This is a genomic window from Duganella sp. P38 (genome assembly GCF_050859475.1).
Lineage (GTDB): Bacteria > Pseudomonadota > Gammaproteobacteria > Burkholderiales > Burkholderiaceae_D > Rugamonas.
Window position 1 is genome coordinate 3,795,047 of record NZ_CP193936.1, and the last position, 113,022, is coordinate 3,908,068.

Here is a 113,022-nt window from a genome sequence, read left to right on the forward strand (position 1 = left end):
TCGGGCGCGCCATGGGCTCCCGCCTGCGCGGGAGCGACGGCGCCTACGTAGTATCCCTTAGCCGGCAGAGATATCACTGGCGCGAATTTGCGGGTTTCCACAATAGTGATATCTGGCCGCTTGCGAGATGATGCACTCCTCAAACGAACCACCACACGAGGAGACCCCGTGAAAAAACCATTCTATAAAGTCCTGTACATCCAGGTGCTCTTCGCCATCGTCTGCGGCGTGCTGCTGGGCGTGTACCTGCCTACCGACGCAGTCGCCATGAAACCCCTCGGTGACGGCTTCATCAAACTGATCAAAATGATCATTGCCCCGGTGATCTTCTGCACCGTCGTGTCTGGCATTGCCGGCATGCAAGACGTGAAGAAAATCGGCCGTGTCGGCGGCAAGGCGCTGATCTACTTCGAAGTGGTGTCGACCTTCGCGCTGGCCATCGGCCTGATCGTGGCCAATGTGCTGAAACCGGGCGCCGGCTTCAACGCCGACCCTGCCCACCTGGACGCCAAGTCGATCGCGCAATACACGCACGCCGAAGGCCTGACCACCACCGACTTCCTGATGAACATCATCCCGAAGACCTTCGTGGACGCGTTCGCCAAGGGTGACATCCTGCAAGTGCTGCTGATCGCCATCCTGTTCGGCTTCTCGCTGTCGCTGATGGGCGAGCGCGGCCGTCCGATCACCAAGTTCATCGACGATATCTCGCACGTGATCTTCGGCGTCGTCAACATCATCATGAAAGCCGCCCCGATCGGCGCGTTCGGCGCGATGGCCTTCACCATCGGCAAATACGGCCTGGCGTCGCTGATTCCGCTGGCCAAGCTGATGGGTTCGTTCTACCTGACCTGCTTCCTGTTCGTCTTCATCGTGCTGGGCCTGATCGCCAAGTACACCGGCTTCTCGATCTTCAAGTTCATCAAGTACATCAAGGAAGAACTGCTGATCGTGCTGGGCACCAGCTCGTCGGAATCGGCGCTGCCTTCGCTGATGACCAAACTGGAGCGCCTGGGCTGCTCCAAGCCAGTGGTCGGCCTGGTCGTGCCAACCGGCTACTCGTTCAACCTGGACGGCACCAACATCTACATGACCATGGCCGCGCTGTTCGTGGCCCAGGCCACCAACACCGAGCTGACGCTGATGCAAGAGCTGACCATCCTCGGCGTGGCGATGCTGACCTCGAAAGGCGCATCAGGCATCACCGGCGCCGGCTTCATCACCCTGGCGGCAACGCTGGCCGTGGTGCCGACGATTCCGGTGGCCGGCATGGCGCTGATCCTCGGCATCGACCGCTTCATGAGCGAATGCCGCGCGCTGACCAACTTCGTCGGCAACGGCGTGGCCACCGTGGTGGTGTCGAGCTGGGAAAAAGAACTGGACCGCGACAAGCTGAACGCGGAACTGAGCAACCCAGGCTCGACCGTGACTGCGGCCGACCTGGAACCGATGGACCCAGCCGCCGCGCCAGCCCGCTAAGCACTGGTCACGCCACTGAAAGCCCCGCGCAGCGATGCCGGGGCTTTTTGTTCGTTAACGAACAGCGCCGGCGTTCATTTCCGCACACCCGGCAGCCGTCCGGCTCGCCGTTCGGCCCGGAACAGCGCATGGCACAGGAGTTGCTGTAGCCCTTGCTCAACAACGCAAGGAGACAGCATGGTGGAACTGACATTGGGGGCGCGCGGCAAGGAAGCCAGCATCGCCGTCGACATCAACCGGCGCGGCCAGATGGCCGGCGTCATCGAAGAAGACAGCGGCCGCCAGCGCGCCGTGCTGTACGACCGCCGCCCGGTGGAACTGGGCACGCTGGGCGGCAGCGACAGTTTCAGCAAGGACATCAACCAGCACGGCGACGTCACCGGCACGGCGCAGAACGCCGCCGGCCACTGGCGCGCCTTCGTCGTGCCGTACGGCGGCCAGATGCGCGACCTCGGAACGCTGGGCGGCAACAGCAGCTACGGCGCCGCCATCAACGACCATGGCCAGCTGGCCGGCTACGCCGACACCAGCGACGGCTATTTCCGCGCCTTCAGCAGCGACGGCCGCGGCAAGCCGGTCGACCTCGGCACGCTGGGCGGCAGGATCAGCTACGCGGCCGGCATCAACAACCATGGCGACATCGTCGGCACCGCCGCCCTGCCGGACGGCTATCGCCACGCCTTTTTATACCGCGACGGCGCCATGCGCGACCTCGGCACGCTAGGCGGCCGGCTCAGCAGCGCCAGCGCGGTCAACGATCACGGCATGGTGGTGGGCGCATCGGAAACCGCAGGGCGGCGCTGGCATGCGTTTGCATGGGAGAACGGCAAGATGACCGACCTCGGCGCGCTGATCGGCTATGGCGACAGCTTCGCCACCGCCGTCAACCACGCCGGCCATGTGGTCGGCAGCATCCGCGTCGGCGACGAGCGCCGCTCTTTCGTGTACCGTGACGGCAAGATGACCGTGCATCCGGGCGGCCACGGCCTGTATCTGGTCAACGCCATCAACAATGAGGAACTGGTGATCGGCGCGCGCTACATCGGCAAGAAATTTACCGCCTCGACCATGATATCGAGCCAGCCGGCGGCGGTCACGCACGGCGGCCAGGATTTGCTGACCGCCATCGCGCTGGTGCTGCTGGGCGCGGCCTGCGTGGTGGTCTACCGACGCCGCTATCGCGGCATTGCGCTATCGCGTTAAAGCGCAGCGGCGCCGCAGTCGCCGCAGAAGCGCGAGTCGGCCTCCATGCCGGCGCCGCATTGCTTGCACGTCGGCAGTGTCGCCATGGCCGCCGCAGCCGGCTTGGCGCCCAGCAGCTCGACCGCCTCCGGCGCGGCCTGACCGGCCACCACTTTGCCGATCAGCGCCATATTGCGCGCACGCTCCAGATCCTGCTGCGACGACGGTGCGACTATGGAGGCGCGCGTTTCGCCGAAGCCCTTCAGCGTCTTGGCCAGTTCGTCGGCCATGGCCGGCAAGCCGCGCATCCCCACCAGCTGACGTTCGGCGTCCTTGCCGAAAATGACGGTATCAATTTCCGACACCCACACGCGCATCGTCATCGATTCAATATTGATGACGTTCTTGCTGCTCTGCACCTGCGACGTCACCTGATTGCCGACATGCATTTGCGCCGATTCATAGCTGCCGCCGATATCGACCCAGACCAGCTCGGACACGAAGTCGAAACGGCCCCATAGCTGGTTGGCGGCGTTCAGACAGAACACGCCCACCGCGAACTGGCTGATGGCAAATGCGGCGGCGCTGGCCACCGGCGCCCCCTGCAGGATGGCCTTGCCGACCAACAGGGCGGCGACCTCCCCGCCAGCACGCCGGCCAGGCCGAGCGCGGTCAGGCAGGTCAGCCAGAAGAAGCGCGGCGTGGACAGCGCGTGGCCGATGCCCTCGGCCACGCGGTTGGCTTGCGGACGCGGCTGCGTTTCCTCGAACATCTCCGCCGCGAACTGGCCCTGCCGGCCAGTGATTTGCGGCGAGCGGCGGGTGTAGCGGCGGTTCGGGATATTGCTGTACCAGCGGCTCATCAGGATACGGTCGAGTTCCTCGATCAGCTTGTTCGGATGCGCGTTCATGGTCACGGTGTCCATCACGCGCGCCGCGCCTACCGCATCCGGCGCACCGCGCAGCTGGTTCTTCAGCGCCACGCCGAACACCGCGCAGCTCAGCAGCGCGCACAGCAGGGCCACGCACACCACGCCGTTCACCGATACTTCGTCCAGCGATGGCAGGCGGCTGGCAAACATGCCTAGCATCACCGGGCCCAGCACGGCCAGCACCACCAGCGCAATCAGGCTACCTTTGCCGACCTGCACATCGGTGGCGCCGGCGGCGCTGCGCGTCATCGGCCGAATGATTTGAAAGAAGGCAAACAAACCGTAGGCCAGCCCGATCCATCCGTCCGCCCTGCTTTGGCCGAACGCCAGCCAGCAAATCAAAAAGCTGACGAACGTCGCGGCCAGGGCAAGGAAGTTGTAGAACTGGCTCTGTGCCGCCCGCTGGATCACGCGCGGCGCAAAAATCAGCGACGGCAGCATCGAGTACAGCAAGCCGTTCAGCGCGCCTCGCGGTTCCGGATAGCTGATCGCGTTCTGGCGCAAGGTTTCCTTGTAAAAGCGGGCGCCGTTGCTATCGCCGTCCACGTCGGCTGCGACCACAGGCGCCAGGCTGGCCGGACGGTTGCGGCCGAAGAAATAGCGCAGTTGCACGAAGGCGCGCGCCAGGAACCAGAACCCCAGGCCCAGCAACAGGACCGCGATGCCGATCACCTTTAACGCCGGCAAATCCGCGCCCTGGGCGATACGCTCGCGTACCGCCACCAGCGTGCCGATACCGCCCAGGCTCATCAGGCCACCGGCCGCCAGCAGCGCCAGGTTCTGGATTTTGTACGGGTTGGGAAACTCGAACAGTTTGCTTTCAGGATTAAATTCGTAGCTCATGTTTTACTCTTTGATACGCACCAGCTGCACTGATGCCAATTCGCCTTCCAGCGTGAGGTGGTCGTCGTCTTTGACGACAAACACATCGCTGGCGCCGCGCTCGGTGTAGCGCACCGTGATGCGCTGGTCCTTGATCTCATAGGTGACCGCCTCGTCCGGCCGGCCAACCGAGGCATGCGTTTCGCTAAAGGCGATGACCGTGCCGTCCAGCCACAGCGCATTGGTGACGCGCCACTTGCCGAGCAGCGGATTACCGGTGCGGAACCAGCCCTTCACCCGTTCCAGCATCGACGGCGGCGGCGCTTCCGCACGGCTGCCGGCCGCCATGGCGCGTGCGGTGCGTGGGTTGTCACTGATCATGATCCACTTGCCGTCTTGCAGCGCCATGACCGCCACCCGTTCATCCTGCTGCGACAGGCGCTGACGCACCTGCTGCGCCAGGTTACCGGCCAGCCACGCAGCCGGCCGCTCGAAGTCATAGCGGAAGCGCGCCACCACCTGCGGACCGGAGGCCTCGGCGGCAAAGCGCACATCCGTCACCTTGAGCGCCGGCGCCCCACACAGCCGCCCGTCGCGGATGGCCTGACTGCCGGCATCGGTGCGGCTGTAGCTGTAGGTTTCGATGGAAAAGAAGCCGCCGCTGGACTGCACCACCGCCGGCGCGAACAGCCCCGCTGTCGCCAGTTCATCCATGAAGCGGCGGCGCTCGCCTTCCATGCTGTTGAGGCGCACCGGGTTGCGATCCAGCTGCAGGCCACCCACGCACAGCAGCTTGTCCGCCGCCTCGGTGTTGGCGGCATAGTAGCTGCTGATGGCATTGGCGAACACCTCCGGCGTGGCCTTCTGGTCTGCCAAGAGATAAGCGGCGCCGCCAACGCCCACCAGCACTACGGCCGCAACGCCGCCGATCAGCAGCGCACGCTTACCGGGCCGAGGCGCAAGCGCAGTCCCAACGCCTGCCTCCGGCGCCGGGGCCGATGCCGGCATTGGCTCAGGCGGGTTCGCTTTGCATGGGGTACCGCATTCCACGCAGAATCGGCTTCCAGCATCGGCTGGCGTGCCGCATTGTGTGCAAAAACGTGCCATAAATATGCTTACCCGTTCTTGGCGCCGCATTCGCCGCAAAATACATCCTCCGGCGCCAGCGGTGCCGCGCAGCCGGAGCACACGCGCTGCGCGGGAACGCCGGCAGTCGCGGCGACAGGCACAGCGGCGGCAAACGTAGCGGCAGGCCCGGCTTCCGCAGGCTGGACGCCGGCAGAGTCAGCACCACCGTCCGGACGTTGCGCGGCAGCCTTGGCCTGCTGCATTTGCGCGCTGGCGCGATCCTTGGCTTCCTTGGCCTTGCGTTTCGCTTCTTCCATGCGTGCCTGGATCTGCTGTTCCGCCTCGCCGAAGTTCAGCCCCTCGACGATTTGTAGATACACCAGGCAAGCGCCGTTGATCGATGTCAGGCTAGGAATGATGGCGCCAACCATCAGCAGCAAGCCGGTGGCAAACATCGACGCGCCGGCATAGCCAGCGCCACCGTAACCGCCGAGCAACGCGGCTGGCGACGACAACAGACTGCCGAAGGTATTGATGCCTACCGCGCCGGACAGCATGGTGGTGATCGCGTAGCCTGAGCCCAGCACCACATACACCACGCCACTCAGCAGCATTACCAACAGGCCCAGCAGCACCAGGTTGACAATCACCGTCACCAGGCGCTGGCGCACGATCACCAGCAGACGCGCGGTGGTCTGCCAGACCGTGTTGCCTTCCCAAATGGCTGGCCCGGCCAGGGGCAGGCCGACGTAAAACATACCGCCGACGGCGACGCCGATCAGCACCGTCAACACCGGCATCGCCAACGCGTACAGCAGTCCGCCGACGCCCGGCAGCTTGCACAAGAACAGCACCAGCATGGCAATCAGGCTAATACCCAGCACGATCAGGAACATCATCAGCAGCACGCCCAGCAGGCGGTGCACGGTGAACACCGCCTGGCCGAAAGCATCGGCTATGCTGACCGGCTGCTGTTGCGCCTGACGCATCAGCAAAATACCGACCGCTGAGTAACCGGTCAGCGCGACTATCAGCGTCAGCAAGCCGCACAATGCCGTAAAGATGAAGCTGACTTTGGCCAGCAGCACGCCAAGAAACACACTCAGCAGAATAGCCAGGCCGGCCAGGCCGGTGGCGGCAAGCGCACGCCAGTTGGTGACGGCTTCGGTAGCGCGCAACAGGCCGTAGGAAGGCGTGACACCATTGATAGATGCGGTCATGGTTGCGTCCTTGGATTAACGGGCGGCGAAGGCCGCGGTGGACGGAAGGTCGGCAGCGGCGATCTGCACGCTGCTTTCGCTGGCGCTGGCTGGCTTGCCGTTCAGGAACAGCTGGGTCCTGATTTTGTACACGCCCTGTGGCGCGCCTTGCGGCAGGCGCAGCGTGAAGGCATTCTCGTATTCGCCGCTGCCCGCGCCCTCGTTGACTTTTTTCTCGCCGCGCTTGAATTCTTCGCCACTCGGCGCGTAGACCACCAGTTGCTCTTTCACTTCCGTCACCGGCTCCTTGACGCCTGAGACGGCACGGATGGTCGACTGCACACGAATGGCGTCGCCAGCCTTGGCCACGCCATTGGGCGAGACCGAGGTGCTGTAGGCATCGATCTTGGCGGTTTGCGGCAGCTGGTTGCGGTTGTTGCTGCGGTATTGCTCATCGACGGCGGTGGACGATTTGGTCTGGCGCGAAGCGATTTCGACCACTGCGCAGGCGGCCAGGCCAACCAGCGCGCCCTTGACGGCGCCCTTGCTGCCGCTGACGGCGGCGCCAAGCAGCGCGCCGCCAACGCCAAAGGTGGCGCAGCGGAATGCAGTTTCGCTGCTCACGCCGCCCTGCCCGCCCGGGGTAGCGCAGCCAGTGACCAGCAGGGCGCCAATACAGGCGGCCAGAATGGATTGTTTAACTCGGATCATGGTGCTTCCTTTCATTATTCAAGAGTGCTTCCGGAGCGCAGGGCTTCCAGCTGTCTGTTTTTGGCTTTGCTGATCATGGCGTGGGCCGCCGTGCTGCCCGGATCAAGTTCAAGCACGTTTTCAGCGGTGGCGATGGCTTTGTCGTATTGCTTGTTCTCGACATAGCCATTGGCTTTGGCCAGCAACGCGGACACCTTGCGGGCCATGGTTTCGGCAGCGTCCGCGCCTGCTTGAGGCACAGCGGCCGGACGCGAGGACGGCATTGCGGCGCGAGGCGCCGTGGGCACTGGCGTGGAGGTTGGCGTCGGCGTCGGCGCAGCCTTAGACGGCAAAGCTGGCGTCTGTGCGGCCGGCGCGCCTGGGGCAGCGCGCAACGGGGGTTCAGCCCTGGCCGTGGTGGCAGGCGCCTGAGCCGGCTCGGCAACTGGCGCTACCGCTTCTGGCTCGGCAGGCGCCTTTGCCGCAGTTGCGGCGGCCTCCGGCGCGGCAGTTGCCGCCGTGGAGGCCGGAGCTGTCGCGGCGCTCGGCGCCGACGCGGCTGGGACTGCGGCATCATTACGCTTAAACGCATAAAACCCGCCCCCCGCCACGATGGCGGCGACGCACAAGGCCGCGACCAGCTTCGGCGCTGGTGACGCCGCAGCGCGAGACGGCGCAACAGGCGCTGGCTCGGGCGCAACGCCAGCGTCGGCCGATACCGGCGCTACGGCATCCGGCTGCTGGGCGTCCGGGGAATTTTCGATCACGGCAGGCGCAGGCACCTGCTCCGCACTCTCTGCTGGCGTGGGCGCAGATACCTCAAGGGCGTCAGGGGCAAGGACCTCAGGCGCGGTAGCAAGCTCTGCTACTGCGGCAACGGCGGGTGACTGGGCTACAGCGCGCCCGCATTGCTTACAAAACCTGGCCCCCGGCTGTAACGGCCCGGAACAACCGAGGCAGGCAATGGCTGCTTGCGGCGTGGCCAGGCCCTCCCCGCAAAATTTGCAAAACTTCGCGCCCGGCTTATTCTCATTGCCGCATTTCACGCAACTGCTCATAACTCTCCTCGCAAGCAAAAGATATCCATAAATCAAATAAAGTGTACTACAGGAAATTACTTAAGAGGAGGGAAAAGTAGCGATTTTCTCAATTTATTTTGAGAAACTGTTGCAAAGACAGTCATGATCGCCACCTCAGTATGCAGGCGGGAGAAGAGAATGATCTGATCTAGATCTGATGCGGCGCAAATAAAAAACGGCACGCAGCAGCGTGCCGTTGTTTGGAATCAAAACTTGATCACACAGCCGAAAAGTCGAGCTTGACGCCGGTGGCTTCCTGGATCTGTTCTTTGGTCACGCCCGGCGCCAGCTCCGTTACCTTGAGGCCGGCGCCGGTCACTTCCAGCACGCCGAGATCGGTAATCACCAGATCCACCACGCCCACGCCGGTCAGCGGCAGGTCGCATTTCGGCAGCAGCTTGTGCGAGGTGGTGCCGTCCTTGGCCGTGGCCACGTGTTCCATCAGCACCACTACTTTCTTGACGCCGGCCACCAGATCCATGGCGCCGCCCATGCCCTTGACCATTTTCCCCGGGATCATCCAGTTGGCCAGGTCGCCCTGCTCCGACACCTGCATCGCGCCAAGAATGGCCAGGTTGATCTTGCCGCCGCGAATCATGCCGAAGGAGTCGGCCGAGCTGAAGTAGGCGGCGCCCGGCAGCGCCGTCACCGTTTGCTTGCCGGCGTTGATCAGGTCGGCGTCGATTTCCCCCTCGGTCGGGAACGGGCCGATGCCGAGCAGGCCGTTTTCCGATTGCAGGAATACTTCGATCCCCTGCGGCACGTAGTTTGCCACCAGGGTCGGCAGGCCGATGCCCAGGTTCACATAAAAACCGTCTTGCAGTTCTTTTGCCGCGCGCGCGGCCATTTCGTCACGAGTCCATGCCATGATTTGTCTCTCCGTGTTCTTAGTGGGCGGCGCGGATGGTGCGCTGCTCGATGCGTTTTTCCGGCGTGGCGTTGACCACGATGCGATGCACGAAGATGCTCGGCAGGTGCACCTGGTCGGGATCGATTTCGCCGGTCTCGACCAGTTGTTCGACCTCGACGATGCAGACCTTGCCGGCCATGGCCGCGTTCGGGTTGAAGTTGCGCGCGGTTTTGCGGAACACCAGATTGCCGGCCTTGTCCGCCTTCCACGCCTTGACCAGCGCGACATCGGCCACCAGGCTGCGCTCCATGACGTACTGCTCGCCGTCGAACTCGCGGATTTCCTTGCCGTCGGCAACGATGGTGCCGACGCCGGTCTTGGTGAAGAACGCCGGGATGCCGGCGCCGCCGGCGCGCAGTTTCTCGGCCAGCGTGCCCTGCGGCGTGAATTCCAGCTCCAGCTCGCCCGCGAGGTACTGGCGCGCGAACTCCTTGTTCTCACCGACATACGAGGCGATCATCTTCTTGATCTGGCGCGTTTCCAGCAACTGGCCGAGGCCGAAGCCGTCGACGCCGGCGTTGTTGGAGATGGCGGTGAGGCCGTTGACGCCGGAATCGCGCAAGGCGCCGATCAGCGCCTCCGGAATGCCGCACAGGCCGAAGCCGCCGACGGCGATGGTTTGACCATTCTGTACCACGCCGGCCAGGGCGGCGGCGGCGTCCGGATAGAGCTTGTTCATAGTTGTCCCTTATGTTTGTGTTGCGTAGGCTCTGCCAACGTTGTTAAATACGTCAACGAGCGGCGATCCAGCATAGAATACGCTCATCAAAAGTTCAATACCGTAGAAATACCTGCACCCACCCATGCGCGCCCAGCCGATCATTGATTACGAATCGATTTTCCTTCATGCGCCGGTAGGCATGTGCATTTCGGAAAACCGCACCATCCAGACCTGCAACGAGGCGCTGGCCGCGATGTTCGGCTACACCCGCGCGCAGCTCGATGGCCTGTCCTTCCAGGAACTATATCCGACCATGGACGAGTTCCTGCGCACCGGCGACCGCATCATTCCGATCATGAACGCCAAGGGCCGCTACTCCGACGAGCGCATCATGCGCCGCGCCGATGGCGAGCTGTTCTGGTGTCACGTGACCGGCCACGCGATGCAGTCCGGCGCCCCGCTCGGCCCCGGTATCTGGACCTTTGAGGATGTCAGCGAGAAGCGCCCGGTCACCGCCGAGCTGACGCCACGCGAGCGCGAAATCGCCGCGCTGCTGGTCGAGGGCAAGACCAGCAAGAGCATCGCCCGCCAGGTCGACCTCAGCCCGCGCACGGTGGAGATGCACCGCGCCAGGCTGATGCGCAAGTTTTCCGCTTCCACCTCGTCCGAGCTGGTGCACAAGCTGGCGGGCGTGCAACGCTAAGCGTCGTTCCCGCGCAGGCGGGAAGCCATGGAACGCTGGCTCGGCATGGAAGTTTTCCGCTTCGACCTCGTCCGAGCTGGTGCACAAGCTGGCCGGCGTGCAACGCTAAGCGTCGTTCCCGCGCAGGCGGGAACCCATGGAACGCTGGCTCGGCATGGGTCCCCGCCTGCGCGGGGACGACGGTTTACATCGCGGTCATGCCGTCGTCGGCCGAGATGACGGCGCCGTTGATGAAGTTGGAGTCCTCGCCGGCCAGCAGCAGCAATAAACCATCGAGATCCTCGGGCTTGCCGGGGCGCTTGCGCGGCAGCATCTCGATCAGCTTGCGCCCCTGCTCGGTGGCGAAGTATTCCTCGTTGATCTCGGTCGAAATATAGCCGGGGCAAATGGCGTTGGTGTTGATGCCGTATTTGCCCCACTCGACCGCCATCGCCTTGGTCATCTGCACCACGCCGGCCTTGCTCATGCAATACACGCCGATCTGCGGCAGCACGCGCAAGCCCGCCACCGAGGCGATGTTGATGATGCGGTGCTTCTTGTTCGGGTCGCCCTTGGCGCGCGCAATCATGCGCTTGGCGCTTTCCTGCGCAACAAAAAAAGCGCCGCGCAGATTGGTATCCATGACGAAGTTATAGTCCTCAGGCGTGACGTCCACCAGGCGCTGCGTGGTCGACACGCCCGAGTTGTTGACCAGGATGTCGATCGGGCCGGCCTCGGTCTCGGCGTGGGCGATGGCCGACTTGATGCTGGCATAGTCGGTCACATCCAGATTGACCACATGGGCGGCGCCGCCGTCGGCCTCGATCTCGGCGCGCAACTCCTTCAGGCGCTCGGTACGGCGCGAGGCCAGCACCACCTGCGCGCCGGCCTGGGCCAGCACCTTGGCGAAACGGGCGCCGAGGCCGCTTGAGGCGCCGGTCACCAGCGCGATCTTTCCTTCAAAATTGACTTCTATGCCCACGGACTGCTCCTAGCGTTACGTTTGAGGTGTCTAAACATAATGATTACACAAATCTCCAGTATTAGATTGCGGTGTCTAATAATGTCGAAGACAATGGCGCCACAATTGCATTCCCGACGAAAAAGAAGCACACTCGTGCTAAAATTTTCTCATTCACCAAAACCACTATAACAACAGACCATGACACAGCCCCAAACCTTAGTAGAACAGTACGGCCCACGCGATGCGATGGAATATGACGTCGTCATCGTTGGCGGTGGCCCGGCAGGCTTGTCGGCGGCGATCAAGATCAAGCAGCTGGCCGCGGAAAAAGGCCAGGAAGTCTCGGTGGTCGTGCTGGAAAAAGGCGGCGAGCTGGGTGCCCACATCCTGTCCGGCGCCGTGATGGACCCGCGCGCGCTGACCGAGCTGATTCCCGACTGGAAAGAAAAAGGCGCGCCGCTGAACACCCCGGTGACCGAGGACCGCGTGCTGTTCCTGACCGAAACAGGTGCCATCAAGACCCCCAACCTGCTGCTGCCGAAGTGCTTCGAGAACCACGGCAACTACGTCATTTCGCTGGGCAACGTAGTGCGCTGGCTGGGCCAGCAGGCCGAAGCGCTGGGCGTGGAAATCTTCCCCGGCTTCGCCGCCGCCGAAGTGCTGTACAACGACGACGGCTCCGTCAAAGGCATCGCCACCGGCAATATGGGCGTCAAGCGCGACGGCGAAGCCGGCCCGGAATTCCAGCTCGGCATGGAACTGCACGGCAAGTACACGCTGTTCGCCGAGGGCGCGCGCGGCCACCTCGGCAAGCAGCTGATGGCCAGGTTCGACCTGAACAAGGGCAAGGACCCGCAATCGTACGGCATCGGCATCAAGGAATTGTGGGAAATCGATCCCGCCAACCATCAGCCCGGCCTGGTGATCCACACCACCGGCTGGCCGCTGGACAGCAAGACCTACGGCGGCTCCTTCCTGTACCACCTGGAAAACAACCAGGTGATGATAGGCTACGTGGTTGGCCTGAACTACGCCAATCCCTACCTGTCGCCGTACGAGGAATTCCAGCGCTACAAGACCCACCCGGAAATCCGCCAGTTCCTCGAGGGCGGCAAGCGCATCTCGTATGGCGCCCGCGCCATCACCGCCGGCGGCCTGCAATCGCTGCCGAAACTGGTGTTCCCGGGCGGCGCGCTGATCGGCTGCGACGCCGGCTTCCTCAATATGAGCCGCATCAAGGGTTCGCACGCCGCCATCAAGTCGGGCATGCTGGCGGCCGAGTCGGTGTTCGAGGCGCTGGGCGCCGGCCGCCAGGGCGACGAGCTGGCGGCCTACCCTGCCGCTTTCGAGCAATCCTGGCTGCACGAGGAGCTGCACGTGGCGCGCAACGTCAAGCCATGGCTGAACAAGGGCCTGTACCTGGGTTCGCTGATGGTGGGCATCGACCAGATCGTCTTCCGCGGCAAGGCGCCATGGACGCTGCGCCACTCGCACGCCGACCACGAGTGCCTGAAGCCGGCCTCGCAGTTCTCGCCGATCAACTATCCCAAGCCCGATGGCAAGCTGACCTTCGACCGCCTGTCGTCGGTATTCATCTCGAATACCAACCACGCGGAAGACCAGCCTATCCACCTGACGCTGAAGAACCCGAGCGTGCCGGTCGACGTCAACCTGAAGCAGTACGCCGGCCCGGAGGCGCGCTACTGTCCGGCCGGCGTGTATGAATTCGTCAAGAACGACGACGGCAGCGACCGGCTGCAGATCAACGCCCAGAACTGCGTCCACTGCAAGACCTGCGATATCAAGGACCCGACCCAGAATATCGTCTGGGTGACGCCGGAAGGCGGCGGCGGCCCGAATTATCCGAATATGTAAATAGCAATGCAGAACCAAGCGCGGCCGGCCAGCCGCGCTTTTTTTTATGGCCGGCAGGCGCCGGGCGGCTCATAATGGGCTGTGGAAGCGAGGAAATAAGCGGCTTCCCGGGGCGAATGAAAATATTTTGAGAAATTTCCACAAAGCATTTAATGTCCTTCCAGATGCGGTCGTCTTGTACTTGGGAGAGCGAAAACGATTCGTTGCTCCGAACTGAATCCACCTACCAGGAGTTATTTCATGCTGAGCCTTCACACCAATTCTTCGGCCCTGTCCGCACAAAGCTCGATCTCGCGCACCCAGTCGGCCCTGTCGACCTCGCAAACCCGCCTGAGCACCGGCTTCCGTGTCAACTCGGCAATGGACGACGCTGCAGGCCTGCAGATCGCAACCCGCCTGAAAGCACAAACCAGCGGCATGGCCGTTGCAATGCGCAACACCCAGAACTCGATCTCGATGCTGCAAACCGCCGAAGGCGCGCTGGACGAGACCACCACCATCCTGACCCGCATGAAGGATCTGGCGACCCAGTCGGCTGACGCTTCGTCGACCACCGATGACCGCACCGCGCTGCAAGCTGAATTCGACGCACTGTCGAACGAACTGACCAACATCGTTGGCAACGCCTCGTTCGGCGGCACCCAGCTGTTCAAAGCCACCACCGGCACCCTGCAGTCCGCCGTGACCTTCCAGATCGGCGCTTCGACCGACGAGAAAATGACCGTCAGCCTGAACACCGCGCTGACCACCATGACCGGCTCGATCACCGCCGCTGCTACCGGCTTCAAGTTCGACGGCACCGCCGGCACCGCTGGTACCGCTGCTGGCGGCGCCGCTGGTACCGAAATCGACGGCACCAACGCCACCACCACCATCGACAAGCTGAAAAACGCCATCGACAGCGTTGGCGCCCTGCGCTCGCAAATCGGTGCGGTTGCAAACCGTCTGGACCACGTCTACAACAACCTGCAAAACATCTCGACCAACACCAAGGCCGCTACCGGCCGTATCATGGACACCGACTTCGCTGCCGAGTCGTCGAACATGACCTCGTCGCAGATGCTGCTGCAAGCTGGCACCGCCATGCTGAAGCAGTCGAACAGCACCTCGTCGCTGGTTATGTCCCTGCTGCAGTAATCGTAGTAAGATCCGGGTATGTAACCATACCCGGATGCTATCAAGGGCCAACCGGAAGACTTCGGTTGGCCTTTTTTATATCCGCCTTTTCAGAAAGCGAGCCTGATGGCTGTAGATCGTATCGGAGCAGCGTCGCGCCCCCTGAGCGTCCCCGACCGGCCGCTGGCGCAGCCCGGCCAGGTCACGCGCGTGCCCGGCAGCGAAGGCCCGCTCGATACCGATTTCCCGCTCGGCCCGCTGCCCCCGCCGGGCCGAACGGCACTGGCGGCCCGCAAGCGGTCGGCACCATTGTCGACGGCCCCGATGGCCGGCAACTGCCGCCCGGCGCCGCCGAAGCGCTGGCCGCCGCGCTGGCCGAGACGGCCGATGGCGGCGACCCGGCCGCGATGCGCCCCAACCAGGTCTTCCTGTCGCGCCAGCTGGTGTGGCAACCGCCCGATACCAGTTTGATGGCCGCCTCGTGGCAGGTCATGATCCGCACCTACGCCGAACAGCGCGCCGCCTGGCTGGAACAGGCCAGCGGCAAGCATCTGCCGTCGAGCCTGTTCATGGCCGACCACACGCCGCGCGACAGCCGCCCCGGCATGCCGCTGGTTACCGAAATGGAGCCGTGGCGTTTCGCCGTGTTCGCCTGGGGTGCCGAGCGCCTTGTGCTGCGGGTGGTGACAAAGGAAGACGAAGAATACGACCGCAACCGCCGGCGCCGCTCGCGCGTGGCCTTGCGGCTGGAATTGATGCTGCCCGGCGTCGGCCGGGTGGTGATCCAGATGGAGCCGGCCAGCAGCAACGGCGTGGTCATGGAAATCGGCGCGGCGCAGACGGCCGCCATGCAGCACATGCGCGAAGTGCTGCCGCAACTGGCCGCCGTGGTCAGCCGCGCCGGCCTGACCATCCTGCGCTTCCGCCTGCGCCGCGAACTGCTGGTGGCGTCGGGCGACCACACGCATCCGAGCCGTTTGCACACGGCGGCGCTGACGCTGCCGCTGTTCAAGGCCATGGCCGAAGTGGCCACGCTGCTGTCGCAGCCGGCGGTGGCCGATGAACTACAATAGGCGCCGGGCCCGCGCGGCCGGGCGCTACTGGTAAGAACCCCTCTTTTCTCTACTATCACTCATGGCAACTTCATCGAACGTACAGCAGTTATTCGCACAAGGCATGCAGTTTCACCGTGAAGGAAAGCTGCCGCAAGCGCTGCAGGCTTATGAGCAGGTGCTGCAAATCGCGCCCCAGCATTTCGACGCCTTGCACAATACCGGCATTGCCGCCTTCCAGAGCGGCAACTTCGAAGCGGCCGCCAGCTTTTTCCGCTCGGCGCTTGCAGTCGAGCCCAAGCGCGCCTCCGCCCATAACAACCTCGGCAACGCGCTGCGCGAAATGCAGCTGATGGAAGACGCGCTGCGCAGTTACGACCGCGCGCTGGCGCTGGTCGCCAACGACGCCAACACCCATTTCAACCGCGCCGTCACCTTGCAAAGCCTGATGCGCACGGAAGAGGCGCTGCAAGCATATGAACAAGCGCTGACGCTGGAGCCGGGCGATGACCAGGCCTGGAACAGCCGCGCCTTCCTGCTGTGGCAGAGCGGCCGCTACGACCTGGCGCTGGTCAACGCCGAACAGGCGCTGGCGCTGGCCCCGCAGAATGTCGAAGCGCTCAATGTTCGCGGCAATATCCTGCAGGACCTCGGCCGCAACGAACAGGCCGAGGACAACTACCGCCAGGCGCTGGCGCTGCTGCCGGACTACGCCGACGCCCACTACAACCTCGGGCGCCTGCTGCTGGCCGGCGCCCGCCACGACCAGGCCTTGCAGCATCTCGGCGAGGCGGTCCGCCTGGCGCCCCAGCATGTGCAGGCCCACCGGCAACACGCGCTCGCGCTGCGCGCGGCCGGCCAGGCCGATGCGGCGCAACGGGCGGACGAGGCTGCGCTGGCGACCCAGCGCGAGCTGACTGCGGCCTACCGCCAGCGCGGCGCCGAGCTGGAGCAGCTGCAGCACCACGCTTCGGCGGCGGCCATGTATGCGGCCGCGCTGGAACTGGACGCCCAGGACGAGGAACTGCGACGCCTGCACGCGCGCGCGCTCGACAACACCAGCCAGCACGCCGAGGCGGTACAGGGCCTGCGCGAGGCGCTGCGCCTGAAGATGGAACGCGCCGCACGGCACGGCATGCCGCTGCCGGCGCAGCAGCAGCAACAGACATACGAATCGGCGCTGCTGGCCTTTGAAAAACTCAGCAAGCTCGCGCCGAACAACGCCAGCGCGCACATCAACCTGGCCGGCATCCTGGCGGCCATCGGCCTGCGCGACCAGGCGCTGGGACGGCTGGACCAGGCGCTGGAAATCCGGCCGGACTCGCCGCTGGCGCACGTCAACCGCGGGCTGATCCTGCTGGCGCGCGGCGACTACGAGCGCGGCTTCCAGGATTACGAATGGCGCTGGAAGGCGGAAGAACTGCCGACCTATAACACGCGGCGCCGCTTCCTCAAGCCGCAATGGAGCGGACGCGAGCCGTTGCAAGGCAAAACCATCCTGCTGCACGCCGAGCAGGGTTACGGCGACGCCATCCAGTTCAGCCGCTACGCGGCGCTGGCGAAACAGCGCGGCGCGCGCGTGGTGCTGGAGGTCTGGCGCGACCTGGCGCCGCTGATGCATACGCTGGACGGCGTCGACCAGGTGGTCGCGCATGGCGACGACTTGCCGGTCTTCGATTACCACATACCGTTGATGAGCCTGCCGGCTGCGTTCAACACGCGCCTCGACAGCGTCCCGGCGCCAGCCCACTATCTGCGCAGCGACCCGGCCCGGCGCGAGGAATGGGCTGCCACGCTCGGTCCCCGGACCCGGCCGCGCATCGGCATCGTCTGGAGCGGCAAGATCGGGCACAGCAACGACCACAACCGCAGCTTGCCGCTGGCCACGCTGGCCAGGCTGTTCACGCCGGACTATGAATTTATCAGCCTGCAAAAGAAGTGCGTGCGCACGAGCAGCAGGCGCTGGACCAACTGCCGGTGCGCCAGGTCAGCCATCTGATCAAGAATTTCAGCGACACCGCCGCGCTGTGCGACCTGATGGACGTGGTGCTGACGGTCGACACCAGCGTGGCCCACCTGGCCGGCGCCCTCGGCAAGCCGGTGTGGATCATGTTGCCGACGCCGTTCGAATGGCGCTGGCTCGAGCAAGGCGCCGGCAGTCCGTGGTATCCGAGCGCGACGCTGTACCGCCAGGAGAAAATCGGCGACTGGTCGCCGGTCATCGCCCGCATCGAAGCCGACCTGAAAAAGCTGCCGGCAGCGGACGGTGCGGGCCGCTTGAAACTGCACACCAGCTAACACGGAAGCAAAGCATGCAGCCCAACATCATCGCCACGCCGGCCGGCATCGCCTGCCCGGTGTGCCAGGCCGCCACGGTCATTCACGACGTCCTCGACTTCAACAAGATATGCCTGGAAGACCGGCAGCACAGCATGCCGCTGTGCGGCTGGCCGGTGTACTACCATCGCTGCACGGACTGCGGCTTCGTGCTGGCGCCCGAGTTTGGACGCTGGTCGGAGCAGGATTTCCAGCAGCACGTGTACAACGAGCGCTATGTCGAAATCGATCCCGATTACGTCAGCGCGCGGCCGCTGGGCAATGCCGACTTCCTGCAACAGCTGTTCGGCGAGCAGTCGGCCGAGATCCGCCATCAGGACTATGGTGGCGGCAGCGGCGTGCTGTCGGACAAGCTGAGCGAGCGCGGCTGGAACTCCAGCAGCTTCGATCCCTTCCCGCGCAGCGAGCGCACAGTGGGCGACCTCGGCAAGTTCAACCTGGTCACCGCGTTCGAGGTGTTTGAACACGTGCCCGACGTCAACGAGCTGATGGACAACATCACCGCGCTGATGGAAGACGAATGCGTGGTCATTTTCAGCACCCTGCTATCGGACGGCAACATCGAGCCCAACAAGCGGCTGACGTGGTGGTATGCCGCGCCGCGCAACGGCCACATCAGCCTGTTCTCCAAGCAAAGCCTGATCAAGCTGGCCGAGCAGCGCGGCCTGCAATTCGGCAGCTTCAACGGCGGCCTCCACTGCATATTCAACCGCCTGCCCCGATGGGCAAGCAAGCTGACCGGCTAAATCCGGGGTCAGGTCTGACAAACGCACACGGGCTCAACTGCTGCGCAGTTGAGCCCGTGTGCGTTTGTCGACCTGACCCCGGATTTAGCCGACGGTGCCGATGATGCTGACTTCGCGGTTTTCGGGGATTTCGTTGTAGGACAGGACGTGCAGGCCCGGCGCGAACAGGCGCGCGTAACGCGCCAGCAACGGCCGGATCTGCGGCAGCACCAGCAGCAGCGGCGGCGTCGCCTGCTGCTTCATTTGCTCGCGCGCCACCGGCATGTTGACTTGCAGCTGCGCCAGCAGGTGCGGGTCGATCGGGTAGTTGTCCAGCACCACCTTGCCGCTCTGGCGCGCCTGGTTCAGCGATCCGAGCAGCATGTTTTCCAGGTCGCCGCCCAGGTTGAACGCCTGCATCTCGGTCTTCTGGCCGAACAGCGCGGTGACGATCTGGCGCCGCAACGCGCAGCGCACCTCGGCCGCCAGCAGGATCGGGTCCTTGGTGGTTTCCGAGCTGTCCACCAGCGTGGTGGCGATCGGGACGATGTCTTTCAGCGAGACGTTTTCGGCCAGCAGCACGCGGAACACGCGCAGCAACTGGGTCGGCGTCAGCGCCTTGTCCAGCGCCCCCGCCAGCTTCGGCGAGATCGATGTCAGCCGGTCCATCATGGCCGAGACGTCCTCGTGGCGGAACAGCTCCGGCAGGTATTCGCGGATCAGCTTGGACAAGTGGGTGGCGATCGCGCTCGGCGTCTCCACCACCTGGTAGCCGAGGCCCAGCGCGTTGGCCTTTTCGCTGGTTTCGATCCACGTCACCGGCATGCCGTAGGCCGGCTCGATGCCGGGGATGCCGTCGATCTGGCCGTAGACGTTCGGCGACGGGATCGCCATCAGGCGGTCGGCAAACACCTCGGCCTGCGACACCACGCTGCCCGACAGGATCACCGAGTATTGCGTCGGCTTCAGGCCCAGGTCGTCGCGCACGGTGATCGGCGGCAGCAGCAGGCCCATCGCCTCGGAGATGCTCTGGCGCACGCCGCGCACGCGCTTGGTCAGCAGCTCGCCGTGCGCCTTGTCGATCAGCGTCACCAGCTTGTAGCCGACCGCCACCTGCAGCGGATGGACGATCGGCAGGTTGTGCCAGTCGAGGTCGGGCTGGCGGTCGTCGCGCAGCGCCGCTTCGATGGCGTCGATATTCGAGGTGTCGGGCTTTTGCACCCGGTTCAGCAGCTTCCAGCCGACATAGCCCAGCACCAGCGCGAACGGCACGAACATCTGCCACGGCATGCCCGGCACCAGCGCCAGGATCATCATCATGCCGGCCGCGCTGAACATCACTTGCGGCGAGGTCAGCACCTGGCTGCCGACCTGCTGCTCGAAGTCGCCCGAGTCCGAGATGCGGGTGACCAGGATCGCCGCCGCGGCCGACAGCAGCAGCGCCGGGATCTGCGCCACCAGGCCGTCACCGATGGTCAGCAGCGCGTATTGCTTGAAGGCGTCGGCAAACGACATGTCCTGCATCAGCGCGCCGATGGCGACGCCGCCGACCATGTTGATGATCAGGATCAGGATCGAGGCGATGGCGTCGCCGCGCACGAATTTCGAGGCGCCGTCCATGGCGCCGTAGAAGTCGGCCTCGGTGGCCACGTCCATGCGGCGCTGCTGGGCCTTCTCCTGGTTGATCAGGCCGGCGTTGAGGTCGGCGTCGATCGCCATCTGCTTGCCCGGCAGCGCGTCCAGCGTGAAGCGCGCCGACACCTCGGAAATGCGCTCGGCGCCCTTGGTCACCACCATGAAGTTGATGATCATCAGGATCACGAACACCACGATGCCGACCACGTAGTTGCCGCCCACCACCACGTTGCCGAAGGCCTCGATCACGTGGCCGGCCGCGGCCGTGCCCTCGTGGCCGTGCAGCAGCACCACCCGGGTCGACGCCACGTTCAGCGTCAGCCGCAGCATGGTGGTGGCCAGGATCACCGTCGGGAACACCGAGAAGTCCAGCGGCCGCTTGGCCGAGACCGACACCAGGATGACGATCAGCGCCACCACGATGTTGAACGTGAACATCACGTCCAGCAATATCGGCGGCAGCGGCAAGATGATCATCGCCAGTATCATCAACAGGAATGCCGGGGTGGCAAACTTATGGCGACGTGCCTCCGCAATCAGCGTTTTCAAAAAATTCACTGCTTAACCTCGCTCATGGATGTGGGCACAACAACTTCACTTTCTCTTGGTGGCACCGGTTCGGCCTGACGCCGGCCGGCACGGAATGCCTGCAGCTGCAGCACATAATTCAGCACCTGCGACACCGCCTGGTACAGCTGCACCGGGATCTGCTGATTGACCTGGGCGGTGTTGTAGATGGCGCGCGCCAGCGGCGGCAGCGCCATCGTTTCGATCTTGAACTCGGCCGCCAGCTGCTTGATGTACAGCGCCATCTCGTCGACGCCCTTGGCCACCACGTACGGCGCGGCCGCCTTGTCCAGGTCGTACTTCAGCGCCACCGCGTAGTGCTCCGGGTTGACGATCACCACGTCGGCGGTCGGCACCGTCTTGCGCGCGCTGCGCCGCGCCATCGCCCGCTGCAACTGGCGGATGCGGCCCTTGACCTCGGGCCGGCCCTCGGTGGTCTTGTGCTCTTCCTTCAAGTCCTGCTTCGACATGCGCTGGTTCTTGGCGAAGAACCAGGCCTGCGCCGGCACGTCGATCAGCGCGAAGATGATGAACACCGCCACCAGCGACATCAGCCCGTCCAGCATCAGGTTCGAGCCCGACAGCAACGCCTGGCCCAGCGGCATCATCTGCAGCTGCGTGTAGTCGGGCACCATCGAGCGCGCCACGTGAATCAGCACGGCGATCAGCACGCCGGCCTTGCCGATCGAGATCAGCAGCTCGAACGCGTGCTTGCCGCTGAACAGCCGGCCGATGTTCGATATCGGACTCATGCGCGACAGCTTGGGCTCCAGGTTCTTCGCCGAGATCACCCAGCCGCCCGGCACCATGGCGCCCAGCACGATGAACAGCGGCACCACGAACAGCGGCAGCACCATCTTGATCAGCAACACCATCGAGGTGCTGAACACGATCGACAGCGCGTTGTCGATGGCGCCGTCGCCGTCGAGCGGCGCGAAGCTCTGGTGGAACACCTCGTTGAACTCGGCCAGATAGGTCGGCAGCAGGTAGACGAACAGCTTCAGGCTGACCAGGATGCCGATCGCGGTCGACAGGTCGCGCGAGCGCACCACCTGCCCTTCCTGGCGCGACTTCTTCAGCTTCTGCTGTGACGCCTTCTCGGTTTTATCGCCGGTGCTGTCGTCAGCCATGCGCCACCTGCATTTGCTGGCGGATCAGCTCCAGCACCATATTGGTCATGCGGATATAGTGCTCGGGGATGAAACGCACCACCTGCGTCAGCATCAGCAGGCCGAAGATGGTGATCACCGAAAAGCCCAGCGCGAACAGGTTCAGGCTGGGCGCCACGCGGTTGAGGAAGCCGAAGCCGATCTGCACCACCATGGTGGAAAACACCACCGGCAGCGCCAGCAGCATGGCGGCCGAGAAAATCCAGGCGACGTTGTAGGCCACCGCCTCCAGCAGCTGGTTGCCGAAGCCGTGGCCGAGCGGCCAGGCCTTGAAGCTCTGGCCGATCACGTTGGCGATCACCAGGTGGCCGTCGATGGCGAAGAAGACGATGATGGCCAGGGTCGACAGCAGCGCCGAGGTGACGTCCGACGACTGCCCGTTCATCGGGTCGTTCATCACCGCCATCGACAGGCCCATCTGCGACGACACCAGGAAGCCCAGCACGCCGATCACCGCCATCGCGAAGTGGAACGCCAGCCCCAGCACGAAGCCGATCAGCGCCTGCTCGATGGTGGCCACCACGCCGTGCAGCGAGAACGGGTTGATCGCCGCCGCTCCCCAGTCGGCGCCGCCGGTCAGCGGCAGCATCAGGATCGCCAGCACCAGCGCGATCAGGATGCGCACCGTGGTCGGCGTCACCGCCTCGCCCAGCACCGGCGCGCCGATGAACATCGCCAGGATGCGGCAGAACGGCCACCAGATGGCGGTCAGCAGCGGCAGCAACTGGGTCAGGACGGATTCCATGGCGCGGGCGCAGCGGCTAGCCGACCAGCGTGGCGGCGCGGGTAAAGATGGACACGCAGAAGTCCATCAGATAGGTCGACATCCAGCGCCCGGCCAGGATGATGGCCACCAGCGTGACCAGCAGTCTGGGCAGGAAGCTCAGCGTCTGCTCGTTGATCTGCGTGGCGGCCTGGAACAGCGCCACCAGCAGGCCGACGACCAGGCCGGGCACCACCAGCACCACCACCAGCAGCATCACGATGTGCAGCGACTCGACCACCAGATCGACGGCAATTTCAGGTGTCAGCATCGGCGTCGCTCTCTCAGTAAGCCTGGATGCTCGTCACGAGCGTGTTCACGGTCAGCGTCCAGCCGTCGACCAGCACGAACAGCAGCACCTTGAACGGCAGCGAAATGACCAGCGGCGACAGCATCATCATGCCCATCGCCATCAGCACCGACGACACCACCAGGTCGATCACCAGGAACGGGATGAACAGCATGCAGCCGATCTGGAACGCGGTCTTCAGCTCCGACAGCACGAACGCCGCCAGCTTGACGGTGAACGCGTGCTGGGTCGGGTCGGTGATCTTGTCCTCGCCGGCCAGGTGGGCGATCTGCTGCAGCGCCGCCTTGCTGGTCTGCGCCATCATGAAACGCGAAATCGGCTTCTCGGCGATCTGCAGCGCCGTCTCCAGGCCGATCTTGTCCTGGTCGTAGGGCACGAAGGCGTCGGCCCAGATCTCGTTGCCGATCGGGCGCATCACCAGCAGCGTCAGAATCAGCGCGACGCCGGTGATGACCCGGTTGGGCAGGCCCTGTTGCAGGCCCAGCGCCTGGCGCAGCAGCGACAGCACGATGACGAAGCGGGTAAAGCTGGTCATCATCATGACCATCACCGGGAGCAAGCCCAGCAAGGTCATGATGATCAGGATCTGCATCTTGACCGTCAGCTCGGTCTTGGCTCCCGGCACCACGTTGGCCAGCAGGTCGACCGCCTGCGCCGCGCCCGGCAGCAATGCCAGGCCCAGCAAGGCGGCCGCCGGCGCGCCCGCCAGCAGGCGGCGCCGCCAGCGCGCGTTCACAGCGCAGGTCATGGGGTCATCATGTCCAGATTCAGGCCGTCCAGGTCGAGCACCTTGAGGCCGTAGTTCTCGCCCGCCACCACCACCTCGGCGCGGCCGATGGCGGTGCCGTTGACCTTGATCACCAGCGGCTCGCCGGCCAGCACGTCGAGTTCGACCACGCTGTCGGGGCCGATGTTCATCAGCTCCTCCAGCGAGATGCGGGCCGAGCCCACCTCCAGCGTCAGCGTGACCGGGATCTTGCGCATCATGGCCGGCAGGTCGCGGCGCGGCGCGGCGGGCGGCAGATCGGTCAGCTCCGCGCCGGGCTGGTCGATGATCATCTCTTCGGACAGGTCTTCCAGCAGGGCGTCGCTAGGATTGGCTACGTTCATGTTCATCATTTATTCTGCGTCTTCAAAAGAGGTTAAACAGAGTTTGCCTTTGTGCTCGGTGACCGCGGCCGTGAACAGGCGCGATTCTTCCAGCAGCACATCCGCCCTGGACAGGCTGATCGGGATCACGTCGCCGACCTGCAAATCGTACAAGCTGCCCAGCGACACTTCCTTGCTGGCCAGGCGGCCGATCAGGCCCACCTGCAGGCGCTGCGCCAGCGGCGCCGCGTTCCTGGCCTTCTTGCCATTGTCGCGGTCGCGCAGCAGGCCGCGCAGCACGCTCGACATCAGCGCCTTGTCGAGCGCGAACCAGTACTGGCCGGTGGCGCCGCTGGCCACGTCGGCCACGGTGACGGTGATGATCCAGGTGCCCTTGGGCGGCGGCGAACCGGGCGCCGGCTTGAACCCGGTGTCGGCGCCGTCGTGCGGCGCGCCGCCCTCGCCCTCGGCCGGCGCCGGCTTGTCGCTGGCAGGCAGGTTGAGCTCGATGCGGCCGGCCAGCGTGCCGGCCAACTGTTGTCCGAGCACCACAGCAAGGCGCTCCTCGGTGGCGGTCACGCGCACCGTGTTCTCGTCCACGGCGTCAGCCTTGGCATCGGCCTTGGCGTCGGCCTTGGCCTCGGCATCAGGCTTGGCCTCGGCCTTGGCCTTGGCGCCGCTGCCATAGCGGTAGTTGAGCACGCTAAGCAGCACCTTGCGCTCCATGGCGAAGGCGATCTGGCCGGCGGGCGCGGCAAAGCTCAGCCAGCGGCTGCGGATCTCGTTGCCTTCCAGCCGGCTGAAGCCGACTTCTTGCACCTGAAAACCGCCCCAGTAGCGGCGGTTCATATTCAGGCGCATGGACTGCGCCAGATCGTCGCGCAACTGGGCCGCAAAGATATGCAGCAAGTGTACCGGACGGCCCAGCAGGCATGGGTCCAGCACTTGATGTTGCGTCTGTTTTGTCGTTGTCATGTATTGGCCATGGCGGTTAATTCTTTCCCACGCCCCCATCATCGCACTATCCAGCTAAAAACTGGTTACTTCGGGCGCAATTATTTGTGACGGCGGGATGATTCCGGTAGCAGCATACCCGAAAATTCACATTATTGCTAACGAACAATATTTGGCTGGAAAATTTCCTGCAAGACAAATTTCACTTTACAAGAAAGTTGCTAGCCGGTAAGCTTAGTTCAAGTTGTGGGGGCCTTACGCTGCTCCGCAACATACATCAACACATGGCGCTTAGTGAATGATTTATAACGAGATTTGCTTCGAGATAACAGTTTCAGGCGACCATCCACGGCGCGCTGCGGAGAATTGACAATTGCCACAACGTCCACCACGGCAGCCCGGCGCGCTGCGGGCCCGCACCGGTCCGCGTGTCCGGCTTTGTCCGACATCGGTACACTAGCTTTCTTACAAAAATGTGACATGCACAATGGATGTGTAGCAGGTTCGCTATAGAACGTCACATAATCTGCCATTAGACTTGCTGCTTTTCGGCAATCTCGTTATGGTAGTCGTCTGGATTCAAAGCGGTCCCAACACCGCAAAAACGGGGGTAGCAAGATGAGTAACGGTTTCTCCAGCCTGATACAGGCCGACCTGGCGTCGCTGACCAATGCGGCGCAAAACCTGGCGAACAGCAGCACCCAGATCGCCGCCGCCAACCAGTTTGGCGGGCACGAGCAGCACGCCGCCTTTTCCTTCGCCCAGTCGATGCAGAACGCCATCGACAAGGTCAATGTGCAGGATGTCGAGGCCGGCCAGAAGATGGCCGATGTCGACTCCGGCAAGAGCGACGACCTGGTCGGCGCCATGCTGGCCAGCCAGGAAGCCGGCCTGTCGTTCTCGATGCTGATGCAAGTACGCAACAAGGTCATGGGCGGCCTCGACGAACTGATCAAATTACCGCTGTAAGCCTCCGCGAAAGCAATCAACGTGATTAACACCTTCAAGTCCGCCTTCGAGCGCTGGCGCGCCAACCCGTCCGCGCCGTCGCTGCCCCCCGCCCTGCTGAAGACGCTGTACCCGCTGCTGATCCTGGCCATCGGCCTGACGGCGCTGGTGCTGATGTATATGTGGAGCAACCAGTCCAGCTACAAGCCGGTGTTCGGCGCGCGCGAAAAAGTCTCGGCGCCGGACATGATGACCGTGCTCGACGCCGAACACGTCCCCTACCGCATCCACCCGGACAGCGGCCAGGTGCTGGTGCCCGATTCGATGCTGGGCAAGGTGCGCATGCTGCTAGCCGCCAAGGGCGTGACCGCGCAGCTGCCGGCCGGCCTGGAGCTGATGGACAAGAACGACCCGCTAGGCGTGTCGCAGTTCGTCCAGGACGTGCGCTTCCGCCGCGGCCTCGAAGGCGAGCTGGCGCAATCGATCATGACGCTGGACGCGATCTCGCATGCGCGCGTGCACCTGTCGATCGCCAAGTCGACCTCGTTTGTGTCGGCCGACGGCGACAAATCGTCGGCGTCGGTGGTGGTGCAGCTCAAGCCGGGCGCCACGCTGCAGCCGGAAGCGATCGCCGCCGTCATCAATATGGTGGCCGGCAGCGTGGCCAGCCTGAACCCGGCGCGCGTCAGCCTGGTCGACCAGAGCGGCAACCTGCTGTCGTCGCACATCGACCTGGCCGACGGCTTTGACGCCGGCACCACCGGCAACGACGCCGCCAAGCGCTACCAGGAACAGGTCAAGACCAATATCAAGGGCCTGCTCGGTCCGGTCATCGGCGACGATAACTACCGCATGTCGGTGGCGGCCGACGTCGACAACGACCGCGTCGAGGAAACCGTCGAGAAATACGGCGCCGATCCGAAGGTCACCAGCGAAGCCATGCGCGAAGAGCAGGACCGCAACCGCATGGTGATGGGCGTGCCGGGCACGCTGTCGAACCGGCCGCCGCCGGCCAACGCCAACCCGGCCGCGGCCGCGCAGCAGACCGCCGGCGGCGCCGCCGATCCGAACGCGCAGCAGCCCGACGGCAGCGCCCGCAAGAACGCCACCACGCGCCAGTACGCGTATGACCGCAGCATCACCCAGACCAAGCGCAGCCGTGGCCGCCTGGAGAAACTCAGCGTGGCGGTGGTGCTGGCGCAGGCCGCCGCGCCGACGCCGAAGACCGGCTGGAGCGCCGCCGAAATCGCCAACATCGACAAGATCCTGCGCAACGGCCTCGGCATCAGCGCCGAACGCGGCGACCAGCTGGTGGTGTCGGCCATGAACTTCCCGCCGAAAGCGGCGCCGGTCGCCTGGTGGGAAGAGCGCGACAATATTGTCGACATCAGCAAGTACGCGATCTACGCCGTCGCCGCCCTGCTCGGCTACCTGCTGCTGCTGCGCCCGATCATGCGCCTGCTGACCGTGCGCTTCGCGCCCGATCCGAAGGACGCCGCGCGCACCGCCGCCGAGCGCCGCGCCGCCGAGCAGGCCGCCGTGGCGGCCGCCCGCGAAGCCAGGGAAGCCGGCGCCAAGGAACAGGCCGCGCTGGCCGACGGCGCCGCCGCGGGCGCGCCGGCGCTGGCCGGCGCCAGCGGCCAGCCGGGCATGCCGGTGGTGCCGCTGCTGGAGAACTACGACCTGCCGCCGCCGGGATCGGCCGTGGACGTCATGGTCGACCACCTGAAAGTGCTGGCCGCGAAAGAACCGGAACGCGTGGCCGAAGTCGTCAAACAATGGATGCAGAAAAATGGCCGAACTCAATAATATGGAAGATGATGGCGAATACGCCATGCCGACCAAGCTGACGCCGGTGGAGCAGGCAGCCATCGTGCTGCTGAGCATAGGCGAAGAGCCGGCCGCCGCCGTGCTGCGCTGCCTGTCGCGCGAGGAATTGCTGGAAGTGACGCAAGTGATGTCGCGCATGAGCGGCATCAAGGTCGAGTCGGTCAAGAACGCGATGCAGAAGTTCTTCGACGACTACCGCGAGCAGTCCGGCGTGCATGGCGCCTCGCGCTCCTACCTGAAGCGCTCGCTGGACCTGGCGCTGGGCGGCGACCTCGCCAACACCGTGCTCAACAACATCTACGGCGACGAGCTGCGGCCGAAGATGGCGCGCCTGCAATGGGCCTCGCCGAAATGGCTGGCCGAGTACATCTCCAATGAGCACGTGCAGATGCAGGCGGTGTTCCTGGCCTTCCTGCCGGCCGCGCTGGCCGGCCAGATCATCGACGGCCTGCCGCAGGACACGCGCGACCTGGTGCTGCTGAACTTGGCGCGCATGGAAGAAGTCGACGCCGACCTGCTGCAGGAGCTCGACGAGCTGGTGGACCGTTGCCTGAGCTCGTTCGATTCGCAGGGCACCAGCGTCGAAGGCATCCGCCAGACCGCCGAAATCCTCAACCGCCTGCCGAGCAACCGCGCGCAGATGGTCGAACTGCTGCGCGCGCACGACCCGGACGTGGTGTCCAAGATCGAGCTGTCGATGTACGACTTCTTTATCCTCGGCAACCAGACCGAGCAGGCGATCACCCGCATCCTCGAAGACGTGCCGCTGGAGCAATGGGCCATCGCGCTCAAGGGCGCCGATATTTCGGTGCGCGACGCCATCCTGAAAACCATGCCGAAACGCCAGGCGCAAGCGTTCGAGGACATGATGCGGCGCGCCGGCCCGGTGCCGATGTCGCGTATCGAACAGACGCGCCAGGAAATCATGGCTACCGTCAAAGCGCTGGCCGACGCCGGCGAAGTCGAGATTCAACTGTTTGCAGAACAGGTGGTTGAATGAAGCAATTCCGTCCTTACCGCTTCCCGCCGCTGGCGCAGTTCACCACCCAGCGCGCCGCCGCCGCTGCCGCCCAGGGCCATGCCCACGGCCATGGCGGCGACGGCGGCGCGCAGTGGGCCGCCTCGGTCAGCGAAGGGTTTGAACAGGGCCAGCGCGACGGCTACGAAATCGGCCTGGCGCGCGGCCAGGAAGACGGCTTTGAAACCGGCCGCCTGGCCGGCCAGGAGCAAGGGCGCGAAGAAGGCCGCCACGAAACATTGGTTGCCTACGATCAGATGGCGCGCCCGGTCGACGCCATGCTCAAGAGCCTGAAGAAGCTGCGTTCCGACTACCGCGCCGCGCAGCGCAAGGAAGTGGTCGACCTGGTGGCGAAAGTGGCGCGCCAGGTGATCCGCGCCGAGCTGGCGCTGCAGCCGGTGCAGCTGATGGCGCTGGTCGAGGAAACGCTGGCGTCGATGCCGCCGACCCGCGACGAGATCGATGTCTACCTGAATCCGGAAGAACTGAAACGCATTGCCGAGCTGGACCCGAAACGCTCGAAGCGCTGGAACCTGATTCCCGACGCCCGCCTCGAAGTCGGCGAATGCCGCATCAAGGCTGGCGATAATGAAGTCGATGCCGGTTGCCATCAACGTCTTGCGGCTGTCATGGAACAGGTCGATAATCAACTGCAGATCGCCGACAGCGGCGAGGAACCGGAGACCGAAGAGTGATCGCAGACGCCTTACGCAATCTCGAACTGGGTTCGGTACCCATGGCGACCCCGACGGGCCGCCTGGTGGGCGCATCCGGTTTATTGCTTGAGGCTGTCGGGTGCCCGCTGCACACGGGCCAGCGTTGCCAGATTGAGACAGTCGGCGGCGACTGGCTGGACGCGCAAGTGGTCGGTTTCAGGGAGAAAGTCTCGTACCTGATGCCGTTCAAAAAAGCGGTCGGCCTGACCACCGGCGCGCGCGTGCTGCCCTCGCCCGAAAAAGTCAGCTTGCAGATCGGTTCCGGCTGGCTGGGCCGCATGGTCAACGGCCTCGGCGAACCGATCGACGGCCTGGGCAAGCTGGGCGGCGACTTCCCGCTCGAATCGCAGCCGCCGCGCGTCCACCCGCTGCGCAAGAAGCCGGTGACCGAACCGCTCGACGTCGGCGTGCGCGCCATCAATTCCATGCTCACGCTGGGCAAGGGCCAGCGCGTCGGTCTGATGGCCGGCTCCGGCGTCGGCAAGTCCGTGCTGCTGGGCCTGATGACGCGCCAGACCGTGGCCGACGTGGTCGTGGTCGGCCTGATCGGCGAGCGTTCGCGCGAGGTGCGCGAGTTTGTCGACATGTCGCTGGGCAAGGAAGGCTTGCAGAAAGCCGTGCTGGTGATCGCGCCGGCCGACGAAAGCCCGCTGATGCGCGTCATGGCCACCGAGCTGTGCCACTCGATCGCCGCCCACTACCGCGACCAGGGCAAGAATGTGTTGTTGCTGGTCGACTCGCTGACCCGCTATGCGATGGCGCTGCGCGAAGTGGCGCTGGCGCTGGGCGAGCCGCCGGCCACCAAGGGTTATCCGCCGTCGGTGTTCTCCAACCTGCCGCAGCTGATCGAATCGGCCGGCAATGGCGAAAACCAGAGCGGCAGCATGAGCGCGATCTACACCGTGCTGGCCGAGGGCGACGACCAGCAGGACCCGGTGGTGGACACCGCGCGCGCGATTCTCGACGGCCACATCGTGCTGACGCGCGAACTGGCCGAGCGCGGCCACTACCCGGCAATTGATATTGCGGCATCGATCAGCCGTTGCATGATGCAAGTGATCGACCACGAACACCAGATGGCGGCGCGCGCGCTCAAGGCCAGCATGGCCCGGCATGAACGCGTGCGCGACCTGATCCCGCTGGGCGCCTATGTGCCCGGCGCCGATCCGGTGACCGACAAGGCGGTGCAACTGCACCCCAAGGTGGAAGATTTCCTCTGCCAGGGCACCAAGGAAGCGGCGCCCATCGAGCAATGTATTGCGCAACTTGAAAAGCTGATGACACCATGAGCCAACAAAAGATCCGTAATCTGACCACGCTGGTGGCCCTGCGCAACACGGAGGTGGAGCGCCTGCAGACCGAAATGGCGGAAAAAGCCAATCTGCGCGACCGTTACCAGAAAAACCTGGAACGCCTGACCAGCTTGTACACCAATAGCGGCGCCAGCGGCAACCTGCACCCGGCGCTGGCCGGCAATTGCGGCAACTACAAGCAGGCGGTGATGGCGATGGCCGACAGCCACCGCCTCGACCTGCACATGCACGAAGCCGATATGGCGGTGTCACAACAGGCGCTCAACGCCGCCTGGGCCAGGCGCGAAGTGCTGGGCAAGGTGCTGGACAAGACGCAAAAGGTCGTCGATCGCGAGTTGCACGTCAAGGAGCGCAAGCAAAATGACGAACTGGCAACGCAATTGTGGCTGCGCGGCCAAAAGTAAGCGCAGTTACAAAAAATTGTTCAAAATATTTTCATACGGAAACGATTAAGGTCGCCCTATCTCGGGGTACACTTCATTTATCCTTTCCAGGAGTAAAAGCATGGCAACATCCGTCATCAGCAGCCCGACCTACGATCCGCAAACCACCGCAGAAAACCTGGCCAATGCGTATGTGGCGTCGACCAAGGCGATACTCGACGCGCGGGCGGCCAAGGCGACTGCCACCACCAGCGCGCTGACCAAGCTCAGCTCGGCGCTGACCAGCTTCCAGTCGACGCTGTCCGGCCTGGCGACCAGCAGCAGCTCGCTGACGGCCACCAAGGCCACGTTCAGCAACACCGCGATCGGCACCGCCACCGCCACCTCCAGCGCGCAGGCCGGCAGCTACTCGTTCTTCGTCAAGCAGATGGCCACCGCCGGCCAGGTCGGCTACAAGATGTCGGCCAACCTCGGCGCCGCCAGCGGCAACATGACCATCAAGCTCGGCAGCGGCGCCGACGAAAAGCTGATCGACGTCGACCTGTCGAAGGCCGATACCGACGGCAAGGCCGGCCTGAGCGTCAAGGAACTGGCCGCCGCCATCAACGCCTCGGAAGACAACAAGGGCCAGCTGACCGCCTCGGTGATGACCATCAACGGCGAAACCCGCCTGGTGCTGACCTCGGCCGCGACCGGCACGGCCAACGAAGTGACCGGCATCGACACCACCGGCCTCGGCGCGCCGCTGTCGACCGACCTCGGCAGCGCCAACCAGCAGGTGATGACCGCGGCGAAGAACGCCATCGTCCAGGTGGGCGGCGCCAGCGGCGAAACCATCGAGCAGGCGTCCAACACCTTCAGCATTATCGACGGCGTCAAGTTCACCGTCACCCAGGCGCAGGGCGCCAGCGACGCGCCGGTCACGCTGACCGTCGCGGCCGACAACAGCGGCACCGCCGCCAACGTGCAGAAGTTCGTCGACGCCTACAACACCCTGCTGGGCGTGATCAAGACGCTGACCGCCGCCGGCGACCACACGCTGACCTCGGCCACCGGCACCGCCACCACGTCAGCCGACGCCGCCTTCTACAACGACGCCGGCGTGCTCAATCTGCGCGACCGCCTGAACGCCATGCTGCGCGACGCCACCGGCGGCCAGTCGCTGGTGAGCTACGGCATCATCGGCAACAAGGACGGCACCATTACGCTGGATTCGGCCCGCCTGAACAAGGCCATCGCCGCCAATCCGGAAGGCCTGGACAAGCTGTTCGGCCGCGCCGGCACCGGCGTCGACGCCGGCGTGCTGGGCGCGATGAACAAGCTGACCACCACCTGGACCAGCAGCACCGGCGGCCTGATCACGCAGCGCCGCACGCAGAACGACAAGCTGCAGGACGACATCGCCGACCGCCAGGTCGTGGTGCAGAACCAGTTCGACAACGCCTACAAGCGCTACCTGGCGCAGTTCACCGCGCTGCAGCAGCTGCAGTCGAGCATGACCAGCACCTCGAACATGTTCACGGCCATGTTCTCGAGCAGCGACAGCTAAGCATTAACCCGCCATTTTTTTGACCGCACGGTGATTTATGATGAACCACGAAGCTTACAGCAGTTACCACTCCACCAATCTCGACGCCCAGGTCGCACGGGCCTCGCCGATTGAGCTGGTGCTGGTGCTCACCGACGGCCTGCTCGAAGAGCTGGCCCGCGCCCGTGGCCACATCGAGGGCCGGCGCTATGAGTTGAAGGCCAAGAGCCTGAACAAGTGCACCGACATCATCAACGGTCTGTCGAGTTCGCTCGACTTCGAGAACGGCGGCGAGGTGGTGGAAAACCTCGGCCGCCTGTACGAATACTGCGCCGGCCGCCTGTACACGGCCGGCGTCAGCCTGGACCCGACCATCATCGATGAGGTGACCACGCTGCTGACCACGATCAAAAAAGGCTGGCTCGGCGTGCAGGCTAAAACCAATGGATAGGCAGCGCACCCTGCTGCAGATGGCGCAGAAAATGAGCGCCGCCATCGCTTCCGAGGACTGGAAGACGCTGGCGGCGATTAACACGTTAATGGGCACCGCGCTGCCGCAGATGGCCGCGCAAGGCAAGTGGAACAGCCAGGAGATGGCGGCGCTGTCGGCGCTGCGCCAGATGCATGAAGAAGCAGTAAAGCGCTGCAACCAGGCCACCGACGAACTCGGCCGCCGGCTGCAAGCGATGCAGGCCAACAGAGAGGGCTTTGTCGCCTACGCCCTCGAAAGCGAATTAGCAGAAAACGGAATCCAAGCATGAGCATGACACTCTCCAGCGCAACGGCAGCGGCCAAGGCCGCGCAAGCCGAACTGACCGCCCCGGTGGCCGCCAACCACGCCACCACCGCGGCCAACAGCGGCAAGAACGCCGCCGCACCGGCCAGGGCGGCCGGCGCCAGCGCCAACAGTGCCAGCACCAGCACGGCCAAAAACCCGGCCGGCGCCACTAATGCCGCCAATGCCGCCGCCAATGCCGCCGCCCAGGCCGGCCAGCAGCCACGCGCCGGCGTCACGGACGCTGGGCAGGCCGCCCAGGCTGCGGCCAGCGCGGCCGCGCCTGCCGCCACCCCACTGTTCGCCCAACTGCTGAACCTCAGCGGCGCCAGCGGCGATGCCGGCGCCGACAGCGACACCACGGGCGGCAGCGATGACGCCGCCGGTTCCGGCAGCGCTGCCGCCAGCGACGTCATGCCGGCCATGATCGCCTCGATGCTGAACCTGGCGCCGGCGCCGGCGCCAGTCGCGCCGCCTGCCGCCGATGGCGACGCCGCCCGCGTCGACGCCGTCAGTGCCGCCCTGAATACCAGCGCCACCCGCCTGAACCTGGCGGCCGTCAACGTCGCCGTGACGCCGGCCGCCGACGCCGCGCAGGCAGCCGTCGCGCAGGCCGCCGTACCGCCAGCGGCCGCCGTCAACCAGGCGGCGCTGGCCGGCGCCGCCCGTCCGGCCGACAGCGACGCGCCGGCAGCCAACGCCGGCGAGCTGGCGCTGCCCAAGGATGCGCGCCTGCTGTCGCTGCAACCGACCGCCACCGCCGACGCCGTGCGCGCCGCCAGTGGCGCGGCTGCCGGCGGCGCCAACAGCGGCGCCGACGACGGCAACGGCGGCAATGGCAACAACGGCAACAGCGCCGCCAGCCCGCTGGCCGGCGTCAACGTCACGCAAGGCGCCGCACCGGCCGCCGGCCAGGCCGCCGCCACCGTCAAGCTGGCCGGCACGCCGGAACAATGGCAGCAGCCGCTGCGCGAAGCGCTGGGCGACCGCCTGCAACTGCAGCTGCAACGCAATAACGACCACGCGGTCATCCGCCTGGAACCGCCGAACATGGGCGCCATCGAAATCTCGATCCGCCACAGCGCCGGTGCGCTGCAGGTCAACCTGTCGGCCAATAACAGCGAAGTGGTGCGCCAGCTCAACACCATCAGCGACGGCGTGCGCCAGGATCTGTCGAACCGCCAGTTCGCCGACGTCGCTGTCACCGTGTCGTCGTCGCGCGCCCAGGCGCAGGCCGACCAGGGCGGCGGCCGCAACGGCCAGCAACGCAACCAGGATGACGGCCGCACGCCGGCCGCGCGCTGACGGAAGACGACAGCACCGCCACCTTTGCCATGACCGGGGAGTAATCTGTTAAATGAAGAACATGAAAGTCATCATCGCCTTTGTACTGGTAGCCGTGGTCGGCGCCGCAGTGGCGGGCGGGGCCGTGTGGTATATGTCCAAGGGCGACGAGGAACACGCTGAGGAAAGCAAGGACGCCAAGAAGAAACCGAAGAAGGAAGTGAAGAAGTCCGAACTGCCGCCGAAGTACCTGACGGTGGACAAGGTGGTGGTGATGCTGCGCCATGAGCCGAGCGACAACGTGACCCACTACCTGTCGGCCGACCTGGTGGTGGCCACCGACGCCAAGCGCGAGAAGGAAACCAAGGAAAACCTGCCGATGCTGCGCAGCGTTGCGGTGAAGACCTTGTCCAACCTGCCGATGGCCAGCGCGCGTGATGACCATCGACCAGTTTGCCGCCGAGCTGAACAAGGCCTTCGACCACGAGTTCGAACAGGAAGGCCGCGAAAAGCCGTTTGACGAAGTCATGATTGGCAAGCTCATCGTCGAGTAGGCCCAGGCAGCATGAACACAAGTGGAGCGGGCATGGGATATGTAGAAGAATTCGCAGACACTTATGCAGAAGGCTACAGCGAGCACGGCGCCACGCCGTCGACGCTCAGCGTGGCCGAAGAGCAAAAGCATCTGCTGGCATATGCGCCGCTGGTCAAGCGCATCGTGCGCCAGCTCAATTCGCAGATCGCCGGCGCCATCGACCGCGACGACATGGAGCAGATCGGCCTGATGGGCCTGCTGGAGGCGCTGCGCCGCTACGGCGAGCCGGACGCCGCCTTCGGCAGCTACGCCAGCCTGCGCGTGCGCGGCGCCATCCTTGACGAGCTGCGCCGCCAGGACTGGCGCCCGCGCGCCGTGCGCCAGCAAAGCCACAAGCTGCGCGACGCCGTGCGCGCCCTCACCCGCAAGCTCGGCCGCGAGCCGAGCGAGCACGAGATCATGAGCAACCTGGCGCTGACGCCGGAAGCCTACCAGGCTTATCTGATGGACGAAAACGCCGAGCTGATCGCCAGCTTCGACGACATCCTCCAGGACAGCGTCAGCAACGAAAGCGCGCCCAGCCCGGAAGAGCAGTTGATGGTGCGGCGCAGCCTGGAACAGGCGCTGCGCGGCCTCGACGAGCGCGAGCAGCGGGTGGTGCAGATGTATTACGAGTTCGAACTGAGCTACAAGGAAATCGCCGCCGTGCTGGACCTGACCGACGCCCGCGTCTGTCAGCTCAACAAGGCGGCGCTGAACAAAATGAAAGCAGTTCTGCAAAGCGCCTGAACGGCGCGGTGCGGCGGGAATTAAGAAAATGACGCGGAAAGGCGAATCATCATGCAGCAAATAGTCGGTCTTCTCATAGTTTTGGCCAGTGTGTTCGGCGGCTTCTTCATGATGGGCGGTGCCTTCCATCAGATCTGGCAGCCCATCGAGCTGATCGTCATCGCCGGCGCCGGCATCGGCGCGCTGGTCATCGGCAACCCGAGCCACGTGCTGAAGGAGATGATGACGCAGATTAAAAAAATCATCACCAAGAAGAAATACGACTCCGAGTTCCAGCGTCAGTTGCTGCTGCTGATGTATGAACTGCTGCAACTGGCGGCCGGCGGCCTGAAGGCGCTCGACGCCCACGTCGAGGCGCCGAAGGACAGCCCACTGTTCCAGCGCTACCCGCGCGTGCTGGAAGAGCCGAAGCTGCTGGCCTTCATCGTCGACAACTTCCGCCTGATGGCGATGGGCAAGATCAACGCCCACGAGCTCGAAGGCGTGCTGGAGCAGGAACTGGAAGCCATCCACACCGAGCTGGAACAGCCGGCCAAGTCGCTCGGCAAGATCGGCGAGGCGATGCCGGGCTTCGGCATTCTGGCCGCCGTGCTCGGCATCGTGATCACCATGAACACCGTCAACGAGGGCGCGACCTCGGGCGAGATCGCCGAGCACGTCGGCGCGGCCATGGTCGGCACCTTCATCGGTATTTTCTTCTGCTACGGCCTGATCGACCCGCTGTGCAATATGATGAAACAGCTGATCAATTCGGAAGCGTCGAACAAGGAAACCGTCAAGGTGGTGCTGGTCACCCACGTGGCCGGCAAGCCGCCGCTGCTGGCGATCGACGCCGGCCGCCGCCTGGTGGCGCTCAACATCAAGCCGAGCTTCGCCCAGCTGGAGCGTTGGATCAATGACCTGGAAGGCCGCGACAGCGCGCCAGCCGATGACTCGCGTCGTGGAGGCCGTGGTGCTAAAGCCGCATGACAAGGCGCATGACCAGACCATCGTCAAGCGCGGTGGCGGCAAGCACAAGCACGACGACCACGGCGGCGCCTGGAAGGTAGCGTTTGCCGACTTCTGTCTCGCGCTGATGTGTTTGTTCCTGGTGCTGTGGCTGATGGCGGCGCGTAACACCGAGTCGCTGGAACAGATCCTGACCGAGGCCGACGGCGCCAAGACCGACCAGGGCAAGGGCGTCATGCCGGAGCAGGTCGGCGGCCCGCGCGGCAGCCTGATCGACCGCTTCCCGATGCCGCACTTCGGCAACACCGAATCCGACGGCAAGCAAAAATCCAAGGCCGAGGACAGCGACGAGCCGACCAAGGAACCTGCCGACGCGCCAAACACGGCGCAATCGTCCAAGGTCAGGTACGACAGCCCGGACGACCTGCAGGCGCTGTCGAAGGCGCTGACCAGGATGAGCGCCGAGTTCGGCCTGACGTCGAACCTGGAGGCCGTCATCACGCCCTACGGCTTGCGCGTGATGCTGCACGACACCGACCGCCAGGGCATGTTCGTGCGCGGCAGCGCCGTGCCGACCGACAAGTTCCGCGCGCTGCTGCGCAAGATGGGCCCGCTGTTCAAGCAGATGGAAAACCAGATGCTGATCGTCGGCCACACCGATTCGCTGCAGTACGCCGACACCAGCTACGCCGCCTTTTCCAACTGGACACTGTCGGCCAACCGCGCCATGTCGGCCCGCTCGCAGCTGCTGGCCGGCTCGATGAACCCGGAATCGGTATTGCAGGTGGTCGGCATGGCCGACCGCGCGCCGCTCGACATCAAGCGCGCCGACGCCGGCGTCAACCGCCGCATCGAGCTGCTGATCCTGACCACGGCCCAGGCCAAGACCATCGCCGCCATGTTCGGCATGCCGGACAGCAGCGATCCGCTGATCCACGATGTGAACACCGCGCTGCCCGACCCGACGCTGCTGCAGAAGCTGCGCAACCAGCTGACCGGCAAGCCGGAGAACAGCCCGTTGCGCGACCCGCGCCACAATAAATAAGACTGACGTATGGAAACCAAGCCAACACGAGGCACCCGTATGAGAATCACGACATCGACACCGGACGGCATGGCCGTCCAGCGCGTGGCCGAGACCGCGCCGGCCGACGTGGCCGAAGCGCCTGCCGCGCCCTCGCCCGCCCCGCTGCAATCGGCGGTCATGCAGCCGGCGCTGCAAGCGATGAAGGACATGCCCGACATCGACCAGGCCAGGGTCGACATGCTGCGCGACGCGCTGGCCAAGGGCGAGCTGCCGTTCGACCCGGCCAAGCTGGCCGGCCTGATCCAGCGCTTCCATGGGAGCGAGCAGTGAATATCCGCAGCATGAGCCGGCAGGACGCGATGCGCGCACTGCTGGCCGGGATCGCCGCCGACCTGGTCGCCTACCCGCAGCTGCAACAGCTGCTGCGCCAGCAGTTCGAGGCGGCGCTCGGCCACAGGGCGGCCGAACTGGGCGCCGCCGCCGAGGCTATCAGCACGCTAGTTGACGCAATGCAGCAACGGCGCGCCGAACGCGTGGCGCTGGCACAACGTTTAGTTGGTGAAACTGGCAATATGGCCCAGGCCTTCGCCTTGCTCAAAAGCCCGACCCGGGAGAAAATGGAAGCTGACTGGGCATCGCTGGAAACCGCGGTGACCGAATGCAAGCGACTCAGCAAGCGCAACGGCGATTTGCTGGCCGAGCAATACACCATTTTGCAGCGCGTGCTGCACGGCGAGGAACAACTGTATGCGCCAACTTAGTGGCATGACCGGGATGCAGGCCACCGCACCCACCGCCGCCACCGTCTCGAACATCAGCGCCAGCCGCCCGGCCGCGGCGCTGGGCGGCTTTGCGCCGGCCGGTGCCTTCGATTCCGCCATGCAGGTGCAGGCCGATGTCGCCGCCTATATCGCCAACGGCGACGGCGGCTTGCGCGCGGACGCCGCCCCCTCCTCCCAGGCCATGAGTTTGCAGGCGATGGCGCTGCGCAACCGCGGCAGCGCCAGCCTCGACGACGACGGCAGCGGCGTCGACCGCGACACCCAGATGCAATTCCTGGCCTCGATCAAGCCATGGGCGCAGGAAACCGCCGGCAAGCTGGGCGTGGCGCCCGAGCTGGTGGCCGCCCACGCCGCGCTCGAATCGGGCTGGGGCAGGCAGCCGCTGAAAAACGGCGTCGCCAACGCCAACAACCTGTTCGGCATCAAGGCCGGCGCCAGCTGGCAGGGCGACGTCGCTGTCGCCAGCACCACCGAATACGAACACGGCGCCATGCTGAAGAAGACCGAGCGCTTCCGCAGCTACCCGGACACCGCCAGCGCCTTCCGCGACTATGCCGATCTGCTGACCAGCAATCCGCGCTACGCGGCCGCCCTCAACACCGGCAGCGACGCCCGCGCCTTCGCCAGCGGCCTGGCGCGCGCAGGCTATGCCACCGACCCCAATTATGCAGACAAGCTGAGCAAGGTAGCCGCGCAATTACAGCGCAGCCTCGGCGCTACTCCGACGGAGAACTAGCTGTGACCGGCAACGTGACGGGTTCCACCGTGGCCGCGCCGCTGACCCGGGCGCGGATCACCGTGCCATTCGAATTGCGCACGCGGATGGTGTCGCCGCGGCCGCCGGCGTCGAGCGCGTCGCCGGCCATCGTCACCTCGATCTGCTGGTGGCGCGCGATGATGCGCACCGGCTCGCCGCGCTTGACCAGCGTCGGCGACATCAGCACATTCTTCCTCAACACCTCGCCGGCGCGCAGGCTGCGCTTGCCGCTCATGCCGACCGCCTCCTGCGGATCGCCGATGCTGTCGGTGATCGCCGACACATCGTGGCGCTCCAGCAACACATCTTCGTCTGCAAGAACTTTCCCTGCCGCCAAGTCATTTGCCATCACTGCAATGCGCGCGCTCACTTGCGCGCGCACGATGAATTCGTACCGCCAGCCGTTAGCGCCGGCGCAGACCGCCACGAAACGCATGCGCGCCGGCGTGCGCGTATCGGCCCCCTGCGCCGTCACCGGGCCGCTGCAGCCCGTCAGCGGCCGGGTTCCGGGCACCACCGACACAGTAAATTGCGGCTCGCTCAGGCCGTTGCCCTCGGCCCAGCGCGCGACCTGCTGGCGCGCGGCGGCGGCCACGATGGCCGGCACCTGGTCGGCCGCGACCGGGCCGTTGGCGGCCAGCGCCGAAGAAAATGGAATGCAACATAGCAACATTCCAGCCGAAACAGTTACAATAGATTTGTTGAACATGGGCAATACCTCTACTATGATGCCGGAGACGGTGGCGCTGGCAAGCGCCCGGCCGTCATTCTACATGGCAGGTAGCGCTTGTCGATGATCGTGTTTTACCGCAACGTCCACACAGGGGAAGATTATGGGCATTAACTTCAAAGATGCAGCGGGCGTGCATGGCGACGCGCTGGCCTTGCGTTCCGAGCGCACCCGCATCCTGGCAGCCAACATCGCCAACGAGAACACGCCCGGCTTCCAGGCGCAGGACATGGACTTCGCCGCCACCATGGCCAATGTCCGGGCCGAGGGCAACGGCGAACTCGGCGACGGCGGCGACAGCGCGCTGATGTACCGCGTGCCGTTCCACCCGACCCGCGACGGCAATACCGTCGAGATCGGCGTCGAGCAGGCGGCGTTCTCGCAGAACGCCACCGATTTCCAGACCAGCCTGACCTTCGTCAACATGAAGTTCAAGGGCCTGGCCAAGGCCATCGCCGGCCAGTAATCGAGGAGCACTCCGTATGTCCTTCAAGAATATTTCCGAGATCGCCGGCTCGGCCATGGCGGCCCAGTCGGTACGGCTCAATACCATCGCCAGCAACCTGGCCAACGCCGATTCGGTGGCCGCCACCGAGGGCGACACCTACCGCGCGCGCAAGCCGGTGTTTGCCGCCGTCATGAGCGACAGCCCGCAGGGCATGAACAGCGCAGGCGGCAAGGTGCAGGTGCTCGACGTGGTCGAATCGGCCGAGCCGCTGCGCCAGGTCTACGAGCCGGGCAACCCGATGGCCAATGCCGAAGGCATGGTGTTCTACCCCAACGTCAACCAGGTGGCCGAGATGACCGACATGATGTCGGCCTCGCGCGCCTTCGAGACCAATGTTGAAGTCCTGGGCCGCATCCGCACGATGCAGCAATCCCTCCTTAAACTCGGCGAAGGCTAAGTCATGGCAGTCAGTCTCCTTAACAACAACACCAGCTCGTCGGCAACGACCGGCACCAGCATCACCGGCAACACCGCCAGTGAGGCGTCGGACATGTTCACCAAGCTGCTGGTGGCGCAGATCCAGAACCAGGACCCGCTGTCGCCGACCGATCCGGCGCAATTCGTCCAACAGCTGACCCAGCTGTCGCAGACCGAAACGCTGCAAAACCTGACCAATGTGACGTCGGCCAGCGCCAGCGTGCTTGCAAAGCATGCAGGTGCTGGCGCTGGGCGCACAGGTCGGCTCGAACGTGATGGCGGAAACCACCACGGTCAAGCTGGACGGCACGACCAAGGTCAGCGGCCAGACCACGCTGGCGGCGTCGAGCGCCACCACCAACCTGGTGCTAACCGGCGCCGACGGCACCAAATACACCGTCAAGCTCGGCACGCAGGCGCCCGGCGATGTCAGCTTCAGCATCGACCCGAAGGCGCTCGGCATTCCCGAGGGCAGCTACAGCATGGCGGTGGAAACCTCCAGCAAGGAAACCCCGACCATCGACATCCAGGGCCGCCTGAACAGCGTGCGCCTGTCGGCCACCGGCGCCGTGGTGCTGAGCGTCTCCAATATTGGAGAAACCAGCCCGGCTGCCGTTACCGCTTTCAACGGTCCCGCGACCGCCTCCGCTTCTGCCACCCAATCTAGTCTCTAAAGGAAGGTATCCGTCATGAGTTTCGATATCGCATTGTCTGGCATTCAAGCCATTAACGATTCGCTGGACGTCACCAGCCACAACATCGCCAACGCCGGCACCTACGGCTACAAGTCGAGCCGCGCCAACTTCTCGTCGCTGGTGGCGGGCACCCAGGTGACCGGTGTGATGGTCGGTTCGACCACGCAGAACATCGGCCTGCAGGGCGGCGTGCTGAACACCGGCCGCTCGATGGACGCCTCGATCAATGGCCGCGGCTTCTTCATCGCCCGCGACGCCTCGACCGGCGAAACCCAGTACACCCGCGTCGGCATCTTCAGCGCCTCGAAAGACGGCTTCCTGACCGACGCCTCGGGCCGCAAGATCCAGGGCTACTCGGTGGACGGCAAGACCGGCACCATGGGCGCGCTGGGCGACCTGGCGATCCCGACCGGCTCGATCCCGGCCGTGGTGTCGAGCGAAGTCAACTACGTGGGCAACCTGTCGGCCGACTGGACCGTACCGGCCACCACCTGGAACGACGCCGCCGTGACGCCAGCCACGCCGCCGGACCCGTCGACCTTCAATATGTCGAAAGCCACCGTCATCTACGATTCGCTGGGCGGCAAGCACACGCTGACGCAGTACTTCGTGCGCTCCGGCACCACGGCTGCGCCGACCGCCAACTCGGTCGACGTCCACTACGTGCTGGACGGCAAACCAGTCACCACCGTCTCGCCGGCCACCACGCCGCTGACCTTCAACGCCACCACCGGCGCGATGAACCCGATCGCCCCGGCCAATAACTACGAGCTGTCGCTGGACCTGTCGGGCGTCGCGCTGAGCAACGGCGGCAAGCTGGGCACCGTGGCGGTCGACTACAGCGGCACCACCGGCTTCGCCGGCGAAGCCACCACCTCGACCAACAACGCCGACGGCTACGCGGCCGGCAACTACACCGGCGTCTCGCTGGCCGAGGACGGTTCGGTCGTGGCCAGCTACACCAACGGCCAGAAGCAGACCATCGGCCGCCTGGCGATCGCCACCTTCCCGGACGAGGGCGCGCTGACCGCCGTCAGCGACACCGCCTGGATCACCTCGATCAACTCGGGCGAACCGCTGGTCAACACGCCGGGCGTCGGCATGGGCGGCACGCTGACCGTCAGCTCGCTGGAGCAGTCGAACGTCGACATCACGTCCGAGCTGGTCGGCCTGATGACCTCGCAGCGCAACTACCAGGCCAACTCCAAGGTCATCCAGACCGAGAGCACCATGATGCAAGCGCTGATGCAGGCGATCTAAGGACAAGCATGGATGCGCTGATTTACACCGCCATGAGCGGGGCCGAACGGGCCCTGCGCGGCCAACAGGTCCACGCCAACAACCTGGCCAACGCCGACACCAACGGCTTCCGCGCCAACATGGAACAGTCGGCCGCGCAAACCGTCAACGGCTACGGCTACGACGACCGCCACATGTCGCAACTGCAGGCCAACAGCGTCTCGACCAAGCCGGGCGTGATGAAAAGCACCGGCCGCGACCTCGACGTCGCGGTGGCCGGCGACGGCTTTCTGACCGTGCAGACCGGCGCCGGCGAGGCCTACACCCGCGCCGGCGCCATGGTGCTGGACGAGAACGGCACGCTGCGCGTCAACGGCAACGTGGTGCTGGGCGAAGGCGGCCCGATCACGCTGCCCGAGTACACCCGCATCGACATCGGCAACGACGGCACCATTTCCATCCAGGCGCCGGGCACGACCACGATGCAGACCATCGACAAGCTGCGCCTGGTCAAGGCCGAGGCGTCCGAGCTGACCAAGAACGAAGCCGGCCTGATCGTCGCGCGCGACGGCAATCCGTTGCCGACCGACCCGACCGTGGTGGTGCGTCCGGGCCACCTCGAAGGCAGCAATGTTTCGGCGGTGGAAGAGATGGTCTCCGTGATGAGCCTCAACCGCGCGTTTGAAATCCAGATGAAGCTGTTCTCGTCGAGCGACTCGATGGTCCAGGCCGGCAACCGCCTGATCAGCGGCAGCTAAACTCATATCAGCAGGGAGAAATCATGAATCCAGCAATGTGGATCAGCAAGACCGGCGTGCAGGCGCAGGACCAGAAACTGCAAACCATCGCCAACAACCTGGCCAACGCCAACACCGTCGGCTTCAAGCGCGACCGCGTGGTCTTCGAAGACCTGTTCTACTCGGTCGAGCAGCAGCCGGGCGCGCAGCGCGCCGACAACAACACGCTGGCGCCGTCCGGCGTGCAGCTGGGTAACGGCGTGCACATGGTCGGCACGCAGAAAGTGTTCACCCAGGGCATCCTGCAAACCACCAGCCGCGAGCTCGACATCTCGGTCATGGGCAACGGCTTCCTGTCGGTGCGCCAGCCCGACGGCACCACCGCCTACACCCGCGCCGGCCAGTTGCAGGTCGACGCCAACGGCATCCTGGTCAACGCCCAGGGCCTGCCGCTGATCCCGCAGATCACCATCCCGGCCAACGCCACCGCGCTGAGCATCGGCGAAGATGGCACCGTCTCGGCCAAGGTGGCCGACAACGTCGCGCCGCAGCAGCTGGGCCAGCTGACCCTGACCTCGTTCATCAACCCGACCGGCCTGCTGGCGCTGGGCGAGAACCTGTTTGCCGAAACGCCGTCGTCGGGCACGCCGACCGAAGGCCAGCCGGGCACCGCGCAATGGGGCAAGATCAAGCAGGGCACGCTGGAAGGCTCGAACGTGCAGGTGGTCGAGGAAATGGTCGACATGATCGCAGCCCAGCGCACCTACGAGATGAACACCAAGGTGCTGTCGGCTGCCGACAATATGCTGCAGTACCTGTCGCAGGCGGCGCGCTGATGAAATCCGCCGTCACCGCCCTGCTCGCGACGCTGTCGCTGGCCGGCTGCGCCGCACTGCAGCCGCCGGCGGTGCGCCCCGGCCCGTCCGACGAGCCGCCCGCGGTCAACCGCAGCAGCGTGCCGCGCGGCGTCTCCGGCGGCGTGTTCAGCCCGGACCTGGGCCTGTCGCTGACCTCGGACAGCCGCGCCTTCCGCGTCGGCGACATCGTCACCGTCAACCTGCAGGAAACCACGCAGGCCAGCAAGAAGGCCGGCACCAGCTACTCGAAGGAGTCGGCCGACAACATCAATGCGCCGCTGTTGCTGGGCAAGACCTTCCCGAAAGCCGGCGTCGGCCTGGGCGCTTCCAACAGCTTCGCCGGCGACGCCACCAGCACCCAGCAAAACGCGCTGACCGGCGCCATCACCGTGATCGTGCAGGAAGTGCTGCCGAACGGCCTGCTGCGCGTGTCCGGCGAAAAACCCTGACCCTGAACAACGGCGAGGAATTCGTCCGCCTGCGCGGCTACCTGCGCGCGGCCGACATCGACGCCGACAACCAGGTGTCGTCGCAACGCATCGCCAATGCCCGCATCGCCTACTCGGCGCAAGGCACGCTGGCCGATACCCAGCAGCCGGGTTGGCTGTCGCGCTTCTTCAACGGCCCGTTGATGCCGTTCTAAGGTGAATTCATGAATTTCCGCAAGCTTATCGCCCTGACCCTGGCCCTCAGCCTGACGCTGGGCGCCACCGCGCCGGCGCAGGCCGCGCAGGCGCTGCGCAACCTGGTCGCCATCGAAGGCGTGCGCGACAATCCGCTGGTCGGCTACGGCCTGGTGGTCGGCCTGAACGGCAGCGGCGACTCGACCCAGGTCAAGTTTTCCAGCCAGTCGGTGATCAATATGCTCAAGCAGTTCGGCGTCAAGGTGCCGGACGGCACCGACGCCAAGTCGAAGAACGTCGCCACCGTGATGGTGTCGGCGGTGTTCCCGCCCGGCTACCGCAAGGGCCAGAGCATCGACGTCACCGTCTCCTCGATGGGCGACGCCAAGAGCCTGCGCGGCGGCGCCCTGCTGCTGACGCCGCTGCGCGCGGCCGACGGCGAGGTGTATGCGCTGGCGCAGGGCAATGTGGTGGTGGGCGGCTTCAGCGCCCAGGGCAAGTCCGGCTCGTCGATCACCGTCAACACGCCGACCTCGGGCCGGATTCCAAGCGGCGCCAACATTGAGCGCGAAATCCCGACCGACTTCACCAGCAAGCCGACCGTGCGCCTGTCGCTGCGCCACCCGCACTTCCAGACCGCGATCAATATTGTCGATTCGATCAACAAGCGCTTCGGCGACATCGCCACCGCCAGCGACGCCACCAGCGTCGACGTGGTGGCGCCCGCCAACCCGACCCAGCGCGTGGCCTTCATGGCCAAGCTGGAGGCGATGAACGTCGACGTCGGCGTCGACGCGCCGCGCGTGGTGTTCAATTCGCGCACCGGCACCGTGGTGATCGCCGAGGGCCTGCGCGTGCGCGCGGCCGCCGTCACCCACGGCTCGCTGAAGGTAGTGATTTCCGAATCGACCAAGGTCAGCCAGCCGAACGCGCTGGCCGGCGGCCAGACCGTGGCCGCGCCGCAGTCGCAGGTCAGCGCCGACCAGGGGCCGGCGCAGATGTTCAACTGGCCGGCCGGCGCCAAGCTGCAAACCATCATCGACGTGGTCAACAGCCTGGGCGCGACGCCGGACGACATCATGGCCATCCTGCAGGCGCTGGACCAGGCCGGCGCCATCGAAGGCGAACTGGTCGTTATTTAAGGATACCCATGAGCTACGACAACAGCCAGTTCTCCCCCGCCCGCCTGCTGGCCAACGGCACCGCCGGCCAGCTGAGCCCGAACGCGGTGGCGGCCCAGCCGGCGCAGCCGGGCGACCCGGTCGATCCGGCCTACCGCGCCAAGGCCACCGAGGCGGCGGTCAAGTTTGAAAGTTTCTTCATCGGCAAGATGCTGCACCAGATGCGCGAAGGCACGCGCGCGTTTGCCGCCGACGACAGCCCAAGCAAGAGCCGCATCAACGACGATATGCTGGACATGGCCGACAACCTGGTGGCCGACCAGCTGGCCAATCGCCGCGCCTTCGGCGTGGCCGACGCCATCCTGCGCCAGTTATTGCCACAACAGCAAGCGGCGGCCGTGAACAGTGTTGCCGGCTCGCAAAATTTAAGCGCGACACCGTCGAAAACGCTTAATCAGCAGCAATAATCGGTCGCCTCTTACTGATATCGGACCGGTGGGCGCCAGCCCTGTTGCAGTCACCCACGGGCCCTTCGGACTTCACCAGGAAAGACCCGCTACATGACCATCACCTACAACGCTTTGTCGGGCGCCCTGGCCGCCCAGGCTGCCCTGAACACCGTCAGTCAGAATATCGCCAACTCGCAAACCAAGGGTTACACCCGCCAGGGCGCGCTGCTGCAGGCGATCGCCTCGGACGCCGGTTCCATGTCGCCGGGCAACGGCGTGCAAGTGGGCGCGCTGCTGCGCTTTAGCGACAGCTACAAATCGCAGGCCATGTGGCGCGCCAATTCCGACCTCGGCTCGCGCCAGCAAGTGCAGCCTTACCTGACCCAGATGGAAAAGGTAATGAGCGACAGCAAGGCCAGCATCAGCTATGGCATCGACAACTTCTTCAAGGCGCTCAACGCGGCCGGCGTCGACCCGACCTCGTCGCCGCTGCGCCAGCAGGTGATCACCTCGGCCGATTCGATGGCGCAGCAGATCAACTCGATCTACAACGTCACCTCGAACCAGCTGCTGTCGATCCAGCAGCAGCAAACCGCGATGCTGCCGTCGATTAACGAGGCGCTGGCCGGCATCGCCGCGCTGAACCAGCAGATCGTCGCGGTCGGCGCCAACGGCACCAACACCTCGGCGCTGATCGACAAGCGCGACCAGCTGATCGACGGCGTCGCCGCGCAGGTGGCGGTGGAAGTGCTGGACAACCCGGACGGTACCACCAGCGTGTCGCTGAAGAGCGGCGAGCCGCTGGTGGTGTCCAACATGGCCGCCACGCTGGCCTACACCACCGCGGCCGGCGCCACCACGCTGACGCTGAAATTCGCCACCAGCACCTTCAAGCTGGACGACACCAAGGTCGGCGGCCAGCTGGGCGGCCTGGGCAGCTACCGCGACACCACGCTGCAACCGCTGCGCGCCAATATCCGCGAAATCGCCGAGCAGATGGCCACCAAGATCAATGACGTGCTGAAGGCCGGCTCCAAGGGCGACGCCGATCCGGCCGTGCCGGGCGACACCGGCACCCCGGGCATCGACCTGTTCGTCTTCAACGACGCCAGCTCGACCGGCCTGCTGAAGATTGCCGCCGGCTTCACCACCGCCGACCTCGGCGTTCTCCAGCGACGGCACCCAGGGCGACAGCGCCAACCTGCAAAAACTGATCGACGTCAAGGGCGAGCCGATCGCCCTGACCGGCCTCGGCAACGTGCTGCTGAGCGACGCCGACACCCAGATCGTCGGCAAGCTGGGCATCGTCAGCCAGCAGAACCAGTCGCAGCTGACCACCGCCACCACGATCCGCAGCCAGTCCGAAGACGACTGGAAGTCGACCAGCGCCGTCAATACCGACGAGGAAGCCATCAACCTGATGGAATTCCAGAATATGTACCAAGCGAACATGAAGGTGATTGCCGTGGCCAACACGCTGTTCGAGTCCACGCTGCAAATGTTCAACTAAGGAGTAGCCTGAATGCGTATCGCCACTGCCCAGTTCCAGGCCACGATGACCCGCGGCCTGCAGTTCAACCAGAGCGCGCTGTCGTCGCTGACCACCCGCATCGCCAGCGGCAACAAGATCGACGTGCCGTCGGACGATCCGATCACCGCCGTGCGCCTGTCGCGCCTGGACCGCGAGGAAGCGCTGGTCGGCCAGTACCGCAGCAACATCGCCTCGATCAAGATCCGCCTGGCCACCAACGAAACCTATCTGCAAAGCATGGCCAACGACATCACGCAGAGCCACGACCTGCTGGTCTGGGCCTCGGACGCCAGCAACACGCCGGACGACCTGAAGTCGATGGTCAGCACGCTCGAGGCGCTGCGCGACAGCCTGTACTACTCGGCCAACCAGAAGGACCAGGAAGGCCGCTATGTATTCTCGGGTACGCTGACCGGCACGCCGGCCATGAAAATCGACGCCACCCAGCCGCCCGGCTCGCGCTACTCGTTCTCCGGCAACACCAACGAGCAGAAATCGGTGATCGGCAACGGCATCACGCAGACCGTCAACGTCGACGTCAAGGGCCTGGAGTCGCTGCTCAACCAGATGGACGCCACCATTGCCGCGCTGAACGAGGACCCGGCCGCGCCGGTGGACAAGGCCACCGCGCTGAAACAGAATATGGACGGCGCCATGGCCACGCTGGACCTGATCGCCGGCAAGATCGCGGCGTTCGGCGGCGCCCAGAACGTCATGGCCACGCTCGACAGCAATCACGCCAACGTCAGCCTGTCGAACCAGACCGCGATCCTCGACCTCGGCTCGCTGGACGTGGCCGGCGCCGTCACTGAGCTGAACGGCTACAACACCGCGCTGCAAGCCTCGTACAAGGCGTACTCGAAGATCAGCAGCCTGTCGTTGTTCAACGTCCTGTAACTTCCCTGCTTCCGTCCGCGTATGCAAATCACGTCCACCTCCACGCCGCAAGTCCTGGTTCCCGGCACCCAGGCCGGTAACAACGCGGGCAATGCCACCGCGGTGGACGGCACCTCGCTGGGGCTGAACGGCCAGAACGCCGCCACCAGCACGCCGGTCAACCCGACGCCGACCTCGGCCGCCCCGCTGCGCCGCGGCCTGAGCAACTGGGACCAGCCGTTGCAAAAAGACATTTCCGGCGCCCAGCAGGCGCTGGACTTCCTCGAACAAAGCGCCGGCCAGCTGCGCAGCCTGAAGGCCGACCTCAGCGCCCGCCTGGCCAACCGCCAGCGCACCGACGGCACGCTGGAGGCGCGCGTGCGCCAGTTCAGCAACAGCTGGCGCAACCGCAACAGCGCCACCGGCGGCACGCTCGACGCCCAGCTCAAATTCAACAGCAAGGGCAGCGAAACCAGCTTTACCGTGCGCGGCATGAGCCTGGCCAACCTGCGCAACGGCGGCCGCGAAGTGATCGCGGTGTCGGTCGGCGGCGGCCAGAACGTCCGTTCGGTCGTGCTCGAAGCCGGCCTCAGCGACGCGCAGATCGCCCAGCGCTTCGACGAGGCGCTGGCGCCGGCCGGCGTGCGCACCCGCGTCAACGACGACGGCCAGCTGGAGTTTTCCACGCCGGAGTCGCAATGGACCACCGTGCGCGACACCATCGCCGTGCAGGGCGGCGGCATCCGCTTCCCGACCGGCGCGCTGAACCGCGTGAAGGCCGAGGCCGCGGCGCCGCAGATCGAGCCGGACAACTGGCAGGTGCTGGACGCCGAATCGATCCGCGCCACGTTGGCGCAGGTGGTGGGCGCGCTGGCCAAGATCGAGCAGTCGATCGCCACCGTGCGCCAGGCGCTGGCCCAGGTGGCCGCGCGCGTGCAGAACGCGGCGCCGGCCGACACCCGCAGCGGCATGGACCAGGTGGCGCAGAACTTCGTCACCACCACCAGGCAGCCCGGCTACCAGTCGCTGCTGTCGATCACCTCGGCGCTGGCCGGCATCAGCCGCGACCGCGTGCTGTCGCTGCTCGGCCTGCGCAACTAGTGCAGTAGGCTCAGGCCGCGCTTGGCCAGCGCCGCCAGCTCGCCGGCCGGCAGCGCGCCGGCAAACACATAGCCCTGCGCGTAGTCGCAGCCGGCCATCGACAGCAGCCCGCTCTGCGCGCTGGTTTCCACGCCCTCCGCCACCACCCGCAGCCCCAGCTTGTGCGCCATGACGATCAGCGCCTCGCACATCGCCAGGTCGCCGCTGTCGTACACCATGTGCTGGATGAAGCTGTGGTCGAGCTTGAGCAGGTCGATGCCGAAATGCTTGAGGTGCGACAGCGACGAGTAGCCGGTGCCGAAGTTGTCCAGCGCCACCTGCAAGCCCATCTCGCGCAAGTCGCGCAGGCGCTCGGCGGCGCGCGCCGAGCCATCCATCAGCACGCCCTCGGTAATTTCCAGCACGATGCTGCGCGGCGGCAGGCCGAGCTGGGTGGCGTGCTTCAGCCAGTCGACATACACGGCGGTATCGCCGCGCAGCTGCGCCGCCGACTGGTTGATGCTGACCTGGAAGCTGGCGCCCAGCGCATCCTGCCAGTCGCGCGCCTGGCGCGCCGCTTGGCGGAACACCCAGTCGCCGATTTCCAGCATCAGGCCGCCGGATTCGGCAAACGGCAGGAACTCGGCCGGCGTCAGCAGGCCGCGCTGCGGGTGGCGCCAGCGCAGCAGCGCCTCGGCCCGCTCGATCTTGCCGCTGCGCAGGTTGACGATCGGCTGGTAGTGCAGCTCGAACTGCTCGTGCTGCAGCGCCGTGCGCAGGTCCAGCGTCACCTGCTGGCGCGCCTGCGCCGCCAGCTGCAAGTCGCGGGTGAAATAGCTGTAGCGGTTGCGCCCGCTCTGCTTGGCGGCGTACATCGCCTGGTCGGCGCTGCGCAGCAGCTCGTCCGGCGCGGCGGCGTCGGCCGGGTACATGGCGATGCCGACGCTGGCCGAAATCGACGGCTGCGCCGTGCCCAGCGCGAACGGCCGGTTCAGCATGGCCAGCAGGTTCTGGGCGATGCGGTCGACCACGCTGGCCTGCTCCAGCCCCGCCAGGATCACGGTGAATTCGTCGCCGCCCAGCCGCGCCACCGTGTCCGAGCTGCGCACGCCACGGCCGATGCGGCGCGCCGCCTCCACCAGCAGCGCGTCGCCCTGCGCGTGGCCGAGCGTGTCGTTGACCTGCTTGAAGCCGTCGAGGTCGATGAACAGCAGCGCCAGCAGCGAGCCGTCGCGGCGCGCCTTCTTCAGTTCCTGGCCGAGCCGGTCCTGGAACATATGGCGGTTCGGCAGCGCGGTCAGCGCGTCGAAATTCGCTTGCTGCCAGATCAGCTCGGCGGAGGCGCGGCTGGCGGTGATGTCGCTGACCAGCGCCAGCGCGCCGCGGTAGGCGCCGTCGCCGTCGAAAATGGGATTGGTGGCCAGCGTGGCCCACAGGTCGCTGCCATCCTTGCGGATGAACTTGAACTCGTGGCGCTCGGCCATGCCCTGCTGGCGGCGCGCGATATTGCGCTCGAGGATGGCGCGGCCCTCCTCGTCCATGAAGGCCACCAGCGGCTGCTCCAGCATCTCCTCGATCGCGTAGCCGAGCATCTGCGCCATCTTCGGATTGACGAAGCTGGTGCGAGCGGCGGCGTCGATTTCCCAGATGCCTTCCTCGGCGTTGTGGACGATGCGGCGGAAACGCTCCTCGCTGCGTTCGAGCGCGGCCAGCTTGCCCTCGGCCAGCTCCAGCACCACCCGCACGCCCTGGCCGCCGGTGTCGGCGCTGGCGCGCAGCGACACCGGAAAGCCCTGCTGTCCGCGGCTGCGCTGCAGCTGCAGGTTGCACTGCTCGGGCTGGGCGCTGTTGACGGCGCGCCGCAGCCAGCGGTCGAAGTCGTCCAGGAAGCGCGGCGCGACGAACTGGCGCAGCGTGGCGCGCTCCGGATTGGCGCGGGGCAGCTCCAGCAGGTCGGCGCCCACCACGTTCATCTGCACGATGGTGCTGTCGAACGACAGCACGAAATAGCCGACCGGCGCCAGCAGGTAGATATCATTGAAGCCGGCCGGCTCGGCGGGCTGGTCCGCCGTAGCGTAAGGCGTGAGCGCGGCCGGGTCGGTCAGCACCGACAAGCCCGGCAGTTCAGCGTGCAGAGTCTTCTCCATACACCCCTTCGTTGATGTCTTTAGACTAACATCAAGCCACGGCGATGTCGAGAAAACCGGCTACCGGGAGCGGTGCGCGCGGTTCAAGCGTTGTTCCGCGCGCCGTTGCAGCGCCTCGAACAGCAGGCTCAGCGCCCAATAGATGGCGGCCGCCGCCAGGTACAGCGGCAAGGGCTGGAAGGTGGTGGAAATGACTTCCTTGGTCGCCAGCATCAGCTCGGTCAGCGTGATGACCGACACCAGCGAGGTGTCCTTGATCAGGCTGATCAGCGTGTTGCTCATGGCCGGCACGGCCACCCGCAGCGCCTGCGGCAGCACCACGTGGTACAGCGTCGGCCAGTAGCCCAGGCCGAGGCTGTAGCTGGCCGCCCACTGCCCGCGGGGCACGGCAGCGACGGCGCCGCGCAGGCTTTCGGACAGGAAGGCGCCCGAGTTCAGACTCAGCGCCAGAATGCCGGCCGTCACCGGCGGCAACTCGACGCCGACACTGGGCAGGCCGTAATAGAGGACGAACATCTGCACCAGCAGCGGCGTGCCACGCATCAGGCTGACATAGACGTTGGCCGGCCACGCCAGCAGGCGCTGCGGCAGCATGCGCAGCAGCGCCACCGGGAAACCGATCAACAGGCCGCCGACCATCGCCGCCAGCGCGAACAGCACCGTATAGCCGGCGCCGCGCAGCATCACCGGCGCAGCCTCGCGCAGCAGCTCCAGCCACGCCATCGCTTACGGCGCCTTGCTGACGTCGACGCCGAACCACTTGACCGAGATCGCCTTCAGGCTGCCATCGGCTGCCGCCTCTTCCAGCGCCTTGTTCAGCGCCTGCCTGAATGCCGGATTGCCCTTCCTGAACGGGATGCCCATGCGCTCGGTCGCGCCGACCTGGGCGCCGGCCTTGATCGGCAGCCTGGAAATCTTCAGCAGGTAGGCCGACATCAGGCTGTCATTGAGCGCGGCGTCGATGCGGCCGGCCGCCAGGTCCGCCATGGTGTCCGGCGCCGCCGCATAGCTGCGCACCTCGATGCCGGGCACCGCCCTGGCCTGCTGCTCATAGACGCTGCCCTGCCCCACGCCCAGCTTCTTGCCCTTGAGATCGGCCAGCGATTTGTAGGCGGCGGTCTCGTTGTTGCGCACGATCAGTTGCGGCATCGAATAAATATACGGCTGCGAGAAATCGAAAGCCTGCTCGCGCTTGGGATTGATGCCCACCTGCGAAATGATCACGTCGTATTTATTGGCGGCCAGCCCGGCCAGAATGCTGGCCCACTCGCTGCTGACAAACTCCACCTTGACGCCCAGCTTCGCCGCCAGCAGCCTGGCCACATCGACGTCGTAGCCGGCCAGCGCGCCGGTCTTTTCCTTGTAATTGAATGGCGGATACGTGCCTTCCAGCGCCACCTTCAGCGTGCCGCGCGCCTTGACCGTGTCCAGCAGATCGGCGGCGCCGGCCGGCAGCGCCACAGCGAGCACCAGCGCCAGTAAAAATTCGCGTTTGAGCATGGAAATCCTTTCAAGGTGGACGCCAAGGCCGCAGCCTACCACGCGCCCATGCGGCGACGCCGGCCGAAGTCATGGCCGACGACCAGGATGGAACTCGCGATCAGGCCGCTGAGCCCGATCAACAACTGCACCAGCTTATCATCGGGCAGCACCCAGATGCGGCCCGGCGGCGCCTCGCCGACGTGCGCGGCGGCCATGATCAGCGGCGCCACCCATGCGGCTTCTTCGGTCACGTCCAGCACGATGTGGCCGTCCTGCGTGGTCTGCATATAGATCTCGCCGCCCTCGGCCAGCGTAAAGCACACGCCATAGCCGGTTTCGTGCTGGCCGATGTGCTGTTGCAGCGCCTGGTTGTGCTCCTCGACCCAGAGTTCCACGTCTGCCGGTGTTTCCAGCGGGCTCCATGGCACCGGCCGGAAACGTGGCGGATTAATATCTTGCATACCTGTCCCTTAATCTCTCAGCCGACAGTGTAATCGATAGGAGGACACAGCATGAAGAGCCAGCACTATGTATCCGAGTTTGAGCAGTTCATGGACAGCTTCCTGCACCAGCATCCGGAAGTGGAACGCGACCAGGTGCGCGCCTGGCGCCGCTGGTGGACCATCCCGGTCCGGCCCGGGGTGGACAACCGCCAGGACGAGGTGCCGCGCTCGCCGTACTACTACGATTAGCCTTTCCAGGTGCGCTGCAGGCCGGTATCGGCATGGATCCAGCCGCCGCGCGGACCGGCGCGGTAGTAGAAGCCGACGCCGCCCTGACGGAAACTCTTGACCAGCCCGCCCAGCACATCGGAATTCAGATTGGCGATGCGGATGTCGGCCGCCCGGCCGACCATGTGCAGCGACTGGCGCGCGGCCGGCACGCCCGCCTCGCGCAGCTTGCTGTTGGACGCCGGCGTGCGGTAGCCGGACAGGATCTCCAGCGGCCCCTCGATGCCGTAGCGCTGCACGAAGGCCTGCGTGCCCCACAAGGTTTCGAACAACTTGGGATCGATGTTGCGGGTTTCGTTGCCGCCGTTGACGTCCCGCATCAGGTGGCACAAATCCTCGTAAGCCGACTGGATGATCTCGCCATCGCGCCAGTACAGCAGCTTGGCTCTTTCCTTGCTGGCCGGGCGCACCACCTCGATGGTGCGCGGCCGCAGCCAGAACTCCAGGTCCAGCGCCTGGGCGTCGAAAATATCCGGTGGTGGTTCCAGCATGCCGCTGCCCGACGGCGCCGACTGCTCGGAAGCGCGCGCCATCTGCCGGGCCGGCTGCGGCGTGCTGGTTGTCATGTTGCTATGCCGCAATGGAGCGCTGGTCGAAGCGCAACCAATCAAAGGCACAGACAAGAAGCTGGCGGCAGTCAGGCCGACGCCCCGCTGAATGAAATCTCTGCGCGATGCCATAGTTTATCCATGAAAAGCAATGTTGCTACTATAGCCTATGCGGAGGGAAGCACAAACCGCCTTAACTTACGCTTAAGAAATGATACAGCTGTACGGATGACTCAGGCATTGTGTATCGGAAACTGCTTTTGCTGCATAGTTATATATTTTACTGATGGCTGGCATTCCAACAATAAAGTATCCATATATGATGCGACGCAGTATAGTTCAGTCATACCAGATTGTTTTCCCGACGAACTAATTCATTGGAGTCCATTATGATCATCCGTTCCATTATCGCCCTCGGCCTGATTTCGCTGTCCACCCTCAACCCAGCCAGCGCAGCGACCGATTCGCGCCTGGCCGCCGGCGACTGCGAAGCCCCTGCGTACCGTAGCGCATGGCAAGACGACGAACTGCAAGGCAATGTGAAACTGGCCGTGCTGGTGGACGCCAAAGGCAATGTGCAGGAAACCAAGGTGATCTCGTCGAGCGGCCACGTCGCCCTGGACAAAGCCTCGCTGCGCGCCAGCACCGGCTGCAAATTCCAGCCGGCCGCCAACGGCGCCGCACCGGTCTGGGCCCAGGTGCAATACAAATGGGTTCTGAACTAAGTGCGGCTCATGCTGCCCACCGCGCCGGCTCCTGAATCAATGCCGCGCGCGGTTCGTCCAGCAGATACCCTTGCACCAGTAGTGACACGCCTGCGGCCGCGCTGATTTCGCGCAGAGCCGCCAGGTGTTGCGGTGTTTCGACCCGCTTGAACACCACCGCCACCCGGGCAGCAGCGCAACGCTGCAGCAGTTGTTCCAGTCCCGCCCTGTCCTGTAATTCCCGCGCATCGAGCTTGAAGGCATCCGGCCGCAAGCGATCCAGCACGCCAGACGCCGCATGCGGACTGTTGACGTTGACCGCGAAGCGGAAGCCATTGCGGCGATAATTGTCCGACACATAATTCAACAGCCAGCCCTGCTGCGGCGTCGCTGCCGGCAGTTGCAGCACCACGCGCTCCAGCGGCAGTTCCAGCGCATCGAGGATGCGGCGGAAAGCGTGGCCGTGATTGCTGCTGACCGCGCTCAGCAGACGGTCGTGCACGTTCAGGTAGAGGTCGGCGCCCGGGGCGCTGGCCTGGCGGAAGAAATTAATCGCATGCAGCATCCGGCACAGCCGGTCGAGCTCGATCGACTCATCGTCGCTGGCCGCGTGGTCAAGCAGCTTCCACAGCGACAGCCCCTGGTCCTGCGCCGACACGCTGCGCGCCAGCCCCTCGTAGGCCTGCACCGCGCCGCTGTCGAGCTGGCGGATGGGCTGGAACGCGCTGCTCATGGTGCAATTGAAAAACCGCCCTTGCGCCTTGCCCTCGTGATCGAGCCAGATGCTGGAAGCGGCGCCGGTGGCGTCGGATAAACGCGCCAGGTACTTCTGCAGGATGGGAAATGACATGGAATTCCTCTTGGGATACTGACAATGTCGACAGCGTATGCGCGCCGGCAGCAAAGCAGAACGAATGCTTTCGCCTATGGATATGCCAAAACATTCGTTCCGGCGCGGCCGCGCGCGCTTTATCGTGGGACATCGTTTAACTCCGCCCTCCCGCCATGTGCCAACTCCTCGCGATGAGCAGCCATAAACCGGCTGCGGTAGACTTTTCCTTTGCCGGCTTTGCCGAACGCGGCGGCCGCACCGGCGAGCACAAGGACGGTTGGGGCATCGCCCTGCACACCGCCAGCGGCTGCCGCCTGTACACCGATTACCTGCCGTCGATCCACTCGCCGCTGGCGGCGCAGCTCAAGCAGAGTCCGATCAAGGCGCGCAGCGTGGTGGCGCACATCCGCAAGGCCACGCAGGGCCGCGTGTCGCTGGAGAACAGCCACCCGTTCACGCGCGAGCTGTGGGGCCAGACCTGGTCGTTCGCGCACAACGGCGACCTCAAATTATTCGACCCCAATCCCAGCCTGTACGCGCCGTGGGGCGACACCGACAGCGAGCGCGCCTTCTGCCATCTGCTGTCCGGCCTGGCGCTACGCTTCGCCACGCAGCCGCCGCGCCACCTGCTGTACGCGGCGCTGGAAACGCTGGCCGGCGAGATCGCCAGCCACGGCGCCTTCAATTTCATCCTGTCCAATGGCGAACTGCTGTTCGCCCATTGCAGCACCGACCTGCACGTGGTGGTGCGCGAATATCCGTTCTCGGTGGCGCACCTGATCGATTGCGACCTCAGCATCGACTTCAACCGCCACAACCACCTCGACGACCGCATCGCCGTCATCGCCACCCAGCCGCTGACCTCCAACGAACGCTGGACGCAATTTGGCGCGGGCGAACTGAAATTGTTCGCCGGCGGCGTGGAAGTGGGGGCGGCGCCGGAACGGCGGGATAATCTGAAAGTGGCGTATTAACCGGTATTACAATTGCAAAACTTCTTGCGCTTGGGCGCGTTCGGGCACGTGGCGTCCTCGTCGAGCTGCTTCCAGAAGAACACCGTCTCCACGCCATACGGCGAGCGCACCTTGCCGGCGTCGGTGTAGCCGCGCGCGGCGAAGAAATCCTTGCCCGTGGCCGTGCTGTGCAGTTGCAGCGCCTTCACACCCCAGGCGCAGGCCTGCTCCTCGACCCGCTGCAGCAGCGCCTTGCCGACGCCGCGGCCGCGCGCCTCCGGCAGCAGATAGCACAAGGCCAGCTTGCCGGCGCCGGTCAGCAAGGCGACGCCGACAACCGTGCCTTCGCTGATCGCGACCAGCGAAAAATTGGTCGGCGAACTGAACCAGTTCGCCACCATCTGCGGCGTTTTATTGCCTAACCAGGCGTCCAGGATGGCGGGCTCGTTCCGATGATCCAGCTCGCAGCACTCCTTGATCGACCGGCGCAATACAGTGCACGCTGCCTCCGCGTCAGTTGAAGCAGCAATACGAATTTCAAGACTCATTTAGGCTCACAAAACATTACTTTAGTGCTGGTAACGACTATACACCATGCTGAGTAAGGCCGTCGGATGCCAGACTAGTGGGGATCAGGTATTTGCCCACGAATGTTTTCGACAATGCATATGCGATTCCTTTTCCGCGCGAAATTCTACACCAAGGCGGCCGCGCTCTGCTGCGGCTGCAGCAGCAGCGGCGTCGCCTGTTGCTGTTCGCGCATCAGGCGGCCGGTGATGCCCGGCTCGTCCCAGGTCGGGAAAAATACGGATAGAACGAGCGCTCGCTGGGAATCTGCTCCATCATGCCGCCGAACTTGCGGATTTGCTCGCCCATATAGGCCAGGTCCAGCCGCAGCAGCACGGCCGGCGCGCCGACGCGCGTGCACTGGCGCATGCCGCCAAAGTCGCTAAAGCCCAGCATGCGCTTGTAGAACATGACATGGCGCGGATTGACCTCGATCACGTAGTCGGTATAGCCGTGGATGTTGTGCGCGTAGATATAGGAGATATGGATCATCGAGGCGAACACGCGCTTGGAGACGCCGTGCTCGATGGCCAGCCGCGACGGCTCGCACAGGCGACGCCGGGCGGCACGCAGTTCGTCGAGCTTGTCGCGGAAATTCTCGTCGGCCGGCAGGCCGATTTCATCGTTGTCCAGGCACAGCGACATGGTGCCGACGGTGTCGCCACAGCTTTCTGCGAACAGCGTGATTTTGTTGGCGGCGTGGACCGCGTGCGGATCGACCGAGTAGCCGCGCCAGCCATACATTTTTTCAACAACATGCTGGCAGCTTCACGCCGGCCTTGCGAATTGGCCATGCGAATGTGAAACATTTGCTGATCCAGTGGATGGTCGAGGGCTGCTTCCGCCTGCCCTTCGCCGATTACGAGGTCATGTCTCACCCCGAATGAGACTATTGAGTCGTCCTCTTGCACTTTCAGCTTCCCGTTTGTTGCGCACAAAAAAACGGCAGCCTAGCATTTCGCCAGCAAATGCGCGCACGAATGTTAAATTGTGCGGTGCGGTGCGCCACAATTGGCGCTGGAATATCAATATGCCAAACGAGTATTAGACGTGGCCCCGAAAAGCCCCATAATTGGTGGTTCTACGCATATAGAAGTGCTTCTATTTTACGAAAGCTGATGATGACCACTAAAAATACCACGCGCCGCGTCGTTTTATCGTCGTTCCTGGCCGCCTCGGCCACCCTGCTCGGCCTGCCGCAAGCGCACGCGGCGGACGCCGTGCTGCTGAACGCCGCCTATGACGTCACGCGCGAGCTGTTCAAGGAAATTAATCCAGCCTTCAGCGCCCAGTGGAAGAAAACCACCGGCGAAAGCGTCGACGTCAACCAGTCGCACGGCGGCTCGTCCAAGCAGGCGCGCTCGGTGGCGGACGGCCTGGAAGCCTCGGTCGTGACCATGAACCAGGCCAACGACATCGACATCCTGGTCGAGCGCGGCGTGGTTTCGGCCGACTGGGCCAAGAAATTCCCGCACAATGCCTCGCCGTTCTACTCGACCATGGTGTACCCGGTGCGCAAGGGCAATCCGAAGCAGATCAAGGACTGGGCCGACCTGGCCAAGCCTGGCGTCAAGGTCATCATTCCCCACCCTAAAACCTCCGGCAACGGCCGCTACACCTACCTGGCCGCCTGGGGCGCCGTGATCAAGAAAGGCGGCAACGAAGCGCAGGCGCGCGACCTGGTCGGCAAGATCTTCAAGAACGTGCCGGTGCTGGACGCCGGCGGGCGCGGCGCCACCACCACCTTCACCCAGCGTGAAATCGGCGACGTGCTGGTGACGTTTGAAAACGAAGTCAACCTGGTGCGCGCGGAATTCGGCGACAAGTTCGACGTGGTCTATCCGTCGATCTCCATCCTGGCCGAATCGCCGGTGGCGGTGGTCGACAAGGTGGTCGACAAGCGCAACCTGCGCAAGCAGGCGACCGGCTACATCAACTTCCTGTACAGCGAAGAGGGGCAGGAAATCATCGCCAGGCACTCGCTGCGCCCGCGCTCGGAAAAAGCGTTCAAGAAATATAACGCCAATTTCCGCCAGGTCAGCCTGTTCACCATCGACGAGGTGTTCGGCGGCTGGAAGGCAGCCCAGGCCAAGCACTTTGCCGACGGCGCCGAGTTCGACAAGATTTATAACAAATAACATTATTCGGATAGATTCGTTTGCAAACGGCCGCCGCGCCCGTAATCTGGCTGCGTGAACCAACCAGACAAAAGGAAGCACGATGGCCATTTCTGAAATTAATGTACGCAATCAATTCCGTGGCAAGATCAAGGAAATCATCTTTGGCCCGGTCGTCTCGGAAGTCGATGTGGAAACCCAGCATGGCATCGTCACCTCGGTGATCACCTCGCGCTCGATCCAGGACCTGGACCTGAAAGTGGGCAGCGAAGTGATCGCGCTGGTGAAATCCACCGAAGTATCGATCGCCAAGATCGGCAACTAGGCAAGCCCCCGTCGCGGCCGCCGCCGCGACAGCAAGACCGCAGAAGCCCCGAGGACTCCCGCCTCGGGGCTTTTGTCTTCCCCCGTCGTTCCCGCGCAGGCGGGAACCCATACGCGACGACCAATGCGGCGCCAAGTCGATTCCCCCACGCAAGCATGCCATTAGCCCAGCCCACCCGCCTTCCTTAAGACCAGCTTAGGAATAAAAAAATAAAGGAATCCGCAACTTACACACGATAGACGAGAAGGCACTTTAATGTTATCGTCTATTCCCTAGAGAATATTGCCGTATAGCTAGAGTTATTTGGCTATTTTTACGCGCGCCACGTCGCCCCGACGTGTCCGATAGACTCCCTATTCCCTGATTTCAAACCATGCTGAAGAAAATTGTTGCTGTTTTGCTGAGCTCGTTTACCGCGGTGACGTTCGCCGCCGGTCCGCAGCTCGGCTCGCAGTCGGTACTGGTGGTCGAAGACGCCACCGGCAAAGTGCTGCTCGAAAAGAATGCCGATGAACAAGTGCCAATCGCCTCGCTGACCAAGCTGATGACCGCGATGGTGGTGCTGGACGCCAAACTCGACATGAACGAGATGATCGAAATCGATCGCGCTGACGTCGATACGCTGAAGCACAGCGCCTCGCGCGTGCCGGTCGGCGCCGAACTCTCGCGCGGCGATGTGCTGCAACTGGCGCTGATGTCGTCAGACAACCGCGCCGCCGCCTCGCTGGCCCGCACCTATCCTGGCGGCGCGCCGGCGTTCCGCATGGCGGTACGCAACAAGATCCGCACGCTGGGCCTGCGCCAGACCGTGATCGAAGAGCCGACCGGTTTGTCGCCGCACAATATGTCCACCGCCACCGATCTGGTCAAAATGGCAGCGGCCGCCTCGGCCTATCCGGAGATCCGCCGCATCACCACCGACACCAAGGACATCATCAAGATCAAGGGCCGCAAGGTCGAGTATCACAACACCAACCGCATGGTCGGCGCCAAGGGCTGGGACGTCGGCCTGTCGAAAACCGGCTATACCGAAGAGGCTGGTCGTTGCCTGATCATGCGCTTCAAATCCGGCGGCAAGAACAACACGCTGGTGCTGCTCAACGCCGGCGCGACGTCGGTGCGCAATATGGACGCGATCAAGATTCGCCGCCTGATCGCCGGGCCGGATGAGAAACCAAAAGTCATGAAAGCGTCGGTTAAGACCAAGAAAAAGGCGGTCAAGAAATCCAAGCGCGTGCGCCGCGCGATGTAAGCCTCCGTCGTTCCCGCGCAGGCGGGAACCCATACGGCGGTGGTCTGGCAAGCTCCGTATAGGTTCCCGCCTGCGCGGGAACGACGGTGCATGCCGGAATCCGGCATCAACGCGCCAAAGCCTGGCTTAATTACTCAGCAGCGTGCGCAAGCCGCTCGCCCGCTGGGTACGTTGACCGATGGCATCGAGCAACACCTGCCCATTCGGCGTAAGTAACGTAAAGTAGTCACGCGCACGGGTAATGCCGGTGTAAATCAACTCCCGCGCCAGCATGCCGCCGCCATCTTTGGGCAACACCATGGCAGTGTGCGCGAACTCCGAGCCCTGCGATTTATGCACCGTCATCGCAAATGCGGTCTCGACGTTTCTTAACCTGGTGGCAAGCACGCTACGCACCGTCTCCCCTTCCGAGAAGTACACGCGCAGCGCGCCCGCACGCGCCGGATCGGCCAGCGTCAGGCCGATATCGCCGTTAAAAACGCCGGTCGCATAATCATTGCGCGTGACCATGACCGGCCGGCCGACATACCATTCGCCGCTGCGCTTGAGCAGGCCGGCCGTCTGCAATCTGTGCTCGATTGCCTCGTTCAAGCCGGCAACGCCCCACTCCCCTTCACGCACGGCGCACAGGATGCGGAAGCGCTCAAACGCCTGCAGTACCGATTTCACCCAAGCAAGTTGTACGATCTCATCCGGCTCCAGCGGCGGACTTTTCAGCAATTGCAAATACTCACGATAGCCGCCCTTGGCGCCGGAACGGCCGTTCAGCGCCAGTTGCAACAGGTCGGCCGACTGCGCCAGATCGGTCCACGCGACTTTGCCGTCTTGCCCTTCGCGCAACACCCGTAGCGCCGCCGCAGCGTCGCCGCTATTAACCGCCAGCGCCAGCGCACCGATCGGCCCGCCAAAACGCCGGCTCTCGCGCAGCATCACCGTCTGCTGGGCGATCGGCGCGCCCCGGCCTTCGAAACGCGCGGGAATCTGCTGGCCGGTGCTGGCGTGCACATACGACAAGGTTTCCGGCAGATAGTCGCCTGCCTCGGCGTTGTGGCACAGGTCGCCCAGCACCGCGCCGGCCTCCACCGACGCCAGCTGGTCCTTGTCGCCGAGCAAAATCAACGTGGCAGAATCCGGCAGCGCGGCCAGCAGCGCCGACATCATTTCCAGGTGGATCATCGACGCCTCATCGACGATCAGCACATCCACATCGAGCTGATTGCCGGCGTTGTACTGGAAAGCGCGCGTGTCCGGCCGCGCCCCGAGCAGGCTGTGCAGCGTGCGCGCGGCGCCCATCCGCGCGGCCAGCTCGCGCAGCGGCAACTCGCCGCCAACCTTGTGCGCCAGTTCGTCCAGCGCCGTATCGATCGATTGCTTCAGCCGCGCGGCCGCCTTGCCGGTCGGCGCGGCCAGCGCCACGCGCAGGCCGGCTTGCTGGTCGCCGGCGGTGGCGAACAGCAAGGCCAGCAGGCGCGCCACGGTATATGTCTTGCCGGTGCCGGGGCCGCCGGTGATGATGCCCAGCTTGCCGCGCATGGCCACCGCGCACGCCACTTTCTGCCAATCGACGCCGCCGCCGCGCGGCATGCGGGAACAGCACGTCGAGCCAGCGGCGGATTTGCGCCGTCTGCGCCTCGTCATCGAGCGGCAGCAGGCCGCCCAGCGCGCGCCCGCGCACCGCCTTGGCCACGTGCGTTTCGTCCTGCCAGTAGCGGCGCAGGTAAAGGCGCTCGCCGTCCAGCACCAGCGGCTGGTGGTCGTCCGCGCTATGGGCCGGCCAGACCTGCGCGCAGCCGAGCAGCAGCGCGCGCCACGCCGCCGTGGTTTCCGGCCAGTGGCCGACGGTCGCGCGCAGATCGCGCCACTCGTCGCCGCTCCAGCCCAATAGCGCGGCCGGATCGGCGTTAAGCTCATCGAGCATCAGGCAGCTGTGGCCACGCCCTTCCAGTTCGGACAGCAGCACGCAGGCCATCATCAGCTGCGGCGAGCTGTCGCCCAGCGAGGCGATGAAGCGCGCGAACGCGCCACTGAGGCGGCGCAGCTGGCCGGCTTCGGTCAGCGCACCGACTTGCGCGAAAAATTCCTCATTCATTGCTTGCACCCAGCAGGCTATCCAGCCCGTCCAGCAGTTCAGGTTCCGGCGCGATCCAGTAGCAGCCGCGCGTCTGTGTATTGCCTATGCCGCGCAAGAACATGAAGATGGCGCCGCCCAACTGCTGCGACGGATCGTAGGCCTCGCCCAGGCGGCTTTGCAGCAGCCGGTGCAGCGCCAGCATATAGATCGCGCCCTGAATATCGTAGCGATGCTCGGCCATCGCGGCGACCAGCGCCGGCTCGTGGTAGGCCGCATCGCCGCCGCCCAGCGCGTTCGACTTGTAGTCGAGTATCCAATAGCGCCCTTCATGCTCGAACACCAGGTCGCAGAAACCTTTCAGCATACCGTGCAGCTCGCGCTCCGGCAGCGCGGGCCGCGAGGCGCCGCCCAGCAGGTGCCTGGCGCACAGCTTGTCCAGCGCGCTGGTGCCGAGACGCTCGCTGGGGAACCAGAACTCCATCTCCGGCAGCGGCGACTCGATAGCGCTGAGGGGCGCGTTCAGGTGCGGCAGCGGCGTGGTGGCAAGCTCGCGCAGCCAGGCCAGCGTGTCCTCAAGGCGGTTGCCCCAGCCCGCGCGCTCGACGCGGCGCGTCAGGCGCGCTTCGAAATTTTCCTGGCCGACGATGGCAAAGCCCTCCTGCCCCATCCACTCAAGCTGCTCGTGCAGGAAGTTACCGGGCACGGAGCCGCGCGGGAAGCGGTGCCAGGGCATGTCCTCGACCCGCAGCGGCATCAGCGTGGCCGGCGGCGCGCCGTCTTCCAGCAGCTTTTCCTGCGCGGCGTCGCGCGGCACAGGACCGGCGGCGCTGATGGTGCCGGTCGGCCCGGTACGGCGGGCCAGCGAGCTGAAACTGCCGACCGACCAGTCACGCTCGAAGTGACCGGCATAGTGCTGCGGCTCCAGCAGCGGCGGGCGATGTTCGACGCGGCTCAAGCGCGTCGGCGGCTGCGTGTTCATCTCCAGCGTGGCGATGCTGATGTCGGCGCACTCCTGGCAGGCATGCCGCCAGCGCTCCAGCATCAGGTCAGACGGCAGCGGCGCGCCGCCGGTCAGCAGGTAGCCGAGCGCGGATTCATGCAGCGTGTTGTCGCCCGCCTTGCGCCCCGACAGCGCCGTCACGCCCAGCCACAGGAAATGGCGCGCGCGCGTCAGCGCCACGTACATCAGGCGCAGGTCTTCCTGCAGGCGCGCCTGCTCGACCAGATCGAGCGCGGCGTCGGTCAGCGCCATGTCGATCTGGCGCACGCCGTCGTCGTCGCTGAATTCAAAGAAGCTGCGGTTGCGGCGCTCCACCTTGCGCGCGGTGACGGCAAACGGCAGGTACACCAGCGGATACTCCAGCCCCTTGGACTTGTGCACCGTGACCACCTTCACCAGTTCCGCGTCGCTCTCCAGGCGCAGCACCCGTTCGTCGCCGGCGCCTTCGCCACCTTCGATCTGTTCGGCGAGCCAGCGTATCAGCGCCTGTTCGCCATCCAGCTGGCGGCTGGCCGATTGCAGCAGTTCCGCCAGATGCAGCAGATTGGTCAGGCGCCGCTCGCCGCCCACCTGTTGCAGCAAGGCCGCCGGCAGTTGCAGGTCGTGGATGAAACGGCGCAGCATCGCCAGCACGCCCTGGCGCTGCCAGATGATACGCAGCGCCTTCAGTTGTTCGACGCGCTCCTCCCACGCCAGTTCGTCCGACGACAGGCGCGCCAGTTCGGCCAGCGGCAGGCCGGCGGTGCGCGTGGCGAAGGCCGCCCGCGCCAGCGCGCCGTCGAGCGGATTGGCGACGGCCGACAGCCAGCGCAGCACGTCGGCCGCCTCCTCGCTGTCGGTCACCGAATCCTTGTCCGACAGGTAGACGCTAGGCACGCCGCGCCGTTGCAGCGCGCGGCGGATGGCCGACGCCTCCTTGCGGTCGCGCACCAGCACCGCGATATCGGCCGGCTTGAGGCGTTCGAACGCCTCGCCCTGGAATCCGGTGCGTTCATCGTTAAGACGCGCGACGATGTCCTCGGCACAGTAGTGGGCGAAGAAATCACGGTAGCTGTCGGCCTTCAGGTCCTGCGCGGCGCTGCAGGCCAGCACCAGTGCCGGCACATCGCCGCTGGCGCCGACCATGCGCTCCTTGCGGCCCTTGGCGCCAACCGCCTCGAACGGCAGCGGGTTCTCGCGCGTTTTCGGATTGCGGAAACGGAAGGCGCCGCGGGCAAAGCCTTCGCCGTCGCCGCGCCCCTCGGCGTTGAGGAACAGGTGATTGACCGCCTCCACCACCGGCCTGGTCGACCGGTAGTTGGTACCCAGCTGATAATGGCGGCCGGCGGTGGCGCGGCGCGCGGCCAGGTAACTGTGGATATCGGCGCCGCGGAAGCCGTAGATCGACTGCTTGGGATCGCCGATCAGGAACAGCCCCGTTTCCGGATCGTTGTCCGCCACGCGGTACAGCGCATTGAAAATCTGGTACTGGTTGGGCGCCGTATCCTGGAACTCGTCGACCAGCGCCACCGGATACTGATCGGTGATGCGCTTGCGCAGCGCGGCGCCGTTCTCGCCTTGCAGCGCGGCGTTCAGGCGGTCCAGCATGTCGGCAAAGCCGAACTGGCGGCTGCGCTTTTTCAGTTCGGCCATGCGCGCGGCCACCGAGGCGGCGGCGTGGCGGTACAGCGCGTGCGACAGCGGCTCCATTTCCGCCAGCGCGAACTTCAACGGCAGCGTGGCCTCGAAGTCTTCCGGCACCACGGTGCTGAAGTTCTTGGCGAAAGCATCTTCCACGCCTTCGGTCGTCAGGCGGTTCCAGGCGGTATCCGAGATATCGGGCTTGAAGCTGACCGGATTTTGCGACCACTCGCGCAGGCCATTGAACCACGCCACCAGCGAATCGGGCCGCATCTTGTTCCCGTTCAGGCATTTGGGATCGGCCGCGCGCAGTTGCGCGATCCACTGCTCCATGCGGTTGGCGCGCTCGTACCAGCCGGCCTTCAGCCCGGCGAGTTGCGCCTGCTGTTCGCGCTGCACGTTGGCGATCAATACGCCGAGCGATTCGCCGCCCGCCCCGCCGATGATGTCGGCGCGCCTGGCCAGCTCACGGATCGAGCGCTTCAAGGCGCCGACGTCGCTCCAGCACGACAGCAGCGCTTCCAGCGAATCGGCGTTGAGCGGATAGACCTGCTGGCGCCAGTAATCGTGGGCGGCGTCCTCGAACAGCGCCTGCTCGTCGCTGACCAGTTCTTCGTCGAACAGGCTGCCGCTGTCGAAGGCGTGCTCGCGCAGCATGCGCTGGCACCAGGCGTCGATGGTGAAGATGGCCGCTTCGTCCATCGTTTCCGCCGCCAGTTGCAGGCGGTGCGCGGCCTGCTGCCGGGCCGCGTGGTCCGGGTAGGATTCGAGAATCTGGTCCAGGTATTCATCCGGCCTGGCGTGCGGCGCCGCTTCGCGGAAGTACGCGGCCGCCTCCACCAGCCGTTCGCGCACGCGGTTGGACAGCTCGCGCGTGGCGGCGCGGGTGAAGGTCATCACCAGGATATCGGCCGGCAGCAGCGGGCGCTTGTAGGCGTCCTCGCCGCCGTGCCCCAGCACCAACCGCACATACAGCGCGGCGATGGTCCACGTCTTGCCGGTGCCGGCGCTGGCCTCGATCAGGCGCGAGCCGTGCAGCGGAAAGGTCAAAGGGGCGAGTTGGTTTGCTACGTTGCTCATGCCGCGTCCTCGGCTTCGATCTGGGCGACCGTGATACATTGTTCCATCCAGTCTGCGAGCGGACCATACAAGGCGCGCGACACGTCATGGAAATCCGGTTCCGCGCTCAACGCCGAGAAGTCCGGCCATACGCGGCGCAGGCACAGATCGTGGTTTTCGCCATTGGCGTCGAAACCGCCGTCGTACACCGCGCGCGGATCGCCGTCGCCCACCAGCGCCAGCGCGGTCTTGCAGGCCGTGGGCAGCGGGCGGTTCATGCCGTCGCGCCACAGGCACACCAGTTCGCGCAGCGCCTCCCGCGCCTGTTCAGGATCAAGCGGCATCATGGTGACGATGGCGTCGCGCGCCACCAGGTGGCCGGTGACCTGCATGCCGGTGGCCGATATCGCCAGTTGGCGCAGCCAGGCCGCGATCAATTTGTCGCCGCGCGGCTTGCCCTGCTTGTCCGCCACGCGCGACGACATCTGCGCCAGCCACACGGTTTCGTTGCCGTTGGTGCGCAGCTGGTCGATCCAGTCGTCCAGCGGCACGCCGGCCAGTTCCAGGTTCAGCGCGACCTTCGGCGCCGCCAGGCTGTAATGCTGGCGCAGCGTGAGCCAGGCGCAGCGCACCGGCACCAGCGCATCCACCAGCTTGTTCTGGTACTGCTGGCCGATCAGGCCGATCGGCAACCTGCCTTCGCGCGCCAGGCGTTCGGCGCGCTGCGTCAGCTGGTCGTAGACCTCTTCGATCAGTTCCGGCGTTTGCGCGTCGTCCAGCATGGTGTCTTCCAGCACGTAGCGTTGCAAGGCGTCGAGCGAAAACGGTTCCTCGTCCTCGCCCACCAGCGCCGCTTCGCCGAACATCACGCCGAGCCGCTGGCGGAAGAAGAAGCGCACGGGCTGGCGCACGAAGTTGTGCAGGCTGGCCAGCTTGAGACGGAATTTGTCGTCGATCTCGAACGGCGGCAGCGCGGCCGCCCCGGTGGCGTCGCCCTCCCCGCCATGCGCCTCGCGCCATTCGCGCGCGTAGGTCAGCAAGCCGCCGGCCTCGAAATAGCGGCGGCTGAACGGTTGCAGCGCATGTTCGGTGGTGCGCGCATGCAGGTCGAGCCGCCAGCCACCGACCAGGTAATCGCGCAGCTGCGACACCAGCACCGACGGCGGCTGCTCGCTGTTGTCGCGCACATTGCGCCCGACCCAGCTGATATACAGCTTGTCGCGCGCCGCCAGCACCGCTTCCAGCATCAGATAGCGGTCGTCGTCGCGGCGCGAGCGGTCGCCGGGGCGCGACATGCCGGGCAGCGCCAGCAGGTCGAAGTCCGCCTTCGGCGCGCGGCGCGGGAAGTCGCCGTCATTCATGCCAAGCAGGCACACCACGCGGAACGGCACGGCGCGCATCGGCATCAGCGTGCAGAAGGTGACGCCGCCGGAGACGAATTGGTGGTTCAGCGTGGGCTCGTCCATCAGGCCAAGCCAGGCTTCGCGCAGCACGGCCAGCGGCACGGCTTCTTCGTAGCCGGCGCCTTCGCAGGTGTCCAGCCAGTTGTTCAGGGCGTCGTCCAGCTGGGCGAGCGTGAGGCGGTCGCCTTCTTCCGTGGCCTTGAAGAAGGCCGCCAGCAGCGCGCGCGCCTGCACGCCCCATTCGGCGGGCGAGCGCGACTCGGCCAGCACCGCGCGCCAGTGCAGCAGCGCCTCGACCAGTTGCGCCAGCGAGCCGGCCAGCGCGGCATCGAGCCCGCCGACTTCGGCATAGGGCTCGATGCCGGCGTAGCTGCCGGCGTCACCGCTGGCGTAACCGAGCAGCATGCGCCGCACGCCGAAGATCCAGGCATTCTGTTCGCCGGCCGGTCCGAGACCGAGGCCGCTGCGGTGCTGCTGGTCCAGTCCCCAGCGCACGCCCGAGCCTTCGATCCACAGGCCCAGCGTTGGCAGGTCTTCCTCGTGCAGGCCGAAGCGGCCGGCCAGCGCGGGCACGTCCAGCAGGTCGCGCACCTCGCTTTGACGGCAGCGCTGCTGCGGCAATCGCAGCAGCCATTCCAGCGCCACCAGCAGCGGGTTGACGCTGCGGTCATTGACGTCGCCGATCTCGAACGGGATGTAGCGCGCGTCGCTGCGGCGGTGCTGCGCAAACACCGCGTGGATGGCGGCCGAGAAGGTGTCGATGTCCGGCACCATCACCACCACGTCGCGCGGGCGCAGCGGACGGCCGGCGCGTTCGGCGTCGGCGAACATGTGCAGCAGCTGGTCATGCAGCACCTCGACCTCACGCTGCACGCTGTGGGTAACGTGGAATTCGATGGAACGGTCGTGCTCCGCCGGCGGCGCCTGTGGATGCTCGGACAGCGGCAACAGCTCGCGCACCGCCGCCTGCACCTGCGTCAGCAAGGTATCGCCCTCGCCTTCGCTGAACAGGTCGACCCGCAGCGGCGCCACGTCGTCGTGTTCGGCCGCATGGGCTTGCGCGGCCTCGTCGAATTCATCCAGCATGCGCACGAAGTCGCGGCCTTGCCGCCCCCAGCTGGCCAGCAGCGGGTGGCTGTGGGCGTGCAATTCTTCCAGCGGGATTTGTCCCAGGTCCTGGCCATTGCGCAGCTGCTGGCGGCGGTGGGCGCTGCGCAGCAGGTCGCGGCCCTCGATGATGTCGCCCCAGTAGTACTGGCAGGGATTCGGCACGGCCAGCAGCACCTGCGTGTAGCGGGCGATGGAGGCCAGCGCCTGCAAGGTCTGGAACGGCAGCGCCGAGACGCCGAAGATCACCACGCGGCGCGGCAGGCGGCCCATCGGCTCCTCGCCGGCGGCGCTGGCGCGCACGAATTCGGTGTGTACGGTGGCGCGGCCCAGCTCGCGCTCGTGCGGCGCAACGTCGGCCATGACGGCCCGCCACAACTGGCCTTGCCAGCGCTGCTCGTCCGGCAGCGGCGTGACGTCGCCGCGGGCGTTGCGCAACTGGTCGCGGCCGGCGGCCCAGTCGTCCAGCCAGTCGGCGCGATAAACCTGGTATTGGTCGAACAAATCGGCCAGGCGCTCGGCCAGTTGCAGCCGGCGCTCCGCCTCGCCATCGGCAAGGAAGTGGCGCAGCGGCGCGAACACCGGATCGGCCAGCAAGGTGGGCAGCAACCGCATCAGGCGCCAGGTCAGCGGCCCCTTGTCGAAGGCGGAGATGGGCGGCACGCGCTCGCGCCCCAGCATGCCGCGATAGGCGTCCCACAGGAAGCGGGCCGGCAGCGCCACGCGCGAGGCGGCGCAGATGCCGATTTCCTCGGCCAGCGCGATCTTCAGCCATTCGGCCACGCCGTTCGACTGCACCAGGAAGATTTCCGGCTGCAGCGCCCCGAGCGGGTGGTTGCGCAGCCATTGGAAGACGGCGGCGCGCAACTGTTCCATCTGATTGCCGTGCAAGATCAGCAGGCCGGGAGTGATGCCAGGGTGCATAGAGCTGTTTGTTATGATCGAAACCGTATTATCGCTCTAGCTTGGGTCGTATGCCAGCAGTTCCTGTTCCATCAGTTGATCCAGCACAGCGAGCATCGCATGCAGCTGCTCGATCAGACGCCGGGCGTTGCCGGCGTCGGCGTCGCCGCGCACCTGTTCGAGGGCATAGCACAACTCCCCGAACTGCATGGCGCCGACGGCGCGCGCGGCGGATTTGGTGCGGTGGCCCAGCTCCGCCAGATGGGCCAGGTCTTCCAGCGCCACCGCCTCATCCATTTCGGCCAGCGCGCCGCGCGCGGAAGTCAGGAACAGCAGCGCGTATTTGCGCATCTTGTCGGCCTTGCCGCCAAACGTCTGCGCCAGCGCCTCGACATCGAACAGCGCAGCCGGCGCCGCCGGTTCCGGCGCGGGGGCGGCGACCGGCGGCTGGCGCAGCGGGAATACGGGCGGCGACGGCAGCACCGCCAATGCTTCGGGCGCCGAGAAGTAGGAAGGCGGCGGCGGCACGGGCTGGCGCGCCAGCTGGCTGGCCGCCCTGGCCCGCTGATTCATCCACTTCGACAGCATGTTGAACAGCTGCTTGGGCGCGATCGGCTTGGTGACAAATTCGTCCATGCCGGCGTCGAGGCAGCGCTGCTGGTCGCCGCGCCCGGCGTTGGCGGTCATGGCGATGATCAGCGTGGCGGCCAGTTTCGGATGGGCGCGGATCAGGCGCGTGGCCTCGTAGCCGTCCATCACCGGCATCTGCACGTCCATCAGCACGCCATCGAAGTGCTCCTTGAGCAGCAGGTCGATGGCTTCCTTGCCGTTGTTGGCGACGCAGACGGTGGCGCCGGCGTCCTCCAGCAGCTCCTGCCCGACCTGCTGGCTGAAGATATTGTCCTCCACCAGCAGGATCGAGGCGCCGCGTATGCTGTCGAGCACCTCGGGCTGCACCGCCTCGTCGCTCGGCGCCAGCAGGGACACGCCCTTGGCCAGGCGCGCCGTGAACCAGAAGGTGCTGCCCTCGCCCGGCTTGCTGTCGACGCCAACGCCGCCGCCCATCAGTTCCGCCAGCTGCTTGCTGATCACCAGCCCCAGGCCGGTGCCGCCGTAGCGCCGGGTGGTCGAGGTGTCCGCCTGATGGAAGGACTGGAACAGCTGCGCCACCTGCTCGCCGGTCATGCCGATGCCATAATCGATGACCTCGAACCGCACCATGATGTAGCTGTCGCGCTCCTCCACCGGCCGCGCGCGGACGATGATCTTGCCGTTATCGGAGAACTTGATCGCATTGCTGACGAAATTCAGCAGCACCTGCTCCAGCCGCAGCGGATCGCCGCGCAGCTGGTGCGACAGGCCCGGCCAGATTTCATACACCAGTTCCAGCCCGCGCGCCTGCGCGCTTTCACCCAGTTGGCTGGAGATGTTCGCCAGCAGCGCATCGAGCGTGAAGTCCAGCACCTCCAGGTCCATCTTGCCGGCTTCGATCTTGGAGAAGTCGAGGATGTCGTTGATGATGCCCAGCAGGTGCTGGCCGGAGTGATAAATCTTCTGCAAATAGTCGCGCTGCTTCGGATGCGTGACCGATTTCAGCGCCAGGTGCGCCATGCCGATAATGGAGTTCATCGGCGTGCGGATCTCGTGGCTCATATTGGACAGGAAATCGCTCTTCGCCTGGTTGGCCGCATCGGCTTCGTCCTTCAGCTTGTGCAGCGCCGTCACATCGGTCGCCAGGCCGATCACCGCGTTGACCGAGCGTCCCAGTTCCACCGGCACCTTGACGGTCCACAGGTGCTGCACCGCGCCGTCGCTGCCGACGAACTGTGTTTCGCCGGTGCGCTTGAGGCCATCGGCAAACACCGGGCGTTCCTGCGCCCAGGCGGCATCGGCTTCGGCGGCCGGCATCAGCTCCCGATCCAGCTTGCCGATGATCTCCTCCACCGGACGGCCCATGCATTCGGCCATGCGGGCGTTGACGTAGCGGAAGCGGCGGTTCTGGTCCTTCATGTAGACCTGGGCGTCGATGTTGTTCAGCACCGTATCGAGCAGCACGCCCTGCTTGATGGCGCGCCGGCGCGACGCGTACAGCACGAAGACATAGCTGTACAGCAGCAGCGTGCCGGCAAAGCCGGTCAGCGCGGCCAGCCACGGGAAATACAGGTCGAAAGGCGTCAGCAACACGTCGCGGTGGACTTGGAACTGCGCCTTCCACAGATTGCCGTGGAAATCGATCGGCAGCACGGTCTGTAGATCGTCCGGCCGCTGGTTGGGCAGCGGCGTCGCGGTCATGGCGCCGGCGTCATTGAACAGCAGCCGGTCGGTGCTCTCGATGACCAGGCGGCGCTGATCGACGCTGGCGCTGCCATCGGCGTAGAGCTGCAGGTGCATTTGCCGCACCCGCATCTCGTCGATGGCGACCTGGATCAGCTTGGGAACGCTGAAGCCCGCGCCCACCGAACCGAGATAGGCGGCGCGCCGTTCGGCCACCGTCGTCAACGGCATGCCGCGGCGGTACACCGGCAGCCGCACGCCAAGTCCATAATGCGGCGCCGGATGCTGGACCACGATCGGCTGGCCGGAGGCGGCGACGCCGCCGGTGTCGCGCGACAGCTCCAGCATGCGGGCGATGGCCGGCGTCGCGGCCAGGTCGACGCCATGGCGCTCCGCCACCATCGGCTCCAGGTAGGTCAGCACCGTGTACTCGGGCCGGCGCCCCGGCGGCGTGATGTCGAAGCCAGGATGGCCTTCGGCGCGCACGCCGGCGACGAAAGCGTCGCGGCCGGAGTCGCTCACCGACGGCGCCCAGTTCAGCGCTTCGATGGCCGGGAAGTGCTGCGCAATATCGAGGCTGGCAACGTACTGGTGGAACTGCTGGCGGGTGACGTGGTCGGTGGTCTGGAACAGCGCCGCCACGCCGCGCGTCAGGTCCGAATAGGATTTGATGCGCGCGGCAATGCTGTACTGCGTGCTGCGCGCCAGGTTTTCAAACCGTTGTTGCGCGTCCTCGTCGACGGTGCGCAGCGCGGCGCTGTAGAGCAGTGCGCCAACGCCGCTGGCCAACAGGCATCCCACGCCCCAGAACATCAGGCGCGGTCCCCGTCTTCCCTGTCTGCTGTTAGCCGATTTAAGCATGCATCATCACTTTAATAGCGGAAATATTTTGCATCACAGCAGCATACTATCAATGCCACGCGGGAACCAGAGAAACAATTGGTGAGAATTAATCGTGCGGGGATTGAATTTTCAACGGAACCTTATACAGTAAGGATCGCTCTAAGTGATGAGGCTGTCTCATGGAGGCGATCATGCGCGTATTTTTGACGACATTCGGGGTCGCGTTGACCATGATGAGTTCGCCTCATGCCATTGCCGGACATGATGAATTCGAGGCCACGCTGGCGCTGCCGTTCCACGCCGACGACCGCGGGCCGCGGGTGGCGCTCCTGCGGTTTTGCCGCCGCCCGGCGGCCCCCACCGGCTGCGCTGGCGGCTCGACCTGCTGCCGCGACACGATGACACGGTGGTGCGCAGCTGGCGCGGCGAGCGGCTGCTCGCCGGCGGCGAGACGGAGGTGGAGGTGCGCTGGCGGGCGAAAGTGCCGAACGGCATTTACAGGATGAAGTTAAGCGCGCGGCTGGACGATGGCACGCGAGCCGAGCAAAGCTGGCCGGTGGCGGTCGGCCCTGTCACGGCGCCCACAGCGCCCGTCGCCTCCCGCAGGCCCGCAACGCTGGCGCGGCAGCCGGCGCCTGCCCAACCTGGCGCGGCGGAAGCGGCCGGCTACGACGTCTACCTTGGCAACCTGCACAGCCAGACCAACCACAGCGACGGCGGCGGCGCGCTGGAGCAATGCCACGGCGCGCAAAACCCGCAGTCCGGCGCCTTCGGCCCCACCGACGCTTACCAATACGCCCAGCGCCACGGCCTCGATTTCCTGATGACATCCGAGCACAACCATATGTACGACGGCTCGGACCGCACCGCTGCGGATGCCGATCCCAGCGCCGCCCGCGCGCTCTACATGGAAGGGCTGGAGCAGGCGGCACGGTGGAACGCCGCACAGAACAAGCTACTGGCCCTGTACGGCCAGGAATGGGGCACCATCGCCAATGGCGGGCACATCAACATTCTGAACGCCGGCGCCCTGCTCGGCTGGGAGCGCAACGCGCAAGGCGAGCTGCTGGCCGGCGCCGAAACGCCGAAAAACGACTACGCCGCCCTCTACCGGATGATGAGCGAGCGCGGCTGGCTTGGCCAGTTCAACCACCCGGCCAAAGACCAGTTCAGCATCGCCGGCAAACCGCTGGCATGGAGCACCCAAGGCGACCGCGCCATGCTGCTGTGCGAGGTGATGAACACCAGCGCCTACTCCACCAACACCAGTGAAAGCGAAACTCGCCGCAGCAATTTCGAATCCAGCTGCAACGCGCTGCTGGAAGCCGGCTACCACGTCGCCTTCAGCAGCAATCAGGACAATCACTGCGCCAACTGGGGCGCGGCGTATTCCAACCGCACGGCCGTGTTATTGCCGCGCAACACGGCACTCACCGCAGACAACCTGATGGCGGCGCTGCAAGCCCGTCGCGTCTACGCCACGATGGACAAGCATGCGCAACTGATCTTCACCGCCAACGGCAAGATGATGGGCGAGCGCATCCGCAACAGCGGCAAGCTGACCTTGCAAATGCACTACACCAGCGGCGATGGGCGCGGCGCGGCGGCAGTCGCCTTCTTCCACGGCGTGCCCGGGCGCAATGGAAAAGTCAGCGCCGTCAGCAGCAAAACCCGGCACACGCTGACACCCTTGCCGGGAGAACATTTCTATTACGCCAGAGTTACACAAGACGACGGCAAAATTATCTGGAGCGCGCCGATCTGGGTATCGCAACAGGCGCGCTGAATCCATGCAATCGTGCGCAGCGGAAAATTTAATTCCGATAATATTTTTCTTGCTAGAAATACTGGAATCCAAGTTATTAAAACGATAAAATAGTCGCTGCACCTGATCGTGCGGCAGCGCACAATTTTGCTTGACTCCCAACTACACAAGAGTATCTTTTACCTTCCAATCCGCTACCCGACAGCCGCCGTGCAGATCCCGAAAGTTCTCCTCGTCAACGACGACCAGGCCAGCATGTATGCGCTGGAAAGCTTGCTGCTGGAGGCCGTCGACCAGCAGCTCTATGAACTGTTCACCGCCACCTCAGGCAAGGAAGCGCTGCGCCAGGTCTTGCTGCACGAATTCGCGGTGATCCTGCTCGACGTCAGCATGCCCGGCATGGACGGCTTCGAAACGGCCGAAGCCATTCACTCGCACCCGCGCTCGGCCGGCACGCCGATCATCTTTATCACCGCCCACTACGCGGACGAACTGAACCGCCTCAAGGGCTACCAGAACGGCGCGGCGGACTATCTGTTCACGCCGGTGATCCCGCAGATTTTGCAAGCCAAGGTGGCGGTCTTCGTCGAGCTGGCGGCGCGGACGCTGCAACTGCGCATCAAGAGCGAGGAACTGGCGCGGCTCAACCAGGACCTGCGCGTGCAGCGGCTGCAGGACCTGGAACGCATCAACGCCGAACTGGAACAGGAAATCAAGGAACGCAAGCACGCGGAACAGCGCGCCCACGATTTGTCCACCCGCGACGCGCTCACCAGCCTGCTGAACCGCCGCGCGCTGATGCAGCAGCTGGAGCATGCGGTGGCCAGCGCCGACCGCAGCGGCGTCGGCTTCGCGCTGCTGTTTCTCGACCTGGATAAATTCAAGGGCATCAACGACAGTTACGGCCATGAAGCCGGCGACGAGCTGCTGCGCCAGGTGGCGGCGCGCCTGAGCGCGGCGGTGCGGGTGGCCGATATCGTCGCGCGGCTGGGCGGCGATGAATTCGTCATCCTGATTGAAGGCCAGTCGGCCTCGGCCAACGCCGCGCGCGTGGGGCGCAAGATCGAGATGGCCTGCGCCCTGCCGTTCGACATCGGCGGCCAGCGGCTGAAAACCGCCGCCAGCATCGGCATCGCGCTCTATCCCGAAGACGGGGCCAACGCGCAGGCGCTGATGAAGAACGCCGATACCGCGATGTACCACGCCAAGCAGAACGACGCCTCGCCGGTGCAGTTCTTCCACGAAGAGCTGAACGTGCGCGAACGCGAACGCGAACGCTGGACGCTGGAACTGCGCAAGGCGCTGGCCGCCGGACAGCTGGAACTGCGCTACCAGCCGCAGGTCGACCTGCAAAGCGGCCGCGTGATCGGCGCCGAGGCGCTGCCGCACTGGCGTCACCCGACCCACGGCCTGCTGACGGCGGCCGAATTTCTGCCGCAGGTGCACGACCGCACGCTGCTGGACCAGGTCGACGCCTGGGTGATTGCGCAGAGCTGCGCCCAGGCCTCGCTGTGGCAAAGCCTGTGCGGCTCGCTGCCGGGCAAGCCGCTGTGCATGTGGATCAACCTGGCCACGCCGCAGCTGCATGCAGACCTGCTGCAACTGCTGCTGGCGGCGATGCGCAAGCATGGGCTGGCGCCATGCAGCATCGGCATCGAACTCAATGAGAAGCTGCTGCTGGGGCCTTCCGATCCGCTGGCGCAGCTGCTGACGCACCTGCAAAGCGCCGGCGTGCGCCTGGCGCTGGACGATTTCGGCAGCGCGCGCTCGTCGCTGGCCGCCTGCAAGCGCTGGCAGCTCAACGCGCTCAAAATCGACCGCGGCTTCGTGCACGGCATCGGCAATGACGAAGGCGGCACCGACGTCGTTGCCGCCGTGGTGCACCTGGCCAAGGCCCTGTCGATGCGCGCGGTTGCGCTGGGCGTGGACACGCGCCTGCAACTGGAAGTGCTGCGCCAACTGGGATGCCACATCTGCCAGGGCGACCTGTTTTATCCGCCGCTGCCGGCCGCCGAACTACTCGAACAAACCCGCAACCTAACCTACCTACCCTCCTGAGCAACGAGGAACAAGACATGAATAATATGACCGACATGGGCGAACAGCTGGATGCGAAGATTCTGCTGTCGACTCTGATGGCGCTGAAAAAAGGAGACTTTTCAGTGCGCATGCCTTCCGACTGGATCGGCATGGCCGGCAAGATCGCCGATACCGTCAACGACATCATCGACACCAAGGCGCGCATGGTGCGCGAAGTCACGGAGGTCAGCCGCGTGGTGGGCCGCGAGGGCCGCTTGACGCAGCGCGCCGAGATGGCCAACACCACCGGCGGCTGGGCCACCATCCTCAGCTCCGTCAATACGCTGATCGACGACCTGGTGCGCCCGACCACCGAAATGGCGCGCGTGATCGGCGCGGTGGCAAAAGGCGACCTGTCGCAAACGATGGCGCTGGAAGTGGACGGCCACCCGCTGAAGGGCCAGTACCTGCGCGCGGCGATGACCGCCAACACCATGGTGGAGCAGTTGTCGTCCTTCTCGTCCGAGGTAACGCGGGTGGCGCGCGAGGTCGGCACCGAGGGCAAGCTGGGCGGCCAGGCGCAGGTGAAAGGCGTGGCCGGCACCTGGAAGGACTTGACCGACTCGGTCAACTCGATGGCCGGCAACCTGACGTCGCAGGTGCGTAACATCGCCGAAGTGACCACCGCCGTGGCCAACGGCGACTTGTCGAAGAAAATCACGGTGGACGTGCGCGGCGAGATTCTGCAATTGAAAGACACCATCAACGTGATGGTGGACCAGTTGCGCTCCTTCGCCTCGGAGGTAACGCGGGTGGCGCGCGAAGTGGGCACCGAGGGCAAGCTGGGCGGCCAGGCCTATGTGCCGGGCGTCGGCGGCACGTGGAAGGACCTGACCGACAACGTGAACTTCATGGCGTCCAACCTGACCGGCCAGGTGCGCAACATCGCGGCGGTGACCACCGCCGTGGCCAACGGCGACCTGTCCAAGAAGATCACGGTGGACGTCAAAGGCGAGATCCTGGAGCTGAAGAACACCATCAACGTGATGGTCGACCAGCTGTCCTCCTTCGCCTCCGAGGTGACGCGCGTGGCGCGCGAGGTCGGCACGGAAGGTAAGCTGGGCGGCCAGGCGCAGGTGAAGGGCGTGGCCGGCACCTGGAAGGACTTGACCGATTCGGTCAACTCGATGGCGGGCAACCTGACGGGCCAGGTGCGTAACATCGCCGACGTGACGACCGCCGTGGCCAACGGCGACTTATCCAAGAAAATCACGGTGGACGTGAAGGGCGAGATCCTGGAACTGAAAAACACCATCAACGTGATGGTCGACCAGCTGAACTCCTTCGCCTCGGAAGTGACGCGCGTGGCGCGCGAGGTCGGCACCGAGGGCAAGCTGGGCGGCCAGGCCAACGTGCCCGGCGTCGCCGGCACCTGGAAAGACCTGACCGACGGCGTGAACTCCATGGCGGGCAACCTGACGGGCCAGGTGCGTAACATCGCCGACGTCACCACCGCCGTGGCCAACGGCGACCTGTCGAAGAAAATCACGGTGGACGTGAAAGGCGAGATTCTGGAACTGAAAAACACCATCAACGTGATGGTCGACCAGCTGTCCTCCTTCGCCTCCGAGGTGACGCGCGTGGCGCGCGAGGTGGGCACCGAGGGCAAGCTGGGCGGCCAGGCCTATGTGCCGGGCGTCGGCGGCACGTGGAAGGACCTGACCGACAACGTGAACTTCATGGCGTCCAACCTGACCGGCCAAGTGCGCAACATCGCGGCGGTGACCACCGCCGTCGCGCGTGGCGACCTGTCGAAGAAAATCACGGTGGACGTCAAGGGCGAGATTCTGGAACTGAAAGACACCATCAACGTGATGGTGGACCAGCTGTCCTCGTTCGCCTCCGAGGTAACGCGGGTGGCGCGCGAGGTGGGCACCGAGGGCAAGCTGGGCGGCCAGGCCAATGTGTCCGGCGTCGCCGGCACATGGAAGGACCTGACCGAAAACGTCAACCAGCTGGCGGCAAACCTGACCAACCAGGTGCGCGCGATCGCCGAGGTGGCGACCGCGGTGACGCGCGGCGACTTGTCACGCTCGATTCAGGTGGAGGCGCGCGGCGAGGTGTCCTACCTGAAGGACAACATCAATGAGATGATCCGCAACCTGAAGGACACCACGCTGAAGAATGCCCAGCAGGACTGGCTGAAGACCAACCTGGCCCGCTTCACCCGCCTGCTGCAAGGCCAGCGCGACCTGCAAGCGGTGACCAAGCTGATTCTGTCCGAGCTGGCGCCGCTGGTGTCGGCGCACCACGGCGTGTTCTACATGATGGACTCCGGCGACAGCGACGCGCGCCTGCGCATGATCGCCAGCTACGGCTACCGTTCCAGCCGCAAGCTGCCGACCTCCTTCCTGCCCGGCGAGGGCCTGGTGGGCCAGTGCGCGCTGGAGAAGGTGCGCATCTGGCTGACCGATGTGCCGCGCGACTACATCGTCGTTTCGTCCGGCCTGGGCGCCGCGCCGCCCACCAATATCGTGGTGCTGCCGATCCTGTTCGAGCAGCAGGTGAAGGCGGTGATCGAGATCGCCTCGCTGGACCGCTTCACCGAGACGCACCTGTCCTTCCTCGACCAGCTGATGGAATCGATCGGCGTGGTGCTGAACACCATCGAGGCGAACAGCCGTACCGAATCGCTGCTGACGCAGTCGCAGTCGCTGGCGCAGGAACTGCAACAGACCAACCAGGAGCTGGCGGAGAAGGCGCGCCTGCTGTCCGAGCAGAATATCGAGGTCGAACGCAAGAACCGCGAGGTCGAGCAGGCCAAGCTGGCGCTGGAGGAGAAAGCCACGCAGCTGGCGCTGTCGTCCAAGTACAAGTCCGAGTTCCTGGCCAATATGTCGCACGAGCTGCGCACGCCGTTGAACTCCCTGCTGATCCTGGCGCAGCAGCTGGGCGACAACCCGGACGGCAACCTGTCCGGCAAGCAGGTGGAATTCGCCAAGACCATCCACGGCTCCGGCTCCGACCTTCTGACGCTGATCAACGATATTCTGGACCTGTCGAAGATCGAATCCGGCACCGTCACGCTGGACGTCTCGGAGTACCGCTTCCAGAACCTGCGCAACTACGTCGACCGCACCTTCCGCCACATGGCCGAGGCCAAGCACCTGGGCTTCTCGGTCGAACTGAAGGACAACCTGCCGACGGCCATGATGACCGACACCACGCGCTTGCAGCAGGTGCTGAAAAACCTGCTGTCGAACGCCTTCAAGTTCACCACGCACGGCCAGGTGTCGCTGGTCATCAGCCTGGTCAGCAGCGGCTTCACCAGCGACCACCCCAACCTGCTGCATGCGGACGCGGTGCTGTCGTTTGCGGTCAGCGATACCGGCGTCGGCATCGCCTCGGACAAGCTGCAACTGATCTTCGAAGCGTTCCAGCAGGCCGACGGCTCCACCGCGCGCAAATACGGCGGCACGGGCCTGGGCCTGTCGATCTCGCGCGAGCTGGCGCGCCTGCTGGGCGGCGAGATCCGTGTCGAGTCGGTGGTCGGCAACGGCTCGACCTTCACGCTGTTCCTGCCGTATAACCGCGCCGGCTTTATCAACTTCGACACGGTCCGTGCGCCGCAGGTGCGCCTGCCGCTGCCTTCGCCGCAGGTGGTGTACACGCCGCCGGCGCACGCCGAGGTGGCGCCGGCGGAGCATGGCGGCGAGCTCGAAGCGGAACTGGACGAATTTAGCGGCAGCGACGACCGCGGGCTGGTGGCGCCCGGCGATCCTTCGGTGCTGATCATCGAGGACGACGAGCGCTTCTCGCAGGTGGTGCTGGGTTTTGCGCGCGAAAAGAACTTCAAGGGCATCGTCACCATGCAGGGCGATTCGGCATTGAGCCTGGCCCGTGATTACCTGCCGTCGGCCATTCTGCTGGACCTCGACCTGCCGGACATCGACGGCTTCACGGTGCTGGACCGCCTGAAACGCGATCCGAGCACGCGGCATATTCCGGTGCATGTGATGTCGTCGCTGCGCGAGCGCGAACGCGCGCTACGGCTGGGCGCCATCTCCTATCTGAATAAGCCGGTCAGCAAGGAGGACTTGCAGGAGGAGTTTGCGCGCATTCAGAAGTTCCTGCTGGGCGGGAAGCGCAGCCTGCTGGTGGTGGACGACGAGGCGGCGCAGCGCGAGTCGATCATTGCGCTGATCGGCGATGCGGATATTCATATTGTAGCGGTCGATACCGGCCAGGCGGCGCTGAACGCCCTGCGCGAGCAGCGCTTCGACTGCATGGTGCTGGACTTGACGCTGCCCGACATCAGCGGCTTCGACCTGCTGGACATCATCGGCAAGGACGAGTCCCTGCGCGACCTGCCGGTGGTCATCAACACCGCCAAGGACCTGGACCGCAAGGAGGTGGCAAAGCTGAAGCGCTACGCCAAGACCATCGTCATCAAGGACGCGCGTTCGCCCGAGCGGCTGCTGGACGAGACGGCGCTGTTCCTGCATCGCTCGCAGGCCAGCCTGCCGGAGGCGCAGCGGCGCATGCTGGAGGAAATCCATGCGGCCGAAGGCGGCCTGGCGGGACGCAAGGTGCTGATCGTCGACGATGACTTGCGCAACATCTTCGCGCTGTCGTCGCTGCTGGAGCGGCAGCAGATGCATGTGTCGTTCGCGGAGAACGGGCGCGATGGCATCGAGGTGCTGGAGCGCGATCCGTCCATCGAAATCGTCCTGATGGACATCATGATGCCGGAGATGGACGGCTACGACACGATGCGCGCGATCCGCCGCATCCCCAAATTCAAGTCGCTGCCGATTATCACGCTGACGGCGAAAGCCATGAAGGGCGACCGTGACAAGTGCATCGCCGCCGGCGCCTCGGACTACATCACCAAGCCGGTGGACGTGGCGCAGCTGCTGTCGCTGATGCGCGTGTGGCTGCACTGATGCCATCGCTGTTCGCATCCCTCAAGGCAGCCCTGCGGCCCGGCGTCATGCCGGCCGCGCCGCCACCCGGCGCGCCGCGGACCGTGGCCGGCGGCGCCCCGCTGCCTCCGGCATCCTCCGACAAGGTCGAGGAACTGGAACTGGAGCTGCTGCTGGAAGCGCTGTTCCAATGCCACGGCTACGACTTCCGCGGCTATCAGCGCGCCGTCGTCATGCGCAAGGTCCGCACCCTGCGCGCGCAATGCGGGCTGCTCACCATCTCCGCGCTGCAATCGCACATCCTGCACAACGAGGAGGCCTGCAACGCATTGTTGCGCGCCCTGCACGTGGCGCCGGCGCACATGTTCGACGACGCGCTGGAAGCCTCGATGCTGCGCCTTTCGCTGGGCGCCAGCCTGCACGGCGTCGCCCTGCCGCGCGTCTGGCTGGCCGACTGCGCCGGCGCGCAGCAGGCCTGGACGCTGGCCATCCTGCTCGACCAGGAACAACTGGCGTCGCGCACCGAAATCTACGCGACCGTCAACAACGACGCCACGCTGGCCGACATCCGCCAGGCCAGCCTGCCGATGTCGCAGCTCAGCGAGCTGCAGCTGAACTACGTTCGCAGCGGCGGCGCCGGCAAGCTGGCAGACTACTTTCAGGTCAGCGCGGACGGCCAGCGCGCGACGCTCAAGCCGCAACTGGCCAGCCGCATCACCTGGGCACAATACAACCTGGTGACCGACGCTTCATTCAACGAATTCCACATGATCCTCGGCCAGCGCGCCCTGCCCGACTTCGGCACCGCGCTGCGCCAGCGGGTGCAACAACTGTTCAACGACAGCCTGGCGCCATTCGGCGTGCTGGCTCTGGACCGCGAACTGGACGCCCACGATCCGCTGGCCCGCGCCTATAAACCCATCCTGCCGCACCAGGCCTGGTACAAGCGCATCGCCTAACCGAGCGCCGAAGCGCTGGGCCGCGCGGCGATGCGGTCGCGCCAGGCCTGCAGATGCGGCATGCCTTCCTGCCCCGGCCGGAAGCGCATCAAGCCACGCGCAAACTCCAGCGCGCAAAAAGCCGTGATGTCGGCAATCGTAAACCGCTGGCCGGCGACGAAAGGCTGCGCCGCCAGCACCTGGTCCAGCCAGCGCGCCGTATCGCGCATCTTCTCGCCCTGCGCCGCGCCGTAGTCGGGGAACTGCGGCTGCTCCAGCGCCGCCAGGCCCGGATGCGTATGGCGCACGGAGTTGGCAATGCCAAGGAACAGGTGCAGCTCCACGCGGCGATCGGTCATTTCGATGAAAGCGCGTTCGTCGTAGCCCTCGCCCATCAGGTTGGGCTCCGGCGCATGGCCCTCCAGCCACGAACAGATGGCGCGCGTTTCGCACAGGATGCGGCCATCGTCCAGCTCCAGCGCCGGCACGCGGCCAAAGGGATTGCGCGCCAGGTATTCGGCGCTGCGGTGCTGGCCGGCGCCAAGGTCAACCTGCACCTGCCCGATGCCTTCGATGCCCTTTTCGGCGATGAACATGGCAACACGGCGCGGATTGGGCGCGCGCTCGGAGGTATAGAGCTTCATCGCGACTGCCCCGTTTCCAGCATCGTGCGCACGGTGGAGGGATCGGTACGCCCGGCGCGCGGCGGCAGAATGATCCCGCGTTGCACCGCCGGCCGCACCGCTATCGCCGCCAGCCAGCGCTGCACATGCGGCAGGTCGTCCACCGTCACGCCGGACCAGTCGTGCGTATGCACCCACGCCCAGTTGGCGATGTCGGCGATCGAATAGTCGCCGGCCAGGTACTCGTTATCGGCCAGGTGCGCGTCCAGCACGCGGAACAGGCGCTTGCTCTCGCCCTGATAGCGGTCGATGGCGGGCTGGATCTTCTCCGGGAAGTAGCGGTGGAACACATTGGCCTGTCCCATCATCGGCCCGATGCCGCCCATCTGGAACATCAGCCATTGCAGCACCCGCGAACGGCCCTTGGCATCGGACGGCATCAACTCGCCGGTTTTCTCGGCCAGGTAGATCAGGATGGCGCCGGACTCGAACACCGCAAAGTTGTCCTCAGACCGGTCGACAATGGCCGGAATGCGGCCATTCGGATTGATCGCCACAAACCAGGGCTGTTTCTGCTCGCCGGCCTGCAAGTCCAGCGCGTGCAGCGTATAAACCAGCTCCAGCTCCTCCAGCATGATGGAAACCTTGTGGCCGTTGGGTGTGGCGGCCGTGTATAAATCGATCATGTCTCTGCCTTTTCCTTGAATGTGGGCGTGGCCAGATCATAATCCTATTTGGGATTTGACAGCGCCCACGGTTCGCCGTAGATTGCTTGCTTGCCCAAAAGGCCACCCTCTTTTCTAAGGAAGAACATGCAACGCAGTCTGATTTCGCTCGCCGTCATGGCGCTGTTAGGATTGTCCGCCGGCGCCCCTACCCTGGTTGCCGCCGCTCCCGCCGCCAAAGCCGCGCAGGTCACCACCCAGCTCCCGCGCAACGCCGTGCCGACCCATTACGCGGTGTCGCTGACGCCGGACGCGGCCAACAGCAGCTTCAGCGCCAGCGTCACCATCGCGCTCGACGTCAAGCAAGCCAGCAGCAGCCTGACCTTGCAGGCGGCCGACCTGAAATTCAGCGCCGCCGCCATCAGCGCCGGCCCGGGCAAGGCGCCGCAGCAGGCCAGCCGGATCGACGTCGATGCGGAAAAACAGACTGCCACCTTCCACTTCGCACAGCCGCTCAAGCCGGGCAGCTACCAGCTCAAGCTGGACTACACCGGCATCATCGGCACCCAGGCCTCGGGCCTGTTCTCGCTGGACTACGACAACGGCGGCGTGAAGAAACGCGCGCTGTACACGCAATTTGAAAACTCCGATGCGCGCCGCGTGATCCCGTCGTGGGACGAGCCGTTCTACAAGGCCACCTTCGCGCTGGAAGCCACCATCCCGGCCGGCCAGATGGCCGTGTCCAACATGCCGGTGACCTCCACCACCAGGCTGGCGGACGGCCGCGAACTGGTGCGCTTCGCCACCTCGCCGAAAATGTCGACCTACCTGCTGTTCTTCGGCCTGGGCGAGTTCGAACGCGCCACCGCCGTGCAGGACGGCGTGGAACTCGGCGTCATCACGCAAAAGGTTCGCTGGGCCAGGCCCAGTTTGCGCTGGATTCGTCGCGCGATGTGCTGAAAGAGTACAACGACTACTTCGGCGTCAAGTTCCCGCTGCCTAAGCTGGACAACATCGCCGCGCCGGGCCGCAGCCAGTTCTTCAGCGCGATGGAAAACTGGGGCGCCATCTTCACCTTTGAAAACTCGATCCTGCTGGACCCGCGCGTGGCCACGCAGTCGGACAAGGAAGTCTCGTTCCTGGTGGCCGCGCACGAAATCGCCCACCAGTGGTTTGGCGACCTGGTCACCATGGCATGGTGGGACGACCTGTGGCTGAACGAAGGCTTCGCCTCGTGGATGGAATCGCGCACCACCAACCGCCTGCATCCGGAGTGGAACTGGGGCCTGCGCGCGGTCGACACGCGTGAAGGCGCGATGAGCCGCGACGCGCTGTCCACCACCCACCCTGTCGTGCAGCGCATCGCCACCGTCGAACAGGCCAGCCAGGCGTTCGACAGCATCACCTACAGCAAGGGCGAGGCGGTGATCCGCATGCTGGAAAGCTATGTGGGCGAAGACGCCTGGCGCACCGGCGTGCGCAGCTACATGGCCAGGCACGCGTACGGCAACACGGTGTCCGACGATCTGTGGCGCGAAATCGAACAGGCCGCGCACAAGCCGATCACCGCGATCGCGCACGACTTCACGCTGCAACCGGGCGTGCCGATGATCCGCGTTGCGGACGCGGTGTGCAAGAACGGCAAAACCACCGTCCAGCTGACGCAAGGTGAATTCAGTATCGACCAGGAAAACAAGAAGCCTTTGAGCTGGCGCGTGCCGGTCATCGCGCAAACGGTCGGCGGGACCGCCGTGCGCACGCTGGTCAGCGGCGGCAAGGCCAGCGTGACGCTGCCCGGCTGCGGCGCGGTGCTGGTCAACGCCGGCCAGAGCGGCTACTACCGCACGCTGTACGCGCCGAAGGCGTTCGCTACGCTGGCCGCCGATTTCGCCCGGATGCCGACCATCGATCAACTGGGCCTGCTGGCCGACAGCTGGGCGCTGGGCATGGCCGGCAAGATGCCGGCGTCGAGCTTCCTCGACCTGGCCAGCAACGCGCCGGCCGACGCCGCGCCGGAAGTCTGGCAACGCATTGCCGGCGTGCTGGCCGGCCTGCACAACAGCTACGAAGGCAAGCCGGAACAGCGCGCGGCGCTGGACCGCTTCGCGCGCGCACGCCTGGCGCCGGTGTTTGCCCGCGTCGGCTGGAGCGCGGCCAAGGACGAAGCCGCGCCAGTGGCCAACCTGCGCGAGACGCTGATCCGCGCGCTCGGTGAAGTCGGCGACGAGGCGGTCATCGCCGAAGCGCGCCGCCGCTACGCCGCCGCGGCCACTGACAAGGATGCGATGCCGGCCGCGCTGCGCCGCCCTATCCTGGGCGTGATCGCGTCCAACGCCGACGCGGCGACCTGGGAGCAGTTGCGCGCCGCCGCCAAGGCCGAGCAATCGAGCATGATCAAGGCCGAGCTGTACGACCTGCTGGGCGCCGCCGACGACAAGGCGCTGGCGCAACGCGCGCTGGACCTGGCGCTGACCGACGAACCCGGCGCCACCGCCGGCGCGTCGATCATCAGCCACGTGGCGGGCGGCCATCCGGACCTCGCGTTCGACTTCGCACTGGCCAACCGCGAAAAGGTCGACAAGATCGTCGATGGCGCCTCGCGCAGCCGCTACTTCCCGGGACTGGGCGGGCGCTCGGCCGATCCGGCCATGATCGGCAAGCTGCGGGAGTACGCCAAACAGTACCTGCCGGCCGACGCGCAGGGCGATACCAGGACGGCCATCGCCTCCATCGAGACTCGCATCAAGGTGCGCGCGCAACGCCTGCCGCAAATCGACGCGTGGCTGAAGCAGCACGGCGCGTAGGCAAAAAAACCAGCATCATCGTGAGATGGTGCTGGTTACAAAACGCTCGAGAGCGTGGGGATGTCCGCTGGTCCGCCGGCTGTCGTGCCGGCTGGACGAAATTTGTGCCGGGCTTGAACGGTCCGGCAACCGGGCGCTGGGCTTAGCCTCGCGCTATGGGTTCTACTTTGCCATCGAACCGCGCGGACAGGCTTAGGACTTCATTAAGGTAAAACTTAAGGGGTTTTAAGCAAGAAGAGGTGGTGCCGGTGTTTCAGGCCACCGGCCAGCCTGCTGAGCTATGCTCCCTGAACGTCCGCGCCATCTTGGGCGCGGGGCCAACTGGAGCACGCTGTCGCCAGCGGATGCAATAATATTTGGACAATATGACGGCTAAATGACGCACACGAACTTTATACGCTTAATGTTTGCGGCGGTTTGCACACTGAGCGCTTGCTCGCAGGTGCCGACTGCCGACGCCCCGCCAGCGCCGGCAGCGGCGCCGGCGGCAACGCCCGTGGAAGCGACGCAAGCCGCCGATGCCGGACCGTTGCTGACCATCGACAGCAGCCAGTCGCTGATCGCCGTCACCGTGCGCCGTGGCGGCGTGCTGGCGCGCCTCGGCCACGATCACGTCGTGGCCAGCCACGCCATCAGCGGCACGGTTGCGCCGGCCCGCAACACCGCCGATTTCACGTTCCGCCTCGACGAGATGAAAGTCGACGAAGCAGACCTGCGCCAGATCGCCGGCCTGGCGAAGCAGCCATCGGCGGACGCCATCGAAGGCACGCGCTACAACATGCTGAACAAGGTGCTGGACGCCGGGCGCTATCCGCTGGTGCGCGTGCATGCAGAGCGCAGCGCCAGCGGTCAGCCGCTGCAAGTGGCGATCACGCTGCACGGCGTCACGCGCACACTGGCGATCCCGGTCGAGCTGCGCGAGGAACGAGGCGTCATCAACGTCAAAGGCACGGTCAACCTGAAGCAGACGGATTTCGGCCTTACGCCGTTTTCCGTCATGGCCGGCGCCATGGCGGTGCAGGACGAGATGGAACTGCGCTTCGACCTGACGGCCAGATAAAAAAAGCCCGCAGCAAAGGGCGCGGGCCAAAGGTTTCAAATCGGGAGAGACTTGAAAGAGCAAAGACAGTATCCCAGCCGCGCATGACGACATGATGACATCGCGCCCTCCCGCTTAAATTTTTTTAACGCGCGACCATCAGGCGCAGTCCCAGGCCAACGAAGATCACCCCGGCCACGCGGTCCATCCACTTGCCGGCGCTCGGGGTGCGGTTGATCCACGCGCCCACCGCGCCGGAAAAATAGCCCAGCAAGCCAAACAGCACCACCGCCTGCAATGTGAACAGCAAGCCCAGTTGCGCGGTCTGCCACGCGGCGTCGCCACGCTCGGCCACCACGAACTGCGGCAGGAAGGACAGGAAGAACAACACCACCTTCGGGTTGATCATGTTGGCGAACAGCCCCTTGGCGAACAATTTGCGCAGGCTTTCATCCGGCAAGCCCCCGCCCTCCACGCGCGCGCCGCCACGGCTGCGCAAGGCGCCGATGCCCAGCCAGATCAGATACGCGCCGCCCAGCAGCTTCAACGCGCCAAACGCCAGCGGCGAGGCCTTGATCAATGCGCCCACGCCAAATGCGGCCAGCAGCGTATGACTCAGGCAGCCCAGCGCGCAGCCCAGGCCGAATATCATCCCCTGGCGGCGGCCGCGCGACATGCCGACGCTGAGCACCATCAGGTTGTCCGGTCCCGGCGACACGGTGATCAGCAGCGCGGCGCTGAGGAATCCTATGAACTGTTCTGGCGAAATTAGCAAGATGGTCTTCCTGATATACAAAGCCGCCATCATACCAAACAGTTAATTTCTCGTTTAAAATGGCATAACACCTTTTACCTCCAGCCGGCGCACGGAATACGAATGAGCAAAGCGAGCAAGACCCACAGCCTGATCGCCCTCCTGCGCCACTACGCCGTGCTACTTTTGCTGGTCTTGTGCGTTCCCGCCAGCGCCGCACCCATCTCGCTCACCAGCGCCAGCATCGATCTGGCCAAAGCCGGCCGGCTGTATGCCGACAACGGCGAACCATATCCGGTCGATGCCGCCGGCCTGCCGGCCATGCTGGCGCAGCTCAAGCCGGCGTCCAGCGTCAACCTGCTGGGCGGCAGCTACTGGCTATACGCGGAACTGAGCAACGACAGCCGCCTGCCGCACTGGGTCATCGATCCGAACGACACGCTGATCGACATGGTCGACATCCAGATCTACGGCGCGGATGGCAGCATCCGCCAGCTGCTGACCGGCTATCGCCAGCCGCATTCCTATATGCTCCATTACGGCAAGGACCTCGACCTGCAACCGGGCCAGCGCTACCAGGTGCTGATCCGCTTTTCCAGTCCCTATTACGCGCGCACGCCGGTGTTCTCGGTGCTGCCGCGCGCCGACTACCAGCAGCTGGTGGCCAGGGAGAATGTGCTGATCATCGGCTCCGTGGGCGCGCTGCTGGCGCTCACGGTGTTCAACTTCTTCATCTATTCGATCACGCGCGACCGCTCCTCGCTGTACTACTCGATGTATGTGCTGTGCTACGCCATCGCCTGGGGCATGACCTTCCACATGTCGGCCGACCTGTTCGGCTGGCACAACCTGCACTGGCACTACGTGCCCTTCTTCCTGCTGCCGGTGCTCAGCACCCTGTTCTACACCACCTTCCTGCGGCTGAAGGAAACCGCGCCGCGCCTGTATGCGCTGAGCCGCATCAACATCGTGCTGCCGCTGGCGACGCTGCCGAGCTGCTTCCTGGCGCTCAGCTACGCGCACACCATCGCCACCGTGGTCATCACCATCTGGATGACGATGGCGCTGGCCACCGGCATCATCGTCTGGCGCAGCGGCTACTATCCGGCGCGCTTCTTCGTGCTGGGCTTCGTGGCGCTGATGATACCGGGCCTGCTGATCCTGCCGGCCAACGTCGGCCTGATTCCGGCGCTGGTCAGCAACGCGCAGCTGTTCACGCTTCTCGGCGGCACGCTGGACGGCGTGCTGCTGGCGTTCGCGCTGGCCGACCAGATTCGCCTGCTGCGCAACAACCTGGAACAGCGCGTCAACGAACGCACGCTGGAACTGACCGAAGCCAAGGAACACGCGGAAGTGGTCAGCCGCCACCGCATCGACTTCCTGTCGGCGATGAGCCACGACATCCGCACGCCACTGGCCGGCGTGATCGGCATGATCAAATTCGCCATGCGCGACCAGTCCGTGCGCGGCAGGACCGAGGAATACCTGCGCATCGGCCTGCAGAACAGCGAGTCGCTGCTGGCCATCCTCAACGACATCCTCGATTTTTCCAAGATCGACGCCGGCCGCCTGTCGATAGAAACCGTGGACTTCGACCTGATCGCGCTGATCGACGACGCCATCGGCATCCTGCAAGGCCAGGCCGACGCCAAAAGCCTGCTGCTGCGCAGCGACCTGGCGCTGGACCTGCCGCGCTACGTGCGCGGCGATCCGACGCGCCTGCGCCAGATCCTGCTTAACCTGCTGGGCAACGCCATCAAGTTCACCGACCGCGGCGAAGTGCGGCTCGACGCCTCGGCCCTGCTGACCGCCGACGGCCGCACCGCTGTCAGCTTCGACGTCAGCGACACCGGCCCGGGCATCCCAGCCGAAACGCTGCCCCGCCTGTTCCAGAAGTTCGAGCAGGCCGACCACTCGACCACGCGCCGCTACGGCGGCACCGGCCTTGGCCTGGCCATCTGCAAGGAACTGGTACAGCTAATGGGCGGCTCGATTGCGGCCGAGAGCCGGGTCGGCGCCGGCTCCACCTTCAGCTTCACGCTGCCGCTGGAGCTTGGCGCGGCGCCGGCCGTCGCCGCCACCGCGCCGCGCAAGGAACACCACAGCTACCGCCTGCGCGTGCTGTGCGCGGAGGATGTGCGCACCAACCAGATCATCGTCAGCACGCTGCTGGAAGGCATGGGCCACGACATCCGCATCGTTGAAAACGGCCTGCAGGCGCTGCACGCGCTGAGCACCGCCGCCTACGACCTGGTGCTGATGGACGGCCGCATGCCGATGATGGACGGCGAGCAGGCCGCGCGCCTGATCCGCGCCGGCGGCAGCGAGGACTATCGCGTGCTCGATCCGGCGATCCCGATCATCGCGCTGACCGCCAACGCCAGCGACCATGACCGCGCGCGCTACCTGGCGGCCGGCATGGACGGCTTCCTCAGCAAGCCGGTGGATGAACGCCTGCTGTACGACCAGGTGGAAAATGTCATCGCCCAGCACCTGAGCCGCGGCCGCACACTGCGCCCGACCGATGGCGAGCGGCTGGCGGCGCAGCGGGTGGAGTCGCTGGACGAGCAGTTCGGCGTGACGCCCGATGCCCGGCCCGACACGGTGCGCATCATGCCGCTGGCCGGCCTGTCGCACAAGCACATACAGCGCATCACGCAAGCCTTCCTCGACGAGGCGCCGCGCCGGCTGGAGACGGCGCGCGCGGCGGTCGTCGCCGGCAACAGCCACGCGGCGGCGGCGGCCATCCACGCGCTGAAAGGCAGCGCCGGCTACCTCAACTCGACCCACCTGCACGCGCTGTGCCAGGAAATGGAAAGCGCCGCCAACGCCGGCGACCTGGTGGACGTGATCGACATGCTGCCCGACGTCGAGGCGGCGCTGGACAAGGCCTGCGCCGACTTGCGCGCCGGCGCAGCGGCGGCGTAAGCAAAGTTTGGCGTTTTCCGCGACAATGGCAAGCTCAGTATCCATTGCACCGGACTTTATATGACCCACCCAGATAGCGCGCTGGAAGCGCGCGACGGCCTGCCGCCGGAGGCGCGCCGGATCGCCATGCTGTCGGTCGCCATCGGCGTCGGCATGGCCTCGCTCGATACCGCCATCGCCAACACCGCCCTTCCCGCCATCGCCGACCAGTTGCACACCACGCCGGCCGCCTCTGTCTGGATCGTCAATATTTATCAACTGGCCATGGTCGCCACGCTGCTGCCGTTCGCCGCGCTGGGCGAAATCATCGGCTACCGGCGCGTGTGCATCTTCGGCCTGGCGCTGTTCACCGCCGCCTCGCTGGCCTGCGCGCTGGCCTGGTCGCTGCCGTCGCTGGTGGCGGCGCGCCTGCTGCAAGGCGTCGGCGGCGCCGCCATGATGGGCGTGAACACCGCCATGATACGCACCATCTTCCCGGCCCGGCTGCACGGCCAGGGCTTCGGCCTCAATTCGCTGGTGGTGGCGGTCGCCTTCGCGGTCGGTCCCACCGCCGCCTCGCTGATCCTGGCCGTGGCGTCGTGGGAGTGGCTGTTCGCCATCAACGTGCCGCTGGGCGTGGGCGCCGTGCTGCTGGCGCGCCGCGCGCTGCCGCACAATCCGCGCGCCAGCCACAAAATCGACGCCGCCACCGCCATCCTCAACGTGCTGGCCTTCGGCATGCTGATCCTGACCTTCGGCGACGCCGCCCACCAGGAGAGCTGGCGCCGGCTACTGCCGGAGCTGGCCGCCACGGCGCTGCTGTTCGCGCTGCTGCTGCGCCGCCAGGCCGGCCACGCGGCGCCGATGCTGCCGGTGGACCTGTTCAAGCGGCCGTTGTTCGCGCTGTCGTCGCTGACCGCCGTGTGCACCTTCGCCACGCAGGGCCTTGCGTTCGTCTCGCTGCCGTTCTATTTCGAGCACACGCTGGGACGCTCGCCGGTGGAAACCGGCTTCCTGATGACGCCATGGGCGGTGCTGGTGGCGGTGATGGCGCCGATCGCCGGCAAGCTCAGTGACCGCTACCCGCCCGGCGCGCTGGGCGGCATCGGCCTGGCGCTGCTGTCATCCGGCATGGTGTCGCTGCTGATGCTGCCGGACCAGCCGACCGCGTTCGACATCGGCTGGCGCATGGCGTGGTGCGGCATCGGCTTTGGCTTCTTCCAGGCGCCCAACCTGAAAGCCATCATGGGCAGCGCGCCGCCATCGCGTGCCGGCGGCGCCAGCGGCGTGGTGGCCACCTCGCGCCTGATCGGCCAGGCCACCGGCGCGGCGCTGGTGGCCTACTGCTTCACCGTGTCGGCCACGCGCGGCACCTCGTATGCGCTGATGCTGGGCGCGGCGTTTGCCGGCGTGGCGTGCATCGCCAGTTTCTCGCGCCTGATCGTCTCGCAGCAAGTGTGAGCCGCGCTAGCGCGGACGCTGGTACACTCCCCGCTAACACATTACAGGAGGCCGCCGCATGTCCAACCGCACGCTGAATCTGACCGATACGCTGTACGACTACGTGCTTGCGCACTCACTGCGCGAGCACCCGGCGCAGGCCGCCCTGCGTGACGCCACGCGCGGCCACGAGCGCGCCAGCATGCAGATTTCGCCCGAACAGGGGCAGTTCATGGCGCTGCTGGTGAAGCTGATGGGCGCGCGCAATGCGATCGAGGTAGGCGTATTTACCGGCTACAGCGCGCTGTCGGTGGCGCTGGCGTTGCCGCCGGAGGGGCGGCTGGTGGCCTGCGATATCAGCGCGGAGTACACCAGCGTGGCGCTGCCGTATTGGCGGCAGGCCGGCGTGGCGGACAAGATCGACCTGCGCATCGCACCGGCGCTGCAGACGCTGGAAACGCTGCTGCGCGACGGCGAGGCGGGACTGTACGACTTTGCCTTCATCGATGCCGACAAGGTGGGCTACGATGGTTACTACGAGGCCTGCTTGCAGCTGGTGCGCCAGGGCGGCTTGATCGTGCTCGATAACACGCTGCGGGACGGCAAAGTGCTGGAGCGCGCGGACAATGACGACACCGCCGCGCTACAGGCGCTGAACATCAAGCTGCGCGAAGATCAGCGCATCGACATCTCGCTGCTGCCCCTCAGCGATGGCGTAACCCTAGCCCGCAAACGCTAATCCCCCCAACACCCACCCACCGTCATTCCCGCGCAGGCGGGAATCCATAGAACGCTGGCATTCCAATGCCAGCAAGCCCCCACCGCGCACAACAAAAACAATCTCCAACTAACACTATTTCGGCCGCGCCGGCATCACCAGCGCATCCGGCTTACCCAGCCGCCCAGCGCGCAGCTGCTGAACGGCGGCGGCAACCGAACGGGCGACATTGCGCACCTCCTCCTGGAATTTCTCATCCTGATCCAGTGTCGCATGACTATCCGCGTAGGATTCGTAATAGCCCAGATAGCGATCCAACGCCGACTGCTTGCCGGCATCGATCAGCCCCATCCAGTCCAGCCACTCGCCCAGGTTACGGCGCAGACTCTCAACACCGGCCACATCCCCATGCACCACCAAGCCATAAGCGCGGCCGGCCAGGTGCTTCGGATAATCCCACCCCTTGCGCTCGATCTCCTTGGCCTCGGCAGCCTTCTTCCCATGGGTAGTAGTGGGATCGGGATTACCGCCATCCGCGCACACCAGCCGGTCAATCATCAGCTTGAGCACAGACGGCGCCTGATACCAGTAAGTCGGCGTCAGAATAATAACGCCATGCGCCGCCACCCACTTCTCATAGATTTCCGCCATCCAGTCGTTGGTCTGGCGTTCGCCGTGATTCGGATAGCAGCTGCAAGGCCAGTGGCAAAGCGGCATGGCGGTCGAGACACAGCCCTTGCAAGGATGGATATGCAGGTCGTAGCTGGAAGTCAGCAGGCTCAAATCCAGCACATCGGCGTCGATGCCCGCCGCTTCCAGCACCTCGCTGGCCCACAGCGCCATGCGGTAGGTTTTGGAGATTTCGCCGGGACAGGTGCCGTCGTTGCGCGCGGCGCCGATAATCAGCAGCACACGCGATTTCGAACGCGGGTCTTTCTGCCGCTGCTCGGCGGCGATCAGCTTGTCGCGCGTGGCTTTCCATTCCACCGACAAATCGTAATCAGGATCGGCAAATTCGCCGCCGGCTTTCTGCGTCACCGGCGCCTTGCGGCTGGCGTCATAGTTTTGCCAGGCGATTTCCTCGACTTGCGCCAGCGCTTCGCGCGCCGCGTCGAAAGTCGGGTCTTTGAAAGAGCGCATGAATTGCAAATGAAATTCCTGGCGCGCCAGCTTCCGCGGCGCCTGTCCCGTTCTTACTTCTGGTGCTTCTGGCATGGTAGCCTCCTCTATGGACCCAGCTTGGCATGCTGTAGAGCTGGCCACCGTGCGCTGACGCACCTCCTACAGGGCAACGGCATGTGCGCCTACGGCCCTCACTGTCGGGCAGGCTTAGCATATGTCTACGCTTTTTCAGAAAGGAGACGCATCATGAGCCAACCTAATAAACCTGATCCGCGCGGATTCAAACCCGGCGCCAATATGCCGCAGGGCGACTACGATCCAAAGACGCAAGGCATGTCGGAGAGCGGCAACCATGCGGCCGGCCATCCGGGCAATGACAATCCGCACAACAACCAGCAGAGCGCATCGTCCGCCGCCAAGACGGCCACGCACCGCGACCGCACCGCCGGCGCGCGCGGCGACGTTGGCACCGACAATAATCGTTCGGGTCGCGGCTAACGCGCAACATCCAGTTTACTGGACATGGATTTCCTGTAGAATGGAAATCCATGGACATCAATCTTTTAATCGCCCGCCGCGTGCGGGAGCTACGCGACGCCCAACGGTTGTCGCTGGACGCGCTGGCTGGCCGCAGCGGCGTGGGCCGTTCAACCATTTCGCTGATCGAACGCGGCGAGAGCAGCCCGACGGCAGCGGTGCTCGACAAGCTGGCCAGTGCGCTCGGCGTGGCGCTGGCTGCGCTGTTCGAGGACAAGGCCGCCGAGGGCGAGGCTGAACCATCGCCGGTGGCGCGCGTGGCAGAGCAGCCGGTATGGACCGATCCCGGTTCCGGCTATATGCGCCGCAGTTTGTCGCCGGCAGCGCCTTCGCCTTTGCAGTTGGTGGACGTGGTGTTCCCCGCCGGGCAGCGCGTGGCTTACGACAGTATGCCGCACAATGCGGACATTCATCAGCAGGTGTGGATGATCGACGGCGCGATGGAGATCGGCGTCGGCGAGCAGCAATGGCGGCTGGAGGCTGGCGATACGCTGGCCATGCGGCTCGACCGCCACATCGTCTATCACAACCCGACCGGCAAGCCGGCGCGCTATCTGGTCGCGCTGACCACGCAGTCTAACGGCCGGAGGGCAACATGAGCACCGGCGCCAGCGACCATTCCGCAACAGCAGGCGCCACGATGACAGCCGCCAGCAAGCCGCAGACGATGGCGCCGGCAGCGCAGCCTGCGGTGCGGCGCGTCGGCATGGACGAGGCGCGGGAGCGCGGCGAAACGCTGGCCGAAGCCTTGGCGGATGTGCTGTTGGACTGCGTGGAGGGCGGCGCGTCAGTCAGTTTTATGCTGCCGCTGGCGCGGGACAAGGCGGCCGGCTTCTGGCGCGGCGTGCTGGATGACGTCGCGCGCGGGGAACGCGTGCTGCTGGTGGCGGAAACACCGGTGGGTCGCATCGTCGGCACCGTGCAGCTTATCACCGCGCAGCCGGACAACCAGCCGCACCGCGCCGACGTTGCCAAGATGCTGGTCCACAGCGAAGCGCGCCGCCAGGGCGTGGCCGCGCAGCTGATGGCCGCCATCGACCATGCCGCGCGCGAGGAAGGCAAAACGCTGCTGGTGCTGGACACCGTGACCGGCGGCGACGCCGAACGACTCTACCAGCGCGCCGGCTGGCAGGTCGCCGGCGTCATTCCCAACTACGCGCTGATGCCGGACGGCGCACCGTGCAGCACCACCTACTTCTACAAGCAGCTCTAGAAGTCCGTCTCACCCTCGATCACGGCCGGATAACCGCTAATCGCGCGCGAGGTCTGCATGCCGGCCATAACGGCCGCCTCCACGCAGCCGGCGTTGATGCCGGTCCTGATCCAATCCCCTGTAAGGAACAGATTGGAGAAGCCCGATTGGTCGGTGCGCAGCCGGTAGCGCGTGCTGCCTGCCACCGACATCACATAGCGCTCCGACGGGTCGACATTGGCGCGCCAATACTGCGCATCGAAGCGCTGCACACCGGTAGCCTCGCTGCCGTCGACCAGCCAGTTCCAGGGGAACGCTCCCGCCGGCCCGGCCGCCGACCACAGTGACGCGATCTCCCTGCCCAGCTGATTGATCGCGCCCTGCTTCGCCACCTCCGTCATCCGCTTAGGGAAATCATGATCGCTGGCCGGCGGATAGCTCGCCACCGGCAACGCGCTGCAAAAGTAAGACACATTGCGCGGATCGAGCGCCGCCGGCCAATCCTCTCGCGCCAACAGCTGATCCATCGGCGCCCAGGTATCGTATGGCTCGGTGAAGCCACTCAGCACCGGTTGCTGGCCGCCCGGCTGATAGGCCCAGCCCATCTGGGTCAGATCCTTGTCCAGCCACACCTGATAGGCCTGGGTCGCCACCGTTTTGACTTTCTCCGTGGTGGCCAGCAACGCCGGGCTTTGCGCCAGCAGCTGCGGGCAAAGCACCGGCAGCGAACCAATCGAAATGCCAAACACCACCTGATCGAAGTCGACGCCGCGCTTCAGCGTCATTGTCGGCAGCTCCTGGCCGAAGGCCTCGCGATACACCTGCGGCCAGTCGGTCCAATGCGACTCCAGGTTGATGCCCTTGTCCTGCAACAGCGCCGCCTGCGCCGGGTCGATCTGATCGTACAGCGGCTCGCTCGGCCAGCAGTCGATGCCTTTAACCGGCACCAGCGGGTTGTAGTCCTCTCCCGCCAGTTGCACCTGCCGCGTCATGCGGATGCTGCCCACCTGATCGCCGTCAGGCACCAGCTCCTCCACCTTGTGGAAGAACTTGAACTTCACGCCGCGCTTCAGCAGCGCCTCGTACATCGGCGTAAAGATGGTATCGCCCATCCCCGCCTGCATCTTGAACATGATGCCGCCCTTGTAGGCCAGCCCGATACGCGCCATCGCGCGCAGCATGGTGCCCGCCTCCGCGTTCGGCTTATCGAAATCGCCATCCTCGTAGGCGAAGATCAGGTCATAGAAGCCGCGCACCGGCGCCGACTGCACCGACAGCTGCTCGTCGCCGCCGTGCTTGCGCAGCCAGCCGCGGAAATCCAGATCGTTGATGACATCGAAGCCATGCTTGATCACGCCATCCTCGAACACGCCCTTCATGATCGTGATGCCCAGGTCAAGGCAGATGAACAGGCGGCGCGCATCGTCCGCCACGTCCCCTTCGACACGCGCGAGCAGCTTATCGTAGCGCGAATGCAGCTTGCCGCGCACGCCGGCCATGGCGCCGGCCAGCGCCAGGTGCTGGCCCTCGTCCGCATCCTCCGCCATATTGAACACCATGCCGGTCAGCGCGCCGGCCAGCAGCGACACATCGTCGATCAGCTCCTGCACCGACGACGTTACACCTTCGGCCAGGTGATACAGCCAGTCGGGGATGATGCCGGTGTGGTGCGGATGCGGCGGCAGCTCCATCTCCTTGGTCAGCCGGTCCAGGCTGCGTATCCACTGCTCGATCCAGCCGACCATGGCCACCGCCATCTGCCACAGCGTGATCTTCTGGTCGCCCTCTCCCGGCTCGCCCGGCAAGGTCGGGAACACGATGGACCAATTGTGCCACTGGTCGCCCACGCGCTCGGACAGCGCCACGTAGTCGTGCTGCTTGAAGGCGTCGCGCCAGGTCGCCAGCGGCGCGCCGGCCGGCCGGTCCAGGCTCGCATAGGCCTCCTTGATCATCTTGAACGCATTCGAATAAAAGCCGAACCAGATATGCAGGCCATGTTCCTCGATGCGCTGCCCCATCTTCGCATTGCGGCCGCTGGCGCCCTTGCCGCCCAGGCGCCAGCCCTGCTGGTAGACGGTGATGTCGTAGTTATTCTGCCAGCCCGGCTGCGCGCTCAGATAGTAAGCGGTGGTCATGGCGCTGACGCCGCCGCCGAGAATGGCGATCTTCTGCGGCGCGATGGCCGAATTGTCGATCAGTTCTTCGCCCGTCTGCGCGGTGAAATCGAAGTTCAGGTAGTACGGCAGGATGGCGTCCTGCGGACCCAGTTTCAGGCCCAGCGTCTCGTTCAGCGGGAAGCTGTCGAAGGCGTGCAGCACCGCCTCGTACTCATACGCCAGCAGCTTGCCGCCGTGGATTTTCTCGACGGTGGCCGGCGCCGCGAGGATCGCCTGGTACACCGCCTTCAGGCCGGCGCTGTCCGGGAACTGCTTGAGGAAGATCTGGTCGATGCGCGGGTTGCGGATCAGCGAAATGATGCTCTTCCATCCGGCCGCATCGAGATTGAAGAAATCCGGAATCGACAGGAACAGCTTGATCGCCTCTTCGATCAGGTCCACCCAGTTCTCGATCGGCGTTTCTTCGCGAGACTGGCGGGTGGCGTTCACTTCCAGCAGCGGATGCATGGCGATCTTCGTCTCCGGCGAGAACGGATGGAAGCCCTTGGCCGACAGCGCGCAGCGCTTCTCGGTGATCTCATGCTCGCACAGGTACTTGGGATAGCCGAACAGCTCACGGCCGTTAATCAGCGCCATTGCGTCATCGACAAAGATATGCGCCGGGTAGTAGTAGATGTGGGCCAGCTCGCCCTCCTCGTCCATCGCCCCGACCATGATCCAGGTGACGATATCGACCTCGGTGATCCAGCCCTTGGCGTGATCCACCGCCACCGCCGAATCGGCGTGGTTCACCTGCGTGAAGGTGATCAGCACATACGGCGAAATGGCCTTGAAGGTCATGCGCGCGCCGGCCACCGCGTTCAGCGTGCCGTCGATGGTCGCCTGCAACCGGGCCGTGTCGCCCTTGACGAAAAAGCCGTACATGTCGGAATTCTTCAACTGCAGCGGTGCATGCATCATCACCGAGCCGCCCTGGTAAATATACGAAGGTCTGGTCGCCATGGCCTCACAAGAATGGAAGTGGACAATCCCTGAAGTGTATTTCAGATCCTGCACTGTTGCCAAAAATAAATTGCAAATTTCGAAGTAGAATTTGCCATGGCCAGAGATCACCAAGAACAACGCGCCTGGGTGCGCATGCCGTCGGGACGGCGCCTCGACCTGCTCGATCCCACACCCTTCGACTGGGACGACAGCGATCTGGCGCTGGGGCTGGCGCGCACCTATCGCTGGGGCGGCCATTCGGCCTGGCCGCTGCCGCTGTCGGTGGCGCAGCACTCGCTGACGGTGATGCAGGTGCGCGCCGACGCCTGCGCCGCCACCGGTGTGACGCTGACGCCGGAAGCGGCGCTGCGCGAACTGCTGCACGATGCCGAGGAAGGCTTGCTCGGCTTCGACTGCATCTCGCCGCTCAAGCCTTTCCTCGGCGCCGCGTTCAAGACGCTGTCGCAGAAGCTGGAGGCGGCGGTGTTCCTGCGCTACGGCCTGCCGCACTGGACGCCGAAGGAGCACGCCGCCCACAAGGTCGCCGACCGCCTGGCCGCCGCCAGCGAGGCGGTGCATGTGGCCGGCTGGTCGGCGCAGGAAGTCCATCAGGCGCTGAAGATCAGCGCGCCGCCGCTGCAACACGATCCGTTGCATGCCGTGTACGGCGGCACGCCGTGGGAGCCGTGGCCGCCAGCCCTGGCCGCCGAGCGCTTTCTCGCCGAACTCAAACGGTTGAAGCAACTGTGCGCCTAGCGCAGCGCTTCCCCGTCGTTCCCGCGCAGGCGGGAACCCATAGAACGCCTGCATCATTGGTGCACTATGGATTCCCGCCTGCGCGGGAACGACGGCGCTTATACCAACGTATAACTATACGGCGCCGGCAAGGTTGACGAGAATGCCTTCATCAACCTTTACCAGGAGCCAGATCATGACCACCGCTTCCGTCCTCATCGCCGATGTTCACCCACTGATCCGCGCCGGCATGGCCGCACTGATCGAGTCCGATGGCCAGTTCACGTTGCTGGGCCAGGCGGCCGACGGCCAGCAGGCGCTGGAAATGTGCTCGCGCCTGCAACCGGACCTGCTGCTGATGGACCTGCACATGCCAGGCTGCGATGGCGTCGAAGCCATCGGCCGCATCCGCGCCCAGCATCCGGAAGCCAAGGTCATCATCCTCAGCGGCCATGACGGCGAGGAGGACGCCGACCGCAGCATGCGCGCCGGCGCCCATGCCTACATGCCGAAAAGCGCGCCACTGGACGATCTGATGCTGTGCATCCACGCCGTCCTGCAAGGCAAGAAATTCATGATGCCGGACCTGGCCGTCAAACTGGCCAGCCGCATCCACGGCAACCAGCTGACGCCGCGCGAACGCGACATCCTGCGCCACCTGGCCACCGGCATGAGCAACAAGGTCATCGCCCGCGCGGCCGGCATCGGCGTCGGCACCGTCAAGTTCCACGTCAAGAGCATCATGAGCAAGCTCAACGTGTGCACCCGCACCGAGGCGGCCATGGTCGCCGCCAAGCGCGGACTGGTCCACCTGAACTAAGCGGGAACACAGCATGAAACTGAAGACACTGCTGCTGGCATGCGCACTGGCGATGCCGTTGATGGCCCTGGCAGCCGCGCCAATGGCCGCCACGCAGGCGCCCGGCTATTACCGTACCCAGCTGGGCGACATGGAAATCACCGCGCTGTCGGACGGCACCCATCCCTTCCCGGTGGATACGGTGATGACCAACATCACCCAGCAGCAGGCAGTGCAAGACCTGGCCGACGTCGACCTCAAGCTGCCGCTGCAAGGCTCGATCAACGCCTTCCTGATCAACACCGGCAGCAAGCTGATCCTGATCGACAGCGGCGCCGGCGCCCTGTACGGCGATTGCTGCGGCAAGCTGCTGGCGCACCTGCGCGCGGCCGGCTACCAGCCCGGGCAGGTCGATGAAATCTATCTCACCCATTTGCACAAGGACCACGCCGGCGGCATCCTGCGCGAGGGCGCGGCGGTGTTCCCCAACGCCGTGCTGCGCCTGCCGCAAGCCGAGGCCGACTACTGGCTGACACAGGCCAACAAGGCCAAGGCCCCGCCATTCCTGTCGACCTTCTTCGACGCCGCGCAAGCGGCCGTCGCGCCCTACCAGGCCGCCGGCCGCTACCAGCCGTTCAAGCAGTTCGGCCAGCTGGAACCGGGCATCGAGGCGCTGCCCGCGCCCGGCCACACGCCGGGCCACGCCGCCTACCTCGTCACCAGCAAGTCGCAACAGTTGCTGGTGTGGGGCGATATCGTGCACGTCGCCGGCATCCAGTTGCCGCACCCGGGCGCCACCGTCAAGTACGACAGCAGCGCGCCGGATGCGCAAGCGACCCGCGCCACGCTGCTGCAACTGGCCACCAGCAAGCATCTGACCGTGGCGGCCGCCCACATCGCATTCCCCGGCCTCGGCCATATCCGCCTGCATCACGGCGAATACGAGTGGCTGCCGCTTAACTATGACGAAACGCCGGCAAGCCGACCCTGATTCAGCATCTCCCCGCAGCATCCCTTCACTCACAAGGAGCATTTCATGTCGAACAGCAAACTGACCGTTGATAGCGTCACCGTCGAAGATGGCACCCGCATCCACTTCAAGGACTGGGGCAGCGGCCCGGCCGTGGTCTTCAGCCACGGCTGGCCACTGCAAGGCGACGCCTGGGAAGACCAGATGATTTTCCTGGCCAGCCAGGGCTACCGCGTGATCGCCCACGACCGCCGCGGCCACGGCTTGTCGAGCCAGCCGTGGAACGGCAATGACATGGACACCTACGCCGACGACCTGGCCACGCTGCTGAACGCGCTGGACATCAAGGAAGCCACGCTGGTCGGCCACTCGACCGGCGGCGGCGAGGTGGCGCGCTACATCGGCCGCCACGGCAGCGCGCGCGTCAAGAAAGCCGTGCTGGTCGGCGCCGTGCCGCCGCAGATGGTGAAATCGGCCAACAACCCGGACGGCCTGCCGATGTCGGTGTTCGACGGCATCCGCGACGGCGTGCTGAAGGACCGTTCGCAGTTCTTCAAGGACCTGACCATCGCCTTCTACGGCTACAACCGTCCGGGCGCCAAGGAATCGGAAGGCGTGCGCGATGCATTCTGGCGACAAGGCATGCAGTGCAGCATCAAGAGCGCCTATGACTGCATCAAGCAATTCTCGGAAACCGACTTCACCGAAGACCTGAAGAAAATCGACGTGCCAACGCTGATCGTGCACGGCGACGACGACCAGATCGTGCCGATCGACGCCTCGGCCAAGGCCGCCGCCAAGCTGGTCAGGAACGCCACGCTGAAGGTCTACCAGGGCGCGCCGCACGGCCTGCCGACCACCCACAAAGACCAGCTGAACGCCGACCTGCTGGCCTTCCTGAAGTCGTAAAAAAACGGCTCACCCGCAACGGTGAGCCGTTTTCCGCAAGCGCGTGGCCGCTTACTTGTTGGCGGCTACCGGCGCCAGGGTTTTGTGCTCGGTGGTGATGCGCTGTGGCGCCTTGTGCACCATGGTGTAAGCGTAGTCCACGCCCATGCCGTAGGCGCCCGAGTGTTCCTTGACGATGGCCATGACGGCGTCGTAGGTTTCGCGGTGCGCCCAGTCGCGCTGCCATTCCAGCAGCACTTGCTGCCAGGTTACCGGCACCACGCCGGCTTGCACCATGCGCGCCATTGCCTGGTCGTGCGCTTCTTTCGAGGTGCCGCCCGAAGCATCGGCCACCATGTAGATTTCGTACTCGCCCTCCAGCATCGCGCACAGCGCGAAGGTGGTGTTGCAGAACTTCGGTCCAGAGGCCGGCAACGATGACTTTTTCTTGCCGTTGGCTTTCAGCGCGTCGCGGACTTTCTGGTCGTCCCACGAGTTCATCGAGGTGCGTTCCAGGATCTCTTTGCCTGGGAACACGTCCAGCAGTTCCGGGTAGGTGTGGCCGGAGAACGACTCGGTTTCAACGGTGGTGATGGTGGTCGGGATGTTGAACACCTTGGCGGCTTTGGCCAGGCCAACGGTATTGTTCTTCAACACCTGGCGGTCGATCGACTGGACGCCGAACGCCATCTGTGGCTGGTGGTCGATGAAGATCAGCTGGCTGTTCTGCGGGGTCAGGACTTCTAATTTCGGATTGCTCATGATGGATTTCCATGTGTGTGAAAGAAACGTCATCATAGGATGCGACCGCGTGAAAAACCACCTGCCTAAAAGTAGACCTCCCGCTACCCCTGTCTCTGCTAAGATAGCCTCACCATGAATACACAACTGACCGAACTGACCCGCGCCCTGCGCGACCTGCACAAGCAATTGATCAACCTGGAAACCCAGTATTTCGGCGCCGTCGGCAGCCCGCTGGAGCACTTGCAGCTGATTACCAATCACCCGCATTTCGCCTGGCTGCAAAAGCTGTCCGGCCTGATGACGCAGCTCGACGAGCGGCTGGAGGACAAGGAGCCGGTGACGGCCGCGGAAGCCAAGGCGTTCCGCCAGTCGCTGGAAATGCTGATCGGCCCCTGCGAGGAAGGCGACCAGGAGTTCCGCGCCAAGTACAACGCCTTATTACACGACGGCCCGGAACTGGTGATGGCGCACGGCGCCGTGCGCAAGCTGCTGGCGCAGATTTAAATCAGCCGGCGCGCAGCCAGCGCGGCAGCCAGCGCTTCCAGCGCGCCTGCCCGGCGTAGGCGCGCGCGGCCGTCACCTCCAGGCGCACGCGCGTGCCGCCGCCCTCCACATTCTCCAGCGCCAGCTGCCCGCCTATGCGGGCGGCGCGCTCGAACATGCCCGTCAGCCCCCAGCGGCCGTTGCTGCCGTTGCGTATCAACTCATCGGCAATGCCCTTGCCGTCATCCACCACCTGCAAGCTGAACGCGCCTGGCGCGTACTCCAGCACGATCTGGATCGACGCCGCCCCGGCGTGGCGGAAGGCATTCTGCAACGCTTCGCGGGCGATGCTGTAAGCCTCGCACGCCACCTGCTCGTCCAGCCGGCGCGGACGGCCCAACGTGCGCAGGCTGAACACCGCGCGGTGGCTTTCCTGCAGCACCTCGCCCACCAGCGCCAGGCCGTGCGCCAGGTCGCCGTCCCCCATGGCGCCGGAGCGCAGGTCCTGCACTTCGTTGCGTCCCTCTTCCATCACCTGGTCCGCCAGCAGCAGCACCCGCTCGATCCGGCCGCGCGACGCCGAGTCGGAAGGCAAAGCGCGCAAGGCCGACTGGAAGCTCAAGGTCAAGCCGTGCACGCTTTGCAGGAAGGTATCGTGCAGCGCGCGGGCAATGCGTTCGCGCTCGGCCATGCGGGTGGCGATGCGCAACGTGGCCTGCCGCGCCCACAGGCGGTACAGCAGATACAGCAGCCCGGCGCCGGCCAGCGCGCACAGGCCGTAGAACAGCGGCGTCTGCGTGAACGTCGGCAGGATGCGCACCGACATCACCGCTTCTTCCTTGCTCCACTGGCCGAACTGGTTCATCGCCGCCACGCGGAAACGGTAGTCGCCCGGGCGCAGATTGGTGTACGAGACGGCGCGGCGCGTACCGGTCTCCTGCCAGCCCTGGTCGACGCCGTCCAGCTGGTAGCGGAAGCGCAGCGCTTCCGGCATGGTATAGCTGAGCGCGGTGTATTCGATGCGCAATGCGGTGGTGCCGGGCGGCAGCACCACCGGCTGGGTCAGGTCGAGGTAACGCTTGCCTTGCGACATCAGCATTTCGAGCTTGACCGCCGGCGGCTGCAACGGCGGATCGCTGCGGCTGCTGTCCAGGCGGGCGATGCCGCCGACGCCGGCAAACCAAAGTTGGCCATACGCATCGGCAATCGCGCTCGGCTGGCGATTGGCCGTGGCGGCAAAGCCCGGATAGCCTTGCTGCACGCCGTACAGCGTGTACTCCAGCGGCGCCCGCGGGTCGGCCAGCGCCGCCCGCCACTGGGCGGCGCGCACGTGGACCACGCCCTTGTTGCCGTTGAACCAGCGGTCGCCGTTGGCGGCGATCACCATGCCCGACACGCGCGACAGCGCTTCCGCATCGGCCACATTCAGGCGGCGGAACTGTTCGCCTTGCAGCACCGCCAGTCCGCCATCGCCGCCGATCAGCACTTCCGGCCCCTGGTGGATGTAGGTGATGGCGCCGATGTCCTCGCCGCGTTCCGGCGTGTAGCGGGTGAGGCGGCCGTTTTCATAATGCAGGATGAGGCCGTCGTTATAGCCGAACCACATCTCGCCCGGTCCGCCGGGCGCGGCAAAGGCGATGCTGTTGGGCAGTCCCAGTTCGCCCTGATGGGTCCACTTGCCGTCCTGCCAGCGATAAGTGCCGCGCCGCGACACCGACAGCCACAGCGCGCGCCCGTCGTCCAGGATGCGCGTGGCCGACACGCCGCCGGCCTCGCTGAGCCCATCCGGGTAGGCAATGATCTCCACCGCGTCGCCGCGGCGGCGCTCGATGTGCTGCGCGCCAGCCTTGAGCAGCGCGCCGTCGGGGCTGTTGGACAGCACGCCGAAATGGCTTGCGGGGCCGCGTTCCAGCACGACCGCGCTGCCGTCCTCGTTCAGCCGCCACAACTCGTTGGTCGGCTTGGCCCACACCAGCACGCGGCCGTCGTGATCCCGCCCGAAGCTGAAGAAGCGCTCGCCGCCATTCAGGCGCGCCCTGGCCAGCCGGTTATTGCGGAAGCGCTCGACGCCGGCCTGCGTGCCGATCCAGATATTGCCGTCGCGGTCCTCGAACACCACGTTGGCGGTGAGGTTGCTGACCTGCCATGGCTGGTCCAGCCGGCTATCGGCTTCGGCGGCCGGCGTGTAGACGGAGTTCGCTTGCTGGCCGATGCCGTCGGTGCGGCACATGCCGGGGCAGCCCAGCGTCCAGTAATTGCCGTCGCGGTCGAATATGCCGCTCTCCTGCCCCTCGGCCTGCGCCATCCAGGCCGGACGCGGCAGTTGCGGCCCCGGATGCTGCGCCGGCACGGTAATCAGCTTGCCGTGGGTGTCGAGCCAGAGCCGGCCATCGGGCGAGGCGGTCAGGTTGACGGTGCTGTAGCCGCTCAGGACAGTGCGGAAGCGCTTGGCGCCGCGCGCCAGCACCACCAGATGCTCGCCGGCCGCCAGCCAGATCTGGCTGTACTGGTCCAGCAAAATGTTGGACACGCGTCCCGGCGGCAGCCCCATCTCTTCGCCGACATTGCGCCAGGCGCCCTGCCGCAATTGCAGCAGGCCGTTGGTGGTGGCGGCCCACACCGCGCCGTCGTCATCGCGGATGGCGTTCAGAACCGGCCCCATCAGCTCGTTGCCGAGGCTGGATGGATAATGGCTGATATGCCCTTTGCTCAACAGGCTGAGGCCGCCAAAAACATAACCTATCAGCAAATCACCGTTGCGCAGCGCCTTCAGCGCGGTGACCGGCCGCTTCGGCGCCACCTCGCCGGACAGCGCCTCGAAGCGGGTGAAACGGACGCCGTCAAAGCGGTACAGGCCGGTGCTGGCGCCTATCCACAGCCAGCCGTCGGCGGTCTGCGCCATGGAATACACCTCGCCCGGTGCACCATCCTTGCTGGTCCAGATATCGTGGTGATAATCGCTGAGGGCGATTTTGCTGTCGAGGGCGTGCGCGGCGGGAACGCCGGCCAGCAAGGCTAACAGGCATACAAGATGAAGAAACTTTGACATGCGCACATCATAGACGAAAACGGAAAATGTAAAAACCTATCAATAAGATAGAAACAATAAAATTTACCAATCGCCGCGCCTCAATTAATCTGAGCACAAGTTCCACCGCATTGAGAGAGCATCGTCATGAAACTGCAAAACCGCCTGAACGCCCTGCCGCTGCCGGTCAGCGCGCTCGCCCTGCTGTCCGCCCTGGTGCTGGGCACACTCGACCAGCAAGCCGCCGGCTGGCTGCTGTTTGCCGCCGGCATCGTCGCCTGGGTAAAACTGGATGCCAAGCAATTGTTAAAATCCGACCGTTATGGCCTGTCGCCGGCGCTTGCACTGCTGGCCTACGCCGCGCTGGCCGGCTCCGGGGCGAATATCGCCATCACCTTTGGACTGGCCTTGCATGCGCTGGTGGTATTCCTTATCCTGCTGAGCCGCCATCTGTCTGATGACAGAGCGCAAGCTTTTTCTCAGCAAAAAGGCATAAGCGCACGTATTTAAAGTGGATTTTGTAGATATCCACACCAACTGTGGATAAGGGTGTGAATAAGCCCCACTTGACAGGCAAGAAGCCCAATAACGGCGGGCTGTACAACAAAATGCCTAATCCACAGGCAGATTTTTTACCAATTAAAATCAATGACTTAGGAAACAGCGCAAGCCGTGCCATGGCGGCTCGCGCGCGTCTTGAAAAAAATTTTCTGTGCATAAGTGGGAAGGCAGATACTGTTGTTGCGCCGTACCGGGAATCCTTTGACAAAAGTGCCGGCGAGGAATAGTGTCACTCTGAAGTTCGGCTTGTTCGACTTACCATGGGATAGCCTGCATGAATCAGAACGACGACGATACCGATTGGATGATAGAGGACGAAGCGCCAACGGCCACCGAAGCGCGCGCAGGCAGCGCCAACGCGGCCGCCGCGCCACCGCCGTGGCGTGTGCTGATCGTCGACGATGACGTCGATGTGCACGTCGTCACCAAATTCTCTCTCAGCAACGCCTGCTTCCAGGGGCGCCGCCTGAGCTTCCTCCATGCGTACAGCGGTGAAGAAGCGCTGAACGTACTGCGCAACACACCGGACATCGCGCTGGTGCTGCTGGACGTCATCATGGAAACCAGCGACGCCGGCCTGCACGTGGCGCGCCAGATCCGCGACACGCTGCACAACAGCCTGGTGCGCATCGTGCTGCGCACCGGCCAGCCAGGCCAGGCGCTGGAGCACAGCATCATACTCGACTACGACATCAACGACTTCTGGTGCAAGACCGACCTGACCACGCGCAAACTGTTCACCACCGTCATCTCGTCCCTGCGCGCCTATGCGGGACTGGACGAGGCGCATCGCCACACGGCGGCGCTGCAGGCCGAACTGGACGCTGCGCGCACCCTGCTCAACGCGGTCGACCAGCACGCCGTCATCGCCACGCTCGATGGCGGCGGGCGCTTCAGCTCGGTCAACGATAAATTCTGCAAGGTCTTCCAGTTCAGCCGTGAGGAACTGCTGGGCGCCGATCCGCGCCTGCTGCACGCGCCGCCGTACCCGCCGGACCAGCTGGCAGACGCGCTACAGGCGCTCAAGGACGGCGAAACGTGGACCGACGTGGTCACCGCCTGGCGGCGCGACGGACAGGAAGTGCGCCTGCGGATCACCGTGACCGGCCATGGCGACGGCGTCATCGTGGTCGGCAGCGTGTTGCAGGCGCTGAAAAAGCCGCTTTAAGCTTCGCTTAAGTATCGGAAACATAAGCGTTTTTCGGGATATCCACAAATGCTGTGGATATCTGTGTGGACAGCACCCCATTGACAATGCATACAGCCTGTAACGGCGCGGTTTTCTATAAACTGCCTATCCAACAAGCAAAACCAATACCATTAAAAATCAATGACTTAGATTATCACGGATTGTAACGAGAAAATTTTTCAAAAAGATTCTGGTCATTATGATTTGTGCATAACTAAACGCCGGCCGTGCCTATCAGTGCGCTGGCCGGCGCCGCTGGTCCGGATGCAGCAGCACCCGTTCGATCACCTGTGGTTTGACGTTGTGCGACTTCAGGTACTCGATGGCGCACACCGTATTAAAACTGTGCTGCGCCATGATGCCGCGCTCAACGACTGCGCTGCATTCCTCGTCATGGCGGGGCTGGAACACGGACGCCTGCGGCGCCGGTTCCAGGCTGTGGACTAGCATAACGTTCATCATGATCCCTGGTAAGAAGTGAGAGGCTGCCGCCCCGATCGGTGATGCGCTCAAGGAGTATGATCGACCCTCGCACAAAGTCAATGTCAGCCTCCTATCATTGCGAATTTTTTTGCGGCGGCAGCCTCCCGGACCGGGAACTTACTTGTTCTGATAGCCGCCGTAGTACTTCACGGGGCTCCAGTCCGGCAGCACGTCCAGCTTGGCCGGCGCGTATTGCTGATACTCCGGGGCGGCATAGACGACCTTGCCGTTGACGATGGTCAGGCTCGATTCGAGGTTCCTGATCTTCTCGACATCCATCGTGAAATAGTCCTGCGGCAAGATCACGACGTCGGCGTACTGGCCTTTGGCCAGCGTGCCCTTGAGCTTCTCTTCGCCGCTCATCCAGGCGCTGCCCTGGGTCATCAGCTTCAGCGCCTGGTAGCGGCTCAGGACATCCTTCTGCTGCCAGATCTGCAGGCCGCCGGCGGTCTTGCCGCTGACCGCCCAGTAGATCGACGGCCACGGGCCATAGCTCGACACGCGCGTGCCATCGGTGCCGAGGCCGACCGGAATCTTCATCTCCAGCATCTTCTTGATCGGCGGCATCTGGCGCGCCTGCTCGCCGTACTGCTTCCAGTAGAGTTCGCCCTGGAAATACATGCGGTTTTGCACGGCGATGCCGCCGCCCAGCGCCTTCACGCGCGCCAGTTGCCTGTCGCTGATGGTTTCGGCGTGGTCGAAGAACCAGCGCAGGCCGTTCAGCGGCGTGTCCTTATTGACTTTCTCGATCACCGCCAGGTCGCGGTCGATGCTCTCGTCGTAGGTTGCGTGGATGCGGAACGGCCAGCGGTTCTTGATCAGCAGACGCAGCACTGGCTCCAGTTCGCTTTCCATATGCGACGGCATATCCGGACGCGGCTCCAGGAAGTTTTCAAAGTCGGCCGCGCTCCACACCAGGTTCTCGCCGCCGCCCTCGGTGTTGTAGCCGTTGGCGTAGAACAGGTGGTCGTTCTTGTCCGGTTTGGTCTGGGTCAGCCAGCGCTGGTAGTCTTCCAGTTCCTTGCCCGGCTTTTGCGCGAACAGGTAGTAGGAGGTGCGCACGGTCAGCTTGCCGTTCCTGGCCAGTTCCAGGCTGACGGCATAGTCGTCCGGATAAGCCTGGCCGCCGCCGCCGGCGTCGATCGCGCTGGTCAGGCCCAGCCGGTTCAGTTCGGTGTAATACTGCTGCGTCGAGTTCAGTTGCTGCTCGCGCGACAGCACATTGGTCTTGGCCAGCGTGCCGTACAGGATGGCGGCGTTCGGCTTGGCGATCAGCTTGCCGGTTGGCTTGCCGTCGGCGCCCAGCTCGACCACGCCATCCTTGAATTTGGTGTTGGCATCGTAGCCCAGCGTGGCGATGCCCTTCTGGTTCAGGAAGCCCAGGCCGTACAGGTAGAGGATGAAGACCGGCTTGTCCGGCACCGCAGCGTTGATTTCTTCCAGCGTCGGCAGGCGTTTTCCTCGAACTGGAACTCATTCCAGCCGCCGACCACCTTGACCCATTCGCCCTCCGGCGTGCGCGCGGCCTGCTCCTTGAGCATTTGCAGCGCTTGCTTCAGCGACGTGACGCCATCCCAGCGCAGCTCGGCGTTGTAGTTCAGGCCTTCGCGGATGATGTGCAGGTGCGAGTCGTTCAGGCCGGGAATGACGGTCTTGCCGGCGGCGTCGATCACTTGCGTGTTGGCGGACTTGAGCTTGAGGATCTGGGCGGTGCTGCCCACGGCTTCGATCTTGCCGTCCTTGATGGCCAGGGCTTGTGCGAACGCGCCCTCCCTGGTCATGGTGGCGACCTTGCCGTTGGTGATGATCAGGTCGGTGGCGTGCGCGAGGTGCGCGGAGAACGCGCAGGCGACCGCCGCCGCGCATGCAAGCTGCTTCAATTTCATAACTACTCCTGGAT

Annotated in this window: 102 protein-coding genes and 6 pseudogenes; 68 read left to right on the forward strand and 40 right to left on the reverse strand. The window is 65.0% G+C overall.

Annotation, left to right across the window (positions count from 1 at the left end):
- Window positions 1-168 precede the first annotated feature (168 nt).
- Window positions 169-1,479, forward strand: a complete 1,311-nt coding sequence (locus tag ACRQ5J_RS17575; protein WP_432378436.1) for a dicarboxylate/amino acid:cation symporter — start codon at window positions 169-171, stop codon at window positions 1,477-1,479.
- A gap of 177 nt (window positions 1,480-1,656) precedes the next feature.
- A complete protein-coding gene (locus tag ACRQ5J_RS17580) occupies window positions 1,657-2,682 on the forward strand; it encodes an HAF repeat-containing protein (RefSeq protein ID WP_432378438.1) in 1,026 nt (341 codons plus the stop codon).
- On the opposite strand, the gene ACRQ5J_RS17585 is transcribed toward ACRQ5J_RS17580, so the two are convergent.
- The 9 genes and pseudogenes from ACRQ5J_RS17585 to ACRQ5J_RS17625 form a co-directional block, all read right to left on the reverse strand.
- On the reverse strand, window positions 2,679-3,254 hold the full coding sequence (locus ACRQ5J_RS17585) for a zinc ribbon domain-containing protein (RefSeq protein ID WP_432378440.1): 576 nt from the start codon (window positions 3,252-3,254) through the stop codon (window positions 2,679-2,681). The genes ACRQ5J_RS17580 and ACRQ5J_RS17585 overlap by 4 nt on opposite strands.
- On the reverse strand, window positions 3,197-4,435 hold the full coding sequence (locus ACRQ5J_RS17590; RefSeq protein ID WP_432378442.1) for a hypothetical protein: 1,239 nt from the start codon (window positions 4,433-4,435) through the stop codon (window positions 3,197-3,199). The genes ACRQ5J_RS17585 and ACRQ5J_RS17590 overlap by 58 nt, the downstream gene beginning before the upstream one ends.
- A 3-nt stretch (window positions 4,436-4,438) precedes the next feature.
- Window positions 4,439-5,422, reverse strand: a complete 984-nt coding sequence (locus ACRQ5J_RS17595) for a hypothetical protein (protein WP_432378444.1) — start codon at window positions 5,420-5,422, stop codon at window positions 4,439-4,441.
- A gap of 107 nt (window positions 5,423-5,529) precedes the next feature.
- The gene (locus tag ACRQ5J_RS17600) at window positions 5,530-6,702 is read right to left on the reverse strand and encodes a hypothetical protein (RefSeq protein ID WP_432378446.1); all 1,173 of its coding nucleotides are present in this window, start codon (window positions 6,700-6,702) and stop codon (window positions 5,530-5,532) included.
- Between the two features lie 15 nt (window positions 6,703-6,717).
- On the reverse strand, window positions 6,718-7,392 hold the full coding sequence (locus ACRQ5J_RS17605) for a hypothetical protein (RefSeq protein WP_432378448.1): 675 nt from the start codon (window positions 7,390-7,392) through the stop codon (window positions 6,718-6,720).
- Between the two features lie 14 nt (window positions 7,393-7,406).
- Entirely contained in the window at window positions 7,407-7,598 is a 192-nt protein-coding gene (locus ACRQ5J_RS17610) for a tetratricopeptide repeat protein (RefSeq protein WP_432383726.1), read from the reverse strand.
- Window positions 7,599-8,285: 687 nt separating this feature from the next.
- Window positions 8,286-8,429 (reverse strand): annotated as a pseudogene (locus ACRQ5J_RS17615) (double zinc ribbon domain-containing protein); the annotation flags it as partial.
- A 238-nt stretch (window positions 8,430-8,667) separates the two neighbouring features.
- A complete protein-coding gene (locus tag ACRQ5J_RS17620; RefSeq protein WP_432378450.1) occupies window positions 8,668-9,318 on the reverse strand; it encodes a CoA transferase subunit B in 651 nt (216 codons plus the stop codon).
- Window positions 9,319-9,337: 19 nt separating this feature from the next.
- On the reverse strand, window positions 9,338-10,039 hold the full coding sequence (locus ACRQ5J_RS17625) for a CoA transferase subunit A (protein WP_432378452.1): 702 nt from the start codon (window positions 10,037-10,039) through the stop codon (window positions 9,338-9,340).
- 124 nt (window positions 10,040-10,163) lie between these two features.
- On the opposite strand from ACRQ5J_RS17625, the gene ACRQ5J_RS17630 reads away from it, so the two are divergent.
- Entirely contained in the window at window positions 10,164-10,724 is a 561-nt protein-coding gene (locus ACRQ5J_RS17630) for a LuxR C-terminal-related transcriptional regulator (protein WP_432378453.1), read from the forward strand.
- Between the two features lie 184 nt (window positions 10,725-10,908).
- On the opposite strand, the gene ACRQ5J_RS17635 is transcribed toward ACRQ5J_RS17630, so the two are convergent.
- Window positions 10,909-11,685 carry an SDR family oxidoreductase gene (locus ACRQ5J_RS17635; RefSeq protein WP_432378455.1) on the reverse strand — a complete coding sequence of 259 codons (777 nt, stop codon included), beginning with the start codon at window positions 11,683-11,685 and terminating at the stop codon, window positions 10,909-10,911.
- Window positions 11,686-11,865: 180 nt separating this feature from the next.
- Here ACRQ5J_RS17635 and ACRQ5J_RS17640 point away from each other — a divergent pair, with 180 nt between their 5' ends.
- The 6 genes from ACRQ5J_RS17640 to ACRQ5J_RS17665 all read left to right on the forward strand — a co-directional run bounded on the left by ACRQ5J_RS17640 (window position 11,866) and on the right by ACRQ5J_RS17665 (window position 18,793).
- Window positions 11,866-13,542 carry an electron transfer flavoprotein-ubiquinone oxidoreductase gene (locus tag ACRQ5J_RS17640; protein ID WP_432378457.1) on the forward strand — a complete coding sequence of 559 codons (1,677 nt, stop codon included), beginning with the start codon at window positions 11,866-11,868 and terminating at the stop codon, window positions 13,540-13,542.
- A gap of 240 nt (window positions 13,543-13,782) precedes the next feature.
- The gene (locus ACRQ5J_RS17645; RefSeq protein ID WP_432378459.1) at window positions 13,783-14,679 is read left to right on the forward strand and encodes a flagellin; all 897 of its coding nucleotides are present in this window, start codon (window positions 13,783-13,785) and stop codon (window positions 14,677-14,679) included.
- Between the two features lie 65 nt (window positions 14,680-14,744).
- Window positions 14,745-15,731 carry a hypothetical protein gene (locus tag ACRQ5J_RS17650; protein ID WP_432378461.1) on the forward strand — a complete coding sequence of 329 codons (987 nt, stop codon included), beginning with the start codon at window positions 14,745-14,747 and terminating at the stop codon, window positions 15,729-15,731.
- A gap of 103 nt (window positions 15,732-15,834) precedes the next feature.
- Complete coding sequence (locus tag ACRQ5J_RS17655) at window positions 15,835-17,709, forward strand: tetratricopeptide repeat protein (RefSeq protein WP_432378462.1); 1,875 nt, start codon at window positions 15,835-15,837, stop codon at window positions 17,707-17,709.
- Window positions 17,649-18,008, forward strand: a complete 360-nt coding sequence (locus ACRQ5J_RS17660) for a hypothetical protein (protein WP_432378464.1) — start codon at window positions 17,649-17,651, stop codon at window positions 18,006-18,008. The genes ACRQ5J_RS17655 and ACRQ5J_RS17660 overlap by 61 nt, the downstream gene beginning before the upstream one ends.
- A 14-nt stretch (window positions 18,009-18,022) precedes the next feature.
- The gene (locus tag ACRQ5J_RS17665) at window positions 18,023-18,793 is read left to right on the forward strand and encodes a class I SAM-dependent methyltransferase (protein ID WP_432378466.1); all 771 of its coding nucleotides are present in this window, start codon (window positions 18,023-18,025) and stop codon (window positions 18,791-18,793) included.
- An 84-nt stretch (window positions 18,794-18,877) separates the two neighbouring features.
- Here ACRQ5J_RS17665 and ACRQ5J_RS17670 read toward each other — a convergent pair whose 3' ends face one another.
- Genes ACRQ5J_RS17670 through ACRQ5J_RS17700 form a run of 7 tightly spaced genes read right to left on the reverse strand, consistent with a single transcriptional unit; the run spans window position 18,878 to window position 25,280 of the window.
- A complete protein-coding gene (locus ACRQ5J_RS17670) occupies window positions 18,878-20,965 on the reverse strand; it encodes a flagellar biosynthesis protein FlhA (protein WP_432378468.1) in 2,088 nt (695 codons plus the stop codon).
- Window positions 20,962-22,104 (reverse strand): EscU/YscU/HrcU family type III secretion system export apparatus switch protein, encoded by a 1,143-nt coding sequence (locus tag ACRQ5J_RS17675; protein WP_432378470.1) that lies wholly within the window; start codon window positions 22,102-22,104, stop codon window positions 20,962-20,964. Before ACRQ5J_RS17675 ends, ACRQ5J_RS17670 begins: the two co-directional genes overlap by 4 nt.
- Window positions 22,097-22,888, reverse strand: coding sequence for a flagellar biosynthetic protein FliR (locus ACRQ5J_RS17680; protein WP_432378472.1), 792 nt, complete (start codon window positions 22,886-22,888; stop codon window positions 22,097-22,099). The genes ACRQ5J_RS17675 and ACRQ5J_RS17680 overlap by 8 nt, the downstream gene beginning before the upstream one ends.
- A 16-nt stretch (window positions 22,889-22,904) precedes the next feature.
- On the reverse strand, window positions 22,905-23,177 hold the full coding sequence (gene fliQ / locus ACRQ5J_RS17685) for a flagellar biosynthesis protein FliQ (RefSeq protein WP_432378474.1): 273 nt from the start codon (window positions 23,175-23,177) through the stop codon (window positions 22,905-22,907).
- 13 nt (window positions 23,178-23,190) lie between these two features.
- Window positions 23,191-23,964 carry a flagellar type III secretion system pore protein FliP gene (fliP, locus tag ACRQ5J_RS17690; protein WP_432378476.1) on the reverse strand — a complete coding sequence of 258 codons (774 nt, stop codon included), beginning with the start codon at window positions 23,962-23,964 and terminating at the stop codon, window positions 23,191-23,193.
- Entirely contained in the window at window positions 23,961-24,332 is a 372-nt protein-coding gene (locus ACRQ5J_RS17695; RefSeq protein WP_432383677.1) for a FliM/FliN family flagellar motor switch protein, read from the reverse strand. Before ACRQ5J_RS17695 ends, fliP begins: the two co-directional genes overlap by 4 nt.
- 3 nt (window positions 24,333-24,335) lie before the next feature.
- Entirely contained in the window at window positions 24,336-25,280 is a 945-nt protein-coding gene (locus tag ACRQ5J_RS17700) for a FliM/FliN family flagellar motor switch protein (protein WP_432378477.1), read from the reverse strand.
- Between the two features lie 597 nt (window positions 25,281-25,877).
- On the opposite strand from ACRQ5J_RS17700, the gene ACRQ5J_RS17705 reads away from it, so the two are divergent.
- The 17 genes from ACRQ5J_RS17705 to ACRQ5J_RS17785 all read left to right on the forward strand — a co-directional run bounded on the left by ACRQ5J_RS17705 (window position 25,878) and on the right by ACRQ5J_RS17785 (window position 39,871).
- Window positions 25,878-26,228, forward strand: a complete 351-nt coding sequence (locus ACRQ5J_RS17705; RefSeq protein ID WP_432378479.1) for a flagellar hook-basal body complex protein FliE — start codon at window positions 25,878-25,880, stop codon at window positions 26,226-26,228.
- A 21-nt stretch (window positions 26,229-26,249) separates the two neighbouring features.
- Complete coding sequence (gene fliF, locus ACRQ5J_RS17710; RefSeq protein WP_432378481.1) at window positions 26,250-28,016, forward strand: flagellar basal-body MS-ring/collar protein FliF; 1,767 nt, start codon at window positions 26,250-26,252, stop codon at window positions 28,014-28,016.
- Window positions 28,000-29,037, forward strand: a complete 1,038-nt coding sequence (locus ACRQ5J_RS17715; protein WP_432378483.1) for a flagellar motor switch protein FliG — start codon at window positions 28,000-28,002, stop codon at window positions 29,035-29,037. The genes fliF and ACRQ5J_RS17715 overlap by 17 nt, the downstream gene beginning before the upstream one ends.
- Window positions 29,034-29,750, forward strand: a complete 717-nt coding sequence (gene fliH, locus ACRQ5J_RS17720) for a flagellar assembly protein FliH (RefSeq protein ID WP_432378485.1) — start codon at window positions 29,034-29,036, stop codon at window positions 29,748-29,750. The genes ACRQ5J_RS17715 and fliH overlap by 4 nt, the downstream gene beginning before the upstream one ends.
- On the forward strand, window positions 29,747-31,060 hold the full coding sequence (fliI, locus tag ACRQ5J_RS17725) for a flagellar protein export ATPase FliI (protein ID WP_432378487.1): 1,314 nt from the start codon (window positions 29,747-29,749) through the stop codon (window positions 31,058-31,060). The genes fliH and fliI overlap by 4 nt, the downstream gene beginning before the upstream one ends.
- Window positions 31,057-31,488, forward strand: a complete 432-nt coding sequence (gene fliJ / locus ACRQ5J_RS17730; protein WP_432378489.1) for a flagellar export protein FliJ — start codon at window positions 31,057-31,059, stop codon at window positions 31,486-31,488. The genes fliI and fliJ overlap by 4 nt, the downstream gene beginning before the upstream one ends.
- 100 nt (window positions 31,489-31,588) lie before the next feature.
- Window positions 31,589-33,016, forward strand: a complete 1,428-nt coding sequence (gene fliD / locus ACRQ5J_RS17735; protein WP_432378491.1) for a flagellar filament capping protein FliD — start codon at window positions 31,589-31,591, stop codon at window positions 33,014-33,016.
- 37 nt (window positions 33,017-33,053) lie between these two features.
- Window positions 33,054-33,446: a flagellar export chaperone FliS gene (gene fliS / locus ACRQ5J_RS17740; RefSeq protein ID WP_432378493.1), complete on the forward strand. Its 393-nt coding sequence runs from the start codon at window positions 33,054-33,056 to the stop codon at window positions 33,444-33,446.
- 31 nt (window positions 33,447-33,477) lie between these two features.
- On the forward strand, window positions 33,478-33,756 hold the full coding sequence (locus ACRQ5J_RS17745; RefSeq protein WP_432378494.1) for a hypothetical protein: 279 nt from the start codon (window positions 33,478-33,480) through the stop codon (window positions 33,754-33,756).
- Window positions 33,753-35,075 carry a flagellar hook-length control protein FliK gene (locus ACRQ5J_RS17750; RefSeq protein WP_432378496.1) on the forward strand — a complete coding sequence of 441 codons (1,323 nt, stop codon included), beginning with the start codon at window positions 33,753-33,755 and terminating at the stop codon, window positions 35,073-35,075. Before ACRQ5J_RS17745 ends, ACRQ5J_RS17750 begins: the two co-directional genes overlap by 4 nt.
- Before the next feature lie 52 nt (window positions 35,076-35,127).
- Window positions 35,128-35,574: a flagellar basal body-associated FliL family protein gene (locus tag ACRQ5J_RS17755; protein ID WP_432378498.1), complete on the forward strand. Its 447-nt coding sequence runs from the start codon at window positions 35,128-35,130 to the stop codon at window positions 35,572-35,574.
- A 66-nt stretch (window positions 35,575-35,640) separates the two neighbouring features.
- Window positions 35,641-36,378 (forward strand): FliA/WhiG family RNA polymerase sigma factor, encoded by a 738-nt coding sequence (locus tag ACRQ5J_RS17760; protein WP_432378499.1) that lies wholly within the window; start codon window positions 35,641-35,643, stop codon window positions 36,376-36,378.
- Between the two features lie 51 nt (window positions 36,379-36,429).
- A complete protein-coding gene (gene motA / locus ACRQ5J_RS17765) occupies window positions 36,430-37,347 on the forward strand; it encodes a flagellar motor stator protein MotA (RefSeq protein ID WP_432378501.1) in 918 nt (305 codons plus the stop codon).
- Window positions 37,307-38,371 carry a flagellar motor protein MotB gene (locus ACRQ5J_RS17770; protein WP_432378503.1) on the forward strand — a complete coding sequence of 355 codons (1,065 nt, stop codon included), beginning with the start codon at window positions 37,307-37,309 and terminating at the stop codon, window positions 38,369-38,371. The genes motA and ACRQ5J_RS17770 overlap by 41 nt, the downstream gene beginning before the upstream one ends.
- Window positions 38,372-38,410: 39 nt before the next feature.
- Window positions 38,411-38,683, forward strand: a complete 273-nt coding sequence (locus tag ACRQ5J_RS17775; RefSeq protein WP_432378505.1) for a flagellar biosynthesis anti-sigma factor FlgM — start codon at window positions 38,411-38,413, stop codon at window positions 38,681-38,683.
- Window positions 38,680-39,114, forward strand: coding sequence for a flagellar export chaperone FlgN (gene flgN, locus ACRQ5J_RS17780; RefSeq protein ID WP_432378507.1), 435 nt, complete (start codon window positions 38,680-38,682; stop codon window positions 39,112-39,114). The genes ACRQ5J_RS17775 and flgN overlap by 4 nt, the downstream gene beginning before the upstream one ends.
- On the forward strand, window positions 39,101-39,871 hold the full coding sequence (locus ACRQ5J_RS17785) for a glycoside hydrolase family 73 protein (protein ID WP_432378509.1): 771 nt from the start codon (window positions 39,101-39,103) through the stop codon (window positions 39,869-39,871). The genes flgN and ACRQ5J_RS17785 overlap by 14 nt, the downstream gene beginning before the upstream one ends.
- Here ACRQ5J_RS17785 and flgA read toward each other — a convergent pair.
- On the reverse strand, window positions 39,852-40,565 hold the full coding sequence (gene flgA, locus ACRQ5J_RS17790) for a flagellar basal body P-ring formation chaperone FlgA (RefSeq protein WP_432378511.1): 714 nt from the start codon (window positions 40,563-40,565) through the stop codon (window positions 39,852-39,854). The two genes, ACRQ5J_RS17785 and flgA, sit on opposite strands and share 20 nt — an antisense overlap.
- Window positions 40,566-40,725: 160 nt before the next feature.
- On the opposite strand from flgA, the gene flgB reads away from it, so the two are divergent.
- From flgB to ACRQ5J_RS17860, 14 genes and pseudogenes are all read left to right on the forward strand, one after another.
- Entirely contained in the window at window positions 40,726-41,088 is a 363-nt protein-coding gene (flgB, locus tag ACRQ5J_RS17795; protein ID WP_432378513.1) for a flagellar basal body rod protein FlgB, read from the forward strand.
- Between the two features lie 16 nt (window positions 41,089-41,104).
- On the forward strand, window positions 41,105-41,527 hold the full coding sequence (flgC, locus tag ACRQ5J_RS17800) for a flagellar basal body rod protein FlgC (RefSeq protein ID WP_090178962.1): 423 nt from the start codon (window positions 41,105-41,107) through the stop codon (window positions 41,525-41,527).
- Between the two features lie 3 nt (window positions 41,528-41,530).
- A pseudogene (locus ACRQ5J_RS17805) lies at window positions 41,531-41,686 on the forward strand (flagellar hook capping FlgD N-terminal domain-containing protein); the annotation flags it as partial.
- A gap of 94 nt (window positions 41,687-41,780) precedes the next feature.
- A complete protein-coding gene (locus ACRQ5J_RS17810) occupies window positions 41,781-42,221 on the forward strand; it encodes a FlgD immunoglobulin-like domain containing protein (RefSeq protein WP_432383678.1) in 441 nt (146 codons plus the stop codon).
- 15 nt (window positions 42,222-42,236) lie between these two features.
- Window positions 42,237-43,502, forward strand: a complete 1,266-nt coding sequence (locus ACRQ5J_RS17815; protein ID WP_432378515.1) for a flagellar hook protein FlgE — start codon at window positions 42,237-42,239, stop codon at window positions 43,500-43,502.
- Window positions 43,503-43,510: 8 nt separating this feature from the next.
- The gene (gene flgF / locus ACRQ5J_RS17820; protein WP_432378517.1) at window positions 43,511-44,239 is read left to right on the forward strand and encodes a flagellar basal-body rod protein FlgF; all 729 of its coding nucleotides are present in this window, start codon (window positions 43,511-43,513) and stop codon (window positions 44,237-44,239) included.
- A 23-nt stretch (window positions 44,240-44,262) separates the two neighbouring features.
- Window positions 44,263-45,054, forward strand: coding sequence for a flagellar basal-body rod protein FlgG (gene flgG, locus ACRQ5J_RS17825; protein WP_432378519.1), 792 nt, complete (start codon window positions 44,263-44,265; stop codon window positions 45,052-45,054).
- A pseudogene (gene flgH / locus ACRQ5J_RS17830) lies at window positions 45,054-45,718 on the forward strand (flagellar basal body L-ring protein FlgH). Before flgG ends, flgH begins: the two are co-directional and overlap by 1 nt.
- A 9-nt stretch (window positions 45,719-45,727) precedes the next feature.
- On the forward strand, window positions 45,728-46,840 hold the full coding sequence (locus ACRQ5J_RS17835) for a flagellar basal body P-ring protein FlgI (RefSeq protein ID WP_432378521.1): 1,113 nt from the start codon (window positions 45,728-45,730) through the stop codon (window positions 46,838-46,840).
- Window positions 46,841-46,848: 8 nt separating this feature from the next.
- Window positions 46,849-47,286: a rod-binding protein gene (locus ACRQ5J_RS17840; protein WP_432378523.1), complete on the forward strand. Its 438-nt coding sequence runs from the start codon at window positions 46,849-46,851 to the stop codon at window positions 47,284-47,286.
- A gap of 93 nt (window positions 47,287-47,379) precedes the next feature.
- Window positions 47,380-48,255: pseudogene (flgK, locus tag ACRQ5J_RS17845) on the forward strand (flagellar hook-associated protein FlgK); the annotation flags it as partial.
- A 145-nt stretch (window positions 48,256-48,400) separates the two neighbouring features.
- Entirely contained in the window at window positions 48,401-48,778 is a 378-nt protein-coding gene (locus ACRQ5J_RS17850) for a flagellar basal body rod C-terminal domain-containing protein (RefSeq protein ID WP_432378525.1), read from the forward strand.
- A gap of 12 nt (window positions 48,779-48,790) precedes the next feature.
- Entirely contained in the window at window positions 48,791-49,696 is a 906-nt protein-coding gene (gene flgL, locus ACRQ5J_RS17855) for a flagellar hook-associated protein FlgL (RefSeq protein ID WP_432378527.1), read from the forward strand.
- Window positions 49,697-49,717: 21 nt separating this feature from the next.
- On the forward strand, window positions 49,718-50,776 hold the full coding sequence (locus ACRQ5J_RS17860; protein WP_432378529.1) for a hypothetical protein: 1,059 nt from the start codon (window positions 49,718-49,720) through the stop codon (window positions 50,774-50,776).
- Here the strand turns inward: ACRQ5J_RS17860 and ACRQ5J_RS17865 are convergent.
- The 4 genes from ACRQ5J_RS17865 to ACRQ5J_RS17880 are packed head-to-tail and all read right to left on the reverse strand — an operon-like array spanning window position 50,773 to window position 54,845.
- Window positions 50,773-52,902 (reverse strand): putative bifunctional diguanylate cyclase/phosphodiesterase, encoded by a 2,130-nt coding sequence (locus tag ACRQ5J_RS17865; protein ID WP_432378531.1) that lies wholly within the window; start codon window positions 52,900-52,902, stop codon window positions 50,773-50,775. The two genes, ACRQ5J_RS17860 and ACRQ5J_RS17865, sit on opposite strands and share 4 nt — an antisense overlap.
- Window positions 52,903-52,962: 60 nt before the next feature.
- Complete coding sequence (locus ACRQ5J_RS17870; RefSeq protein WP_432378533.1) at window positions 52,963-53,625, reverse strand: amino acid ABC transporter permease; 663 nt, start codon at window positions 53,623-53,625, stop codon at window positions 52,963-52,965.
- Window positions 53,626-53,628: 3 nt separating this feature from the next.
- The gene (locus ACRQ5J_RS17875) at window positions 53,629-54,402 is read right to left on the reverse strand and encodes a transporter substrate-binding domain-containing protein (protein ID WP_432378535.1); all 774 of its coding nucleotides are present in this window, start codon (window positions 54,400-54,402) and stop codon (window positions 53,629-53,631) included.
- A 35-nt stretch (window positions 54,403-54,437) separates the two neighbouring features.
- On the reverse strand, window positions 54,438-54,845 hold the full coding sequence (locus ACRQ5J_RS17880) for a hypothetical protein (RefSeq protein WP_432378537.1): 408 nt from the start codon (window positions 54,843-54,845) through the stop codon (window positions 54,438-54,440).
- A gap of 51 nt (window positions 54,846-54,896) precedes the next feature.
- Between ACRQ5J_RS17880 and ACRQ5J_RS17885 the strand changes: the two genes are divergently transcribed.
- A complete protein-coding gene (locus tag ACRQ5J_RS17885; protein ID WP_432378539.1) occupies window positions 54,897-55,076 on the forward strand; it encodes a DUF3460 family protein in 180 nt (59 codons plus the stop codon).
- On the opposite strand, the gene ACRQ5J_RS17890 is transcribed toward ACRQ5J_RS17885, so the two are convergent.
- Window positions 55,073-55,648 carry a YcbK family protein gene (locus ACRQ5J_RS17890; protein ID WP_432383679.1) on the reverse strand — a complete coding sequence of 192 codons (576 nt, stop codon included), beginning with the start codon at window positions 55,646-55,648 and terminating at the stop codon, window positions 55,073-55,075. The two genes, ACRQ5J_RS17885 and ACRQ5J_RS17890, sit on opposite strands and share 4 nt — an antisense overlap.
- Window positions 55,649-56,052: 404 nt before the next feature.
- Here ACRQ5J_RS17890 and ACRQ5J_RS17895 point away from each other — a divergent pair, with 404 nt between their 5' ends.
- A complete protein-coding gene (locus ACRQ5J_RS17895; RefSeq protein WP_432378541.1) occupies window positions 56,053-56,388 on the forward strand; it encodes an energy transducer TonB in 336 nt (111 codons plus the stop codon).
- Between the two features lie 7 nt (window positions 56,389-56,395).
- On the opposite strand, the gene ACRQ5J_RS17900 is transcribed toward ACRQ5J_RS17895, so the two are convergent.
- Complete coding sequence (locus ACRQ5J_RS17900; protein ID WP_432378543.1) at window positions 56,396-57,217, reverse strand: EAL domain-containing protein; 822 nt, start codon at window positions 57,215-57,217, stop codon at window positions 56,396-56,398.
- A 155-nt stretch (window positions 57,218-57,372) separates the two neighbouring features.
- Here ACRQ5J_RS17900 and ACRQ5J_RS17905 point away from each other — a divergent pair, with 155 nt between their 5' ends.
- Entirely contained in the window at window positions 57,373-58,173 is an 801-nt protein-coding gene (locus ACRQ5J_RS17905; RefSeq protein ID WP_432378544.1) for a class II glutamine amidotransferase, read from the forward strand.
- Here ACRQ5J_RS17905 and ACRQ5J_RS17910 read toward each other — a convergent pair.
- Both ACRQ5J_RS17910 and ACRQ5J_RS17915 read right to left on the reverse strand, forming a co-directional pair.
- Window positions 58,170-58,643, reverse strand: a complete 474-nt coding sequence (locus ACRQ5J_RS17910; RefSeq protein WP_432378545.1) for a GNAT family N-acetyltransferase — start codon at window positions 58,641-58,643, stop codon at window positions 58,170-58,172. The genes ACRQ5J_RS17905 and ACRQ5J_RS17910 overlap by 4 nt on opposite strands.
- A 271-nt stretch (window positions 58,644-58,914) precedes the next feature.
- Complete coding sequence (locus ACRQ5J_RS17915) at window positions 58,915-59,463, reverse strand: N-acyl amino acid synthase FeeM domain-containing protein (RefSeq protein WP_432378547.1); 549 nt, start codon at window positions 59,461-59,463, stop codon at window positions 58,915-58,917.
- 377 nt (window positions 59,464-59,840) lie between these two features.
- On the opposite strand from ACRQ5J_RS17915, the gene ACRQ5J_RS17920 reads away from it, so the two are divergent.
- The 3 genes from ACRQ5J_RS17920 to ACRQ5J_RS17930 all read left to right on the forward strand — a co-directional run bounded on the left by ACRQ5J_RS17920 (window position 59,841) and on the right by ACRQ5J_RS17930 (window position 62,413).
- Complete coding sequence (locus tag ACRQ5J_RS17920; RefSeq protein ID WP_432378549.1) at window positions 59,841-60,857, forward strand: sulfate ABC transporter substrate-binding protein; 1,017 nt, start codon at window positions 59,841-59,843, stop codon at window positions 60,855-60,857.
- Window positions 60,858-60,939: 82 nt separating this feature from the next.
- A complete protein-coding gene (locus ACRQ5J_RS17925; RefSeq protein ID WP_090178885.1) occupies window positions 60,940-61,161 on the forward strand; it encodes a TOBE domain-containing protein in 222 nt (73 codons plus the stop codon).
- Window positions 61,162-61,534: 373 nt separating this feature from the next.
- A complete protein-coding gene (locus tag ACRQ5J_RS17930) occupies window positions 61,535-62,413 on the forward strand; it encodes a serine hydrolase (RefSeq protein WP_432378551.1) in 879 nt (292 codons plus the stop codon).
- Between the two features lie 126 nt (window positions 62,414-62,539).
- On the opposite strand, the gene recD is transcribed toward ACRQ5J_RS17930, so the two are convergent.
- Entirely contained in the window at window positions 62,540-63,997 is a 1,458-nt protein-coding gene (recD, locus tag ACRQ5J_RS17935; protein ID WP_432378553.1) for an exodeoxyribonuclease V subunit alpha, read from the reverse strand.
- Between recD and ACRQ5J_RS17940 the strand changes: the two genes are divergently transcribed.
- On the forward strand, window positions 63,996-64,298 hold the full coding sequence (locus ACRQ5J_RS17940) for a hypothetical protein (RefSeq protein WP_432383727.1): 303 nt from the start codon (window positions 63,996-63,998) through the stop codon (window positions 64,296-64,298). The genes recD and ACRQ5J_RS17940 overlap by 2 nt on opposite strands.
- On the opposite strand, the pseudogene ACRQ5J_RS17945 reads toward ACRQ5J_RS17940, so the two are convergent.
- The 4 genes and pseudogenes from ACRQ5J_RS17945 to ACRQ5J_RS17960 all read right to left on the reverse strand — a co-directional run.
- Window positions 64,191-64,502, reverse strand: a pseudogene (locus ACRQ5J_RS17945) (exodeoxyribonuclease V subunit alpha); the annotation flags it as partial. The gene ACRQ5J_RS17940 and the pseudogene ACRQ5J_RS17945 overlap by 108 nt on opposite strands.
- Complete coding sequence (recB, locus tag ACRQ5J_RS17950) at window positions 64,495-68,184, reverse strand: exodeoxyribonuclease V subunit beta (RefSeq protein WP_432378555.1); 3,690 nt, start codon at window positions 68,182-68,184, stop codon at window positions 64,495-64,497. The gene recB and the pseudogene ACRQ5J_RS17945, both read right to left, overlap by 8 nt.
- Window positions 68,181-71,597 carry an exodeoxyribonuclease V subunit gamma gene (gene recC, locus ACRQ5J_RS17955; protein ID WP_432378557.1) on the reverse strand — a complete coding sequence of 1,139 codons (3,417 nt, stop codon included), beginning with the start codon at window positions 71,595-71,597 and terminating at the stop codon, window positions 68,181-68,183. Before recC ends, recB begins: the two co-directional genes overlap by 4 nt.
- A 36-nt stretch (window positions 71,598-71,633) precedes the next feature.
- Window positions 71,634-74,639 carry a CHASE domain-containing protein gene (locus ACRQ5J_RS17960; RefSeq protein WP_432378558.1) on the reverse strand — a complete coding sequence of 1,002 codons (3,006 nt, stop codon included), beginning with the start codon at window positions 74,637-74,639 and terminating at the stop codon, window positions 71,634-71,636.
- Between the two features lie 391 nt (window positions 74,640-75,030).
- On the opposite strand from ACRQ5J_RS17960, the gene ACRQ5J_RS17965 reads away from it, so the two are divergent.
- The 4 genes from ACRQ5J_RS17965 (at window position 75,031) to ACRQ5J_RS17980 (ending at window position 84,361) form a co-directional block, all read left to right on the forward strand.
- Window positions 75,031-76,479: a CehA/McbA family metallohydrolase gene (locus ACRQ5J_RS17965; protein ID WP_432378559.1), complete on the forward strand. Its 1,449-nt coding sequence runs from the start codon at window positions 75,031-75,033 to the stop codon at window positions 76,477-76,479.
- 189 nt (window positions 76,480-76,668) lie between these two features.
- Window positions 76,669-78,516, forward strand: coding sequence for a putative bifunctional diguanylate cyclase/phosphodiesterase (locus ACRQ5J_RS17970; protein ID WP_432378562.1), 1,848 nt, complete (start codon window positions 76,669-76,671; stop codon window positions 78,514-78,516).
- Between the two features lie 17 nt (window positions 78,517-78,533).
- A complete protein-coding gene (locus ACRQ5J_RS17975; RefSeq protein WP_432378564.1) occupies window positions 78,534-83,423 on the forward strand; it encodes a HAMP domain-containing protein in 4,890 nt (1,629 codons plus the stop codon).
- Complete coding sequence (locus ACRQ5J_RS17980) at window positions 83,411-84,361, forward strand: CheR family methyltransferase (RefSeq protein ID WP_432378566.1); 951 nt, start codon at window positions 83,411-83,413, stop codon at window positions 84,359-84,361. The genes ACRQ5J_RS17975 and ACRQ5J_RS17980 overlap by 13 nt, the downstream gene beginning before the upstream one ends.
- Here the strand turns inward: ACRQ5J_RS17980 and ACRQ5J_RS17985 are convergent.
- Together ACRQ5J_RS17985 and ACRQ5J_RS17990 are read right to left on the reverse strand one after the other, a co-directional pair.
- On the reverse strand, window positions 84,358-84,984 hold the full coding sequence (locus ACRQ5J_RS17985; RefSeq protein WP_432378568.1) for a glutathione S-transferase family protein: 627 nt from the start codon (window positions 84,982-84,984) through the stop codon (window positions 84,358-84,360). The two genes, ACRQ5J_RS17980 and ACRQ5J_RS17985, sit on opposite strands and share 4 nt — an antisense overlap.
- Window positions 84,981-85,649: a glutathione S-transferase family protein gene (locus ACRQ5J_RS17990; protein ID WP_432378570.1), complete on the reverse strand. Its 669-nt coding sequence runs from the start codon at window positions 85,647-85,649 to the stop codon at window positions 84,981-84,983. Before ACRQ5J_RS17990 ends, ACRQ5J_RS17985 begins: the two co-directional genes overlap by 4 nt.
- 126 nt (window positions 85,650-85,775) lie before the next feature.
- Here ACRQ5J_RS17990 and ACRQ5J_RS17995 point away from each other — a divergent pair, with 126 nt between their 5' ends.
- The 3 genes from ACRQ5J_RS17995 (at window position 85,776) to ACRQ5J_RS18005 (ending at window position 89,492) form a co-directional block, all read left to right on the forward strand.
- On the forward strand, window positions 85,776-86,588 hold the full coding sequence (locus ACRQ5J_RS17995) for a hypothetical protein (protein ID WP_432378572.1): 813 nt from the start codon (window positions 85,776-85,778) through the stop codon (window positions 86,586-86,588).
- The gene (locus ACRQ5J_RS18000; protein ID WP_432378574.1) at window positions 86,582-88,432 is read left to right on the forward strand and encodes a M1 family metallopeptidase; all 1,851 of its coding nucleotides are present in this window, start codon (window positions 86,582-86,584) and stop codon (window positions 88,430-88,432) included. The genes ACRQ5J_RS17995 and ACRQ5J_RS18000 overlap by 7 nt, the downstream gene beginning before the upstream one ends.
- A gap of 496 nt (window positions 88,433-88,928) precedes the next feature.
- Window positions 88,929-89,492: a YceI family protein gene (locus ACRQ5J_RS18005; protein WP_432378576.1), complete on the forward strand. Its 564-nt coding sequence runs from the start codon at window positions 88,929-88,931 to the stop codon at window positions 89,490-89,492.
- Between the two features lie 124 nt (window positions 89,493-89,616).
- Here ACRQ5J_RS18005 and ACRQ5J_RS18010 read toward each other — a convergent pair whose 3' ends face one another.
- Entirely contained in the window at window positions 89,617-90,246 is a 630-nt protein-coding gene (locus tag ACRQ5J_RS18010; RefSeq protein ID WP_432378578.1) for a LysE family translocator, read from the reverse strand.
- Between the two features lie 102 nt (window positions 90,247-90,348).
- Between ACRQ5J_RS18010 and ACRQ5J_RS18015 the strand changes: the two genes are divergently transcribed.
- The 3 genes from ACRQ5J_RS18015 to ACRQ5J_RS18025 are packed head-to-tail and all read left to right on the forward strand — an operon-like array spanning window position 90,349 to window position 95,311.
- Entirely contained in the window at window positions 90,349-93,153 is a 2,805-nt protein-coding gene (locus ACRQ5J_RS18015; protein ID WP_432378580.1) for an ATP-binding protein, read from the forward strand.
- A 60-nt stretch (window positions 93,154-93,213) separates the two neighbouring features.
- Window positions 93,214-94,593: an MFS transporter gene (locus tag ACRQ5J_RS18020; protein WP_432378582.1), complete on the forward strand. Its 1,380-nt coding sequence runs from the start codon at window positions 93,214-93,216 to the stop codon at window positions 94,591-94,593.
- Between the two features lie 58 nt (window positions 94,594-94,651).
- The gene (locus ACRQ5J_RS18025; RefSeq protein ID WP_432378584.1) at window positions 94,652-95,311 is read left to right on the forward strand and encodes a class I SAM-dependent methyltransferase; all 660 of its coding nucleotides are present in this window, start codon (window positions 94,652-94,654) and stop codon (window positions 95,309-95,311) included.
- Window positions 95,312-95,425: 114 nt separating this feature from the next.
- Here the strand turns inward: ACRQ5J_RS18025 and ACRQ5J_RS18030 are convergent, their stop codons facing one another.
- On the reverse strand, window positions 95,426-96,505 hold the full coding sequence (locus ACRQ5J_RS18030) for a flavodoxin family protein (protein WP_432378586.1): 1,080 nt from the start codon (window positions 96,503-96,505) through the stop codon (window positions 95,426-95,428).
- Window positions 96,506-96,658: 153 nt separating this feature from the next.
- Between ACRQ5J_RS18030 and ACRQ5J_RS18035 the strand changes: the two genes are divergently transcribed.
- The 3 genes from ACRQ5J_RS18035 (at window position 96,659) to ACRQ5J_RS18045 (ending at window position 98,162) form a co-directional block, all read left to right on the forward strand.
- Complete coding sequence (locus tag ACRQ5J_RS18035; RefSeq protein ID WP_432378588.1) at window positions 96,659-96,910, forward strand: hypothetical protein; 252 nt, start codon at window positions 96,659-96,661, stop codon at window positions 96,908-96,910.
- A 50-nt stretch (window positions 96,911-96,960) separates the two neighbouring features.
- The gene (locus tag ACRQ5J_RS18040) at window positions 96,961-97,548 is read left to right on the forward strand and encodes a helix-turn-helix domain-containing protein (protein ID WP_432378589.1); all 588 of its coding nucleotides are present in this window, start codon (window positions 96,961-96,963) and stop codon (window positions 97,546-97,548) included.
- A 68-nt stretch (window positions 97,549-97,616) separates the two neighbouring features.
- Window positions 97,617-98,162: a GNAT family N-acetyltransferase gene (locus ACRQ5J_RS18045; protein WP_432383680.1), complete on the forward strand. Its 546-nt coding sequence runs from the start codon at window positions 97,617-97,619 to the stop codon at window positions 98,160-98,162.
- Here ACRQ5J_RS18045 and ACRQ5J_RS18050 read toward each other — a convergent pair.
- The gene (locus ACRQ5J_RS18050) at window positions 98,159-101,260 is read right to left on the reverse strand and encodes an FAD-dependent oxidoreductase (protein WP_432378591.1); all 3,102 of its coding nucleotides are present in this window, start codon (window positions 101,258-101,260) and stop codon (window positions 98,159-98,161) included. The genes ACRQ5J_RS18045 and ACRQ5J_RS18050 overlap by 4 nt on opposite strands.
- 96 nt (window positions 101,261-101,356) lie before the next feature.
- Between ACRQ5J_RS18050 and ACRQ5J_RS18055 the strand changes: the two genes are divergently transcribed.
- From ACRQ5J_RS18055 to ACRQ5J_RS18070, 4 genes are all read left to right on the forward strand, one after another.
- Complete coding sequence (locus ACRQ5J_RS18055) at window positions 101,357-101,998, forward strand: phosphohydrolase (protein ID WP_432378593.1); 642 nt, start codon at window positions 101,357-101,359, stop codon at window positions 101,996-101,998.
- Between the two features lie 175 nt (window positions 101,999-102,173).
- On the forward strand, window positions 102,174-102,797 hold the full coding sequence (locus ACRQ5J_RS18060) for a response regulator (protein WP_432378595.1): 624 nt from the start codon (window positions 102,174-102,176) through the stop codon (window positions 102,795-102,797).
- Window positions 102,798-102,810: 13 nt separating this feature from the next.
- Window positions 102,811-103,767: an MBL fold metallo-hydrolase gene (locus tag ACRQ5J_RS18065; protein ID WP_432378596.1), complete on the forward strand. Its 957-nt coding sequence runs from the start codon at window positions 102,811-102,813 to the stop codon at window positions 103,765-103,767.
- A gap of 45 nt (window positions 103,768-103,812) precedes the next feature.
- Window positions 103,813-104,655 carry an alpha/beta fold hydrolase gene (locus tag ACRQ5J_RS18070; RefSeq protein WP_432378598.1) on the forward strand — a complete coding sequence of 281 codons (843 nt, stop codon included), beginning with the start codon at window positions 103,813-103,815 and terminating at the stop codon, window positions 104,653-104,655.
- 51 nt (window positions 104,656-104,706) lie between these two features.
- Here the strand turns inward: ACRQ5J_RS18070 and ACRQ5J_RS18075 are convergent, their stop codons facing one another.
- Window positions 104,707-105,396, reverse strand: a complete 690-nt coding sequence (locus tag ACRQ5J_RS18075; RefSeq protein WP_432378599.1) for a hydrolase — start codon at window positions 105,394-105,396, stop codon at window positions 104,707-104,709.
- 114 nt (window positions 105,397-105,510) lie between these two features.
- On the opposite strand from ACRQ5J_RS18075, the gene ACRQ5J_RS18080 reads away from it, so the two are divergent.
- On the forward strand, window positions 105,511-105,882 hold the full coding sequence (locus ACRQ5J_RS18080; RefSeq protein ID WP_432378601.1) for a hypothetical protein: 372 nt from the start codon (window positions 105,511-105,513) through the stop codon (window positions 105,880-105,882).
- Window position 105,883: 1 nt separating this feature from the next.
- Here ACRQ5J_RS18080 and ACRQ5J_RS18085 read toward each other — a convergent pair whose 3' ends face one another.
- Window positions 105,884-108,910 (reverse strand): sensor histidine kinase, encoded by a 3,027-nt coding sequence (locus ACRQ5J_RS18085; RefSeq protein ID WP_432378603.1) that lies wholly within the window; start codon window positions 108,908-108,910, stop codon window positions 105,884-105,886.
- Between the two features lie 126 nt (window positions 108,911-109,036).
- Between ACRQ5J_RS18085 and ACRQ5J_RS18090 the strand changes: the two genes are divergently transcribed.
- From ACRQ5J_RS18090 to ACRQ5J_RS18100, 3 genes are read left to right on the forward strand one after another with little or no spacing between them, the layout of a single operon-like run.
- Window positions 109,037-109,399: a hypothetical protein gene (locus ACRQ5J_RS18090; protein WP_432378605.1), complete on the forward strand. Its 363-nt coding sequence runs from the start codon at window positions 109,037-109,039 to the stop codon at window positions 109,397-109,399.
- Between the two features lie 41 nt (window positions 109,400-109,440).
- On the forward strand, window positions 109,441-109,677 hold the full coding sequence (locus tag ACRQ5J_RS18095) for a hypothetical protein (RefSeq protein WP_432378607.1): 237 nt from the start codon (window positions 109,441-109,443) through the stop codon (window positions 109,675-109,677).
- A 47-nt stretch (window positions 109,678-109,724) separates the two neighbouring features.
- A complete protein-coding gene (locus ACRQ5J_RS18100) occupies window positions 109,725-110,618 on the forward strand; it encodes a PAS domain-containing protein (protein ID WP_432378609.1) in 894 nt (297 codons plus the stop codon).
- Between the two features lie 255 nt (window positions 110,619-110,873).
- Here ACRQ5J_RS18100 and ACRQ5J_RS18105 read toward each other — a convergent pair whose 3' ends face one another.
- Together ACRQ5J_RS18105 and ACRQ5J_RS18110 are read right to left on the reverse strand one after the other, a co-directional pair.
- A complete protein-coding gene (locus ACRQ5J_RS18105) occupies window positions 110,874-111,098 on the reverse strand; it encodes a hypothetical protein (RefSeq protein ID WP_432378610.1) in 225 nt (74 codons plus the stop codon).
- 141 nt (window positions 111,099-111,239) lie between these two features.
- A pseudogene (locus ACRQ5J_RS18110) lies at window positions 111,240-113,008 on the reverse strand (amidohydrolase).
- Window positions 113,009-113,022: the final 14 nt, after the last annotated feature.

Coding starts and splice junctions, on each gene's coding strand:
- ACRQ5J_RS17580 (WP_432378438.1), top strand. CDS start 1,657: ATGGTGGAACTGACATTGGGGGCGCGCGGCAAGGAAGCCAGCATCGCC.
- ACRQ5J_RS17590 (WP_432378442.1), bottom strand. CDS start 4,435: ATGAGCTACGAATTTAATCCTGAAAGCAAACTGTTCGAGTTTCCCAAC.
- ACRQ5J_RS17595 (WP_432378444.1), bottom strand. CDS start 5,422: ATGCCGGCATCGGCCCCGGCGCCGGAGGCAGGCGTTGGGACTGCGCTT.
- ACRQ5J_RS17600 (WP_432378446.1), bottom strand. CDS start 6,702: ATGACCGCATCTATCAATGGTGTCACGCCTTCCTACGGCCTGTTGCGC.
- ACRQ5J_RS17605 (WP_432378448.1), bottom strand. CDS start 7,392: ATGATCCGAGTTAAACAATCCATTCTGGCCGCCTGTATTGGCGCCCTG.
- ACRQ5J_RS17610 (WP_432383726.1), bottom strand. CDS start 7,598: ATGGCCCGCAAGGTGTCCGCGTTGCTGGCCAAAGCCAATGGCTATGTC.
- ACRQ5J_RS17620 (WP_432378450.1), bottom strand. CDS start 9,318: ATGGCATGGACTCGTGACGAAATGGCCGCGCGCGCGGCAAAAGAACTG.
- ACRQ5J_RS17625 (WP_432378452.1), bottom strand. CDS start 10,039: ATGAACAAGCTCTATCCGGACGCCGCCGCCGCCCTGGCCGGCGTGGTA.
- ACRQ5J_RS17630 (WP_432378453.1), top strand. CDS start 10,164: ATGCGCGCCCAGCCGATCATTGATTACGAATCGATTTTCCTTCATGCG.
- ACRQ5J_RS17640 (WP_432378457.1), top strand. CDS start 11,866: ATGACACAGCCCCAAACCTTAGTAGAACAGTACGGCCCACGCGATGCG.
- ACRQ5J_RS17645 (WP_432378459.1), top strand. CDS start 13,783: ATGCTGAGCCTTCACACCAATTCTTCGGCCCTGTCCGCACAAAGCTCG.
- ACRQ5J_RS17655 (WP_432378462.1), top strand. CDS start 15,835: ATGCAGTTTCACCGTGAAGGAAAGCTGCCGCAAGCGCTGCAGGCTTAT.
- ACRQ5J_RS17665 (WP_432378466.1), top strand. CDS start 18,023: ATGCAGCCCAACATCATCGCCACGCCGGCCGGCATCGCCTGCCCGGTG.
- ACRQ5J_RS17675 (WP_432378470.1), bottom strand. CDS start 22,104: ATGGCTGACGACAGCACCGGCGATAAAACCGAGAAGGCGTCACAGCAG.
- ACRQ5J_RS17680 (WP_432378472.1), bottom strand. CDS start 22,888: ATGGAATCCGTCCTGACCCAGTTGCTGCCGCTGCTGACCGCCATCTGG.
- fliQ (WP_432378474.1), bottom strand. CDS start 23,177: ATGCTGACACCTGAAATTGCCGTCGATCTGGTGGTCGAGTCGCTGCAC.
- fliP (WP_432378476.1), bottom strand. CDS start 23,964: ATGACCTGCGCTGTGAACGCGCGCTGGCGGCGCCGCCTGCTGGCGGGC.
- ACRQ5J_RS17695 (WP_432383677.1), bottom strand. CDS start 24,332: ATGAACATGAACGTAGCCAATCCTAGCGACGCCCTGCTGGAAGACCTG.
- ACRQ5J_RS17700 (WP_432378477.1), bottom strand. CDS start 25,280: ATGACAACGACAAAACAGACGCAACATCAAGTGCTGGACCCATGCCTG.
- ACRQ5J_RS17705 (WP_432378479.1), top strand. CDS start 25,878: ATGAGTAACGGTTTCTCCAGCCTGATACAGGCCGACCTGGCGTCGCTG.
- ACRQ5J_RS17715 (WP_432378483.1), top strand. CDS start 28,000: ATGGCCGAACTCAATAATATGGAAGATGATGGCGAATACGCCATGCCG.
- fliH (WP_432378485.1), top strand. CDS start 29,034: ATGAAGCAATTCCGTCCTTACCGCTTCCCGCCGCTGGCGCAGTTCACC.
- fliJ (WP_432378489.1), top strand. CDS start 31,057: ATGAGCCAACAAAAGATCCGTAATCTGACCACGCTGGTGGCCCTGCGC.
- fliD (WP_432378491.1), top strand. CDS start 31,589: ATGGCAACATCCGTCATCAGCAGCCCGACCTACGATCCGCAAACCACC.
- fliS (WP_432378493.1), top strand. CDS start 33,054: ATGATGAACCACGAAGCTTACAGCAGTTACCACTCCACCAATCTCGAC.
- ACRQ5J_RS17745 (WP_432378494.1), top strand. CDS start 33,478: ATGAGCGCCGCCATCGCTTCCGAGGACTGGAAGACGCTGGCGGCGATT.
- ACRQ5J_RS17750 (WP_432378496.1), top strand. CDS start 33,753: ATGAGCATGACACTCTCCAGCGCAACGGCAGCGGCCAAGGCCGCGCAA.
- ACRQ5J_RS17755 (WP_432378498.1), top strand. CDS start 35,128: ATGAAGAACATGAAAGTCATCATCGCCTTTGTACTGGTAGCCGTGGTC.
- ACRQ5J_RS17760 (WP_432378499.1), top strand. CDS start 35,641: ATGGGATATGTAGAAGAATTCGCAGACACTTATGCAGAAGGCTACAGC.
- motA (WP_432378501.1), top strand. CDS start 36,430: ATGCAGCAAATAGTCGGTCTTCTCATAGTTTTGGCCAGTGTGTTCGGC.
- ACRQ5J_RS17770 (WP_432378503.1), top strand. CDS start 37,307: ATGACTCGCGTCGTGGAGGCCGTGGTGCTAAAGCCGCATGACAAGGCG.
- ACRQ5J_RS17775 (WP_432378505.1), top strand. CDS start 38,411: ATGAGAATCACGACATCGACACCGGACGGCATGGCCGTCCAGCGCGTG.
- ACRQ5J_RS17785 (WP_432378509.1), top strand. CDS start 39,101: ATGCGCCAACTTAGTGGCATGACCGGGATGCAGGCCACCGCACCCACC.
- flgA (WP_432378511.1), bottom strand. CDS start 40,565: ATGTTGCTATGTTGCATTCCATTTTCTTCGGCGCTGGCCGCCAACGGC.
- flgB (WP_432378513.1), top strand. CDS start 40,726: ATGGGCATTAACTTCAAAGATGCAGCGGGCGTGCATGGCGACGCGCTG.
- flgC (WP_090178962.1), top strand. CDS start 41,105: ATGTCCTTCAAGAATATTTCCGAGATCGCCGGCTCGGCCATGGCGGCC.
- ACRQ5J_RS17810 (WP_432383678.1), top strand. CDS start 41,781: ATGCAGGTGCTGGCGCTGGGCGCACAGGTCGGCTCGAACGTGATGGCG.
- ACRQ5J_RS17815 (WP_432378515.1), top strand. CDS start 42,237: ATGAGTTTCGATATCGCATTGTCTGGCATTCAAGCCATTAACGATTCG.
- flgF (WP_432378517.1), top strand. CDS start 43,511: ATGGATGCGCTGATTTACACCGCCATGAGCGGGGCCGAACGGGCCCTG.
- flgG (WP_432378519.1), top strand. CDS start 44,263: ATGAATCCAGCAATGTGGATCAGCAAGACCGGCGTGCAGGCGCAGGAC.
- ACRQ5J_RS17835 (WP_432378521.1), top strand. CDS start 45,728: ATGAATTTCCGCAAGCTTATCGCCCTGACCCTGGCCCTCAGCCTGACG.
- ACRQ5J_RS17840 (WP_432378523.1), top strand. CDS start 46,849: ATGAGCTACGACAACAGCCAGTTCTCCCCCGCCCGCCTGCTGGCCAAC.
- flgL (WP_432378527.1), top strand. CDS start 48,791: ATGCGTATCGCCACTGCCCAGTTCCAGGCCACGATGACCCGCGGCCTG.
- ACRQ5J_RS17860 (WP_432378529.1), top strand. CDS start 49,718: ATGCAAATCACGTCCACCTCCACGCCGCAAGTCCTGGTTCCCGGCACC.
- ACRQ5J_RS17865 (WP_432378531.1), bottom strand. CDS start 52,902: ATGGAGAAGACTCTGCACGCTGAACTGCCGGGCTTGTCGGTGCTGACC.
- ACRQ5J_RS17870 (WP_432378533.1), bottom strand. CDS start 53,625: ATGGCGTGGCTGGAGCTGCTGCGCGAGGCTGCGCCGGTGATGCTGCGC.
- ACRQ5J_RS17875 (WP_432378535.1), bottom strand. CDS start 54,402: ATGCTCAAACGCGAATTTTTACTGGCGCTGGTGCTCGCTGTGGCGCTG.
- ACRQ5J_RS17880 (WP_432378537.1), bottom strand. CDS start 54,845: ATGCAAGATATTAATCCGCCACGTTTCCGGCCGGTGCCATGGAGCCCG.
- ACRQ5J_RS17885 (WP_432378539.1), top strand. CDS start 54,897: ATGAAGAGCCAGCACTATGTATCCGAGTTTGAGCAGTTCATGGACAGC.
- ACRQ5J_RS17890 (WP_432383679.1), bottom strand. CDS start 55,648: ATGGCGCGCGCTTCCGAGCAGTCGGCGCCGTCGGGCAGCGGCATGCTG.
- ACRQ5J_RS17895 (WP_432378541.1), top strand. CDS start 56,053: ATGATCATCCGTTCCATTATCGCCCTCGGCCTGATTTCGCTGTCCACC.
- ACRQ5J_RS17900 (WP_432378543.1), bottom strand. CDS start 57,217: ATGTCATTTCCCATCCTGCAGAAGTACCTGGCGCGTTTATCCGACGCC.
- ACRQ5J_RS17905 (WP_432378544.1), top strand. CDS start 57,373: ATGTGCCAACTCCTCGCGATGAGCAGCCATAAACCGGCTGCGGTAGAC.
- ACRQ5J_RS17915 (WP_432378547.1), bottom strand. CDS start 59,463: ATGTATGGCTGGCGCGGCTACTCGGTCGATCCGCACGCGGTCCACGCC.
- ACRQ5J_RS17920 (WP_432378549.1), top strand. CDS start 59,841: ATGACCACTAAAAATACCACGCGCCGCGTCGTTTTATCGTCGTTCCTG.
- ACRQ5J_RS17925 (WP_090178885.1), top strand. CDS start 60,940: ATGGCCATTTCTGAAATTAATGTACGCAATCAATTCCGTGGCAAGATC.
- ACRQ5J_RS17930 (WP_432378551.1), top strand. CDS start 61,535: ATGCTGAAGAAAATTGTTGCTGTTTTGCTGAGCTCGTTTACCGCGGTG.
- ACRQ5J_RS17940 (WP_432383727.1), top strand. CDS start 63,996: ATGCGGGAACAGCACGTCGAGCCAGCGGCGGATTTGCGCCGTCTGCGC.
- recD (WP_432378553.1), bottom strand. CDS start 63,997: ATGCCGCGCGGCGGCGGCGTCGATTGGCAGAAAGTGGCGTGCGCGGTG.
- recB (WP_432378555.1), bottom strand. CDS start 68,184: ATGAGCAACGTAGCAAACCAACTCGCCCCTTTGACCTTTCCGCTGCAC.
- recC (WP_432378557.1), bottom strand. CDS start 71,597: ATGCACCCTGGCATCACTCCCGGCCTGCTGATCTTGCACGGCAATCAG.
- ACRQ5J_RS17975 (WP_432378564.1), top strand. CDS start 78,534: ATGAATAATATGACCGACATGGGCGAACAGCTGGATGCGAAGATTCTG.
- ACRQ5J_RS17985 (WP_432378568.1), bottom strand. CDS start 84,984: ATGAAGCTCTATACCTCCGAGCGCGCGCCCAATCCGCGCCGTGTTGCC.
- ACRQ5J_RS17990 (WP_432378570.1), bottom strand. CDS start 85,649: ATGATCGATTTATACACGGCCGCCACACCCAACGGCCACAAGGTTTCC.
- ACRQ5J_RS17995 (WP_432378572.1), top strand. CDS start 85,776: ATGCAACGCAGTCTGATTTCGCTCGCCGTCATGGCGCTGTTAGGATTG.
- ACRQ5J_RS18015 (WP_432378580.1), top strand. CDS start 90,349: ATGAGCAAAGCGAGCAAGACCCACAGCCTGATCGCCCTCCTGCGCCAC.
- ACRQ5J_RS18020 (WP_432378582.1), top strand. CDS start 93,214: ATGACCCACCCAGATAGCGCGCTGGAAGCGCGCGACGGCCTGCCGCCG.
- ACRQ5J_RS18025 (WP_432378584.1), top strand. CDS start 94,652: ATGTCCAACCGCACGCTGAATCTGACCGATACGCTGTACGACTACGTG.
- ACRQ5J_RS18030 (WP_432378586.1), bottom strand. CDS start 96,505: ATGCCAGAAGCACCAGAAGTAAGAACGGGACAGGCGCCGCGGAAGCTG.
- ACRQ5J_RS18035 (WP_432378588.1), top strand. CDS start 96,659: ATGAGCCAACCTAATAAACCTGATCCGCGCGGATTCAAACCCGGCGCC.
- ACRQ5J_RS18040 (WP_432378589.1), top strand. CDS start 96,961: ATGGACATCAATCTTTTAATCGCCCGCCGCGTGCGGGAGCTACGCGAC.
- ACRQ5J_RS18045 (WP_432383680.1), top strand. CDS start 97,617: ATGGCGCCGGCAGCGCAGCCTGCGGTGCGGCGCGTCGGCATGGACGAG.
- ACRQ5J_RS18050 (WP_432378591.1), bottom strand. CDS start 101,260: ATGGCGACCAGACCTTCGTATATTTACCAGGGCGGCTCGGTGATGATG.
- ACRQ5J_RS18055 (WP_432378593.1), top strand. CDS start 101,357: ATGGCCAGAGATCACCAAGAACAACGCGCCTGGGTGCGCATGCCGTCG.
- ACRQ5J_RS18060 (WP_432378595.1), top strand. CDS start 102,174: ATGACCACCGCTTCCGTCCTCATCGCCGATGTTCACCCACTGATCCGC.
- ACRQ5J_RS18065 (WP_432378596.1), top strand. CDS start 102,811: ATGAAACTGAAGACACTGCTGCTGGCATGCGCACTGGCGATGCCGTTG.
- ACRQ5J_RS18070 (WP_432378598.1), top strand. CDS start 103,813: ATGTCGAACAGCAAACTGACCGTTGATAGCGTCACCGTCGAAGATGGC.
- ACRQ5J_RS18075 (WP_432378599.1), bottom strand. CDS start 105,396: ATGAGCAATCCGAAATTAGAAGTCCTGACCCCGCAGAACAGCCAGCTG.
- ACRQ5J_RS18080 (WP_432378601.1), top strand. CDS start 105,511: ATGAATACACAACTGACCGAACTGACCCGCGCCCTGCGCGACCTGCAC.
- ACRQ5J_RS18085 (WP_432378603.1), bottom strand. CDS start 108,910: ATGTCAAAGTTTCTTCATCTTGTATGCCTGTTAGCCTTGCTGGCCGGC.
- ACRQ5J_RS18090 (WP_432378605.1), top strand. CDS start 109,037: ATGAAACTGCAAAACCGCCTGAACGCCCTGCCGCTGCCGGTCAGCGCG.
- ACRQ5J_RS18100 (WP_432378609.1), top strand. CDS start 109,725: ATGAATCAGAACGACGACGATACCGATTGGATGATAGAGGACGAAGCG.
- ACRQ5J_RS18105 (WP_432378610.1), bottom strand. CDS start 111,098: ATGAACGTTATGCTAGTCCACAGCCTGGAACCGGCGCCGCAGGCGTCC.